This is a genomic window from Streptomyces sp. NPDC012888 (assembly GCF_042900645.1).
In the GTDB taxonomy this organism is placed as follows: domain Bacteria; phylum Actinomycetota; class Actinomycetes; order Streptomycetales; family Streptomycetaceae; genus Streptomyces.
The window spans coordinates 1-86,174 of sequence record NZ_JBIBBM010000014.1 but is presented as its reverse complement, the minus strand read 5'-3'; the positions used below and the strand labels follow the sequence as shown (position 1 = coordinate 86,174).

At 72.4% G+C, this 86,174-nt stretch carries 65 protein-coding genes, 3 pseudogenes and 1 riboswitch; of the genes and pseudogenes, 26 read left to right on the top strand and 42 right to left on the bottom strand.

Going from position 1 to position 86,174, the window contains the following annotated elements:
* From ACFY61_RS23580 to ACFY61_RS23570, 3 genes are all read right to left on the bottom strand, one after another.
* Nucleotides 1-871, bottom strand: an 871-nt coding sequence (locus tag ACFY61_RS23580) for a DUF6777 domain-containing protein (RefSeq protein ID WP_389474803.1), incomplete at its 3' end; no start/stop codon positions are given.
* A 477-nt stretch (nucleotides 872-1,348) separates the two neighbouring features.
* Nucleotides 1,349-2,734, bottom strand: coding sequence for a tryptophan 2,3-dioxygenase family protein (locus ACFY61_RS23575; RefSeq protein ID WP_389474802.1), 1,386 nt, complete (start codon nucleotides 2,732-2,734; stop codon nucleotides 1,349-1,351).
* A 130-nt stretch (nucleotides 2,735-2,864) separates the two neighbouring features.
* Nucleotides 2,865-3,422, bottom strand: a complete 558-nt coding sequence (locus tag ACFY61_RS23570; RefSeq protein ID WP_389474801.1) for a DUF4232 domain-containing protein — start codon at nucleotides 3,420-3,422, stop codon at nucleotides 2,865-2,867.
* Between the two features lie 323 nt (nucleotides 3,423-3,745).
* Between ACFY61_RS23570 and ACFY61_RS23565 the strand changes: the two genes are divergently transcribed.
* The 5 genes from ACFY61_RS23565 to ACFY61_RS23545 all read left to right on the top strand — a co-directional run bounded on the left by ACFY61_RS23565 (nucleotide 3,746) and on the right by ACFY61_RS23545 (nucleotide 14,562).
* Nucleotides 3,746-6,070 (top strand): MMPL family transporter, encoded by a 2,325-nt coding sequence (locus ACFY61_RS23565; protein ID WP_389474800.1) that lies wholly within the window; start codon nucleotides 3,746-3,748, stop codon nucleotides 6,068-6,070.
* A 103-nt stretch (nucleotides 6,071-6,173) separates the two neighbouring features.
* Complete coding sequence (locus tag ACFY61_RS23560; protein WP_389474799.1) at nucleotides 6,174-10,940, top strand: aminotransferase class I/II-fold pyridoxal phosphate-dependent enzyme; 4,767 nt, start codon at nucleotides 6,174-6,176, stop codon at nucleotides 10,938-10,940.
* 11 nt (nucleotides 10,941-10,951) lie between these two features.
* The gene (locus ACFY61_RS23555; RefSeq protein WP_389474798.1) at nucleotides 10,952-11,716 is read left to right on the top strand and encodes a 4'-phosphopantetheinyl transferase family protein; all 765 of its coding nucleotides are present in this window, start codon (nucleotides 10,952-10,954) and stop codon (nucleotides 11,714-11,716) included.
* A gap of 6 nt (nucleotides 11,717-11,722) precedes the next feature.
* Nucleotides 11,723-14,161: a SpoIIE family protein phosphatase gene (locus ACFY61_RS23550; protein ID WP_389474797.1), complete on the top strand. Its 2,439-nt coding sequence runs from the start codon at nucleotides 11,723-11,725 to the stop codon at nucleotides 14,159-14,161.
* Nucleotides 14,162-14,325: 164 nt separating this feature from the next.
* Nucleotides 14,326-14,562 carry a response regulator transcription factor gene (locus tag ACFY61_RS23545; RefSeq protein WP_389474796.1) on the top strand — a complete coding sequence of 79 codons (237 nt, stop codon included), beginning with the start codon at nucleotides 14,326-14,328 and terminating at the stop codon, nucleotides 14,560-14,562.
* Nucleotides 14,563-14,624: 62 nt separating this feature from the next.
* Here the strand turns inward: ACFY61_RS23545 and ACFY61_RS23540 are convergent, their stop codons facing one another.
* The 4 genes from ACFY61_RS23540 to ACFY61_RS23525 all read right to left on the bottom strand — a co-directional run bounded on the left by ACFY61_RS23540 (nucleotide 14,625) and on the right by ACFY61_RS23525 (nucleotide 17,867).
* On the bottom strand, nucleotides 14,625-15,692 hold the full coding sequence (locus ACFY61_RS23540) for a serine/threonine-protein kinase (RefSeq protein WP_389474795.1): 1,068 nt from the start codon (nucleotides 15,690-15,692) through the stop codon (nucleotides 14,625-14,627).
* A gap of 138 nt (nucleotides 15,693-15,830) precedes the next feature.
* The gene (locus ACFY61_RS23535; RefSeq protein WP_389474794.1) at nucleotides 15,831-16,436 is read right to left on the bottom strand and encodes a hypothetical protein; all 606 of its coding nucleotides are present in this window, start codon (nucleotides 16,434-16,436) and stop codon (nucleotides 15,831-15,833) included.
* A gap of 176 nt (nucleotides 16,437-16,612) precedes the next feature.
* Nucleotides 16,613-17,092: a hypothetical protein gene (locus tag ACFY61_RS23530; RefSeq protein ID WP_389474793.1), complete on the bottom strand. Its 480-nt coding sequence runs from the start codon at nucleotides 17,090-17,092 to the stop codon at nucleotides 16,613-16,615.
* A gap of 175 nt (nucleotides 17,093-17,267) precedes the next feature.
* The gene (locus ACFY61_RS23525) at nucleotides 17,268-17,867 is read right to left on the bottom strand and encodes a hypothetical protein (RefSeq protein WP_389474792.1); all 600 of its coding nucleotides are present in this window, start codon (nucleotides 17,865-17,867) and stop codon (nucleotides 17,268-17,270) included.
* A gap of 57 nt (nucleotides 17,868-17,924) precedes the next feature.
* Between ACFY61_RS23525 and ACFY61_RS23520 the strand changes: the two genes are divergently transcribed.
* Together ACFY61_RS23520 and ACFY61_RS23515 are read left to right on the top strand one after the other, a co-directional pair.
* The gene (locus tag ACFY61_RS23520) at nucleotides 17,925-18,278 is read left to right on the top strand and encodes a DUF1490 family protein (protein WP_389474791.1); all 354 of its coding nucleotides are present in this window, start codon (nucleotides 17,925-17,927) and stop codon (nucleotides 18,276-18,278) included.
* Between the two features lie 93 nt (nucleotides 18,279-18,371).
* A complete protein-coding gene (locus ACFY61_RS23515) occupies nucleotides 18,372-18,983 on the top strand; it encodes a hypothetical protein (protein WP_389474790.1) in 612 nt (203 codons plus the stop codon).
* 58 nt (nucleotides 18,984-19,041) lie between these two features.
* Here ACFY61_RS23515 and ACFY61_RS23510 read toward each other — a convergent pair whose 3' ends face one another.
* The 13 genes from ACFY61_RS23510 to kdpF form a co-directional block, all read right to left on the bottom strand.
* Nucleotides 19,042-19,857, bottom strand: coding sequence for an ABC transporter ATP-binding protein (locus tag ACFY61_RS23510; protein WP_389474789.1), 816 nt, complete (start codon nucleotides 19,855-19,857; stop codon nucleotides 19,042-19,044).
* A complete protein-coding gene (locus tag ACFY61_RS23505) occupies nucleotides 19,857-20,885 on the bottom strand; it encodes a FecCD family ABC transporter permease (RefSeq protein WP_389474788.1) in 1,029 nt (342 codons plus the stop codon). Before ACFY61_RS23505 ends, ACFY61_RS23510 begins: the two co-directional genes overlap by 1 nt.
* An 82-nt stretch (nucleotides 20,886-20,967) precedes the next feature.
* A complete protein-coding gene (locus ACFY61_RS23500; RefSeq protein WP_389474787.1) occupies nucleotides 20,968-21,963 on the bottom strand; it encodes an ABC transporter substrate-binding protein in 996 nt (331 codons plus the stop codon).
* Nucleotides 21,964-22,167: 204 nt separating this feature from the next.
* Nucleotides 22,168-23,151 carry a PLP-dependent cysteine synthase family protein gene (locus ACFY61_RS23495; protein ID WP_389474786.1) on the bottom strand — a complete coding sequence of 328 codons (984 nt, stop codon included), beginning with the start codon at nucleotides 23,149-23,151 and terminating at the stop codon, nucleotides 22,168-22,170.
* Nucleotides 23,148-24,230, bottom strand: coding sequence for a histidinol-phosphate transaminase (hisC, locus tag ACFY61_RS23490; RefSeq protein WP_389474785.1), 1,083 nt, complete (start codon nucleotides 24,228-24,230; stop codon nucleotides 23,148-23,150). The genes ACFY61_RS23495 and hisC overlap by 4 nt, the downstream gene beginning before the upstream one ends.
* A 56-nt stretch (nucleotides 24,231-24,286) precedes the next feature.
* Nucleotides 24,287-25,753, bottom strand: a complete 1,467-nt coding sequence (locus tag ACFY61_RS23485; RefSeq protein WP_389474784.1) for an MATE family efflux transporter — start codon at nucleotides 25,751-25,753, stop codon at nucleotides 24,287-24,289.
* Complete coding sequence (locus tag ACFY61_RS23480) at nucleotides 25,750-26,730, bottom strand: ornithine cyclodeaminase (protein WP_389474783.1); 981 nt, start codon at nucleotides 26,728-26,730, stop codon at nucleotides 25,750-25,752. The genes ACFY61_RS23485 and ACFY61_RS23480 overlap by 4 nt, the downstream gene beginning before the upstream one ends.
* Before the next feature lie 51 nt (nucleotides 26,731-26,781).
* A complete protein-coding gene (locus ACFY61_RS23475) occupies nucleotides 26,782-28,176 on the bottom strand; it encodes an alanine racemase (protein WP_389474782.1) in 1,395 nt (464 codons plus the stop codon).
* A 192-nt stretch (nucleotides 28,177-28,368) separates the two neighbouring features.
* Complete coding sequence (locus ACFY61_RS23470; protein WP_389474781.1) at nucleotides 28,369-29,052, bottom strand: response regulator; 684 nt, start codon at nucleotides 29,050-29,052, stop codon at nucleotides 28,369-28,371.
* 95 nt (nucleotides 29,053-29,147) lie between these two features.
* Entirely contained in the window at nucleotides 29,148-29,861 is a 714-nt protein-coding gene (locus tag ACFY61_RS23465; RefSeq protein WP_389474780.1) for a potassium-transporting ATPase subunit C, read from the bottom strand.
* 6 nt (nucleotides 29,862-29,867) lie between these two features.
* The gene (gene kdpB / locus ACFY61_RS23460; protein ID WP_389474779.1) at nucleotides 29,868-31,970 is read right to left on the bottom strand and encodes a potassium-transporting ATPase subunit KdpB; all 2,103 of its coding nucleotides are present in this window, start codon (nucleotides 31,968-31,970) and stop codon (nucleotides 29,868-29,870) included.
* Entirely contained in the window at nucleotides 31,967-33,670 is a 1,704-nt protein-coding gene (kdpA, locus tag ACFY61_RS23455) for a potassium-transporting ATPase subunit KdpA (RefSeq protein ID WP_389474778.1), read from the bottom strand. Before kdpA ends, kdpB begins: the two co-directional genes overlap by 4 nt.
* Nucleotides 33,671-33,674: 4 nt before the next feature.
* Nucleotides 33,675-33,764: a K(+)-transporting ATPase subunit F gene (gene kdpF / locus ACFY61_RS23450; protein WP_389474777.1), complete on the bottom strand. Its 90-nt coding sequence runs from the start codon at nucleotides 33,762-33,764 to the stop codon at nucleotides 33,675-33,677.
* Nucleotides 33,765-34,101: 337 nt separating this feature from the next.
* Between kdpF and ACFY61_RS23445 the strand changes: the two are divergent.
* A pseudogene (locus tag ACFY61_RS23445) lies at nucleotides 34,102-34,936 on the top strand (amino acid permease); the annotation flags it as partial.
* A 171-nt stretch (nucleotides 34,937-35,107) separates the two neighbouring features.
* Here the strand turns inward: ACFY61_RS23445 and ACFY61_RS23440 are convergent.
* The 4 genes and pseudogenes from ACFY61_RS23440 to ACFY61_RS23425 form a co-directional block, all read right to left on the bottom strand.
* Complete coding sequence (locus ACFY61_RS23440) at nucleotides 35,108-36,154, bottom strand: magnesium and cobalt transport protein CorA (protein ID WP_389474776.1); 1,047 nt, start codon at nucleotides 36,152-36,154, stop codon at nucleotides 35,108-35,110.
* 208 nt (nucleotides 36,155-36,362) lie between these two features.
* Nucleotides 36,363-36,548 (bottom strand): annotated as a pseudogene (locus ACFY61_RS23435) (CorA family divalent cation transporter); the annotation flags it as partial.
* Between the two features lie 164 nt (nucleotides 36,549-36,712).
* Nucleotides 36,713-38,314: a WD40 repeat domain-containing protein gene (locus ACFY61_RS23430; protein WP_389474774.1), complete on the bottom strand. Its 1,602-nt coding sequence runs from the start codon at nucleotides 38,312-38,314 to the stop codon at nucleotides 36,713-36,715.
* 5 nt (nucleotides 38,315-38,319) lie between these two features.
* Nucleotides 38,320-38,844, bottom strand: a pseudogene (locus ACFY61_RS23425) (WD40 repeat domain-containing protein); the annotation flags it as partial.
* Between the two features lie 263 nt (nucleotides 38,845-39,107).
* Here ACFY61_RS23425 and ACFY61_RS23420 point away from each other — a divergent pair.
* Nucleotides 39,108-39,545 carry an NUDIX domain-containing protein gene (locus ACFY61_RS23420; protein ID WP_389474772.1) on the top strand — a complete coding sequence of 146 codons (438 nt, stop codon included), beginning with the start codon at nucleotides 39,108-39,110 and terminating at the stop codon, nucleotides 39,543-39,545.
* 148 nt (nucleotides 39,546-39,693) lie between these two features.
* Here ACFY61_RS23420 and ACFY61_RS23415 read toward each other — a convergent pair whose 3' ends face one another.
* The 3 genes from ACFY61_RS23415 to ACFY61_RS23405 form a co-directional block, all read right to left on the bottom strand.
* A complete protein-coding gene (locus ACFY61_RS23415; RefSeq protein ID WP_389474770.1) occupies nucleotides 39,694-42,321 on the bottom strand; it encodes an RICIN domain-containing protein in 2,628 nt (875 codons plus the stop codon).
* 41 nt (nucleotides 42,322-42,362) lie between these two features.
* On the bottom strand, nucleotides 42,363-44,789 hold the full coding sequence (locus ACFY61_RS23410; RefSeq protein ID WP_389474768.1) for a non-reducing end alpha-L-arabinofuranosidase family hydrolase: 2,427 nt from the start codon (nucleotides 44,787-44,789) through the stop codon (nucleotides 42,363-42,365).
* Between the two features lie 446 nt (nucleotides 44,790-45,235).
* Entirely contained in the window at nucleotides 45,236-46,786 is a 1,551-nt protein-coding gene (locus tag ACFY61_RS23405; RefSeq protein WP_389474766.1) for a sigma-70 family RNA polymerase sigma factor, read from the bottom strand.
* A gap of 596 nt (nucleotides 46,787-47,382) precedes the next feature.
* On the opposite strand from ACFY61_RS23405, the gene ACFY61_RS23400 reads away from it, so the two are divergent.
* The 9 genes from ACFY61_RS23400 to ACFY61_RS23360 all read left to right on the top strand — a co-directional run bounded on the left by ACFY61_RS23400 (nucleotide 47,383) and on the right by ACFY61_RS23360 (nucleotide 59,348).
* Nucleotides 47,383-48,384 (top strand): ABC transporter substrate-binding protein, encoded by a 1,002-nt coding sequence (locus ACFY61_RS23400; RefSeq protein WP_389474765.1) that lies wholly within the window; start codon nucleotides 47,383-47,385, stop codon nucleotides 48,382-48,384.
* Between the two features lie 65 nt (nucleotides 48,385-48,449).
* Entirely contained in the window at nucleotides 48,450-50,009 is a 1,560-nt protein-coding gene (locus tag ACFY61_RS23395) for a sugar ABC transporter ATP-binding protein (protein WP_389474764.1), read from the top strand.
* Nucleotides 50,006-51,115 carry an ABC transporter permease gene (locus ACFY61_RS23390; RefSeq protein ID WP_389474762.1) on the top strand — a complete coding sequence of 370 codons (1,110 nt, stop codon included), beginning with the start codon at nucleotides 50,006-50,008 and terminating at the stop codon, nucleotides 51,113-51,115. Before ACFY61_RS23395 ends, ACFY61_RS23390 begins: the two co-directional genes overlap by 4 nt.
* Nucleotides 51,112-52,119, top strand: a complete 1,008-nt coding sequence (gene yjfF, locus ACFY61_RS23385; RefSeq protein WP_389474761.1) for a galactofuranose ABC transporter, permease protein YjfF — start codon at nucleotides 51,112-51,114, stop codon at nucleotides 52,117-52,119. The genes ACFY61_RS23390 and yjfF overlap by 4 nt, the downstream gene beginning before the upstream one ends.
* Before the next feature lie 253 nt (nucleotides 52,120-52,372).
* Nucleotides 52,373-53,419, top strand: a complete 1,047-nt coding sequence (locus ACFY61_RS23380; RefSeq protein WP_389474759.1) for a LacI family DNA-binding transcriptional regulator — start codon at nucleotides 52,373-52,375, stop codon at nucleotides 53,417-53,419.
* A 303-nt stretch (nucleotides 53,420-53,722) separates the two neighbouring features.
* A complete protein-coding gene (araB, locus tag ACFY61_RS23375; protein ID WP_389474757.1) occupies nucleotides 53,723-55,429 on the top strand; it encodes a ribulokinase in 1,707 nt (568 codons plus the stop codon).
* Nucleotides 55,430-55,502: 73 nt separating this feature from the next.
* Nucleotides 55,503-57,014, top strand: coding sequence for an L-arabinose isomerase (araA, locus tag ACFY61_RS23370; RefSeq protein WP_389474755.1), 1,512 nt, complete (start codon nucleotides 55,503-55,505; stop codon nucleotides 57,012-57,014).
* Nucleotides 57,015-57,085: 71 nt separating this feature from the next.
* On the top strand, nucleotides 57,086-57,799 hold the full coding sequence (araD, locus tag ACFY61_RS23365) for an L-ribulose-5-phosphate 4-epimerase AraD (protein ID WP_389474753.1): 714 nt from the start codon (nucleotides 57,086-57,088) through the stop codon (nucleotides 57,797-57,799).
* Nucleotides 57,800-57,875: 76 nt separating this feature from the next.
* Nucleotides 57,876-59,348 (top strand): non-reducing end alpha-L-arabinofuranosidase family hydrolase, encoded by a 1,473-nt coding sequence (locus ACFY61_RS23360; RefSeq protein WP_389474751.1) that lies wholly within the window; start codon nucleotides 57,876-57,878, stop codon nucleotides 59,346-59,348.
* Between the two features lie 145 nt (nucleotides 59,349-59,493).
* Here the strand turns inward: ACFY61_RS23360 and ACFY61_RS23355 are convergent, their stop codons facing one another.
* Nucleotides 59,494-60,459 carry a pirin family protein gene (locus ACFY61_RS23355; protein ID WP_389474749.1) on the bottom strand — a complete coding sequence of 322 codons (966 nt, stop codon included), beginning with the start codon at nucleotides 60,457-60,459 and terminating at the stop codon, nucleotides 59,494-59,496.
* A 96-nt stretch (nucleotides 60,460-60,555) separates the two neighbouring features.
* Between ACFY61_RS23355 and ACFY61_RS23350 the strand changes: the two genes are divergently transcribed.
* From ACFY61_RS23350 to ACFY61_RS23325, 6 genes are all read left to right on the top strand, one after another.
* Entirely contained in the window at nucleotides 60,556-60,909 is a 354-nt protein-coding gene (locus ACFY61_RS23350) for a tetratricopeptide repeat protein (RefSeq protein ID WP_389474747.1), read from the top strand.
* Between the two features lie 65 nt (nucleotides 60,910-60,974).
* Nucleotides 60,975-62,246, top strand: coding sequence for a methyltransferase (locus ACFY61_RS23345; RefSeq protein WP_389474944.1), 1,272 nt, complete (start codon nucleotides 60,975-60,977; stop codon nucleotides 62,244-62,246).
* Between the two features lie 29 nt (nucleotides 62,247-62,275).
* The gene (locus tag ACFY61_RS23340; protein WP_389474745.1) at nucleotides 62,276-63,082 is read left to right on the top strand and encodes a MerR family transcriptional regulator; all 807 of its coding nucleotides are present in this window, start codon (nucleotides 62,276-62,278) and stop codon (nucleotides 63,080-63,082) included.
* A gap of 118 nt (nucleotides 63,083-63,200) precedes the next feature.
* A complete protein-coding gene (locus ACFY61_RS23335) occupies nucleotides 63,201-63,821 on the top strand; it encodes a DUF6230 family protein (protein ID WP_389474743.1) in 621 nt (206 codons plus the stop codon).
* Nucleotides 63,812-64,306 (top strand): DUF6114 domain-containing protein, encoded by a 495-nt coding sequence (locus tag ACFY61_RS23330; RefSeq protein WP_389474741.1) that lies wholly within the window; start codon nucleotides 63,812-63,814, stop codon nucleotides 64,304-64,306. The genes ACFY61_RS23335 and ACFY61_RS23330 overlap by 10 nt, the downstream gene beginning before the upstream one ends.
* Nucleotides 64,303-64,983, top strand: coding sequence for a hypothetical protein (locus ACFY61_RS23325; RefSeq protein WP_389474739.1), 681 nt, complete (start codon nucleotides 64,303-64,305; stop codon nucleotides 64,981-64,983). Before ACFY61_RS23330 ends, ACFY61_RS23325 begins: the two co-directional genes overlap by 4 nt.
* 24 nt (nucleotides 64,984-65,007) lie before the next feature.
* On the opposite strand, the gene ACFY61_RS23320 is transcribed toward ACFY61_RS23325, so the two are convergent.
* From ACFY61_RS23320 to ACFY61_RS23300, 5 genes are all read right to left on the bottom strand, one after another.
* Nucleotides 65,008-65,838, bottom strand: a complete 831-nt coding sequence (locus ACFY61_RS23320) for an ABC transporter ATP-binding protein (RefSeq protein ID WP_389474737.1) — start codon at nucleotides 65,836-65,838, stop codon at nucleotides 65,008-65,010.
* Entirely contained in the window at nucleotides 65,835-66,875 is a 1,041-nt protein-coding gene (locus ACFY61_RS23315; protein WP_389474942.1) for a FecCD family ABC transporter permease, read from the bottom strand. Before ACFY61_RS23315 ends, ACFY61_RS23320 begins: the two co-directional genes overlap by 4 nt.
* A 32-nt stretch (nucleotides 66,876-66,907) precedes the next feature.
* Nucleotides 66,908-67,894: an ABC transporter substrate-binding protein gene (locus ACFY61_RS23310; protein ID WP_389474735.1), complete on the bottom strand. Its 987-nt coding sequence runs from the start codon at nucleotides 67,892-67,894 to the stop codon at nucleotides 66,908-66,910.
* A 40-nt stretch (nucleotides 67,895-67,934) separates the two neighbouring features.
* A riboswitch (cobalamin riboswitch) is annotated at nucleotides 67,935-68,074 on the bottom strand.
* A gap of 69 nt (nucleotides 68,075-68,143) precedes the next feature.
* Nucleotides 68,144-69,061, bottom strand: coding sequence for an AAA family ATPase (locus ACFY61_RS23305; protein ID WP_389474733.1), 918 nt, complete (start codon nucleotides 69,059-69,061; stop codon nucleotides 68,144-68,146).
* Between the two features lie 4 nt (nucleotides 69,062-69,065).
* Nucleotides 69,066-70,289, bottom strand: coding sequence for a T4 RnlA family RNA ligase (locus ACFY61_RS23300; RefSeq protein WP_389474732.1), 1,224 nt, complete (start codon nucleotides 70,287-70,289; stop codon nucleotides 69,066-69,068).
* A 165-nt stretch (nucleotides 70,290-70,454) separates the two neighbouring features.
* Here ACFY61_RS23300 and ACFY61_RS23295 point away from each other — a divergent pair, with 165 nt between their 5' ends.
* Nucleotides 70,455-71,906, top strand: coding sequence for a phosphoribosyltransferase family protein (locus ACFY61_RS23295; protein ID WP_389474730.1), 1,452 nt, complete (start codon nucleotides 70,455-70,457; stop codon nucleotides 71,904-71,906).
* On the opposite strand, the gene ACFY61_RS23290 is transcribed toward ACFY61_RS23295, so the two are convergent.
* From ACFY61_RS23290 to ACFY61_RS23250, 9 genes are all read right to left on the bottom strand, one after another.
* On the bottom strand, nucleotides 71,903-73,090 hold the full coding sequence (locus tag ACFY61_RS23290; RefSeq protein ID WP_389474729.1) for a GDSL-type esterase/lipase family protein: 1,188 nt from the start codon (nucleotides 73,088-73,090) through the stop codon (nucleotides 71,903-71,905). The two genes, ACFY61_RS23295 and ACFY61_RS23290, sit on opposite strands and share 4 nt — an antisense overlap.
* 152 nt (nucleotides 73,091-73,242) lie before the next feature.
* Nucleotides 73,243-73,833: a TetR/AcrR family transcriptional regulator gene (locus tag ACFY61_RS23285; protein ID WP_389474727.1), complete on the bottom strand. Its 591-nt coding sequence runs from the start codon at nucleotides 73,831-73,833 to the stop codon at nucleotides 73,243-73,245.
* A 93-nt stretch (nucleotides 73,834-73,926) separates the two neighbouring features.
* Nucleotides 73,927-75,384 (bottom strand): dihydrolipoyl dehydrogenase family protein, encoded by a 1,458-nt coding sequence (locus ACFY61_RS23280; RefSeq protein WP_389474726.1) that lies wholly within the window; start codon nucleotides 75,382-75,384, stop codon nucleotides 73,927-73,929.
* 193 nt (nucleotides 75,385-75,577) lie between these two features.
* Nucleotides 75,578-75,946 carry a thioredoxin gene (trxA, locus tag ACFY61_RS23275; protein ID WP_389474724.1) on the bottom strand — a complete coding sequence of 123 codons (369 nt, stop codon included), beginning with the start codon at nucleotides 75,944-75,946 and terminating at the stop codon, nucleotides 75,578-75,580.
* Between the two features lie 126 nt (nucleotides 75,947-76,072).
* Nucleotides 76,073-77,512, bottom strand: a complete 1,440-nt coding sequence (locus tag ACFY61_RS23270) for an aldehyde dehydrogenase family protein (RefSeq protein WP_389474722.1) — start codon at nucleotides 77,510-77,512, stop codon at nucleotides 76,073-76,075.
* A gap of 629 nt (nucleotides 77,513-78,141) precedes the next feature.
* The gene (locus tag ACFY61_RS23265; protein ID WP_389474720.1) at nucleotides 78,142-79,338 is read right to left on the bottom strand and encodes a thiolase family protein; all 1,197 of its coding nucleotides are present in this window, start codon (nucleotides 79,336-79,338) and stop codon (nucleotides 78,142-78,144) included.
* 76 nt (nucleotides 79,339-79,414) lie between these two features.
* On the bottom strand, nucleotides 79,415-81,367 hold the full coding sequence (locus ACFY61_RS23260; RefSeq protein WP_389474718.1) for a helix-turn-helix domain-containing protein: 1,953 nt from the start codon (nucleotides 81,365-81,367) through the stop codon (nucleotides 79,415-79,417).
* Between the two features lie 408 nt (nucleotides 81,368-81,775).
* Complete coding sequence (locus tag ACFY61_RS23255) at nucleotides 81,776-83,161, bottom strand: MFS transporter (RefSeq protein ID WP_389474716.1); 1,386 nt, start codon at nucleotides 83,159-83,161, stop codon at nucleotides 81,776-81,778.
* A 239-nt stretch (nucleotides 83,162-83,400) separates the two neighbouring features.
* Nucleotides 83,401-84,207 carry a 3-hydroxybutyrate dehydrogenase gene (locus ACFY61_RS23250; RefSeq protein ID WP_389474714.1) on the bottom strand — a complete coding sequence of 269 codons (807 nt, stop codon included), beginning with the start codon at nucleotides 84,205-84,207 and terminating at the stop codon, nucleotides 83,401-83,403.
* 165 nt (nucleotides 84,208-84,372) lie between these two features.
* Here ACFY61_RS23250 and ACFY61_RS23245 point away from each other — a divergent pair, with 165 nt between their 5' ends.
* Complete coding sequence (locus ACFY61_RS23245; RefSeq protein WP_389474712.1) at nucleotides 84,373-85,980, top strand: poly(3-hydroxybutyrate) depolymerase; 1,608 nt, start codon at nucleotides 84,373-84,375, stop codon at nucleotides 85,978-85,980.
* Nucleotides 85,981-86,174 lie beyond the last annotated feature (194 nt).

The window sequence follows — 86,174 nt, the reverse complement described above, 5'->3', positions numbered from 1 at the left end:
TCTCAGGCTCCTGCGCCGGGTCCTTGTCCGGCTCCTTCACCGGATCCCTCCCCTTGTCGGGCTCCTTGTTCTCGTCCGGATGTCCTTCCCCAGGTCCGGGCTCCGCCGGCGGCAGGGCCGGGGGTGCGTCGGGCTCGTGGCCCTTCGGGGGAGGGATCTCCTGGTCGTGCTTGCCCTGGGCATCTCCCCTCGGGCGCTCGTACCAGTCCTTGCGGTCGTGGTCGTACATCGTGACGGCCTTCACCGGCTTCTCGGCGGGTTTGACCACGACGAGGTCGGAGGACTGGAACGACGACCACTCCTTGCCGCTGTACGTCTGCTTCCCCTTGACCGCGACGGGCGGCGTCAGGGGGTTGCCGCAGGCGCAGCGGACGCGTGGGACGCCGCGGTCGTCGACCAGGACGGCGGTGCCGACCTGCAGGACTGCCTGGTAGCTGGTCGGGGCGGCGTTCTTGTACCCGTGGTTGGTGACCCGGGTGTCCCAGGCGAGCCGCACGGGTGTGAGTGACCGCAGGTAGGAGGGGATCTCGGGCTGGCCGATCTTCAGGGGCGCGGCGAAGGCCTCCGCCTTGTCCTCGTGCTCCGTGAGGTACTTGATCTGCTTCTCCACGTCGCAGCTCGCGACGTTCCGGGTGCCGCCGTACAGCCCCGGGTGCGCACCGTTGACCTGGAGGGTGCGGGCGCCGCTCGTGCCGCCCTTCGACGTGCCGGATGCGGCCGGGGACGTGACCTCGGGCGGATCGGACTCCGTCGCCGTCGAGGGGGTGAAGGGGTCCGGGCCGGCCGCCGCGGTGGATTCGAGGAACACCTCGCCGCCGGCTGCCTCGTTGCCGCCCATGACGGTGAAGGCGAGGACCACTGCGGTGGCCATGGCCACCGCGGTGCCGGCGCTCAGTACGGTTTTGCGCGACCGCCATCCGTGGGCGCGCCCCGCACGGCGCGGGCCAGGCCCGCCAGGCCCGACCGGCCCGCCCGGCCCGCCCGGCTCGCCCGGGCCGCCGCCGCCCGGCGGAGGGCCGGGAGGTTCCGGCGGTGGGGGCGGCGGGGGAAGCCCCGGGGCCGTCGGGGGACCCGCTGAGGGGGGCAGTGACGGCGGTCCGGACTGCTCGTGCGTCGACCCGCCGGACAGCGGACCGGGGGGAGGGCCGGTGGGGCGTTCGGCCGGAGGAGGTACGGAACTCACGACGCTCGCCCCCCGCGGTAGGACATCGGGAATCTGGTGGCTGTGCGCATCTGCTCGCTCCTTGAAGCCATTATCGCCTCCATGGGCGGAAGGCGTGGATCTTGTGGATTCCGCTCCCGCGCACACACGCGAGTGCAGGTCTCGAGTAAGCCCGTAGGCCTCGGGTCACGGCATGTCGCGAGTTCTCGGGACTTGACAGCCGAGTTGCCAGAACAGCCGGTTCCCGAGGCACTCCGTCAGGTACGGAACGCCGTCGGTGTACCCGGAGCCGTGCGCGTCGCCGAGCATGCGCGCGGCGAGGCCGCGGTGGGCCGACTTCCACCGCTGGTGCGCGGCCTCCAGCCGGCCGAGCGCCGCGTCGAGGCGGTCCCGCTCGGTCGGGCCCACGGCTCCGTCGCCGCGGAGGTCGAGGCAGGCCCGGGTCACGGTGTCGTGGCCGGGGTCTTCGGCCTCGGCCCGTACGGCTGGCACGTTCAGGAAGGCCGCCGAGTGCAGCCTCGGCACGCGCGGAACACCGCAGAGGCTCTCGAACCGCTTGTACTGCTCGGACTGGATGGCGCTCGCGCCCAGGGTGTACTGCCGGAAGGCGGAGAACTGCTCCGACCGCATCGTGGCGACCATCCGGAACAGGACCGCGGCGCGTCCGAGTGTTGCGGCCGCACGGTCCGTTCGCTCCACGGCCCCTTCGGTGTCCCCACGGCGCAGTGCCGCGATGACCGCCTTCATGTCCGCCGCGGCCTCGGCGAAGAGCATTTCGTGGGCCTGGAGGGCGCGGATGAAGAAGTACTCGTCGTGCACGACGTGGACGGGCTGGACGGTGAGGTGGAACCACTGCCAGGCAGCCGTCGCGGGTGGCCGCGGCAGGTGGTCGACGAGGTCTTCGAGACGGGGCTGGGGGGTCTGCGTCATGCGTGACGGCAGCTCGCCCCCGGTGTCCGGCCGGCCGAGGCCCTGCGACACGAACCGCAGGGCGTGGCGCAACCGCGTACCCAGCGTCGCCGGGCCGGGCCTGCCCCGGGCCGGCCCCTCGCGGGACCCGCCTGCCGCGGTGATCTCGAAGCGGACGACGTCCGAGACGAGCAGGGTGGCCATCCGGTCCGCGCTCACGGCGGTGTGCCGGGGATCCATGAGCAGCTCCAGGACCGGTAGCGCCAGGTAGCTGCGATTACGGAACCGGCCCTCGTGCTTGTCGAGCATGCAGTCGAGGAAGGCGTCGAGGAACGGGCGGTCGGCGGCGTGCCGTTGCCGTACTCCGCTCAGCCGGACCAGCATGCGCTCGGGCAGGAAGTGCTTTCCCCTCGCCCGCGTGTAGTCGGTGACGGACCGGGCGAGGGAGATGCCGTCGGATTCCGCCGGTATCCGGTCGGCCACCGTCCAGCGCTTGATCTCCCTGAGGGCCGGCGTGCGCGAGCCGCACGCCCCGCGCGGCGCGCACGCGCATCCGGGAGTCCTCGTCCCGGGACATCGGGTCCTGGTGCCGGTGGTCGTCGGGGTATCGATGTCGGTGTTGGTGTCGGTGTCGGTATCGGTGGTGGTGGTGCGGGAGTTCATCGGCGGTCTTCTCTTCCCTGTCGTCGTGGTTCCGGCCTCACGCAGTCCGCGTGAGGCGCCGGTTTCCACTAGGCACGACCGGAAGAGCGCGGGTCACGTCTCGGGAGTTCGTGGCTTGACAGCTGCGGGATCAGGAGCCGCTGCCGCGGAAGGCCGTGGCACGCACGGTGGTGCCGCAGAGGGCGAAGTCCCCGCCATCCTCGGGGGCCAGCTGGAGTCCGCCACCTCCGACGCCCAGGACGAGTGAGGGCGCGACGGTCGGCTCGGCGCCGGACGCGCAGTAGCCGTCGGCCTCGCCGAGCACCGGGGTGAAGGTGAGCTGCGTCGAGGCCCGGCCGCCGACCTCCAGCTGCACGGGGCGGGCCTGGCCCTGCCGGACCACCTTCAGGGGCGTGTTGCGGTCCGGCGAGCCCTGACCGGCGAGGGCCACCGTGGGGAAGCCCCGCAGGACGCAAGCCCCGGGCCCGTCGTTGATCACGGTGATCCGTACGCCGTCGCCGCCGGTCCGCTGCGCGCTGTCCGCGATGAGCTGTTCGCTCGCACAGGGCGGGGCGGGGGCCTGCCGGGTCGTCTCCTGCGCCGCGGTGCCCGGCCCGGCGACCAGCAGCAGGCCGCAGGTCACGGCTCCCGCCACGACCGGCCACCGTGACCGGGTCCGGGCCGTGCCGCCTCGCGCTCTGCCCTTCATGGGGGTCTCCTCACGGTCACGGGACGCCCCCTCTCCCCCGCCCGTGCGCCTGGGCCGTCCCTGCACCGCGCCCCCGCCGGCCGCGTCCTCCTCCCAGCCTGGCACCGCACCGGGCCGCCTGCACCCGTGGGTCCGCGGACGCCCCGCGGGCGCCCTGCGGGCGCCCCGTGTACGCCCCCGCGACCGGCCCGGACCGGCTCCCCGGCCGCTGTCAAGTAACGAACAGCAGGGACTACGGCCCCGTCCCCGCCCCCGGCACGGTGGAAATCGCCCGTACTGCAGCAGAGCAGAGCGGCAACCCCGAACCCAGGAGCGGAGGCATCATGGCCCGTCGTGCAGGCGGCTTCGTGACCCGTCGTCCCCGACTCGTCCTTCTCGCGGCGCTCGTGTTCCTCGTGCTGTCCGCGGTGTTCGGCGCGGATGCGACCGGCCGGCTGAAGACGCAGGGATACGACGATCCACGGTCCGAGTCCAGCCGTGCCGCCCGCGTGGCGGCGGAGCACCTCGGGGCGTCGCCCAACCTGGTCGTGGTCGCGCAGGCCCGCGGCGGTTCCGTGGACGCCCCGACGGCCCGGAGCGCCGGCGAGGAGCTGACCCGGCGCCTGGCCGCCGAGCCGCACGTCAGCGCCGTGAACTCCTACTGGACCGGGGGCGCGGCCGAGCTGCGCGGCCGGGACGGACGCGCGGCCATGGTGGTCGCGCACGTGGACGGCGAGGGTGAGCGGCTCGGCGAGCGGGTGCGGGAGCTGCGCGAGGAGCTGACCGGCCCGGCCGCTTCCCCGTCGGCGCTGACGGTGCACGTGGGAGGGCCGGCCCTGGTCGACGCCGAGCTCCAGGAGATCTCGGAGTCCGACCTGCTGCGGGCCGAGTCCGTCGTCCTGCCGGGAACCCTGGTCCTGCTGGTCCTGGTGTTCGGCAGCGTGGTGGCCGCAGCCCTGCCGCTGCTGATCGGGGTTCTGGCCGTCGCCGGGACCCTGCTCGTCCTGAGCGCGCTGGGCGCCGTCACCGACGTGTCCGTGTTCGCGCTGAACCTCACGACGGCACTCGGACTGGGGCTCGGCATCGACTACGGCCTGCTGGTCGTCTCTCGCTTCCGTGAGGAGCTCACCGCCGGACACGGACCGCGTGACGCCGCCCTGCGGACCGTGCGCACCGCCGGCCACACGATCGTCTTCAGTGCCGCGACGGTGTCCGCGGCGCTCGCGACGCTGCTGGTGTTCCCCCCGTACTTCCTGCGTTCCTTCGCCTACGCGGGCATCGCCGTGGTGGTGATCGCGGCGGTCAGCGCCGTGACCGTGCTGCCGGCGCTGCTCGCGCTGCTGGGCGAGCGGGTGAACGCCTGGGCCGTGCCGTGGCGCCGCCGGGCCCGCACCGGGCCGGAGTCCCGCCTGTGGCGGGGGCTGGCGCGGATCGTGGTGCGCCGCCCGCTGCTCGCGGCGCTGCCGGTGATCGGTCTGCTGGTCGTGCTCGCCGCGCCGTTCACACAGGCCGGCTTCGCGACCCCCGACGACCGGGCGCTGCCGGTGAGCGCGTCCGGCCGGCAGACCGGGGACCTGGTGCGCAGCTCGTTCGACGTGCAGGGTTCCGGCGCGCTGACCGTCGTCCTCACGGGCGGCGCGTCCCCGTCGGAGCAACAGGAGTACGCCCGCCGGCTGTCGGCGCTCCCGGAGGTCGCCCAGGTCACCGGAGCCTCCGGCGGCTTCCGGTACGGCGAGCGGGCCGGGGACCACGGCGCCGGCACCGGAGGCTCCGCGGCCGCGGCCGACATGACCGTGGCCGGGGCCGACGTGTCCGTGGCCGGGGCCGACGTGACCGCGGCCGGGGCCGCCGCCGGCGGGCCGGCCCGGCTGTCCGTGGTGCCGCAGGCCGACCCCCGGTCGCGCGCCGCACAGGAGCTGGTCCGCGAGATCCGGGCGACTCCCGCCCCGGCCGGGACGGACGTCCTGGTCGGCGGGCCGAGCGCGGTGCTGGTCGACGCCAAGGACACGGTGGGCGACCGGATCCCGCTGGCACTGGGCCTGATCACCGCCACCACCTTCGTGCTGCTGCTCGGTTTCACGCGCAGCCTGCTGCTGCCGCTGAAGGCGATCGCGCTGAACGCCCTGAGCCTGGCCGCGGTCCTCGGGGCCATGGTGTGGGTCTTCCAGACGGGCCATCTGAGCGGCCTGCTCGGCTTCACGCCCGGCCCGCTGAGCACGACCATGCCGGTGCTGCTGTTCTGCATCGTCTTCGGGCTCTCGGTGGACTACGAGGTCTTCGTCCTCGCCCGCATCAAGGAGGCGTACGACGCCGGGCAGGACAACGCCGCCTCGATCGTCTCGGGCATCGCCCGCACGGGCGGCATCGTCACCACCGCCGGTGCCCTGCTCGCGTTCACCCTGCTGAGCTTCGGCACCTCGCGGGTGTCCCTCCTCCAGTTCTTCGGGATCGGGGCGGGCCTCGGTGTCCTCCTCGACGCGACGCTCGTCCGGGGCGTGCTCGTACCGGCGCTCATGCGGCTGGCGGGCGGCCTCAACTGGTGGGCGCCGTGGCCGCTGCGGCGCAGACCGCCGGGCCCGGCATCACGTCCGCCGCCGCCCGCGACCCCCGCCGCCACCCGCACCCCCACGCCCACCCACACCCCCACCCCCGCAGCCGCGCGCCGCTGACCACGGCGACGCGCCGCCACTCCCCCGCGGCCCCGGCTGCTGTCCGCCCGGCGCACAGCGACCCACCGGGGCACTCCGACCCGCAAGACAAGGAATACACCTCATGACCGACATCGCCATCACCGGACTCGGCTGCCGCTTCCCCGGCGCCCCCGACGTCCACGCGTACTGGAAGCTCCTGCTGAGCGGGGAGCGGCAGTTCTCCACCGTCCCGGGCGAACGCTGGGACCACGCGCCCTTCCACGAACCGGGCAACAGGTCCGCCCCCAACGCCGCGTACACCGACCGGGGCGCCTTCCTGGAGGACGTGGACCGCTTCGACGCCCTGCACTACGGGGTACCGCCGGCCCGGGCCCGGTCCATGGACCCGCAGCACCGGCTGATGCTGGACGTGGCCCGCGAGGCCCTCGACGACGCGGGCCTGGGCCGCGGTGACTTCGACCGGGAGAACACCGGGGTGTTCTTCGGGATGTCGGCGTCCGACTACAAGGACCTCATGACGGCTCCCCTCCGGGCCCTCGGCATCGCCGGGGCCACGGACGCCGGCGGGGAGCGGGAGCGGGCCGCACGGCTCGGCACCGTCCACGCCTTCACGCTGCCCGGCAGCCTGCTCAACATGGCGGCCGGCACCGTCAGCCGGCAGTTCGACCTCGGCGGTCCCAGCTTCGTCGTCGACGCCGCGTGCTCCGGCTCGCTGGTCGCCCTCGACCAGGCGATCGTCCGGCTGCGGCAGGGCAGTTGCCGGATCGCCGTCGTCGGCGGTGTCCACCTCAACCTCACTCCCGACAGCCTGGTCGGCTTCTCCCGGCTCCGCGCGCTGTCCGCCTCCGGGGTGTGCCGCCCGTTCGACGAGCGTGCCGACGGGTTCGTCCTCGGCGAAGGGGCCGGTGTCGTCGTCATCCGGCCGCTCGCCGACGCGCTCGCCGCCGGGGACCGCGTCTACGCGGTGATCAAGGGCATCGGCTCGGCCAACGACGGGGCTTCCCCCGGGCCGCTGGTCCCCACCCCCGAGGGACAGCTGCGCGCCATGCGCCGGGCCTACGACGACGCCGGTGTCCCGCCCTCCTCCGTGGGCTTCCTGGAGGCCCACGGCACCGGTACCGCCGCCGGCGACCGTGCCGAGGTCGAGGCGCTGCGCCGGCTGCGCACCGAGTACCCCGACGACGACCCCGCCCTGTGCTACCTCGCCTCCGGCAAGGCCCTCATCGGGCACTCCCTCTCGGCGGCCGGCATCGCGGGGCTCATCAAGACGGCCCTGGTCGTCCACCACCGGACGATCGTGCCGCAGCCGGACACCACCCCTGATCCGGAGCTGCGCATCTGGGCCGCCGGTCTGCGCATCGCCGGTACGGCGCGGCCGTGGCCGGGCGCGGGCGCCCCGCGGCGGGCCGCCGTCAGCTCGTTCGGCTTCGGCGGCACGAACGTCCACGTGGTCCTGGAGGAGCAGCCCGCACCGGTCCCCGTCCGCACCCCGGCGGGTACCGGACCGGCCGGACCAGCCGGACACCCCGGAGACCCCGGACGCGCCGGACGCGCCGCGCCCCAGCTCCTCCTGCTCTCGGCCGGCAGCCGTGAGCTGCTGGACCGTCACATCGGCGACGTGCTGGAGCTGGTGGACGCCGCGCCCGACACGCCGATCACGGCACTGGCCCACACGCTGGGCGCGCGTGCGCCGCTGGCCACCCGGCTCGCGATCGTCGCCGCCGACACGGAGGAGTTCGCCCGGCGGCTGCGCCGCGCCCGCCGGCAGCTGGAGGACGGTGCCGGCGGCGACCTCGGCGAGGGCGCCTTCGCCGCCGACGCCCCGCTGCCGCCCGCGCAGCGCCGCATCGCCTTCGTCTTCCCCGGCCAGGGCAGTCAGCGGCCCGGCATGACGCGGGACCTCTACGACAGGTCCCCCGGCTTCCGGGCGACCGTCGACCGGCTGGGCTCCGTGGTCCGCCGGGAGACCGGCTTCGACCCCACCGGCCTGCTGTACGGCAAGGCCGCGCCCACCGGCGGGACCGCCGAGGAGCTGCGGCGGCGGCTCGCCGCCACCGACGTGTGCCAGCCGCTGCTCGGCTCCGTCCAGCTGGCCGTCACCCGGCTCCTCGGCGACTGCGGCATCACCCCTGACCTCACCCTCGGCCACAGCGTCGGAGAGTTCGCCGCGGCCGCGGCCGCGGGAGCGCTCACCGACGAGGAGACCGTCCGGCTGCTGGCGCACCGCGGCGCGGCCCTGGGGCAGGCCGAGGCCCAGACCCCGGGCGGGATGCTCGCCGTACAGGCCGACAAGGACACCTGCCGACGGCTCGTCGACGGCATCGACGACGTGTGGCTCGCCTGCTTCAACGAGCCGCGGCAGGTCGTCGTCAGCGGTACCCGGCGAGGACTCGACGCCATGCGGCGGGCCTGTGCCGACGCCAGGATCGTCACGGTCGGGCTGGAGGTGTCGGACGCCTTCCACTCGCCGCGACTGGCCCGCGCCGAGGAGGCCGTACGCGCCGGGCTCGACGACCGCCGCATCACTCGCCCCGTCCTGCCGTTCGTCTCGTCCGTGGACGCGGCGGTGTGCACCGATCCCGGCCGGCTGCGCGGGCTGTGGGCCCGGCACGCGTCGGCGCCGGTCCGCTTCGACGAAGCCGTCCGCACCGCGTACGAGCAGGGGGCCCGCGTGTTCCTCCAGGTCACCGGCGGCAGCTCGCTGCTGTCCGCGGTCCGCCGCAACCTCGCCGGCCACGGCGACGTGCTCGTCGTCCCGGCCACGGGGACGCCGCCGGACAGCGGCCGGGACTTCGTCCTGGCCCTGGCCCGGCTGGCGGTCCTGGGCGCCCCGGTCGACCCGCGCGCCCTGGTCCCCGAGGAGGACCGCCGCCTGCTGGACCTGCCGCCGGCGCGGCTCGCCGCCCGGTCCCACTGGCTGCCGGGCCGGCGCCCCGCGCCCGAAGCCCCCGACGCCCCCGCCACCTCCCTCCCGACCCGGCCCGTACCGGCCCCTCAGACCCCGATGGAGCACACCGTGACCCCGCCGAACCACCAGAGCCCGGACCCGCACGACCCGATGAGCGAACTGCTCCGGCTGGCGCAGCGGCAGGTGACGCTGCTGTCCCGTCTCGGCGAGGCGCTGCCGGCGCAGGACGCGCCGTCCGACCGGTCCGCCGGTCAGCGGACCGCCGCAGCGGCCCCGGCCCCGCCCGCGGCGCCCGCACCGGTTCCGGCCGGGCCGGAGGCCGCCGCCCGGCCGGTGTCCGCCGCCCCGGAAGGGGAGGAGCGCGCGGACGGAGAGGAGCGCGCCGACGGGGGCGCCGACGAGGTCACCGGTTCCGTGCTCGCGCAGGTGGCGCGGATCAGCGCGTTCCCGGTGAGCCATCTGCGCGGGGACCAGCTGCTGGTCGACGACCTCGGCTTCGACTCGCTGATGCTGACCGACCTGTTCACCTCCCTGGCGCGGCTGTGGCCGCGGTGGACGTTCGACGAGCGGGCCGCCGAACGGCCGACCGTCGCGAGCATCGCCGCGATGATCGCGAACGCTTCAGGGGAGGCCGGACCGGCGGCCGTCCCCCTGCAGGCGCCCGCCGACCCGCCCGGGCCCGCCCTGCCCGCAGACCCGCCGGCAGACCCGCCCGCGCACGCCCTGCCCGCAGACCCGCCCGCCGGCGCGCCGCTGCCGGAGGAGCACACCCGGATCGAGTGCTTCCCGGAGGTCACCGGGCACGGCGAGCGCCTGGCCCTGCTCTCCCGGCTGGGCCTGCCCAACCCGTACTTCCTCGTCCACGAGCGCGGCATGACGGACACCACGGTCGTCGACGGCCGCGAACTCCTCTCCTTCTCCAGCTACAACTACCTGGGCCTGGCGACCGACCCCCGGGTGAACGAGGCCGCCAAGGAGGCGATCGAACGCTGCGGCACGTCGGCTTCCGCCAGCCGGCTCCTGTCCGGCAGCCGCCCGCTCCACCTGGAACTCGAAGCGGAACTCGCCGGGCTGCTCGGATCCGAGGACGCGATCACCCTGGCCAACGGCCACGCCACCAACGTCACCGTGATCGGGCACCTCGTCGGGCCGGGCGACCTGGTGGTCCACGACTCCCTCGCCCACGACAGCATCCTGCAGGGCTGCAAGCTGTCCGGAGCGACGCGGCGGCCGTTCCCCCACAACGACGCGGCCGCCCTGGACGCCGTCCTGACGCAGATCCGCCACCAGTACCGGCGGGTCCTCGTGGTCATCGAGGGCGTGTACAGCATGGACGGCGACATCGCCGACCTGCCCGCCCTCATCGAGGTGAAGCGCCGGCACGGCGCGCTGCTGATGATCGACGAGGCGCACAGCGTCGGGACGATCGGAGCGACCGGGCGCGGCATCGGCCAGTACTTCGGTGTCGACCGCTCCGAGGTCGAGCTGTGGTCGGGCACCCTGTCCAAGGCGTTGGCGAGCTGCGGTGGTTACGTGGCCGGGAAGCGCGAGGTCGTCGAGTACCTGCGGTACACGGTGCCGGGCTTCGTCTTCAGCGCCGGCATGACCCCGGCCGACACCGCCGCCTCCCTGGCCGCGCTGCGCACGCTGCGCGCGGAGCCACAGCGCGTGGCGCGTCTGGCGGAGAACGCGGCGCTGTTCGCCCGCCTCGCACGGGATGCGGGCGTCGACATCGGCGACAGCCACGACACGCCGATCGTGCCGTGCATCGTGGGGGACTCGGCGGCAACGCTGCGGCTCGCGGAAGCCCTGTTCCGGCAGGGCGTCAGCGTCAACCCGATCCTCTATCCGGCGGTGCCCGAGGAACTGGCCCGCCTGCGCTTCTTCGTCACCCGTGACCACACGCCCGAGCAGATCCGTCACGCCGTGACCGCGCTGGAGCGCGGGCTGCGGCAGCCGGACGCGGCCCTGGCCGCCTGACCGCCGCCGCCATGGACACCGTCTTCCGGACGATCGCGCCGGGCAGGATCCACTGGTGGGGCGGGGCCGGGCTCCTCGTGGCACGGCGCTCCGACCTCCGCGGGGGGCCGCACCTGTCCGCGGCCGAGCAGTGCGTGGTGCGGGCGCTGCCCGCCTGGCGGCAGGCCGAGTGGCTGGCCGGACGCCTGCTCGCCAAGCGCCTGGTCGGGCTGGCCGCCGGGGCACCGGTGGAGGAGGTGGAGGTCCTGCCGCGCGGGGACGGCAGCCCGCGCGCCCTGGTCGGCGGCCGCCCCGTTCCCGCCGTGCACGTCTCCATCAGCCACACCGCCGGCCACGTCGCCGCGGCCGTGGCTCCGGGGCCGGTCGGCGTGGACCTGTGCGAGACGGCCTCGGCCGCCGTCGTACGCCGAGTCGCCCACCACGCCTTCTCGGCGGCGGAACTCGCGCTCGCCGGTCCGGACCGGGCCGATGGCCTGGCCGGTGCCTGGGCCCTGAAGGAAGCCGCCGTCAAGGCCGACCGGAGCACCGTCTTCGGCGCGGCTCCGCGCCGGATCCGGATCCGGGGCCTGCGGCCGCCGGTGCTCGGCGGAGGGCGCCGGGCGATGGCGTGGCGGGCCGGGGGCGCGGTCCTCGCGCTGGTCCTCGCCCGCCCGGCCGGATGCCCGGCGGGACGGCACTGCATTGGTGCTCCTTGCCCCGCCGGATCATGCTTGTCAGTGGAGCCCCTGCCCGTAGAGGTTGCCGTGGGACACCGGCAGGAACTAGCGAGGGCGTGAACGGCGATGGAGCAACTTCCCACCTCTCCCGGTGAGGGGCCGCAGGACACGAACGCCTCCCCCGGCTCGGCCTACACGGCCACGGCCACCATCAGCGAGCAGGGCCTCGTCACCGAGTGGAGCGAGTACGCCCGCCGGCTGCTGGGCTACCCGCCCGCCGAGGTCGTGGGGCAGCCCGCCGCCCGCCTGCTCGCCGACGACCCCGGGGTCACGGCGGCGCTGGCGGCGCCCGGACAGGAGCGGTGGAGCGGGACCGTGGCGCTGCGCCACCGGGACGGCCGCAGGATGGAACTGGGACTGCTCGCGCACCGCTGGACGTCCACCGGCGGGACCGCCAAGTGGTTCGTGGTGTCCGCCGTGCCCGGAGGACCGGGGACGTCACCCGGTGAGCCGCTGGACGGATGGGTGCTCGACCAGTCCCCCTGTCTCCTGGCGGTCTTCGACGCGGATCTGAGGCTGGTCCGGGCGAACGCCGGCATGGAGCGCGCGCTCTCCCTCACCGAGGCCGAGATGCGCGGGCTGCGGCTGCCGGAGATCGCGCCGGATCCCGCGAGCGACGAGATCGAGCGCAAGATGCGCCTGGTGTGGGAGAACGGTGAGCCGCAGGACGTGGACGCCTTCGTCCGCCCCGCCCACGGGAGCCCGGAGCCCGGCCGGGCGGCCTCGCTGGCCCCCGTTCGGGACACGGACGGGCGACTGCGCGCCGTGTGCCTGACCGCGCACGAGCGGACCGGGGCGGCGGAGGACGATCCGCACCGGGTCCTCCTGCAGGACGCCGCCGGCGCCCTCCCGGGCACCCCCGTGGACGACGTCCACACCGCACAGGAGCTGGCCGACGCCTTCGTCCCCCGACTCGCCGACTTCGCGGTGGTCGACCTGCTGGAGCCGGCCCAGCGCCCCGACGGGCCGCCCGCCGGGCCGCCGGCGGACCCGGTCACCGTGTGCCGCACCGCCGTGCGGTCGATCCTCGACGGGAGCCCCGAGTCCCGGGTCGCCGTCGGCCAGACGACCGCCTATCCGCCGCTGTCGCCCCCCGCGGAGTGCCTCGGCGGGGGTGGCGGCGACATGTACGGCTCGTCCCACACGGCCCTCGCCCGGTGGGTGGCCCAGGACCCCGCGGCGTCCTGGATCGCGGAGTACGGGGTCCACTCGATGATCGTGGTGCCGCTGCGGGCCGGCGGCGTCACCCACGGGGTGGCCCTGTTCAGCCGGCACCGGCACCGGGAGCCGTTCGCGCAGGAGGACCTCCGGCTGGCGCAGGAACTCGCGTCGAGGGTGGCGGCCGGCATCCAGGACCGGCGCCGGCACGCCCCCCGCGAGCACACCACCACCATGACGCTCCAGCGCAGCCTGCTCCCGCAGACGCTGCCCGACCAGGCGGCGCTGGAGATCGCCTCCCGTTACCTGCCGGCCGGTACCGAGGCCGGCGTCGGCGGCGACTGGTTCGACGTGATCCCGCTGTCGGGCGCACGGGTGGCGCTGGTCGTGGGCGACGTCGTCGGCCACGGCATCCGCGCCACGGCCACCATGGGCCGGCTGCGCACGGCGGTGCACACCCTCGCCGACGTCGACCTGCCGCCCGACGAGCTGCTCACCCACCTCGACGACCTCATCATCCACCTGTCCGCCGACGAGACCGGCCCGGACAGTGCCGGGGAGGCGGCCGGCGGCATCGGCACCACCTGCCTCTACGCCGTGTACGACCCGGTGACCCGCCGCTGCACCGTCGCGCGGGCCGGTCATCCGCCACCCGCCGTGGTCTCCCCGGAGGGCTCGGTATACCTGCTCGACGTCCCCGCCGGGCCGCCGCTGGGGCTGGGGGGTCTGCCCTTTGAAACCGCCGAGGTGGAGCTGGCGGAGGGCAGCCTCCTCGCCCTCTACACCGACGGCCTGCTCCAGAGGCGCGACCGCGACGTCGACGACGCCCTGGACAGCATGTTCGCAGCCCTCACGCGTCCCGCGTCCACGCTGGACACGGTGTGCGACCGGGTCCTGGCCGCCATGCTGACCCACCGTCCCGACGACGACGTCGCGCTGCTCGTCGCCCGGACCCGGGCCCTCCACGAGGACAAGGTCTCCGTCTGGGACCTGCCCTCCGATCCCTCAGTGGTCGGCCAGGCCCGCCGGTACACCACCGACCAGCTGACGGCCTGGGGGCTGGATGACGCCTCCTTCGTCACCGAACTCCTGGTGAGCGAGCTGGTCACCAATGCCATCCGGTACGGCCGGCCGCCCATCCAGCTGCGGCTGATCCACGAGGACAGCACGCTGATCTGCGAGGTCTCCGACGCCAACAACACCGCCCCGCACATGCGGCGGGCCCGGATCTTCGACGAGGGAGGCCGCGGGCTGCTGCTGGTCGCCCAGCTCGCCCAGCGCTGGGGCACCCGGCACGCCGCCGTCGGCAAGACCATCTGGGCGGAGCAGTCGCTCGTCGGGTTCTGAGCCGGGGTCCCCTGTGACACGCCTGTGACAGTCGGCGGACGAGGCCGTGAAGTCCCGCGGCCAAGCTTTTGAGCACGGGCATAAAACGGACATTCCGGGATATGTCCCTCTGCTTCCGAGGGAGTGAGCAGCGATGGCCGAACCGATTCGTCGGAGGAAATCCCATGAGCCTCACCCTCACCCCGCCGCACGCCGAAGCCCCCGCAGCCGCCACCACGCTGGCCCCGCGCGAGCAGGAGGCGCTGCGCCACATCGCCGCGGGCTGCACCTACCTGCAGACGGCCCGCCAGATGGGACTCTCCAAGCACACCGTCGACGCCTACCTGCGCCGCATCCGGGCCAAGCTGGGCATCAACACGACGGCGGAGATGACGCGGCTGGCCATCTCGCTGGGACTCTGACGACCCGACCCGCAGGGGAACGGCCCGTACGGTAACGCCGTACGGGCCGTTCCTCGTTCACGTCACGGGCCCGGGCCCCGGAGGACCGGTGAGGCCCAGGCCGGCGGCTCCGGCAGCGGTGCGGCGGGCCCGGCAGCGGTGGCGGCCGGGGCGGCCCCGGCAGCGGTGGCGGCCGGGGACGGCCCATCGGCCCCCGCGCCCGCACCCGCGCCCGCACCCGCACCCGCACCCGCACCCGCACCTTCACCGTTCGCGGCCGCGGCGCGCAGTGCCGCCGCGAACTCCAGGCAGGAGCCGTAACGGTCCTCGGGGACCTTCGCCAGCGCCCTGGCCAGGACCTCGTCCGCGGCCGGCGCGATCCCGGACCGCCGCTCCGTCAAGGGGGGAGGCGGGTCGTACTGGTGCGCCCAGAGCAGTGCGACGTCCTCCTCCCGGACGAACGGGGGGCCGCCGGCGAGGGTCTCGTAGACGACGCAGGCGAGGCTGTACAGATCGCACCTGCCGTCCACCGGCCGGCCCGAGATCTGTTCCGGCGCCATGTAGTCGAGCGTGCCGACGAACTCGCCCGCGGTGGTGAAGCCGCTGAGCGACAGCGATTTCTTCGTCAGGCCGAAGTCCGTGAGGTAGACGTGCTCGGGGTGGTCGCTGTCGGTGCCGGCCGCGATCAGGATGTTGCCGGGCTTGACGTCGCGGTGCACCAGGTCGTGCTCGTGGGCCGCGTCGAGCGCTGACGCCACCTGGGTGGCGATGCGCAGGGCCGTCGCAACCGGGAGCGGGCCCTCCCGGTCCAGCAGGGCCCGCAGGTCCAGGCCGGGGACGTAACGCATGGCGATGTAGAGGACGCCCTCGGTCTCGCCGGCCTCGAAGATCGGCACGATGTGCGGGTGGTCGATCTGCGCGGCGACCCGCGATTCGTGGGTGAAGCGGCGCCGGAAGGTGTCGTCGCGGGCCCGCTCCGGGGCGATCAGCTTCAGCGCGACCGTACGGTCCAGGCGCAGGTCCCTCGCCCGGTAGACGACGGCCATGCCACCGCGGCCGAGCAGCTCCTCGACGCGGTAGCCCGCGATCTGCTTCCCGATCAGGCCGGAGGTCCGGCCCGTGTACATGCCCAGGTTCGATGCCGAGCTCATCAGGCGCCCCCGTCACAGGCCGCTCTTCCACATCCGAGTCTATTCAGTGATCCACCCGGCTGCTCGTTCGCAGCCGCAGGCACCGGCCGGACGTCCGGCCGGTGCCTGCTACCCGCGTACCAGGCGGTTCGCCGGGGGTCAGCCGGCGCCACCGTTGCCGCCGCGGCCGCCCTGGCCGCTGGTCTGGCAGCCGGCGCCGATGCAGGTGCCGCCGTTGCCGCCCCTGCCGCCGTTGCCGCCGTCACCGCCGGCGGGCGCGTTCCCGCCGTTGCCGCCGTTCCCGCCGTTGACGCTGCCGTGGCACTGGCCGACGCAGACCCCGCCGTTGCCGCCGTCCGTACCGTCGCCGCCGGGTCCGCCGTCGACGCCGTTGCCGCCGTTGGCGCTGCCGCTGCACCGCCCGACACAGACACCGCCGTCACCGCCCGCGGTGCCGTTGACGGTGCCCTCGCAGTTCCCCGCGCACACCCTGTCCCCGACGCGGACACTGCCGTTGCCCACCTTGACGTCGCCGAAGTTCCCGCCGCCGACGAACCGGCCCATGCCCGGAGCCTGGCCCCGGCCCTTACCCGGGCGGCTGTCGCCTCCGGTGGGCGCGGAGTCGGGGAACTGGCCGCCGAGCGCCGTGGCCGCCTGGGCCGGGGACGCCGGAGCCGCCGTGGCGGCGGGCGCCATCGCACCGGCGCCGATCAGGGCGCTGGAGACGACGAGGCCGAGACGGAACTTCCAAGAGCGCACACGCATGAGATTCTCCCTTGCCGAAGATCTGTTTTCCGTGACGCGGTTTTCCGGTGTCCGGATTTCCGCGTCGGGTGGGTGTCAATGGGGCGGATCGACGTCCGGTCAATGCACGGGGATGCACGGAGCCCCGGCCTGCATGGGGCCGGGGCTCCCGGGGAAGGGACCGTGTCCCTCGTGCGTCACGGACAGAAGGGGAGGCCCCCGTCCATCAGGGCGAACCAGTTCCCGTCCAGGTAGTGGTCCTTCCACGAGTCGATCTGGCCGAGTGCGATCTCGTACTTTTCGGCGATCTTCTTCTTGGTTTCGTCCGAGTCGTCGGCGGCCAGCACCAGCATCACGATGTGGACCTTGTCCACCATCGAGAGTTCCGACTTCGGCTTGTCGGGCAGGTCGTCGAACCGGAGGCAACCGGAGCGGCCGGGCTTGCCGGGCTCACCCGGCTGGCCGGGCTTGCCGCCCTTGCCGCCTTCTCCGCCCGCCCCGCCCTCTCCACCCTTGCCGACCATGACGCAGGGTTCCGGGTGATCACCGACGACCGAGGAGCTGATGCCGGTCGGAGCGTGCGACTCCGACGCTTGCGCGGCACACGCCGTACCGGTGACGAGAGCCAGGGAGGCCGCCGCCAGGATGAGCGGTCGCTGCCAGGAAATGGTGGACATGGGGGTTCTCCGTGTCGTGATCAAGGAGTGTACGGGGGGTGAGTGGGCGTCAGATGATCCCGGCGTCCAGCGCATTACTTGCAAAGAGGAGTGGGAGTGGGGGTGGGGGGCGGAGGGTGGGGGGTGGGGGGTGGAGGCCCGGAGACCTCCACCCCGTCAGGACCGGTCGTGCGGGTCAGAAGATGCTGCCGCCACCGGCACCACCGGCGCCGCCCTGGCCGCCGAAGATGCCGCCGAAGCCGCCCTTGCCGCCCTTGCCGCCGTCGCCGCCTTCGAAGACACCGAAGCCGCCGCCGCCGCCCTTGCCGCCGTTGCCGCCCTTGACCCAGCCGTCGCCGCCGCCACCGCCGCCGCCGCCGTTCCCGCCGAAGAGGCCGCTGCCGCCCTTGCCGCCGGCACCGCCGTTGCCGCCGATCTTGCCGTCGCCGCCGCCACCGCCGCCGCCACCGCCACCACCGGAGAGGATGCCGTCGCCACCGTTGCCGCCCTTGCCGCCGTCGCCACCGGTGCCCAGGACGCTGCCGCCACCGGAACCGCCGGAGCCACCGCCACCGCCGACCAGGCCGCCGCCACCGTCACCGCCGTCGCCGCCCTTGCCGCCTCCCTCGGGGAAGGCGAAGGCGACCGCCTGGGAGGGCATCGGAGCCGCCGAGGCGGCGGCAGCCGGGAGCAGGACCCCTCCGGTCACCACAGCAGCCGAAGCAACCAGAGTCGCCATACGAAAGCTCCGGCGCTTGGGGCGGACGACATCGTTGGTGTGAATCTTGCGGATCATGACTTTCTCCTGCCATTCAAAAGGGATATGTGAGGTGTCCCGGAATTCCGGGTTGCGGTGACTTCGGGGGGTGGAATTCCTCTTGCGAGGTCTTCCTCCTCTTCCGTGTCGCCTCGTTTCCTTTCCGGTGAGGCCCGCAAAACAAGTAAGCCCCGGACGCCACACCCGGGTCATGTTGCGGAAAGTCGGGACTTGACACACCCCACAGGACCCTCTAAAAGGGCCCCGCGTTCAGCGCGGCACCCCGGGCGGGGTACCCGCACCGCACCGTGGGCGCGGGTCCGGACTGGAGAGGAGGCCCGGCTCAAGGCCGGAGACATGCTCGCGGAGGCCAGGACTTCGCTCGGTGAGGAAGTCCCACCGCCTGCGGCCGTCAAGGTCGACCACGACGACCACGGCCACGAGCACTGATCATGCCCGCGGTACTCGTCCGCTCGCTCGCCACGGGACGGGCCCGGCTGACCGTGCCCTGGCTGCGGGACCGGCCCGGCTTGCGCCGGCCTCGTGGACGACCGGCTGAGCGGTCTGTCCGGCTTCCGCGCCCTGCGCGTCCTTCCCCGCACCGGCAGCGTCGTGATCTGCATGGATCCCGCAGACCTGGACCCGGACGCCCTGGTCGAGGCCCTTGAGGAGGCCCCGCCGCCCTCCGCACCTGCCAAGGCCACCCGCTCAGCCCCGGACTCCTCCACCGGAGAGGTCGCCCGGCTAGTGGTCGGCGGAGCCGTTCTCGCCGTCGTGGCGCTGCGTCGGCTGCTGGGCCGGCCCCGGATCGGCGTCGGCCCCTCCGGTGTCCTCGGCGCGATCACACTCTTCACCGGTCTGCCGTTTTTCCACGGGGCCCTGCGCACCGTGCGTGGCCGAAGTCATCCGGGGACCGACACCCTGGTCACCGCCGCGCCCGTCATTTCCCTGATCCTGAGGGAGAACGTCGTCGCGCTCACCGTCCTGTGGCTGCTCGACATCGGCGAGTTCCTCCAGACCCTCACCCTGCGCCGCACCCGCCGGGCCATCGAGGACCTCCTGACCATCGGCGAGGAGCGGGTGTGGCTGGTCCGCGACGAGGGCGGTCAGGTCGAGGTGGATCTCGAGCAGCTGGAGGAACGCCGCATGCACTGAGCCCTCCTTGTGACCGAGAACCGTGCCGAGGTCGCCGGCGTCGCTCAGCAGACGAGTTCTACGGGGCATCGACTGGCATCGTCGTTCTGGCAGTCGTCCGCGTGGTGGCGGCGGCCAGGTAGGTGATGCGGAGGGCACCAGTGGTGTGTTCGCGGTCGACGAGCACGTCCACTCCGTAGACCGACCTGATCAGCTCCGGGGTGAGCACGGCCTCCGGGGCGCCGGCGGCGGCCACCTGCCCGTGGTCCATCACGACGATGTGGTCGCAGTACCGGGCGGTGAGGTTGAGGTCGTGGAGGGCGACGACGCACGTGACGTCCAGTGACGTCAGCAGGTCCAGGAGTTCCAGCTGGTGGCGGATGTCGAGGTGGTTGGTGGGTTCGTCCAGCAGGATCTCCCGCGGCTCCTGGGCCAGGGCGCGGGCGAGTTGGGCGCGCTGTTTCTCCCCTCCGGACAGGGTGTGCCAGCTGCGGTGCTGCTTGTCGGTGAGGTCGGTGCGTTCCAGTGCCGCGTCGACGATCCGCCGGTCGTGTTCGGTTAGTGCGTCGAAGCGGCCACGGAAGGGGGTGCGGCCCAGTTCCACGACCTGGCGGACGTTGACGTGGTGGTGGGCGGACACGTCCTGTTCCACGACGGCCAGCCGTCTGGCCAGCACCCGGCGGCCGAGGTCGGCCAGGCAGGTGTCGTCGTAACGGACGGTTCCGGTGTCGGGGCGGCGCAGGCCGGCGAGCAGGCGCAGCAGTGTTGATTTGCCTGAGCCGTTGGGGCCGAGGAGGCCGACGGTCTTCCCGTCGTGTGCCGCCATTTCGATGCCGTCGAGCAGCCGATGGCCTTTGACGGACCAGGAGAGGTGGTCGGTGGTGATGCGGCCCATCAGGACTCCAGACGCTTCAGGACCAGCGCGAAGGCGGGCGCGCCGAGAAGGGCGGTGATGACGCCGGCGGGCAGTTCGTGGGGGTTGAACGCCGTCCGTGCGAACGCGTCCACCCAGATGAGGAAGACGGCCCCGGTGATCGCGGACAGGGGAAGCAGGGTGCGGTGCGTCGGGCCGGCCAGGATGCGGACGGCGTGCGGAATGAGCAACCCGATGAAGCCGATCGCGCCCGAGGCCGCCACGGCGGCCGCCGTGATCACCGAGGTCAGCACCATCAGCCAGATGCGGGCCGCGGTGACGTTGATCCCCAGTGCCGCGGCGGAGTCCCACCCGAAGGTGAAGGCGTCCAGGGCCGGCGCGAGGAACTGGATGGCGACCACCCCCGCCAGGATGATCGCGACGGTGACGCTCACCCCCTCCCACCGGGCTCCCCCGAGGGTGCCGAGCAGCCAGTACGTGAAGCCGCGGGTGGAGTTCGCGTCCCCGCTGACCATCAGGATGACCGAGGTGAGCGCGGCGAAGAACTGGGACACGAGCACGCCCGTCAGCACCACCCGTGAAGGACTGGCGACGCGCCCGCCGCCCAGCAGCGCGAGCAGCAGGCCGAACGAGACCAGGCCGCCGACGAATGCGCCGGTCGACAAGGAGATACTTCCGCCGATGCCGAGCAGGAGCACGGCGACCGCACCGGTGGAGGCTCCGGATGAGACTCCCAGCAGATAGGGGTCGGCCAGCGGGTTCCTGGTGACCGCCTGCAGGACTGCGCCCGAGACCGCGAGGGCCATGCCGACGACGGCGGCCAGAAGCACCCGCGGGAAGCGCGACTCCCAGACCAGGGCGTCCAGCAGTCCCGGCAGCGGCGGCGTAGGGGCGAGGCTGTCCAGACCGGCATGCCGGAGGATTGTGGAGACGACGTCCAGGGGCCGGATGTCCGCGCTCCCGAACATCGACGCGGCGACGACCGACACCAGCAGCCCGGCCCCGGCCAGGAAGAAGAGCGCCACCGTCGAGGCGCGCCGCCGGCGCACCGGAACGGTTTCACGGCTGGTACTCGTGGTTCCGGTGGGCGCGGCGGTCGTGTGTGAACTCGTTGTCATCGTGGTGGGCGGTTCACCAGAGCCGGTTCAGGCCGTCGACCAGCGCGGGCACCACGGAGGCGCTGCCGTAGCTGGGATCCATGTGGGAACCGGGGATGGAGATGAACCGGTCGCCCTTCACCGCGGCGAGCTTGCTGGTGAGGGGGTCCTTCTTGAGGAGGTCGATCTTTTCCTTGGCGGTGTCGTTGGGTTCGCCCCGCGTCAGGTCGGCCAGGATGATGACGTCCGGGTTGCGGGCGGCGACCTCGTCCCAGCTCACCTCGGCCCACTTGGTCTTGGCGTCGGCGAAGATGTTCTCCACCCCGACGAGTTGGGAGATGTGTTGCGGCAGGCCACCGGGGCCGGCTGCCCACGGAGTGCCCTCGTAGGTGGAGTAGAACCACATCACCTTCAGCGGCTTGTCCCGCTTCTTGACGGCGCCCAAGGCCTTGTCCACGACGGCCTTCTGCTCGGCCGCCAGTTTCTCGCCGGCAGCGGGCACGCCCATGATCTTGCCCAGCCGGCGGTACTCCTCGTACAGCATGTCGAAGTCCGCGCCCGCGACGCTCTCGTGGAACGAGCAGTCGAACTCGGTCAGGTAGGTCGGCACACCCAGATCGTGCAGCTGCTTGCGGTCCCCGGATTGCTCCGCGGTGAACATGCTCGCGAAGGAGCCGTAGACGAAGTCCGGCTGTGCCTCCAGCAGCTTCTCGTGCTTGATCTCCTGCCCGGGCGCCGAGAGCTGCGGGATCTTCTCGTACTGCTCGGCGATTTCGGCCGGCGTCTTCTCGATCTCGTAGCCCGATCCGGCGATCCGGTCACCCACACCGAGGTGGATGAGGATCTCGGCGGCGGTCTGATTGAGGGTGACGGCCTTCTTGGGCGCGGCCTTGTAGGTCACGTCGGTGCCGCAGTTCTTGAGGGTGAACGGGTAGGCCGTCGCCGCGGGCGTCCCCGTACCCGTAGACCGCTCGCCGGCATCGGCGGCGGTGTCGGCCGTGCAGCCCGTGACCGCGAGCACCGTCAGCACTGCAACAGTTACGGTTATCGTTTTCATTTTCATGGCAGGAAGGTACCAGTTCGTAGGCGGGGGCGAAGGGGCCCGGCAGCTCAGGCGGATCGCCTGGCGTGACCCCGGCAGAAGAGCACTTCAGGGGCCGCGTTTCGCGGCGTACGGCACGTCAGCGAATCGGGTGGCTTCGCCGGGTGCCCAGAGCATCGGTCGGGGCGGGCGTCAGCGCAGCATCGCGGCCAGCCGGCGGGCGACGCGCTCGTCGTACAGGCCGTTGGCGGCCATCCAGTCGTCGTTGAACACGGTGTCCAGGTACTTGTCGCCCCCGTCGCAGACCAGCACGACGATGGTGGTGCCGGGTCCGGAGCTCTGCCCCTGCTCCAGGGCCTTGTAGACCACGCCGCCCGCCGAGCCGCCGATCAGGATGCCGAAGTTCCTGGCCAAGTACCGGCAGGTTTCGAAGGCTTCCGAGTCACTGGCCTTGACCCCCTCGTCGAACAGTTCGTAGTCGACGACGTCGCCGATCTCCGAGCCCTCGGGTGTGCCGGTGCCGGACTGGTGGTAGGTCGCGCCCTTGCCGCCGAAGACGACGGAGCCCACTGGCTCCACGCCGATGATCTTCAGGTCCGGGATGCGTTCGCGCAGGACGCGGCCGGTGCCGCAGAGTGAGCCACCCGTACCGACGGCCCCGTACAGGTAGTCGATGCCGTCGCCCAGGTCGTCGTGCAGTTCGCGGGCGAGGGGCCGGTAGCCGTTGGGATTACCCTGGTTGCGGTGCTGCGCGGTCCAGTAGGCGCCGTGCTCGGCCGCGAGTCGCTCGGCGACGGTGTCCCGTTCGGCGGTGGCGAGGCCTTCCTCGTCCCCGGCGACGTTGAGGATGTCGGCGCCGTAGGCGAGCATGCCGCGCAGCTTGTCCGTGCTGGAGTGGTTGTCCACCACGGCGGTGAACTTGTACCCACGCTCGGCGGCGATGAGCGCCAGGCCGAGTCCGGTGTTGCCGGAGGTGGACTCGACCAGCCACCCGCCCGGGGCGAGCAGTCCCGCCGCCTCCGCCTCGTCCACCATGTTCCTGGCCATCCGGATCTTGGCGGTGCCGGTGGGGTTGAACTGCTCCATCTTCAGCAGGACGGTTGCCGAACCGTCCGGAACCGGCAGTTTCAGCAGCGGCGTCCGCCCGATCAGGTCGGACATCTTGGTTTTGATCACGATGTGCCCTTCGCGTAGATCTCCGTCAGACACCGCACGAAGACGTCGTTGTCCTCGGGGGTGGACAGGGAGGCTCGGATATAGGTCTCGTATCCCGGCTCGCGCCACGGCTTGACGATGATTCCGGCGCGGTGCAGCTCCTGGGCGACCCGGACGGAAGGGCGGCCGGTGTCGATGAAGAGGAAGTTGGTGGCGGACGGGACCACGCGCAGCCCCGCACCCCGCAGCCGGTCGGCGACCCGGGTGATCTCCGCGGCGGTCCGGCGGACCGTGTCGGCCAGGTGCGCATGGTCGCCCAGGGCGGCGACGGCGGCGTCCTGGGCCGGCTGGTTGACGTTGTACGGCGTACGGACCCGGTCCAGCGCCTGGATCAGGGCCGTGTCCGAGGCGATGCCGTACCCGACCCGGACCCCGGCCAGGCCGTAGGCCTTGGAGAAGGTGCGCAGCACGATCCATGGCCGGTTCCGGCCTCGCAGGGCCTCCAGGGCGTCGGGGTACTCCGGGTCGGCGCGGGCGAACTCGCCGTACGCTTCGTCGAGCACCAGCAGGGCCGACTCCGGTGTGGCCTGGACGACCTGCTCCAGCTGGGCGGCGCTGAGCACCGCGCCGGTGGGGTTGCACGGGTTGGCGAGGAAGACGAGCTTCGGGCCGGTGGCAAGTGCGTCGTGCCAGGCAGCCGCGTCGAACCCGAAGTCGGCGGTGACCGGGACCTTCTGGACCCGGGCACCCATGACCCGGGGGAAGATCTCGTGCAGGCTGAACCCGGGCGCCTGCGTGATGACCAGGTCACCGGGATCGAGGACGGCCTGGCACAGCAGCTCCAGGATGTTCTCCGAGCCGTTGCCGAGCACGACGCGCTCGGCCGGCACGTCCAGGCTGTTCCCGATGGCCTCGGCCAGTCGCCTGCCGGTGGGGTCGGGGTAGCGGGAGACACCGCCGTCCAGGCCCCGGCGTACGGCTTCGGCGACCGCCGGCGAGATGCCGAACGGGCTTTCGTTGTTGGAGAGTTTGATGACGTGACCGAATCCGCTGAGGGCGGCCACCTCGTCCGGGCCGGCGCCGGGATCGTAGCGGGGCAAGCCCGCGACCTCCCGGCGTATCAAGGACGCCGAGGCGGCTGGTGCGAGGACGTGGTTCATGACGGCTCCGATTCCGGGGCGGGTGCGCTGGATGACTCCCGGTGCAGCCGGTCGACGCGGCGCAGGAACGCGAGCAGCAGGATGGCGGCTGTGGCGGCGAGGCCGACGGTCTGGCCGATCCAGACGCCCTCGACACCCAGGTCGGCACTCACTCCGAGCAGGTAGCCGGCGGGCAGGCCGATCAGCCAGTACCCGACGAGGGAGATACGGAAGGGGCCGGCGGTGTCGCCGATGCCGCGCAGGATGCCGTTGCCGATGTTCTGCGTGGCGTCGAAGACCTGCATGAGAGCGGCGATCATCAGTCCTGTCACGGTCAGCGCGACGATGTCCGCGTTGCCGGCATGCTCCGCCGAGATGAACCAGGACACGATCGCCTCTGGCATCGCCAGATAGACGACGGCGACCGACAGGGTCGCGATCGCGCCCCAGGCCGTGCCGAGGAGCCCCATCCTGCGTGCCGTCACGTAGTCGTTGGCGCCGTCGGCTTCGCTGATGTGGATCGACGCTGCGTGCGACAGCCCGGCGGAGATCATGAAGACGATGTAGACGATCTGGTTCAGCACCGTCTGCGCGGCCAGGGCCTCCACGCCCAGGGAGCCGATGACCAGGGTGAGCACGCTGAAGAACCCGGCCTCCGACGCGTACGTTCCCGAGATCGGCAGGCCCAGGCGCCAGACGGAGCGGACCGCGTCCCCGTTCCAGTGGCGCGCGCCGGGCGAGGTGAGGTACGGGCGCAGGACGCCGTCACGCAGGATCACCGCGACGAACGCCAGGAAGGACAGCAGGAACACCGTGACGGTGGCGATCGCCACGCCGACGAAGCCGAACGCGGGCAGGCCGAACTCGCCGTGGATGAGCACGTAGTTCAGGCCTATGGTCACGCCGACCGAGGCCAGCGTGATGGCCAGCAGGGGGCCGGGCCGCTTGAGCCCGGTGGTGAAGTGCCGCAGGTTCTGGAACCACAGGCAGGGCAGCATCCCCGGCGCCAGGACGAGCAGGAACTCACCGGCCTTGTCGACCACTGCCGGGTCTTGCCCCAGCAGGACGAGCAGCGGACCGATCAGGAGCAGCGCCGCACAGAACACCACACCACACAAGGTCGCCCAGAAGAACCCGGCGAACAGCAGCGCCCCGATGCGCTCGCGGTCGTCCCGCACCCGCGCCTCGGCCACCAGGTTGCTCACCCCGGTGACCAGGCCCGTGCCGGTGGTGCGCAACTGGTTGAACATGGCGATGGCCAGGCCTGCGGCGGCGATCTCCACCGCGCCGAGCCTGCCCAGCATCACGATGTCCACCGTGGTCAGCGCGACATGGGCGAAGTTGGTCAGGATCAGCGGGAACGCCAGCCTGAGCAGCGTCCGCGAGTTGCCGACCCACCAGCCGACACCGCCCCGTGCGTCGGAGGCAGTGGTGGTGCCGGCCGTCAGGTCGGCTCCGGTCGTTTCGGTTTCGGTATCGCTCACCAGAAGTTGACCTTTTCTCCGCGCCCGCTCGCGCGCGCGAGATCGGCTACGTACCGGCCCAGCGCGGCGTCGGTGACCGCCATGCCGCTGTTGTAGGCGAAGACGACGTCGTCCGGACGGCGGCGGGCGGGTGCCCGGCCGAGCAGGATGTCGGGCAGCTGGGCGTCGACCTGTGGCAGGGAGCCGTCCTCACCGCGCAGGTCGTCGCAGGTGGCGTGCATCTGCGCGGTGTCGGTGGCGATGCGGTAGTCGGCGCCGTGGCACACGTCGGCGTGCACGCCGTACCCGAGGAGTACGGCGACCGAGCCCGGCTTCATCCAGTCCCGCCGCACTTCGTCGGTGACGGACAGGCCCGCGGCGCCGATCACGATGTCCGCCTCGCCGGCGGCCTCCCGGAGGTCCTTGACTATCTCGACCTCGCGGCTCTCGATGCTGTCCTGGACGGCGCGCAGGCCATCGGGGTACGTGCCGAACACCTGCAGCCGCTCCAGCCCGGGCAGGGCCGCGAGCAGCATGGGCAGTGCCGCCTGCGCCTGGACTCCCGTGCCGACGACCAGCGCGGTTCGCGCGTCAGGAGCGGCCGCGCGGGCGAACAGCGCGGTAGTGGCCGAGGAGCGCAGCGGTCCGAGCTGCACCACGTCCATCAGCGCGATGGGGGCCCCGGTGGTGTCGTCGACGAGGAAGACGAACGAGTGGAAGCGGTAGCTGTCGCGGGTGCGGCGCGGGTCGAACTCGTAGACGGCCTTGAAGCAGACGGTGCCGCTGCCGGCGTCCCGGGCCACCATGGAATAGCTCAGGGAGCGGTGGTCGGAATCGTCGATGATCGTCTTGACCGGGTTGTCGGAGCCGCCTTCGCGCAGCGCGCGGTAGGCCTGTTCGACGACGGCGATCACCTGCCGGCGGTCGAGGTCCAGCCCTTCTTGTTGGGACTGCGGCAACAGCCACAACTGCCCAGGTGGGGCGTAGCTCTGTGACATGCGAGGTTTCTCCTTATGTCGGCGGTCGCATCGGATGTGTTCGAGGTCGCATCAGATTCCGTCGAGGCGCCAGCGGGGCGGGGCCTCGCCCTCACCAAGCCGGATCACGGCCTTCATCGGCAGGGCGGCATCGTGGAACGGTGATTCGTTGGAGTCCATCTGGTAGCCGGCGGTGTTGAGGTAGACCAGGTGGTCACCCCGGCGGACGGGCCTGGGGAAACCGATCTTCCGCCAGGTCACCATGTCGCTTTCCAGGCAGGTCGAGCCCGCGACACAGGCCGGGAACAGCTCGTCCGCGGTGGGCTGGGCGGATATCAGCAGCGGGTCGGGGAGGTAGTCGCTGCTGAACCACTGTTCTGAGAGGCTGAAGCTGCTGCCCGCGACGGTGACGATGGCGTACCCGTCGGTGTCCCGTCGGTCGTCGACCTGCTGCACCCCGTACAAGGTGAATCCGGCCTGGTCCAGCAGAGCCCGGCCGGGCTCGACAACGAACCGGACGCCGTGGCGGCCCGCCTTCGCCGCCAGGCCCTCGTCCCCGTCGACCGGGTGAGCCATGATCGCGCGGATGGCCTGGGTCGCGGACTGCCCCCCGTACGGATAGAAGTCCTTGAAGTCCTTGGCCGCGTGGTAGTGGGCCGGCTGATCCTGCGCGAGGAACGCGTCCCAGAGCCGCGGCTCGACATAGCAGACCGGCAACCCGCCACCGATGTTCACCAGGTCCGCGGCGAGCAGACCGCGCTGCCTGGCGTCGAGGCAGTGCTCGATCATCTCGTTCGCCGCCGTCGCGCGTTCCGCCGTGGAGTAGCCGTTCAGGTGGAAGGAGAATCCGCGGAGGCTCATGCTGTCGGCGAGTTCCGCACACAGACCGACAGCGGCCTCTCGTTCAGCGGCGGACATCCCGAAGCGACTTCCCGGCTGTCCGACCGTCCGGGACCGCAGCAGCACGCTCACCTGCCGTCCTGCGAGCCGCGCGGTGGCGGCGAGCCGGCGCAGTTCACTGATCGAGTCCACGGCGACCAGGCAGCCGTGCTGCACGGCGAGAGCGTGCAGCGCGTCGTCCTTTTCCGGGCCCGAGATGCCGATCCGGTGCCCAGGGACCCCACCGGCCAGGGCCTTGACCAGTTCGGGAGCGCCGGCCACGTCGACCCCCAAGCCGAGCGAAGCGGCCGACGCGACGTAGCAGTCGGCCTTGTTCGCTTTCTTGGCGAAAAGGATGTCGGCAGTGACACCCGCATCGGCGAACGCCCGGCGGAGTCTGACGACGTTCTCCTCGAAGATCTCCGGCAGCACGATGTGCAGTGGTGACCCCAGGCCGTGCAGAAGGTCGGCCAGCAGGACGCGGTGATCCGCCAGGAGCGTGGAGACCGTGGGATGCCGGAGTGCGGTGAGCGCGAACGGCCGACCTCCGGCCATGGGGCGCTCCAGCAGCTGTTGTGAGATGAGCACCCCGTACTTCTATACGATTATGACACTCATTTTCAATACGCGGTCTTCGCGGGCCTCGGTGAAGCCGCGGGCGACGGCCAGGCCGAGGCCGACGCCGCCACCGCGGGTGGGGCGTCGCCGTGGCGTTGGAAGGGTTCGTGTTTTCTGTGCTGGAGGTGCCTGAGGTGCTGCGGACCGGACGATCAGTGCTGGTCAGGGTTCGAAGCGGTATCCCATGCCCGGTTCGGTGATCAGGTAGCGGGGGCGTGAGGGGTCCGGCTCCAGCTTGCGCCTGAGCTGGGCCATGTAGACCCGCAGGTAGTTGGTGTTCTCCGAGTACGTCGGCCCCCAGACCTCCAGCAGCAGCCTGCGCTGGCTCACCAGGTGCCCGGGGTGCGTGACGAGGATCTCCAGCAGGTGCCACTCGGTCGGGGTCAGCCGTACGGTGCGCTCGCCGCGCCGGACCTTCTTCGCGGCGAGGTCGACGGTGAAGTCCTCGGTGGTGACCACCGCGGGCCGGTCTGCCCGGGTGGGCGCCGCCTCCCGGCGGGTGGCGGCGCGGAGCCGGGCCAGCAGCTCGTCCATGCTGAACGGCTTCGTCACGTAGTCGTCCGCGCCCGCGTCCAGGGCCCGGACCTTCTCCTCCGAGGTGTGCCGGGCCGACAGGACCAGGATCGGGACTTTGCTCCAGCGCCGCACGCTCTTGATCACGTCGACCCCGTCCATGTCCGGCAGGCCGAGGTCCAGCAGGATCGCGTCGGGCGTGCGCGCGGCGGCGAGCCGGAGTGCGTCGGCGCCGGTGCCTGCTTCCTCGGCCTCGAACTTCCGGGCATGGAGGTTGATCTTGAGTGCGCGGACGAGCTGGGGGTCGTCCTCCACCACGAGCACCCGGGTCATGGGGTGTGCAGCCTTTCCTTCGGTGCGGGCACGGCTGAAGCCGGCGGGACGCGGGGTGGCGTCCCGCCGGTTCAGGATCCGTGTGGTGTGGACCATCAGCGCCCGGTCAGAGCCTTGAGCGCGATGTTGAGCTCGAGGACGTTGACGCGGGGCTCGCCCAGGAAGCCGAGGGTGCGGCCCTTGGTGTGGTCGTCCACGAGCTTCTCGACCTGCCTGACCTCGAGCTTGTTCTGCTCGGCGACGCGGTGGACCTGCAACTTGGCGTAGGCCGGGGAGATGTCCGGATCGAGGCCGGATCCGGAGGAGGTGACGGCGTCGGCCGGCACGTCCTCGGGCTTGACGTGGTGGCTCGCCGTGGAGTTGTCGGCCACGACCGCTTCCTTGGCGGCGACGACCTGGGCGCAGAGGGTGCCTTCCTCGGCGTCCTCCGTGCACGTGCCCCCCACCGCGCCGTTGTCGGCGGACCGGTTGGTGGCACCGGACAGGATCAGCGAGTACCGGGTGTTGACGCTGTTCGTACCAAGGCCGTTGGAGGGGCGGGGCTGGAACCACTTCAGGTCCGGCCGGGTGGCCTCCTCCGCATCGTTCGGGTCCTTCTTCGGCAGGTTGTACGTCTGGCCGATGAGGGAGGATCCGACGACCCGTCCGCTCTTGTCCTTGATCTCGGAGCCGTCGGCCTTGTCGTCGAACAGGGCCTGGGCGATGCCGGTCACGGCGAGCGGGTAGATGATCCCGCAGATCACGGTCAGGACGAGGAGAGCTCGCAGACCCGCGCCGATCAACCTTGCGGTGCTGGATACGGAGTTCATGGCAGATCAGCCGATTCCGGGGATGAGGGAGATGAGGAGGTCGATGAGCTTGATGCCGATGAACGGGGCGACGAGGCCGCCGAGTCCGTAGAGGCCGAGGTTGCGGCGCAGCATCCTGTCGGCGCTGGTCGGCCGGTACTGCACGCCCTTCAGGGCGAGCGGCACCAGGGCGACGATGATCAGCGCGTTGAAGATGACGGCGGACAGGATCGCCGACTCGGGGGAGGCCAAGCCCATGATGTTGAGCTTGTCCAGGCCCGGGTAGACCACGGCGAACATGGCCGGGATGATCGCGAAGTACTTCGCCACGTCGTTGGCGATGGAGAAGGTCGTCAGCGCACCGCGGGTGATCAGCAGCTGCTTGCCGATCTCCACGATCTCGATCAGCTTGGTCGGGTCGGAGTCCAGGTCCACCATGTTCCCGGCCTCCTTGGCGGCCGAGGTGCCGGTGTTCATGGCCACACCGACGTCCGCCTGGGCCAGTGCCGGGGCGTCGTTGGTCCCGTCACCGGTCATCGCGACCAGCTTCCCGCCCGCCTGCTCCCGCTTGATGAGGGCCATCTTGTCTTCGGGGGTGGCCTCGGCGAGGAAGTCGTCGACCCCGGCCTCCTCCGCGATCGCCTTGGCCGTCAGCGGGTTGTCACCCGTGATCATGACCGTCTTGATGCCCATGCGGCGCAGCTCGTCGAACCGCTCCCGCATGCCTTCCTTCACGACGTCCTTGAGGTGGATCACACCCAGGACTCGGGCGCCCTTCTCGTCCTCTACGGCGACGAGCAGCGGTGTACCGCCGGCCTCGGAAATCCGGTCGGTCAGTGTCTGCGCGTCCTCGGAGACGCTGCCGCCCTGCTCCTTCACCCATGCCACGACCGATCCGGTCGCGCCCTTGCGGATCTTCTTGCCGTCGACGTCGACGCCCGACATGCGGGTCTGGGCGGTGAACGCGATCCACTCTGCGTGCGAGAGCTCGCCCTGGTGGCGCTCGCGCAGCCCGTACTTCTCCTTCGCCAGCACGACGACGGAGCGGCCCTCGGGGGTTTCGTCGGCGAGGGAGGAGAGCTGGGCGGCCTCGGCGACCTCGGCCTGGGTGGTGCCCCTGACGGGTAGGAACTCGGCGGCCTGGCGGTTGCCGAGGGTGATGGTGCCGGTCTTGTCGAGCAGCAGCGTCGACACGTCGCCGGCCGCCTCGACGGCGCGGCCCGACATGGCCAGCACATTGCGCTGGACCAGGCGGTCCATGCCGGCGATGCCGATCGCGGACAGCAGCGCGCCGATCGTCGTGGGGATCAGGCAGACCAGAAGCGCGGTGAGCACGATCATCGACTGCTTGGCGCCCGCGTAGATCGCGAACGGCTGCAAGGTGACCACGGCCAGCAGGAAGACGATCGTCAGGGACGCCAGCAGGATGTCGAGGGCGATCTCGTTCGGCGTCTTCTGGCGGGCCGCGCCCTCGACCAGGTTGATCATCCGGTCGATGAACGTCTCGCCCGGCTTCGTCGTGATCTTGACGACGATCCGGTCCGAGAGCACCTTCGTACCGCCGGTGACGGCGCTGCGGTCGCCGCCCGACTCCCGGATGACGGGAGCGGACTCGCCGGTGATGGCCGACTCGTCCACCGAGGCGACGCCCTCGACGACGTCACCGTCGCCGGGGATGACGTCGCCGGCCTCGCAGACCACGAGGTCGCCGATGCGGAGCTCTGTACCCGGTACGGACTCCTCGCCGCCGTCCTGGGCCAGCCGGCGGGCCACCGTGCCGGTCTTCGCCTTCCGCAGGGTGTCCGCCTGCGCCTTGCCCCGGCCCTCGGCCACGGCCTCCGCGAGGTTCGCGAAGATCGTGGTCAGCCACAGCCAGGCGGTGATCGCCCAGCCGAACCAGTCCGTCGGATCCTTGAGCGCCAGCACGGTGGTGACCACCGAGCCGACGAGCACCACGAACATGACCGGCGACTTGATCATGATCCGCGGGTCGAGCTTGCGGATCGCGTCCGGGAAGGACTTCAGCAGCTGCCTGGGGTCGAACAGGCCGCCGCCCACGCGTCCGCCAGCCGGTTCGTGACCGGTGGGCACGTCCTGGTGCGGAGCCCTCGTGGGAGTGACGGTGCTCATGATGCGAGCCCTTCGGCGAGCGGACCCAGCGCCAGGGCCGGGAAGTAGGTCAGTCCGGTGACGATGAGGATCGTGCCGACGAGCAGGCCCGCGTAGAGCGGCTTGTCGGTACGCAGGGTGCCCGCCGTCTCGGGCACCGGCTTCTGCTCGGCGAGCGAGCCGGCCAGCGCCAGCACGAACACCATGGGCAGGAACCTGCCCAACAGCATGGCGATGCCGATCGTGCTGTTGAACCACTGCGTGTCGGCGTTCAGGCCGGCGAAGGCCGAGCCGTTGTTGTTGGCGCCGGAGGTGTAGGCGTAGAGGATCTCCGAGAAGCCGTGCGCGCCGGAGTTCGTCATGGAGTTCGCCGGAGTGTCCAGCGCCATCGCGGCCGCGGTGAAGCCGAGCACCAGGGCGGGGGTGATCAGGATGTAGCAGGCCGCGAACTTGATCTCGCGGGTGCCGATCTTCCTGCCCAGGTACTCGGGGGTGCGGCCGACCATCAGGCCGGCGATGAACACCGCGATGATCGCCATGATCAGCATGCCGTAGAGGCCGGATCCCACACCGCCGGGCGCGATCTCGCCGAGCTGCATGCCCAGCAGCTGGATCCCGCCGCCCAGCCCCGTGTACGAGGAGTGGAAGGAGTTGACCGCACCGGTCGAGGTAAGTGTCGTCGCCACGGAGAAGATCGCCGAGGCTCCGATGCCGAAGCGAGTCTCCTTGCCCTCCATCGCCCCGCCCGCGACCTCGAAGGCCGGACCGTGGTGAGCGAACTCCGTCCACATCATCAGCGCGGTGAATCCGAGCCAGATGGTGGCCGCCGTCGCGAGGATCGCGTAACCCTGGCGCAGGTTCCCGACCATCCGGCCGAAGGTCCGGGTCAGGGAGAACGGGATCACCAGGATCAGGAAGACCTCGAAGAGGTTCGAGAACGGGTTGGGGTTCTCGAAGGGGTGCGCGGAGTTGGCGTTGAAGTAGCCGCCGCCGTTGGTACCCAGCTCCTTGATGACCTCCTGCGAGGCGACCGCGCCACCGTTCCACTGCTGCGTGCCACCCGTGAACTGACCGACCTCGTGGATCCCGGCGAAGTTCTGGATCGCACCGCAGGCGACCAGGATGATCGCGCCGATCACCGCGAGGGGCAGCAGGATCCGGACGGTGCCGCGCACCAGGTCCGCCCAGAAGTTGCCCAGCTCACCCGTACGCACGGGGGTCCCCCCTGCTCGAGCGGAGCCGAGGGCTCGGGGGAGGGCGAAGCCCCGTACCAGCGCCACCGCGACGGCCATGCCGACCGCGGCCGAGACGAAGTTCTGCACCGCCAGGCCGCCGGTCTGCACGACGTGGCCCATGGCCTGCTCGCCGTAGTACGACTGCCAGTTGGTGTTGGCCACGAAGGAGGCCGCGGTGTTGAAGGCCTGGTCCGGGTCGATCGAGGCGAAGCCGAGCGAGCCGGGCAGGCTGCCCTGCAGGCGCTGCAGGGCGTAGAGGAAGAGGACGCTCACAGCAGAGAAGCCCAGGACGCCGCGCAGGTAGGCGGGCCAGCGCATCTCGGTGGCGGGGTCGGCGCCGATGGCCTTGTAGATCCACTTCTCCGGCTTGTAGTGCTTCTCGGAGGAGTAGACCCGCGCCATGTGGTCGCCCAGCGGGCGGTACACGAGAGCGAGGGCGGCGATCAGAGCGAGGAGCTGGAGCACGCCAGCGAGTTGGGCACTCATCTGCTCAGAACCTATCCGGCTTGACGAGGGCGAGGACGAGGTAACCCAGCAGGGCGACGGCGACCGCGAGGCCGACGATGTTCTCGACGGTCACAGCTTCGCCACCCCTCGGGCGATGAGTGCCACCAGCGCGAAGACCGCGACCGTGGTGACGACGAAGGCCAGATCGGCCATCGTGAGCTCCTGGAATGAAGTGATGAGATGGATTCGGCCGTCTGGCCGGAGCCCATCTCACCCCCTCGGCTCCCCCGCGTTAGGCCACCTTGACGAGGTCCATACGGAAGCCCGGGCAGCTTTAACGGAGCTCTGACGCCGAGGCGGCGGTATCCGTCTCCACCGTTCGCCGGCGAGCATTCGGCGGTGCCGACGCCTGGCGTATGGAGGGCGTGAAGAGTGGCCTGGCGTGCGTATGGAGGCCGTCAAGGGTGCTGGTGACCAAACGGGACCTCGGTCGGCGGACGAGCCTGGTGGCCGCGGCCTCGCTGATCCTCGACTACGTGCTCAACGTGGCCGTCTCGGTCACCGCCGGTGTCGCCGCGCTGACCTCGGCCTTCCCCGGGCTGTACGGCGAGCGGGGGTGGATCTGCCTGGGCGTCCTGGCCCTGGTCACCGCCGTGAACCTGCGCGGGGTCGCGGACTCGGCCAAGGCATTCCTGGTGCCGACCGCACTGTCCGTCGGCTCGATACTCGCCATGATCACGGTCGGCCTGTTCCGGGACGCACCGGTCAGCACCGCCTCCGCCGCCGGGCACGCCTCCGCCCTCGGCGAGGGCGCCACCACCGTCGGCGCCCTGCTGCTGCTGAAGGCGTTCGCCGCCGGCTGCTCCGCGCTGACCGGTGTCGAGGCCGTCGCCAACGCCGTGCCCTCCTTCCGCGCCCCTGCCGTCCGCCGCGCCCGACGCACGAGGTGGCCCTCGGTGCCCTGCTCGGCATCATGCTGATCGGCCTGTCGGTGCTGATGAGCCTGCTGGCCCGTGACAACTACCTGCCGCATGTCTTCGCTCTCAAGGCGGACCGCCAGGTGCACCGGCACGGCGTGGTCTGGCTGGCGCTCGTGTCCGCCGCCCTGCTGGTGTTGTCCGGCGGCGACACCAACGCCCTGGTCCCGCTGTTCGCCATCGGTGTGTTCGTCGGCTTCACCATCTGCCAGGTGGGCATGGTCCGGCACTGGCACGCGGAACAGCGGGCGGGATGGCGGGCCAAGGCCGCGCTCAACGGCTTCGGGCGGTGCTGACGGGCGTGTCCGCGGTCGTGGTGACCGCCACCAATGGGCCGCGATCGAGGATCCCTGGAGCGGTCAAGATCACCCCTGCGGACCGGAACGCGCTCGGGCGAGGGCCCGGCCGAACCTTGCCGCCATCTTGACGCGCCAACGGGGACCCCGCCCGCATCGCCCGGTTCCGGCCGACGGGTCGCGGCTGCGGTCCGGCCCCGAAATCACAGCCACTTGTTGCGACGCAGGGCCCGGTAGACGACGGTGCACACAAGGACGATCACAGTCAGCACGCCCGGATAGCCGTAGCGCCAGGTGAGCTCGGGCATGTGGTCGAAGTTCATACCGTACACGCCGACGATCAAGGTCGGGACGGCGATGAGCGCGGCCATGGCGCTGATCTTGCGCATGTCGGCATTCTGCTGGACGCCGAGCTGGGCGATGCTCGCGTTGAGCATGCCCGTGACCAGTTCATCGAACCCGGCGATCATGTCGATGGCACGTTCGTGGTGATCGGCGACGTCACGCAGGTAGGCGGTGACGTCGTCCGGAATCTCGGCCACGCTTCCGGAGCTGAGACGCTGCAGGGGCCCGGTCAACGGCACCACGGCGCGCCTGAACTCCAGCAGTTCGCGCTTGAGCTGGTAGATGCGGCCCGCGTCCACGGGGCGTCCGGGGGAGAAAACCTCGTTCTCCATGGCGTCGATGTCGAACTGGAAGGCATCGGCGACCTCCAGGTAGCGGTCGACGACGTGGTCGGCGACAGCATGCAGGACCGCCGCGGGCCCGTGGCCCAACTGGTTCGGGTCGGACTCCAGCTGCCGACGCACCCCGTCCAGCGGCGGGGCGCTGCCGTGCCGGACGGTGATGGCGAAGCCGGGGCCGGCGAAGACCATGATCTCGCCGGTATCGACGATCTCACTGGTCGCGGTGACCCGCTCGTGGTCGACGTAGACGATGGTCTTCAGGACGAGGAAGAGCGTGTCGCCGTAGCGCTCGAGCTTCGGGCGCTGGTGGGCGTGGACGGCGTCCTCGACGGCGAGGGGGTGCAGGTCGAAAGCGTCCGCGACCTGCTGTATCTGCTCGGCCGTCGGCTCGTACAGGCCGATCCACGCGAACCGCCCGGACCCCGGCTCGATCCGGTCCATGATCTTCTCCAGCCTCACGCGGCCCGGGATCCGCTCGCCACCCTCGTACAGGGCGCAGTCGACCACCGCGGGCGGCAGCGACTGCTGGTACTGCGTGGCCCGTCCCTTGTCCTGCTCCGCCATCGGCTCTCCCTCTCGCTACCGCGAATCGGCCTGTCCCGCGCTGCCGGCCCCTGACCCGCCGGCCGGCGTGCATGCCCGCCTCTATTCGCTCAGGTAGATCCATGCCGTGATGAAGACGATCCAGGCCACCATCACGGCGACGAACAGCGTACGCAGATTCGGTCCCATCGACGGGACCCCCTTTCCCTCGCGGTGGCCGACGGCGGGGTCAGAGCCAGTCGCGGCGTTTGAAGACCACGTACGGACTCAGGCACACGACGCCCATCAGGGCCAGGGCGAAGGGGAAACGCCACACCCAGCCGAGTTCGGCCATGGTCTCGAAGTTCATGCCGTGGATCGTGCCGACCAGGGTCGGGGCGAAGAGGATGGCGGCCCAGGAGGAGATCTTCTTGAAGTCGTCACCCTCACGCCGCTGACCTGCGGAACCGGCAGTGCAGACGATCCGCCTTTCGGGCACTTTCATCGTGCTGCCCGTTTGCACCCCCGATCCTCCGCAGTCGCTCCCCAACGGGGCTTTACCCTCCCCGGATACGGAGGCTGCCCCTGGGGAGAAACGGCCTAGGCGTACAGGGTGACCCGTTCCTTCGTTGCGACGGCGAGTACCGAGGAGTCGTGGGAGAACGCCAGCGAGGCGACGGCCCCGTCATGGGGGACGGGGCCGCCGAGCTGGCCGCCAGTGGCGGCGTCCCACAGGCGCAGGGTCCCGTCGGTGTCACCGGTCGCGAGAGTCCGGCAGTCGGGGGAGAACGCCACCGCCGGAACCGCCCCGGAATGGTCCGCGAGGGGGATGCCGATCGGCTCCCCGGTGGTGGCATCCCACAACCGGACGGTCCCGGCGATGTCACCGGTCGCGAGTAGGCGGCCGTCCGGTGAGAAGGCCAGGGCGAGGGAGCCCGCGCCGATACCGGCGAGCGGAACGTCGATCCATGATCGGCCCACCGTGTCCCACAGCCACGGTGCTCTGCCCGCATCACCGATCGCGAGGTACCGGCCGTCCGGGGAGAAGGCCACGGCATGGAGGGACCTCGTGCGGCGGCCGGAAGGGCCGTTGGCCGGGGCTCCGGTGGCCGTGTCCCACAGCCACACGGTTCCGTCGCGGCCTCCGCCGGCGAGGAGGGTGCCCTTCGGTGAGTACGCCAAGAACGTGATGTCTCCGCCGTGATCGACGAGGGGAGCGCCGATGAGATCGCCGGTGACCGTGTTCCGTAGTCGCACGGTCCCGTCGGCACCGCCGGTGGCGAGGATGACGCCGTCTGGGGAGAACGCCATGGAGAGGACGGCGTTCTCGTGGGTAGGGAGGGGGCCGCGGCGCAGGGTGCGCAGGATGGGGTCCCACAGTTGCACGGCGCCGTCGTCGCTGCCGATCGCGAGGACGTCCGCGGCGAACGCCACCGTGTGGACGTCGGTGTCGTGCAGGAGTCCGCCCAGCTCCAGTGGGTGGCCCGCGTGGAGTCGGCGGTGCAGCATCGCCCGGACGGCGAGGGGCAGCGGTGCGGGCGGCTGCGGGGACGGTGTGCTGTCCGGGGTATCCGGTTTCCGGGGTCGTGCGTGGGAGTCCTCGTACCGGAGCCGTGTGGTCGGCTCTTCCCCGAGCGCCACGGACGCGTCCGTTTCCCCCGGCCGTACGGAGGTGCCCTCTTCCCAGAGTCGTACCTTGGTGTCCTCGCCTCCGGTGACGAGGCGGCGTCCTCCGGGGGAGAACGCCACGGCCCAGACGGGTCCGGTGTGCCCAGTCACGGGATCACCGGTCGGGGTGCGGCCGGTGGCGTCCCAGAACCGGAGCGTGCCGTCCTTGCCCGCCGTGGCGAGCAGAGCGCCATCCGGGGAGAACGCCAGCGCATACACGGATCCGGCGTGGCCAGTGAGCGGTTCGCCGGACCGCGTCCGGGTGGCGACGTCCCAGAAGCGGAGAGTGCCGTCCTTGCCCGCCGTGGCGAGCAGAGTGCCGTCCGGGGAGAACGCCAGAGCGTGCACAGACGCGGTGTGCCCCGCAGGGAGGATGACAGCCTCCGCGCGGGTGGTGAGGTTCCAGAGCCGGACGGCGGTGCCTTCGCCTCCGGTGGCGAGGAGGCGGCCGTCGGGAGAGATCGCGAGGGCCCAGATGGATCCGGCCGGGCCTGTGAGGGCTCGCCGATCTGCGTACCGGTGGCGACGTCCCACAACCGCACGCCGCTGTCGTCGCCCGCGGTGGCGAGAAGACGGCCGTCTGGTGAGAATGACACCGCCCACACGGTGGCCTCGTGACCTTTGAAGGGCACGAGAGCCGGTGGCGGGGCAGCCGTGTCCCACATCAGCACCAGTCCTTCGCGGTTGCCGAAGACGACGCGGTCGCCGTCCGGCGAGAACGCCACCGACAACGCGGCCCCGTCGCTGATGCGTATCTCGCTGATCACCCGTTGCGTGGTGAGGTTCCAGAGCCGCACGGCGCCGTCGCCGCTCGCGGTGACCAGGCGGCCGCCGTCCGGGGAGAACGCCAGGGACACGACGGGTCCGTCGTGTCCGGTGAGGACGTCTCCACGTCTGAAGGAGACCGGACGGGGACCGGACGGCCGAGGCGAGGGCGGCGCCGGGTGGCGGCGAGCCTGCGTACGGAGGGTATTGAGGGACTGCCAGCGGGCGCGCCAAGGGGTGAGTTCCTCGTCGCGCCGTCCGGGCGGCGCGCACTCCTCCCCGTACTCGTCCCAGGACATCACGGCCCGCACCAGCCAGATCAGCTTGTCCAACGAGATGAGACCGCCGGCCGGATCAGGCCTGTGATGACGTGCGCGGTGCGGTGGGCGGGCATCCGCGACCGCGACCGCGACCGCGACCAAGTGCTCCTCTTGGGAGCGGTGGTTGGCTCTCTCCTTTGAGGCGGCCAAAGTACGAATTCCCGGCACTGTGTGGCGCAGGCCCCGTCGACGGCGGCTGGCTGCTCCACTGAGACCGTCAACAAGCAAGGAGACGAACCGAAATGATCGAACGAGTCCGCGCCGTCCTCGTCACCGCCGACGACACGATGCTGGTCATCCGCCGCACCCGGCCCGGCATCCCCGAGTACTGGGTCCTGCCCGGCGGCGGTGTCGAGCCCGGCGACGAGTCCCGGGAGGCCGCCCTCCACCGGGAGATCCACGAGGAGATCGCGGGGAAGGCGGACATCGTCCGCCTTCTCCACACGATGGAGACCGACGACGAACGCCAGCTCTTCTACCTCGCCCGCGTCGCGACCTGGTCCTTCGACGACCGTACCGGCCCCGAGTTCAGTGCTGAAGACCGCGGCGAGTACGCGCTGGAGGAGGTCCCGCTGACCCCGGAAGGGCTCGACGGCATCGACCTCAAGCCCGAAGAGATCGCCCATGTGCTGAGGGGAGCCATCGGCGCCGGAAGCCTCGGGGTCGAGGCGTCGCTCTGAGCCAGCGCGTACGTCGTCCTGCCGCAGGGCCGGCTCTGAGACGAGCCGGTCTGCAGCCTTCCGCAGTCAGCGTGGGGAGCCCGGACGCTTCCTCGGCCGTGGCGGGGCCGCAGGCCGTTGAGCCCGCGGCCCCGCCCCAGCGTCGGGGTCAGGACGGGTCGCCGTACTGGAGGCCGCGTCCGTTGGTGCCGACGTACACGCGGCCGAAGGCGTCGGGGTCGCCCGTGATGACGCCGGTGCCGCCGATGCTGCCCCACTGGTGGGCGTCGTCGTTGACGCGGAGCCAGGTGGCGCCCTTGTCGGTGGAGCGGAAGACGCCGGTGACGTCCTTGACGGTGCCGATCAGGTACAGGGCCTGGTAGGAGGCGCCCGGTGCGGCCTTGCCGAAGCCGATGGCGGAGGCCGACTTCACCGGGGCGAGCCGGGTGAAGGTGCGGCCGCTGTCGGTGGAGTGGAGGAGGCCGTGGGAGCCGCCGGCGATCCACAGGTCGCCTGCTGCTCCGGGGACGGCCTCGAGCCGGCCGTCGGCGGGCAGGTTGGTGGCCCGGGCGCTGAAGGTCGCTCCGCCGTCGGTGCTGGCGTACAGCGTGCCGCCGGCCAGGGAGTAGAACGTCCCGGCCGAGGAGCGGTCGGCGACGACGACGGCGTCGGTGCGCAGGCCGCCCACCTTCGACCAGCTCGCTCCCCTGTCGGTCGAGCGGTACGGGGCCTGGCCGGCCTGCGTCCAGACGATGGCCGAGCCGTCGGCGGAGAGCGCCACCCGGCCGCTGTCGGCGCCGGCCACCGGTTCGGACGCGAAGCCGTTCCAGGTGCGGCCGCCGTCGGTGGAGTAGGCGCCGTCCTGTGCGCCGCCACGGCCGACGCGGACCATGATCGAGGGGTTGGACTGTGCGAAGTCGATGGATGTGCTGTTGGTCATCATCGGGTTCTTCAGTCGCCCGGGGGGCACCTCGGTCAGGGAGTCGTGGTGGAATCCGCCCAGGTCGCCCATGGCCGTGATGACGTGGGCGCCTCCGGGCGGGGCGATCGCGTCCAGCAGGGCGGTCTCCTCCAGCCCACGGGCGCCCACGCTCCAGTGGCTGGTGCCGCCGCTGTCGGAGGCATTGGCGTCCTTGCTGCGCAGGATGCCGCTGCCGGTGCCGTACAGCACGTGCCCTGAGTCGAAGGGATCGATGGCCAGGGCGGTCATCCAGTGCCCGGTGCCGGTACCGACGTAAGGAGCGGCGGAGGCGTCCCGTATCGACTTGTCGGCCAGTGCCTTCCATGTCGTGCCGCCGTCGGTGGTCCGGTAGATCTCGTCCTCCGGCCACCAGCGGCCGAGGGTGGTGACCATCACCGTGGAGGGCTTGCGGGGGTCGACGGCCAGACCGGAGAACCCGTAGTCGCCCTGGGAGGGGGAGATGTTCTTCCAGGTCCCGCCGGCCGGCGTGTGCTTCCACACCGAGCCCCCCGTCACACCGTTGGGTCCGAGGGCGTTGGTGTACGTCAGGTACAGCGAGCCGTCACCGGAGAGCACGCCGTGCTGCGGCATCTGCCCGGTGGGCTGCCCGGGCACGGCCTGCCAGGTGCTGCCGCCGTCGGTGGAGCGGTAGAGGGAGGTGGACCTGTCGGCGACGCCGACGTAGACCGTCTTGCTGCCGGCCGGGCCGTACGTCACGAAGGAGATGCCCGCGCCGCTGCTCGCCCCGTCCTTGACGGGGAACGAGGAGACCTGGCTCCATGTCGTGCCGTGGTCGGTGCTGCGCCACAGGCCGTTCTTGCGCGTGCCCAGCAGGAGGGTGCCGTTGTCCGCGGGGTTGACCGCCAGCCGTTCACCCGCCCCGCGGCCGTCCTCGTTGCCGCCCAGCTTGAAGGGCAGGTCGGTACGCTGGAAGGTGCGTCCGCGGTCCTTGGAGCGGAGGATCGCGCCGTTGCCCGCCCAGTTGTTGGTGTAAGTGCCGGTGGCCAGGTAGAGCCGGTTGGCGTCGACCGGATCGGTGGCCAGCGCGTCGATGCCCAGCAGGTTCCAGTCCTTCTCTCCGAGCCAGTCGGTCAGCGGGATCCACTGCTCGGCCCCGGTGTCCCAGCGGTAGGCACCGCCCATGTCGGTACGCGCGTACAGCAGGCCCTTCTCCCGCGGGTTGAACACGAGCCCGGTGACGTAACCGCCGCCCACCACCTGGGCGTTTCGCCACGTATAGGGTCCGGATCCGGGCGCCTTGGTCTCGGCCGTCCTCACCAGCTTCCACTGCTGGTTGGTGCCGCCGTGGCCGTGGTACTGGATGACTGCCGCACCGTCGGCCGTGGAGCCACCGGAGACGTCCAGGACCTGGCCGCTCCTGCGGGAGGTGAGGACGACGGCGTCGGAACCGCTCACGTCGTCGATCCGCCATTCCTGGGAGGTGGAGGAGCTGTCGGTCTGCTGCTCGGCGGCGGCCGCCTGGGCGGTCGAATCGCCCGCTATGCCCAGCACTTTGCCGCTGTTGCGGTTCACCAGCTCGTAGTAGCCGTGCCCGGTGGGTCGCAGCTTCCACTGCTGGTTGGCGGTGTTCTGGTCGGTCCACTGCTGGATGCGGGTGCCGTCGGCGGTGGAGAAGGCGTTGACGTCCAGCGCCTTGCCGCTGCGTACGGAGACCAGCCGGTAGTAGGCATTGCCGTCGACCGTCGCGGCCTGCGAGTCGTCCTGCACGAACAGGAGGTACGGCACGACGACGGCGGGCGCGCCGAGCAGCAGTCCGGTCCCGGTCCAGCGGCGGCGGTGACGTCCGCGGCGCCCGCTCTTCGTGGGGTTCTTCATGGGGAGTTGTTCTCCTTGCATATCACCGTGGATCGGGCAGGTCAGCGCTGCAGGGTGAGGAGACCCGGCCGGTACGGCAGTCGGTCGTAGGGGCCGCCTACTGAGGGGGACTTGCCCTGGTAGAGGAATCGCAGGTTGCAGGGGTCGATGGTCATGGTCTGGTCCGGGTTGTCGCGGACCAGGTCACCGTGGCTGATGTCGTTGGTCCAGGTGGCACCGCTGTTCGCCTTGCCCGCGAAGGGCTTGCTTTCGCTGCCGGCCTGCGGGGTCCACGAACCGCTCAGGCTGGAGGCCGTGAACGAGCGGAAGTAGCGCGCCTGGTTCGCGCCCTTCGCCTCGACGATCATGAGGTACTGGTTCTGGCCCTGAACCTTGTAGACCTGCGGCGCCTCGAACAGGTTGTCGGGCGTGTCGCTCATGACCGTTGTGTACGAGGAGCCGAAGTTGCCCGGGAAGTTTCCGATCGGCATGCTCGCCCGGTAGATCTTGCCGTTGTCACCGGCGAAGAACAGATACATGTTCCGGTCGTCGGCGATCAGGGTCTGGTCGATCGGGCCGGTGGGGGAATCGGTGCGGGGGATGCTTCCGGTGAACAGCGGCTGCGGCGCGGACCAGCCGTGGGGGTTGGTCGGGTCGCTCGACGTGCGGTAGATGAAGGGCCACGCGCCCCACTGGTACGCCAGCACCCAGATCTTCTTGGGCGCGAAGTAGAACATCGTGGGGGCCACCGCGGCCTGGCTCATCCCGCTCTGGCGGGCCGACGCCATGTCCGACCAGTTCGTGAAGGGCCCGACCATCATCGAGCCGTACGAGGATCCCGAGAAGTGCGACCCGTAGACCAGGTGCTGTCCGTTGTGCGTCACGTGGGTGAAGTCCTTCAGCGAGGCCCACCCGTTCGCCGGCTGCGCCAGCGCACCCGTCGACGTCCACCGGTACGTCGACGGAAGAGCACACGTGCCGCCCGTCGGCGCGGGCGTCGTCGGGGTCGACGTCCCGGACAGGCCCGTCCACTTCTGGTTGCCGCCGGACCAGCAGGAGTGCAGCTGGATCTTGGTGCGGTTGGCGGAGGCCGCGCCGACGGCGTCGAGGCACAGCCCGGACTGGACCCCCGCGATCGTGCCGTCGGTGTTGATGTCCCACTGCTGGCTGACGCCGCCGTTGCAGTCCTCGATGACCACCGCGGTGCCGTTGCTCGTGCGCTTGTCCCTGGCGTCCAGGCACTTCTTGCCGTAGACCTTCAGCTGCTTGCCGGAGGTGTAGGTCCAGCGCTGGTTGGGTCGTCCGTGGCAGTCCCACAGCTGCGCCTGGGTTCCGTTGACAGTGGAGGAACCCTTGATGTCGATGCAGCGACCGGAGGCGACGCCCTTGATCTCGCCGGTGCCGGTCCCGAGGGTGGTACCGGGGGCCGTCTTGAAGGCGTTCACGACAGCGGTGTAGGCGGCCTTGGGGTTGCCGTTGTCGTCGAACAGCAGGGGCTTCTCGCCTCTGCGCCAGGAGTCGCTGTCGCGGATACCCCATACCGTAATGCCGGTACACCGGGCCACGGACAGGCAGGCCTTGACCGTGTTGGCGTAGTGGGTCGGCGACGCCTGGGCGATGTCCAGCTCGGTGATCTGGACGTCGACACCCAGGGCGGCGAAGTTGGACAAGGTGGTCCGGAAGCTGGACGGGGGGCCACCGGTGCCGAAGTGGCTCTGGAAGCCGACGCAGTCGATCGGCACGCCACGCGACCTGAAGTCCTTGACCATGCTGTAGACGCCCTGGGTCTTGGCGTCCGACCAGTTCTCGATGTTGTAGTCGTTGTAGCAGAGCTTGGCGGAGGAGTCGGCCGCCCGGGCGGTGCGGAACGCTTCCTCGATGAAGCCGTTGCCCAGCACGTTCTGGAACACCGAGCTGCGGTGCTGGGTGGAGCCGTCGGCGAAGGCCTCGTTGACCACGTCCCAGGAGTGGATCTTGCCCTTGTAACGGGTCATCAAGGTGGTGATGTGGTTGTTCATCACGCCGCGCAGTGTGTTCGCGTCGCGGATGGAGCTCACCCAGGACGGGAGCTGCGAGTGCCAGACCGCGGTGTGGCCGCGCAGGCGCTGTCCGTGTGCCGAGGCATGGTTGACGATCCGATCGGCGGGGCCGAAGGTGAATGTGCCGCGGGACGGTTCGATGGCGTCCCACTTCATCTCGTTCTCCGGGGTGATCATGTTGAACTCCCGGTCCAGGATGGCGGCGTACCTCGAGTCGCCGAGCCTGCCGGCGGCCACAGCGGTGCCGAAGTACCTGCCCGAGGGCGCCGCCTGCGTGCCCAGGGGTGTTGCGGCCCCCGCAGAGCTGGGGAGGAGCGTCATGACACCGGCCACCAGCGCCGCGGCCGTCAGGCCGATCGTCAATGTCCGGCGACGCCGGCCGCGCCGGTGTGGGATGTGGCGCCGGCCCTGCGTACCGGTCGCGCGGGGGTCGTGGGTATGTCGCGTCATGGGGGAGCCTTCTTCCGGGGATGCGCCGACGGGGAACCGGGGGACCTCCGACGCCGGCACGCATGGTGAGCGGCGGGAGGGCACCCACGAAGTGGAGGCTTCCGAACTCGGGGTCGCGTAACAGAAAAGTGGCGGTGCCCCGACGATCGCCCCGTGATGCATCTCGCAGGCGAAAAGCGTTACGCCGAGCCCTGCGGTGTGGTCGTCCCTGTGGAAGGGGAGACCGTCCTGCCCGGCAGTGGTTCCTGTAGCGGCACGGGTGGCGTCTGCCGTGCTCGACCTTCAGGCCGGTTCGGCGAGGCACCCGTCGACGCAGGAGGTTCGACCCCGGATTCGGCGCGGCACCCGGCTCACTGACGGGTTGTGGACTGCGCAGTGCCGGGACCGGGTGCGGGCTCGCCGGCTGTCACCGCGCGGCTCGCTCCGGAATGCTCGAGGAGCGGTTCTCAGGACCAGGCCTTGCGGACGACGAAGGAGGCCTGGCCGGCGAACGCCGGAGTGCCGTCGGAGCCGTCGAGCCAGATGCCGCCGTCGCGGTGGCGGATGACCGATCCGGGGTAGTTGTGGGAGTGCAGGGTCACCGACCCCGCGACCGCGCCGGGGCGTGGACAGAAGGTGGCGTCCTCGCGGAACAGTTCGCTGCCGTCGTCGGTGCTCAGCCGCAGCCGCAGATAGTGATGCCGCAGATAGCGGCCGTCGGCGGCACGAAAGGTGACGCACCGTGCGTCGGCCAGGCCCCGGACCACCGTGAACGTCACTCGCTGCCGTGTCCGCGCGCTGCTGGACGCGGAGACCCGGCCCAGCGTCGCGAAGTCGCCGGAGTACGTCAGGTACAGGGCGGGTTCGTCCACGGACTCCAGTGATCGTGCGCCCAGCGGAACCGTGCCTGCGACGGCGGACGGACTCGCCGACGGCGATCTGGTCGACATGGGGGTGCTCGACGGGATCGGCGTCGGACTGCCGACCGTGGGAGCGGCGCTGACGCCGGGCGCCCGGTGCGCCGGTTCCGGCCAGGTCGCGTAGGTGGCGGCCCCGGTGATGAGCACCGCGCCGGCGGCGAGGCTCGCCAGCGGATGAGCGGTCACCGCGTGGAGTTTGCCGGTCAGCGCGCCGTGCAGACCGCCTCCCCCCGTCGCCGTGCCGGCGGCGACGGGTGCCGTGGCCAGCCCGGCGGCGCTCGCCGCCGAAGCCGACAGCAGGCCCTTGGCGGTCAGCGCGGCGATGAGTCCGGCGGGGACGGCCAGGGACGCGAGGCTGAGGAGCAGCAGCTCAGCGGGGACCCGGTTCATCGTCGTCGCCGTGCAGACCGGGCAGTCGCGGGTGTGCCGCGCGATCCGCTTCCGCCACACCGATGTACGCAGACCGTCCCAGCCGGCGAGGGTCTCCCCCAGCTGCGGGCAGCGCGGGTGGGCCTCCAGCGCGGCCACGATCGTCCGGCTCAGGTCCAGTTGCTCGCGCATGCGTTGCAGGCGCACTCCAGCGTGGGCGACAGTGAGGCCCGTCGCAGCGGCTATGTCCTCACGGCTCAGCAGTCCGGCGCGCTCCTGCCACCACAGTGAGAGCAGCACCCGGTGGTCCGGGTCGAGCCACCGGCCGGCTTCCGCGATCTGACGGCGCTCGTCCGACACGTGCAGACGCAGGATCGCCGCGTCCTCAGGCTCGGGGCCGGCATCCGGTATGTGGAGTGCCTCGTCGATGACCGCGGTCCGGCCTGCGAAGACGCGTTGCCGCTGCCAATGGGCGTGTATCTGGCGGAGCGTGATCGCCACCAGCCAGGAGCGGAAGCTGTCGGGGGCACGCAGGGCAGGCAGATCGCGCACCACGCGCAACAGCGTTTCCTGGACGACGTCGTCGGCGTCGGCGTGGGCACTCAGCGCCCGTCGGACGATGTTGTAGATCAGCGGCAGGTAGGCGGCGATCAGCTCTTCTCGCGCCCGGTCGTCCCCGGCCTGCGCCGCGACGACCAGCCCCGCGTGGTCCGCATCCATGAGCGCCATTCCCACCCTCCTCATCACGGCGTCAGACCCTAACGTCCGCAAAGGTGTGCGACCAAAGCCTCTGCCCCGGACCGGGGATCGGGCCCCCTGCCGGTGGGGAGAGCCGGTACAGCGGCCTCGCCGCCGCGAGACGGGCGGGACGAGTCGGACGGAGATCCCGGTGCGTGCGATGCGCCGCGGCCCGCCCCGTCGATCGACGGGTCATGCACGGACCGCGGATGTTAACGCTCACAATATCCTCGGATACTTCCCGCCGGGGTCGCCGCACCGCACCTGCGGCCGCGGCCCCGGTGGAGGCCACCTGTGCAGCCGGCACCTCCGCGAACTACCTGCGCCCGTCGGCTACAGGAGCCTCCCACGTCACCCGTCCCCGATCGCCCTGCGCATCAAGAACGGGTAACGGTCGTAAGGGGCCTTGAGTTACAAGTCTGTTAGCGCTCACAATGTCTCGCGTTCGCCGACCACCGCTCATCGGAGGCCGACGCTTCACTCTGCCTCGACCCGTCTCAACCCCTGCTGCGCAGCGCTGCCTTCGCCGGACCCATCTCCCTGAGGGCTCCGCCGGGTACGACGCACGTCCCGAGAGGATCCACGACATGGCCCACAGAGCCCTCCGCATCATCGCCGCCACCGCCCTGGCCGGCAGTGTGCTGACCGCCTGCACCACGGAGCCCGCGCCCACCGGCGGCCCCGGCGGCGCAGGCAAAGGCTCCTCCGACGGCAAGCTGGTGGTCGGGTTCGCCCAGGTGGGAGCCGAGAGCGGGTGGCGCACCGCCAACACCAAGTCCGTACGCGAGGCGGCCGAGAAGGCCGGCGTCACGCTGAAGTTCTCCGACGCGCAGCAGAAGCAGGAGAACCAGATCAAAGCGATCCGCACCTTCATCCAGCAGAAGGTGGACGTCATCGCCTTCTCGCCGGTGGTCGAGTCCGGCTGGGACACCGTCCTGAGGGAGGCCAAGAACGCCGGCATCCCGGTGATCCTCACCGACCGCGCCGTCGACTCGCAGGACACCTCCCTCTACCGGACCTTCCTCGGCTCCGACTTCGTCAAGGAGGGTCAGGAGGCCGGCAAGTGGCTCGTGAAGGAGTACGAGGGAACCTCCGAGCCGGTCAACGTCGTCGAGCTCCAGGGCACCACCGGCTCCGCCCCCGCCAACGACCGCAAGGCGGGCTTCGCAGACGCGATCAAGGGCGATCCCAAGTTCAAGGTCGTCGACTCCCAGACCGGCGACTTCGCCCGGGCCAAGGGCAAGGAGGTCATGCAGGCCTTCCTCAAGTCCCACAAGGACATCGACGTCCTGTACGCCCACAACGACGACATGGCTCTGGGCGCCATCCAGGCCATCGAGGAGGCGGGCAAGAAGCCGGGCACCGACATCAAGGTGATCTCCGTCGACGGCATCAAGGACGCCTTCGTCGCCATGCAGGAGAAGAAGATCAACGTGGTGGTCGAGTGCAACCCGCTCCTCGGCGACCAGCTCATGGAACTCGTCAAGAAGGTGGCGGCGGGCGAGAGCGTCCCGCCACGGGTCGAGGTCAAGGAGGGCGTCTTCACCCAGGACCAGGCCGCGGCAGCCCTGCCCGGCCGCCAGTACTGACCTCCCGCCCGCACCGAACCGGGGGCGGCCCTCGCGCCGCCCCCTCCCTCAGGAGAGGAGGGCGGATGGCAGCCCCACCCACCCCCCGCACGCCCACCCGCACCGGACTGCCGGTCCTGGAAGCCCACGGCATCCGCAAGTCCTTCCCCGGCGTCCTCGCCCTCGACGGCGTGGACCTGCGCCTCTTCCCCGGCGAGGTACACGCGCTGATGGGCGAGAACGGCGCCGGCAAGTCGACCCTCATCAAGGTACTCACCGGGGTCCACGCACCCGACGCGGGAACTGTCTCCGTCGACAGCAGCCCCCAGCGGTTCACCGAACCACTGGAAGCACAGCACGCCGGAATCAGCACGGTCTACCAGGAGGTGAACCTGTGCCCCAACCTCTCGGTCGCCGAGAACATCCTCATCGGCCGTGAACCCCGGCGCCTGGGACTGATCCACTGGTCGGCCCTCCACGCACGCGCGGCACGACTCATCACCGAACTGGAACTCGACCTCGACGTCCGTCTGCCGCTGAGCGCGCAGTCCCTCGCCGTCCGGCAACTGGTCGCGATCGTAAGAGCCGTTGACGTCAAGGCCAAAGTCCTCGTCCTCGACGAGCCCACCTCCAGCCTCGACCGGGACGAGGTCGCCCAGCTGTTCGCCCTGGTGCGCCGACTGCGCGACCGGGGCGTCGCGATCCTCTTCGTCACCCACTTCCTCGACCAGGTCTTCGACCTGTGCGACCGGGTGACCGTCCTGCGGAACGGCCGCCTCGGAGGCGAGTACCGGATCGACGAACTGACCCCCGTCACCCTCGTCCACCGCATGGTCGGCAGCGACATCCGCACCCTCGACGAACTCGCGGAGACCTCCCGCACCGGCAGCACCGCCCCCGTTCCTGCGGAAACCCCCTTCCTCAGCGCCCGCGGACTCGCCCGGTCCGGTGCCGTCCAGCCCTACGACCTGGACATCCACCGCGGCGAGGTCATCGGCCTGGCCGGACTCCTCGGATCCGGACGGACCGAGGCGGCCAGGCTGCTCTTCGGAGCCGACCACGCCGACGTAGGAGAGCTGCGGATCGACGGCGAACGTGCCGACCTACGGTCCCCACGGGCGGCGATCGCCCGCAGGATCGCCTTCTGTTCGGAGAACCGCAAGGAAGAGGGCCTGATCGCCGAGCTCACGGTCCGCGAGAACATCGTGCTCGCCCTCCAGGCCGCCCGCGGCTGGACCAAGCCCCTCTCGCGCGCCCGACAGGACGAGATCGCCGCACGGTGGACCGAGGTTCTCGACATCCGTCCGGCCGACCCCGAGGCGCAGGTCCGCAATCTCAGCGGAGGCAACCAGCAGAAGGTCCTGCTCGCCCGGTGGCTGCTCACCGACCCCGAGCTGCTGATCCTGGACGAACCCACCCGGGGCATCGACATCGGCGCCAAGACGGAGATCCAGAAGCTGGTCACCCGCCTGGCCGCGGAAGGCACTGCGGTCGTCTTCATCTCCGCCGAAATCGAGGAAGTGCTGCGGTTGAGCCACCGCGTGGGTGTCCTGCGCGACCACCGACTCGTCGCCACCCTCCTCAACGACCCGGCCCTCACGCCCGACCGGATCCTGGGCACCATCGCCACCGGAGCCGTCTCATGACACCATCTGACGACACCCGCGCCGGGGGGCGTCCGGCCCGCGCGCCTGTCGCCCGGCAGCTCACCGGTCACCGCCTGTTCTGGCCCGCCGCCGTCCTGGCCGTCCTGCTGCTGGGGAACGTCGCGTTCACCCATGACTTCCTCGCCGTCCGCGTCCAGAACGGACACCTGTACGGCAACCTGATCGACGTCCTCCAGTTCGGCGCCCCTCTGATCCTGGTGTCGCTCGGCATGACGCTGGTCATCGCCACCCGCGGCATCGACCTCTCGGTCGGCTCGACGGTCGCCATCGCCGGCGCCCTCGCGTGCGAGCACATCGCCGACGCGAAGAACCCCGGAAGTCTGCCCACCGTCATGTCGGCGATCACGGTGGCGGTCGGCGTGGCCGCGGCCATCGGACTGCTGAACGGCTTCCTCGTCGCCCGGCTGGGCGTACAGCCCATCGTCGCCACGCTCGTCCTCATGGTCGCCGGGCGCGGCGTGGCCCAGCTGATCACCGACGGCCAGATCGTCAGCGTGTCCAGCAGCACCTACAAGATGATCGGCGGCGGCTACTGGCTCACCCTCCCCTTCGCCGTCCTGCTGGCCGCGGCCGTCGTCGCCGTCACCTCCCTCGTCGTCCGGCGGACCGCGCTCGGCATGCTCATCGAATCGGTGGGCGGCAATCCGGTGGCGAGCCGACTCGTGGGCGTCAGGGCGGCCGGCCTTCTGGTCATGGTCTACGTCGCCAGCGCCGTGTGCGCCGCGGTGGCCGGCCTGATGATCAGCTCCAACGTGTCCAGCGCCGACGGCAACAACGCTGGCCTGTGGATCGAGCTGGACGCGATCCTCGCCGTGGTCATCGGCGGCACCGCCCTCACCGGCGGCCGCTTCTCCCTCGGTGGGACGGTCCTGGGAGCGCTGATCATCCAGACCCTCTCGACCACGATCTACACCCTCGGCGTGCCGCCGGAGACCACCCTCGTCTTCAAGGCCCTGGTCGTCATCGCCGTGTGTCTCGTCCAGTCGCCCGCGTTCCGCACGCGACTCTCACGCCGTCGCCGCCCCTCCGCCTCGGTCCCCGCGGTCGGGGACGCAGGAGTCCGCCAGCAGGAGGTCCGCCCGTGAGCACCGCACCCAGCTCCCTCACCAGGCCGCTCCAGCGGTTCTCGGTACGGAATTCCGCCCGCCTGCCGCTCATGGTCACGGCCGCTCTGCTGATCGCCATGTTCTCGATCGGCTCCGTGCAGTACGAGGGCTTCTTCTCCGGGCAGGTCCTGCTCAACGTCCTGATCGACAACGGCTTCCTGCTCGTCGTGGCGATCGGCATGACGTTCGTCGTCCTCAGTGGCGGAATCGACCTCTCAGTCGGCTCGATGGTGGCCCTGTCGACCATGCTGACGGCCTGGCTCGTCGAACAGAACGGCGCGCCGCTCGCCCTGGCGGTGCCGCTGGTCCTGCTGGTGGGAGCAGGAAGCGGCGCACTGATGGGCTGGGTGATCCACACCTTCGAGATCCAGCCCTTCATCGTCACCCTCGCGGGCATGTTCCTCGCCCGGGGCCTCTGCTACACGATCAGCACTGAGTCCATCTCCCTCACCGACCCGACGACCACGCGGATCGCCCAGACACGGGTGCTCCTGCCCGGGGGACTGTTCGTCTCACCCGCCGTGGTCATCGCCCTGGTCATGCTGGCGCTCGCCTTCGTCGTCCTCCACCACACCCGCTTCGGCCGAACCGTCTACGCCATCGGCGGCAACGAGTCCTCGGCCCGTCTCATGGGCCTGCCCACGAGACGCACCAAGATCGCGGTGTACGCCGTGAGCGGCCTGTGTTCCGCCCTCGGCGGCCTGCTGCTCACGTTCTACATGCTGTCCGGCTACGCCCTGCACGCCGTCGGCATGGAACTCGACGCCATCGCGGCCGTGGTCATCGGAGGGACGCTGCTGACCGGGGGCTCCGGTTTCGTCCTCGGCACCGCCCTGGGCGTGACGGTCCTCGGCCTGATCCAGACCGTCATCAGCTTCCAGGGCACGCTCAGCTCATGGTGGACGCGCATCGTCATCGGCGGCCTGCTGTTCGTCTTCATCCTCCTCCAACGGCTCTTCGGCGGATCCCGCCCGGCGCCTTAGCACGTCTTGTGGGTCGGCCTGGATCAGGCCACGACGCCCGAGGCAGGGCACCACGAGGCACGAGCAGACCACTGACCACCGTTCACCACGACGGCGGCCGGGAAGGGGGGCCTTCAGCCCCTTCCGGCAGGGTGGCCAGGGCGTGGTCCCCTGGTCGAGCAAGATTGTTAGCGTTCACAATGGTGTGGTGCGCAAGGCGCTAAGGTTCTCTCGCATCGATGTACAGCCGTGATCAGGAAGAAGGGAGGCGAACGTGGCGCATCCCGCGGAAGACGTCCGCCCGCCGACGATGGCCGACGTCGCGCGCGAGGCGGGGGTCTCCCACCAGACCGTCTCCCGGGTGCTGAGCGGCCACCCCAACGTACGCGCGGCCACCCGGGAACAGGTCGCCCGGGCCATCGAGCGACTGGGATACCGCCGCAACTCCGCCGCGCGCGCCCTGGTGACCCGCAGGACGAGGACGCTGGGCGTCATCGCCGTCAACACCGCCCTGTACGGACCCGCAAGCACCCTGACCGGCCTGCAGGAGGCGGCCCGGGAGCAGGGCTACCTCGTCTCCACCGTCAGCCTGCGCACCGGCGAGGGGCAGGGCCTCAAGGGCGCCATCGACCACCTCGCGTCCTGGGGGGTGGAGGGTGTGGTGGCCATCACCCCCCAGCGCTCACACGTGCGGGCGCTCGCCGAACTGGACGCGCCCTTCCCCGTGGTCACCGTGGAGGGCGGCCATCAGCTCGACCTGCCCGGCGTCTCCCTGGACCAGGAACTCGGGGCCCGCATGGTCACGGAGCACCTGCTCGCCGCCGGGCACAGCACCGTCTGGCACGTGGCGGGTCCCGACGACTGGCTGGAGAGCGAGGCCCGCACCGCCGGATGGCGCGCGGTCCTGCAGGAGAACGGCATCAGACCTCCGCGCGTACTGACGGGCGACTGGAGCCCGCTGTCCGGCTACCGGGCGGGGCAGGAACTCGCCGGGCTCGCCCTGGCCCGCCGGGGCGCGACACCGGTCACCGCCGTCTTCGTCGCCAACGACCAGATGGCCCTCGGCGTCCTGCGGGCCCTGCGCGAGGCGGGGATCCGCACTCCCGGACAGGTGGCCGTCGCCGGCTTCGACGACATCCCCGAAGCCGAGTACTTCCCTCCGCCCCTGACCACGGTCCGCCAGGACTTCGCAACCATCGGGCGCCGGAGCATCGGACTCCTCGTCGACCACATCGAGGGGCGCGCCCGGAAGGCCGAGCACCTCCTCGTGGAACCGCAGCTCATCATGCGCGCGAGCACGCGCCCCGCAGGCGAAGACTGACGCACTGGGCGGCTCTCGCCACCGCCTTCCGACCGCCGACGGCGGGCCTCCTGCCGGCCGTTCGGCCTCCGGCTGCGCGCGGCCGCCGATCCGCCGGCGCCGGCACCGCACCGGACCGGACCGGACGCTCCGGGCTACCGACACAGCCCTCCGGCCGCGGCAGTGGGTGCGCGCGCACATCAGCGGCCCCATTCCTTGCCCGATGCTCGACAGAACCGTCCCCAGCTCTTGTCCAACCGAATTGTGAGCGCTAACAATCGGAGGGCTTCTCCGACCGCCGCCCATGACGAGAGAGACCGCATCGTGACCACAGACGCGCTTTCCGGCCCCGCAGTCCGTCATCACCCCGAGGCCTGCACCATCGGTGTCGACTTCGGCACCCTCTCCGGGCGCGCCGTCGTGGTCAGGGTCCGGGACGGCGCCGAACTCGGTTCGTCGGTCCACGAGTACCGTCACGCCGTCATCGAGGACCGCCTTCCCTCCACCGGCGTCCCCCTGCCCCCCGACTGGGCCGTGCAGCACCCGGAGGACTGGCGCGACGTCCTGCGTACCGCCGTTCCGGCGGCGGTCGCCGACGCCGGCATCGACCCGGGCCGGGTCATCGGCATCGCCACCGACTTCACCGCCTGCACGGTCCTGCCGACCGCCCCGGACGGCACCCCGCTCGCCCTGATCCCCGAGTGGGCCGACCGCCCGCACGCCTGGCCCAAACTGTGGAAGCACCACGCCGCCCAGGAGCAGGCCGACCGCATCAACGCCCTCGCTCACGCCCGCGGCGAGAAGTGGATCTCACGGTACGGCGGCAAGATCTCCTCCGAGTGGCAATACGCAAAGGCCCTGCAGGTCCTGGAGGAGGACCCGGCCGTCTTCGCCGCCTGCGCCCGCTGGATCGAGGCGGCCGACTGGATCGTCTGGCAGCTGACCGGCACCGAGTCCCGCAACACCTGCACCGCCGGCTACAAGGGCATCCACCAGGACGGCTCCTACCCCTCGTCCGACTTCCTGGCCGGGCTGCACCCGGACTTCGCCGACTTCGCCGCCACGCGCCTGGAGCACCCGCTGTCACCCCTGGGCTCCCGGGCCGGCGCACTGAGCGGGCGGGCCGCGCACTGGACCGGCCTCCCCGAGGGCATCACCGTCGCCGCCGGCAACGTCGACGCCCACGTGGCCGCGTCTGCGGCCGGCGCCGTCGAGAACGGGCGGATGCTCGCCATCATGGGCACCTCCACCTGTCACGTCCTCAACTCCGCCGTCCTCGCCGAGGTTCCCGGCATCTGCGGGGTCGTCGACGGCGGCGTGGTCCAGGGCGCCTACGGCTACGAGGCCGGCCAGAGCGCGGTTGGTGACATCTTCGCCTGGTGGCTCCGGCAGGGCGTCCCGGACCACTACCGTGCCGAGGCGGCGTCGTCCGGCGAGGACCTCCACCAGCTCCTGACCCGCAAGGCCGCGGCCGGCCCGGTCGGCGCGCACGGTCTGGTCGCCCTGGACTGGATGAACGGCAACCGGTCCCCCCTGGTCGACCACCACCTCTCCGGAGTCATCGCCGGCCTCACCCTCGACACCCGGCCCGAAGACGTCTACCGGGCCCTGCTCGAGTCCACGGCCTACGGCACCCGGATCATCGTCGAGAACTTCGAGGGCGCCGGGATCCCCGTCGAGGAGTTCATCGTCACCGGCGGCCTGAAGAAGAACGCACTCCTGATGCAGATCCACGCCGACGTGCTGCGCCGCCCCGTCTCCCTCGGCACCTCCGACCAGGGGCCGGCGCTCGGCTCGGCCATCCACGCCGCCGTCGCCGCGGGCGCCTACCCCGACGTCCGCTCCGCCGCCTCCGTCATGGGAAGCGTCCAGCACCACGCGTACGTCCCCGACCCCGCACGGGCGGACGCCTACGACGCGCTGTTCAGCGAATACCGCGCCCTGCACGACCACTTCGGCACCGGCGCGGACCTCCTCCTGCACCGCCTGCGCCGGATCCGCAACACCGCACGCCTCGCCACTGCCCGCTGACCGGGTCACGATCCGCCCCGGCCTCCACCGGCCCGCCCTCTCCGCCCGAGCACCTCCGAGGAGCACACCCGACATGACGTCCCCCGCCCAGCCCGACCCCGAGATCTGGTTCCTCACCGGCAGCCAGTCCCTCTACGGCGACGACACCCTCGCCCAGGTCGCCGACCAGTCCCGCGCCATCTGCGACACCCTCGCCGCCGCGCCCCAGACGACCGTCCGCCTCGTATGGAAGCCCGTCCTCACCGACGCGGCCGCCATCCGCACGGTCTGCCTGGAGGCCAACGCCGACGACCGCTGCATAGGCCTGATCACCTGGATGCACACCTTCTCTCCGGCGAAGATGTGGATCGCCGGCCTCGACGCCCTGAGCAAGCCCCTGCTGCACCTGCACACCCAGGCCAACCGCCGACTGCCCTGGTCCACCATCGACATGGACTTCATGAACCTGAACCAGGCCGCCCACGGCGACCGTGAGTTCGGCTTCGTCCAGACCCGCCTCGGCGTACCGCGCAAGACCGTGGCCGGTCACGTCTCCGCCCCCGACGTCGTCGACCGCATCGCCGGATGGGCCCGCGCCGCCGTCGGCCGCTCCGAACTGACCACCCTCAAACTCGCCCGCTTCGGCGACAACATGCGCGACGTCGCCGTCACCGAAGGCGACAAGGTCGAGGCGCAAATCCGGTTCGGGGTCTCGGTCAACACCTACGGCGTCAACGACCTCGTCGAGGCGGTGGACGCTGCCCCCGAAGACACCGTGGCCGCCCTCGTCAAGGAGTACGAGGACCTCTACGCCCTCGCACCCGAGTTGCGGCCGGGCGGCGAGCGCCACGCCTCCCTGCGCTACGCCGCCCGTATCGAAGCCGGTCTGCGCGCCTTCCTCACGGAGGGCGGGTTCCGCGCCTTCACCACCAACTTCCAGGACCTGGGCGGCCTGCGCCAGCTCCCGGGGCTCGCCGTGCAGCGCCTGATGGCCGACGGCTACGGTTTCGGCGGCGAAGGCGACTGGAAGACCGCCACCCTGCTGCGCACCCTGAAGACGATGGCCCACGGCCTGCCCGGCGGCACCTCCTTCATGGAGGACTACACCTACGACCTGACGACCGGCCAGGAGCTCGTCCTCGGCGCCCACATGCTCGAAGTGTGCCCCTCCCTCACGACGGCCACGCCCACCTGCGAGATCCACCCCCTCGGCATCGGCGGACGCGAAGACCCGGTCCGTCTCGTCTTCGACGCCGACCCCGGTCCGGCCGTCGTCGTCGGTCTCGCGGACATGGGCGACCGGTTCCGCCTCGTCGCCAACCACGTCGACGTCGTCGCCCCGCCCGAGCCGCTGCCCCAGCTCCCCGTCGCACGAGCCGTCTGGCACCCCCGCCCCGACCTGCGCACTTCCACCGAAGCCTGGCTGACGGCCGGAGCACCGCACCACACCGTCCTGTCCACCGCTCTCGGCGGCGAGGAGCTCGAAGACCTGGCCGAGATGCTCCGTACCGAACTCGCCGTCATCGACGAAGACACCACCATCGGGCGCTTCACGCGCGAGCTGCGCTGGAACCGGGCGTACCACCGTCTGGCCCAGAGCCTGTGAGCAATCACGCCGCCGCACCCGCCCCGCAGGGCGCCGCGCACACCCCCACCCGCACCAGGACGGAGCCCACCGTGAGCACCGCCGTTTCCAGGGAACTGCGCCGAGAGGTACTGGACGCCAACCTCCGCATCCCCCGCGCCGGCCTGGCCACCCTCACCTGGGGCAACGTGAGCGGGGTGGACCGACAGGCCGGTGTCTTCGTCATCAAGCCCTCGGGGGTGGCCTACGACGTACTGACCGAGGAGGACCTGGTCGTCGTCTCCCTGTCCGACGGAAGCGTCGTCGAAGGCCACCTCCGACCGTCCACGGACACGGAGACGCACCGCAGCCTCTACCTCGCCTTCCCCTCCATCGGAGGCGTGACCCACACGCACTCCACCCACGCCGTCGCCTTCGCCCAGGCGCGGCGCCCGATACCGGTGCTCGGCACCACCCACGCGGACACCTTCAACGGTCCCGTCCCCGTCACCGCGCCCCTCACCCGCCGGCAGTGCGCCACGGACTACGAGTACAACACCGGCCAGGTCATCGTGGACCTGCTGGGCCGTGACGACACCCGGGCCAAGGAAGTCCCCGGTGCCCTCGTCGCCCACCACGGCCCCTTCACCTGGGGCACCGACGCCACCGCCTCCCTGGAGCACGCCGTCATCTGCGAGGCGGTGGCCGAGATGGCCCTCCACACCATCGCCCTGGGCACGGTCGAGCCCCCGCAGCACGTCCTGGACCGCCACTTCACGCGCAAGCACGGCCCGAACGCCTACTACGGCAATCCCCCCTCAGCCTGACCACACCGTCCCCGGCGCGGCGGCTCCGCGGTCCAGCGGAGCCGCTCCACCCCCACCCACCGAAGGAGATCCTTTGATGTGGACTCGCCATCGGCCACCGGCCGGCTCGACGCGCCTGGTCGCCGTCCTCGTGCCGTTCCTGCTCGTGGCAGCCCTCCTCGGCGCCCAGCCCGCCAGTGCCGCGACCGTCGACACCAACGCCTGGTACGTGCTGGTCAACCGCAACAGCGGCAGGGCACTGGACGTCCACAACATGTCGACCGGCGACGGCGCCCGCATCACCCAGTGGACCAGGAACGACCAGAACCAGCAGCAGTGGCAGTTCGTCGACTCCGGCGGCGGCTACTACCGCATCAGGTCCCGCCATTCCGGCAAGGTGCTGGACGTCCGGAACGGGTCCACCGCCAACGGCGGCCCCGTCGTCCAGTGGACCGACCTGAACGGCACCAACCAGCAGTGGAGGCCGGCCGACGGCCCGGACGGCCACGTGAGGCTCGTCGCGCGCCACAGCAACAAGGCCCTGGAAGTGCAGGGGGGCTCCACGGCCGACGGCGCGAACATCGTCCAGTACGACGACTGGGGCGGCGCCAACCAGCAGTGGAGGCTGGTCAAGGTCGGCGGCGCCCCCGGCGCGTGTGCCCTCCCGTCGACGTACCGCTGGACGTCGACGGGCGCGCTGGCGCAGCCCAAGGCCGGGTGGGCCTCGCTCAAGGACTTCACCGTCGCCCCCTACAACGGCAAGCAGCTCGTCTACGCTACGACGCACGGCGCGGCGGGAACCGGGGCGGGTTGGGGTTCGATGAACTTCACGCCGTTCACCGACTGGTCGGAGATGGCCTCGGCCCGCCAGAACACGATGGCGACGTCCGTCGTCGCGCCCACGCTGTTCCACTTCGCGCCGAAGAACGTCTGGGTGCTCGCCTACCAGTGGGGCAGGACCGCCTTCTCCTACCGGACGTCGACCGACCCCGCCAACCCCAACGGCTGGTCGGCGGAGCAGGAGCTCTTCTCGGGAAGCATCGCCGGCTCCGGGACCGGTCCCATCGACCAGACGCTCATCGGTGACGGGACGCACATGTACCTGTTCTTCGCCGGCGACAACGGCAGGATCTACCGGGCCGGCATGCCGATCGGGAACTTCCCGGGCAGTTTCGGCACGGCCTCGACCGTGGTGTTGAGCGACACGACGGACAACCTCTTCGAGGCCCCGCAGGTCTACAGACTCCAGGGCCAGGACCGCTACCTCATGATCGTCGAGGCGATCGGCTCGCAGGGCAGGTACTTCCGCTCGTTCACGGCGAACAGCCTGGACGGCTCGTGGACGCCCCAGGCCACGACCGAGAGCAGCCCCTTCGCCGGGAAGGCCAACAGCGGAGCCACCTGGACCAACGACATCAGCCATGGCGAACTGATCCGCACCAGCCCCGACCAGACCATGACGGTCGACCCCTGCGACCTGCGGTTCCTCTACCAGGGACGCGATCCCGGCTCCGGCGGCGACTACGGGCAGTGGCCCTACCGACCCGGTCTGCTGACGCTGCGGCGCTGACGACGCGACACCGCGCCGGCTCCGGTGCGGAGCCGACGTGGCCGACTCGGTGCATGACCGAGTCCGCCGCGGCCCGCGAGCCTCCCGCACGGCTGGAGACCCCTCGCGGCACGACAAGAGACCGTGGGCAGCATTCGTGGACACATCAGCGGACTCGACCCCGTGGCTTCAGATGCGCCGGAGGGAGTTCCGGTGCCGGAAGCGGAGCGCCTTCGTAGCCCTTCACCTCACCGAAGCGTGTCCCGTTCATCCAGTCCTCGCGGGCCTGGGCGATCTCCTCGTGGGAGCGGCCGATCCAGTTCCAGAACATGACGATCTCCTCCTCGAACGGTTCGCCGCCGAGGAGCATCAGGCCCGCGTCCGAGGCGGCGCGGAGCGGGAGTTCGGTGCGGCCGCAGCCCAGGTAGAGCATCGAGCCGGGGAGGACCGGGACGCCGTCGACGTGGGCTTCGCCGGACATGGAGAGGACCGCGTACTCGAAGTCCGGGTCGAGGGGGAGGCGGGCTTCCGCGCCGGCGGCGAGGGCGAGGTCGGCGCCGACGAGCGGGGTGTAGGCGGTGCCCGGGGAGGTCGCCGTGTCCAGGGTGCCCAGGATGACGGTGGCGTCCAGGCCGGGTGCCGTGACCCGCGGGAGTTCCGCGTGGTGCTGGAAGTGCGGCTCGACGTGGCGGTGGGCGTCGGGGAGGGCCACCCACAGCTGGGCGCCGTGCAGGTGGCGGGCGTGCGGGCGGGGGCTCTCCTCGGAGTGGCTGATGCCCCGGCCGGAGGTCATCAGGCCCAGCTCGCGGGGGCGGACGGTCTGGAGGCTGCCGACGCTGTCGCGGTGCAGGACCTCGCCCTCGTGGAGCCAGCTGACCGTCTGCAGACCCGTGTGGGGGTGCGGGGGGACCTGCATGCCGGGCTCGTCGGCGATGTCGTCGGGGCCGTAGTGGTCCACGAAGCACCAGGCGCCGACCATGCGCCGGCCCAGGTTGGGCAGGAGCCGCCTGACCTCGGTGGACTCGCCGAGCTTGACCGTCCGCGGGCTGAGGAGTTCGCGTACCGGTTCGGCGACGACGAAGCCGCGGCCGCCGCAGGTGGCGAGGGCGGGCTGACGATCGAGATTGCTCATGCGCCCAACGTAACCCGCCGGAGGGGGGCGGTTCAGTGGAATGTTCAAGCGTGTGGGCGTGTTGCAGCCGTCCGACAGGGACGAGGAAGGGGCGCCATGAACGGGCCTGGGACGTACTTCGAGCACGGGACGGCCGCCGAGCGCTGGGAGCGGGCCCAGCTGTTCTTCGAGGCGAAGGACTACACGACGGCCGCAAGGATCCTGGAGCCCCTCGCCGCGGAGGCCCCCGAGCTGCTGGCGCCGCGGCTGCTGCTGGCCCGGGCCTGCTACCACTCGGCGCAGCTGGGCCGGGCCGAGGGCGTGCTGCGCGGGATCCTGGAGCGCTGGCCGGTGGAGGACTACGCGCAGCTGATGCTGGGCCGGACCCTCCAGCGGCAGGGGCGGGCCGCCGAGGCGGTGCCGTACCTGCGGATCGCCGCGGCACTGGGCGGGGAGTTCCCGGAGCACTGACCGGGCGGGGCGGGCGGCACCGCGGGGCGGGTGGTCTCGGATAGCCTGGGGGCACGATGAACCGTCTGACCACGCCTTTCGGCTCCTACGAGCTGACCCGCCACCCCGAGGACCCCCGCGACCGGCTCCGCGCCTGGGACGCCGCTGACGAGTACCTGCTCCGGCACCTGACCACCGGGACCGGGGAGTGGGGGCCGGTCGACCTGTCCGGCACCGTGGCCGTGCTCGGGGACCGGTGGGGCGCGCTGGTGACGGCGCTGGCCGCGCACCGGCCCACGCAGATCAGCGACTCCTGGCTGGGCCGGGAGGCGACCTCGGCGAACCTGGCCCGGGCCGGGGTCGCGGACGGTTCGGTGCGGCTGCTGACCACCCGGGACGCGCCGCCGGAGCGGATCGACGTGCTGCTGGTGCGGGTGCCCAAGAGCCTGGCGCTGCTGGAGGAGCAGCTGTACCGGCTGGCGCCGCGGCTGCACGCCGGGTCGGTGGTCGTGGGCGCCGGGATGGTCAAGGAGATCCACACCTCGACCCTGAACCTCTTCGAGAAGTTCGTCGGTCCGACGCGGACCTCGCTGGCCGAGCGCAAGGCCCGGCTGGTCTTCAGCACGCCGGACCCGGCCAGGACCGGAGCCGGGGCCGCGGCAGGGTCCGGGGCCGCGGCAGGGTCCGGGGCCGCGGCAGGGTCCGGGGCCGCGTCCCGGAGCGGTCCGTGGCCGCTGACGTACACCGCGGACGCGGACGCCGGTGCCGCGGCCGGCCTGACGGTGGTCAGCCACGCCGGCGTGTTCTGCGCCGACCGCCTCGACATCGGGACCCGGCTCCTCCTGGGCCACCTGCCGGCCGGGCCCGGTGACGCCTTCGGCCGGATCGCCGACCTCGGCTGCGGCAACGGCATCGTCGGTACGGCGGCCGCGCTCGCGCACCCGTGGGCGGAGGTGCTGTTCACCGACGAGTCGTACCAGGCGGTGGCGTCGGCGGAGGCCACCTACCGGGCCAACGCGGGCGACCGGCCGGGCGGCGCCGAGTTCCTGGTCGGCGACGGACTGGCCGGGGTCCCGGCCGGGTCGCTGGACCTCGTACTGAACAACCCGCCGTTCCACTCGCACCAGGCGATGACGGACTCGACGGCGCTGCGGATGTTCGCGCAGGCGCGGCGGGCGCTGCGGCCGGGCGGGGAGCTGCGGGTGGTCGGCAACCGGCACCTGGGGTACCACGCGCGGCTGCGGCGGCTGTTCGGGAACTGCGAACTGGTGGCGAGCGACCCGAAGTTCGTGGTGCTGAAGGCCGTGAAGGAGCAGTCCGGCGGACGGTCCGGCGGATCTTCGCGCACTCGCCGGTAACCCCGGGGGCGGCGTCTAGGCTCGGCGCCGTGAGCAGCGAGGACACGGGGGGCGGGGCGGCGGCGCGCTACCGCCGGGAGGAAGTGGCCCGGGCGGCGGGCGTGAAGGTGCGCAACCTGCGCTACTACCAGGAGCGCGGGCTGTTGCCCCCGCCGCGGCGGGAGGGCCGGATCGCCTGGTACTCGGAGGACCACCTGGTCCGGCTGCGCCTGATCGACGACCTGCTGGGCCGTGGCTACACGGTGAAGGGGATCTCGGAGCTGCTGGCCGCCTGGGAGCAGGGCGGCGGTATCACCCAACTTCTGGGCCTGGAGCGGGAGATGACCCGTGACTGGGTGCAGGAGGAGCCGGTGACGATGGGGCTGCGCGAACTGCGGGAGCTGTTCGGCCCGGCGGCGACCGCGGAGGACACCCGGCGTGCCGCCCGGCTGGGTTACGTACGCGTGGACGGGGAGCGGGTGACGTTCCCGAGCCGGCGGTTGCTCGATGCCACGGTGACGCTGGTGCGGGCGGGGGTGCCGCTGGCGGAGATCCTGGACGCGGGCGAGTTCGTGCAGGGGCAGGCGGCGGCGCTGGCGGACCGGTTCGTGGGTCTGTTCCGGCGGCACGTGATCGGTTCCGGGGGCTTGGAGCGGCTTCCGGCCACGCGGTTGGAGCACATCACGGCGGCGGTGGGGGCGCTGCGTCCGGTGGCGGGCGAGGTGGTGGCGGCGGAGTTCGCACGGGCCATGGCCAGGCGGGTGGAGGCGGAGGCGGCCGCGCTGCTGCCGAGGGGGCCGGCCCCGCGTCCGGGGCGGGTGGGACGGGCGGGGCGCACGGGGCCTACGGACCGGTAGGACCGGGCGGTAGGAGTTGGCCTGAAGGCGGTGTTCGCACAACCTTGCCAACCACCATTGGCACTCTTACATTCGACCGCACACCCATACCGGTCAGTAACGATCAAAGGGGGCAGCCATGGAGCATGCCGCGTTAGGTGAGGCCGGCGACGGCCGGGTGAAGTGGCGGCGGTTCGCCGTCCTGACCGTACCCGCCGTCGCGGTCACCGCGGGCCTGGGCATCGCCCTGGCCCAGGGCGCGCTCGCCGCGTCGTTCGCCGTGTCCGGCCAGCAGTTCAAGGTCTCCGCGCAGAGCCTGACGGGCGAGGGTTTCGCCCAGTACGGCAGCGTGGACGTCAACGCCCGCGAGGAACTGATCCCGGTGGCGGTCACCGCCATCCGGGACGCCAAGCTCCACAGCCTCTGCCAGTCGGTGGTCACCACCCTCCCGGTGATCGGCGACATCTCCCTCAACCTCACCGCGGGCAAGAAGCAGCCCGTCGAGGCGAAGAACCTGTTCGTCGACGCCACCCAGCTCTCCGGCAACGCGGTCTTCACCAACATCGAGATCGGCCGTGACGCCTCCACCCTGGACAAGGGCCCCGCCGACGCCCAGGGCATGCAGGACCTCTTCGGCCAGCAGGCCGACACCGTCGCCATCACCGACCTGAAGCAGACCGCGTGGGCGACGAACGCCGGAACCTTCAAGCTCACCGGCCTCAGCATGGACATCAGCAAGGGCAAGAAGGAATGCTTCTGAGATTCCGCCGGTGGCGGCGCAGCCGGCCGTTCTGGGGCGGCCTCGCCGCCGTCCTCGCGGGAGCCGAGATCTGCGTGCTCCCGCTCGCCCCGATGAAGGTCATGCTCACCCAGGGCGTCGCGGGCATCCCGTCCGTCCTGATGGGCCTGGTCATGATCGTGCTCGGGCTGTCCGTCTGGTTCGCCCCGCACTACCGGTCCCTCGCCGGGGTGCTCACCACCCTGATCGCCACCGCCGCCCTGGTGCTGTCCAACCTCGGCGGGTTCCTCGTCGGCACCCTGCTCGGCATCCTCGGCGGCGGGCTGATGTTCGCCTGGCAGCCGCGCCCGGCAGGCCCCCGGGCCGAGGCCGGTACCCCCGACGGCTCCGCCGGAGCCGCCGCCCCGTCCCACGCACCCGCCGGTCCCCCCACCCCCGGCGGCTCCCGCTCGACCGACCCCGACACCCCCACCGTGCACCCCGATCCCCAAGGAGCACCGCCATGAGCCGAACCACCCGCGTCCCGCTCACCGTGGGCCTGGCCGCCTCTGCCGCGGCCGTGGCCGCCCTGGCCCTCGGTTCCGCCCCCGCCACCGCCGCCGCGCCCGCCGGTTCCTTACCGACGGCCGCCGGCTCCACCACCGTCACCCCCGCCGGCCACGGCTTCAAGGCCACCCTCAGCGGCAAGGCCACCCTCAAGGCCGGCTCCGTCACCGTGACCTGCACCGTCTCCGTGGCCAGCGGCACCGTCCCGGCGGCCCCCGCCAACCACAACCCGGCCGGCCCGGTCTCCTCCCCCATCTCCGCGCCCACCTACAGCTCCTGCACGTCGAGCATGCCCGGCGTCACCCCCACCGTGACGACCAGCGGCGCCTGGACCGTCACCATGCAGCACGGCGCGCCCAGCACCGCCACGCTGACCGTCCCCGCCGGCGGGCTGGTGGTCAAGACGACCGGCCTGGCCAGCTGCACCGTCGTCACCGCGCCGACCGCGCCCGCGCCCGTCGGCGGAACCTGGACCAACGGCGCCCCGCCCACCCTGGGGTTCACCAACGCCTCCGTACCGGTGAAGGTGACCGGTGGGTTCGGCTGTCCGACCAGCGCCACCGCGTCCGTCTTCAACGCCGTCTACACGGTGGCGAACACGACCAGCCCCGCCCAGCACATCACCGTCTCCCCCTGACGGACCCCAGCCGGGCGGGCCCGGTCACGGCAGGTACACGATGCTGGGCGCGCCCGTCGTCGGATGGGTCCCGATCCGGGTCCTCACGCCGTACACCTCGCCCAGCAGGCCCTCCGTCAGCACCTCGGCGGGGGTCCCGGCGGCCGCCACCCGCCCGTCCGCCAGCACGTACAGCCGGTCGCAGAACGAAGCGGCCAGGTTGAGGTCGTGCAGCACCAGCAGGGCGGTGGCGGCCAGCCCGCGCACCAGGCCCAGCAGCTCCAACTGGTAACGCACGTCCAGGTGGTTGGTGGGCTCGTCCAGCACCAGCAGGCCCGGCTCCTGCACCAGCGCACGGGCCAGCAGGGCCCGCTGGCGCTCGCCGCCAGACAGTTCCTCGTACCGCCGTCCGCCGAGGTCCTGCGCACCGACCGTGCGCAGGGCCTCGGTCACGTGCCGCGCGTCCGCGGGGCCGTCCTGTTCCCAGAACCGTTTGTGCGGGCTGCGGCCCATGGCGACCACCTCGCGCACGGTCAGCCCGAGCACTCCGGTGGCGTCCTGCGGGACCACGGCCATCCGCCGGGCCCGCGCCCTGACCCCGAGGCCGGCCGCGTCGGCGCCGTCGACCAGGATCCGGCCGCCGCCGGGCCTCAGGGCCCCGTACACGCAGCGCAGCAGCGTGGTCTTGCCGCTGCCGTTGGGGCCGACCACACCCACGGTCTCACCGGGCCGGGCCGTGAGGTCCACGGAGTCCAGCAGCACCCTCCCGGCCGTCCCGTAGGTCAGGCCCTCCACGGCCAGGGCGACGGGCACCGGCCCCCGCTCCGGCTCCGGCTCCGGCTCCGGCCGTACGTCCGGCACGGTCACGGCGGTCATCCCAGCACCCCCTCGGCCCGCGAGGACCGTCGCAGCAGCCACAGGAAGACGGGCCCCCCGACCAGAGCGGTGACGACCCCGACCGGGATCTCCTCCGGCGCGGCGGCCGTACGGGCGACCAGGTCGGCCAGCGTCAGGAACACCGCCCCGGCCAGTGCGACCACCGGCAGCAGCGCCCGGTGACCGGCGCCCACCCACATCCGGGCGGCGTGCGGCACCATCAGCCCGACGAAGCCGATCGCCCCGCTGTACGCCACCAGCACTCCGATCACGAGCGAGGTGAGCACGAACACGGCGGCCCGGAACCGGCCGGTGTCCAGGCCGAGGGTGCGGGCCCCCTCGTCGCCGGCCAGCAGCAGGTCCAGCGGCCGGGCCAGGGCCAGCAGCAGACCGGTACCGACGGCCAGGGCGGCGGTGGGGAGCGCCAGTTCGTCCCAGCGGGCCCCGCCGAGGCCGCCGAGGGTCCAGAACAGCACCGAGCGGACCTCGTCGGCGGTGGCGGCGAGCACCAGGACCAGGCTGGTGAACGCGGACAGGACGTACTGCACGGCCACTCCGGCCAGTACCAGCCGGCCGGTGGTCATCGTGCCGCCGCGCCGCGCCATCGCGTACACGGCGATCAGCGCGACGAGGGCGCCGCCGAAGGCCGCGAGCGGCATGCCGAGTCCGGCCGCCGCCCCGGCGCCGAGTACGACGGCCAGCACCGCGCCGGCGGAGGCCCCGGAGGACGCGCCGAGCAGGAACGGGTCGGCGAGCCGGTTGCGCACCAGGGCCTGGAGCACGGTCCCGGTGACGGCCAGTCCGGCGCCGACGACCGCGCCGAGCACCACCCGCGGCAGGCGGACGTCCCACACGATGGTGGCGAAGGCGCCGCCGGGCCGGTCCGGTCCGGCCAGCAGGATGTCCAGCACCCGGCCCGGCGCGATCCGTACCGGGCCGAGCGCGAGCCCGGCGACCGCGGCCGCGAGCAGGGCCGCGACCAGCAGCGGGACGGCCAGCGCCGTGCGCAGACCGGCCCGGGAGCGCTCCGCCGGCAGGGGGAGGGTGCCGGGCACGGCCCGGCCCGGGCTCACCGCGTGCCCGGGTGGAGCTGGCCGGCCAGGGACTCGACGGCGTCGGCGACCCGTACGCCGAGCACGGCCGAGGACAGCGGCAGCACCACGAACCGCTTGTTCTTGACGGCCGGCACCTCGGCGAGGGCCGGGTCGTTCAGCAGCCGCTGCTTCTTCGCCTCGACGCTGGTCTTCCCGTAGTCGTAGATGAGGACGACCTCGGGCTTGCGCTCGACGACCTTCTCCCAGGAGACGTCGCCGAAGGTGTCCTTGAGGTCGGCGAACACGTTGGTGCCGCCGGCCCGGTCGAGGATCTCGTTGCCGATGCCGTAGCCGCCGGAGGTGAAGGCGGAGCCCTCTCCCGAGTCGTACACGAAGACGGACGGCTTGGGCCGCGTCCCGACCCTGGCGGCGACCGCGTCGATGCGGCGGCGCTGGTCCTCCAGGAGCTTCTGCCCGCGCTCGGGGACGCCGAAGGTCCGGGCGACCTCGGTGATCTCGGTGTTCAACTGCTCGATGCCGACGGGGCCCTTGGTGCAGTACTCGACGCTGAGCCGGGTGTGGATCCCGCTCTTCTCCAGGCCGTCGCGGTCGCGGCCGGCGCCCTTGTCGAAGGCCGAGGAGTAGCCGCCGTACACGAAGTCGGGGTCGGCGGAGAGCAGCACCTCCTTGGACGGGTACTCCTTGGCCAGCACCTTGATCCGCTCGTAGGCGGGCTTGTAGGCGGGGAGCACGGAGTCGTCGAGGTAGGCGGTGCCGGCCATCCGGTCCTGGAGGCCGAGGGCCAGCAGGATCTCGGTGGCGTGCTGGTTCAGGGTGACGGCCCGCTCGGGCGGGGCCTCGAAGGTGGTGCTGACCCCGCAGTTGGCGACGGTGTACGGGAACCCGGGCGCGGCCTTGCCGGGCGGGACGTCGCGGGGGCCGTCGTCGGCGCAGCCGGCCAGCGGTATCAGGAGGGTGAGCGGGAGCAGGGCGCGCAGGGCGGCCGAGCGGGACAACGACATGGCGAAGCCGGGCCTCTCCGGGGGATCCTCGTCCCCTGGTCGATGTGAGGGGGCGGTGCGTCAGTGTCTGACTCCCGGCTCCCCGCGAGGGGGAGCCGGTCACAGTGGCGGGACCGCACCGGAATCGCACCGGTTTCCTGTCCTGCACCGCCCGGGGTGACGCGCCAAGTCTGCCAGACGGCGCGGCCGCTGACGGTGTGCCCGCCCGACGGGCCTCGCGCGACGGCCGGCTCCCCTGCCCGTACGCCCTCAGAAGTTGCCGTAGTTGACCTGCCAGGTCGGCAGGCCCATGCGGCGCCACAGGGCCACCACGCGGTCGCGGTCGTCGAGCGAGACGCGCACCGCGTAGCGGTGCCGCACGTGGGCGTCGAACAGTTCCGCCTTGACGATGTCGTCGCTGCGGCCGTCGTCGGACGCCCGCATCCACAGCTCGTCGTACGGCACTTCGTGGCGGGCCAGCCAGGCCTCGGTGATGTCCCGGTGGTCCTCGCTGCGGCCGGACAGGAGGACGATCCGGTCGTTCTCGGCGGCCCGGAAGGCCCGCAGGGCCTGTCGCACCGACACGTTGAGGAGGTCCTCGTCGCAGCGGGTGAAGTCGTACGGGCCGCGGTCGCCGCGCAGTGCGAGCGTCCCGTCGATGTCGCACATCACCGCGGACGGCAGGGCCGGGTCGGCCGTGTACGGGGTGCCCGCCGGGGAGTCGGCCAGCCATTGGGCGGTGAGGCGCCAGCCGCCGCGGCGCGCCTTGACGTGCTTGTCGGCGAGGATGCGGATGATCTCCTCGCCGACGGGCCGCTCACGGGCGGCGTCCCGGCGTACGCACTCCTCCACCGGTACGTCGGTGAAGTCGTGCACCGCGAACTCCGCGCCGAGCCCGGTGACGGCCGCCTTCAGGCGTTTGGGCACGTGCGGGGTGAGGTGGGTGTTGTCGACGACCACGTCGAAACCGCCCTCGACCGCCGACCGGACCGCCGCGTCCTGGATCTCCAGGACCGTCCGCTCGTGCGCGTGCGAGCGGCCGCGTTCGGGCGCCGGCACGTCCAGCATGGCGCGGAGGTCGTCCAGGTTGACGCGGCGCATCCGGCCCCCGGCCTCCGCCTGCAGCCGGCGGGCGGCCGTGGTCTTCCCGGAGGCGGGCAGACCCGTCATGACGTGAACCACGGGCACGGTCTCAGTTCTCCTCGTCGGTGGTGAAGGGGTCCGCCGCTTCCGGCCGGACGGCCCGCCAGACCAGCAGGTCCGTCGGGCGGCCGTCGAGCCGGAGGAACAGGGCGGCCCGGATGCCCGGGTCCACGGGCAGGGTCTTGACGGCGCGGGCGAACGCGCCCCGGTCGCCGGCCAGATGACAGACGCCGGCGTAGGCCTCGTCGATGGCGCGCTCGCGTGCCGCCGCCTCGTCCTCCAGGCGCCGGATCACGCCGCGCACCCAGGCGTCGAACTCGTCCGGCACCTGCTCCAGCAGGGCGTCCAGCGGGCGGCCGCCGCCGGCGGCACCGGCTCCGCCGAGCTCCGCGACCGAGCAGCCCAGGCCCTGGGCCAGGCGTTTGACGGACGTTCCGGCGAACCGCTGGACGCCGTGGCTGCGCCAGATGTCCCGCTCCGTCACGCCCGTCAGGACCTTGTGCAGCCGCACGTACTCGGCGATCTTCGCCTTGGCGCGGACGCCCGACGCGAAGCGCAGCACCCACCCCTCGGCGTCGGTGCCGGTCGCGGGCTCCCCGCCGGGCAGGGTGCTGGTCTCGGTCAGCTTGAGCAGCTCGTCCAGGGCCATCGCCGGCCACACCCGGACCACGGAGCCGACCGGTTCCCAGCCGGCGGCGGCCTCGGCCAGCGGCACCTCGGTGCCGTCTGTGCGGAACGCGGCGAGCAGCACCAGGTCGCGGCGGTCGCCGTAGTCGACCACGATGCGGTTCTCGGGGTACAGGACCTCGGCGAGGTAGGTCACGCCGGGCTCCAGCGCCGAGGTGTCCTTGCCGTCGAGGCGTTTCTGCGCCCAGGTGGCCTGGGTGCTGGTGAAGGAACCCCTGGACGCCACCCGCCAGCGGCCGGCGTAGTGGAAGACCACGCCGAGGCTGCCGTCGACCTTGTCGTACACCTCGAACGGCTCGTCGGGCAGGGCCGGGGCGTAGGCGTGGCCGGTCGCGTGCTCGCCGACGTTGAAGAACTTGGGCAGCGGCAGGGCCACGATCTCGCCGGTGACGTCGTCGGCGACCAGGCCGCGGCAACGCGTGGTGACCCGGTTCCACACCCGTTCGTACTGGCAGGTGCGGGTGTAGGAGTAGAGCGAGAGCGGCAGCTCCGGGTGCGCCTTGCGGACGACGTGTCCGGCGTCGATGGCCTCCGCCAGTTCCTGGGCGGGCAGCAGGTCGTGCAGAGTCAGGGTCTCCTGGCTCATGGGTTCCTCCTGGTGGGTGAGCGTTCATCTTCTCCTGCCGGAGGGGGTGCCGACACCGAATTACCTGGCAGGCGGCCTGCGGCGGCGTGCTGGGGCCCGCTCCGGTTGCGGATCCGGCCCGGTGGGGGTTCGTTCGAAGTAGGCGTGGATTGGGGGTGGAGGACGATGTTCTTCACCGATCGCACGGACGCGGGCCGGCGTCTCGCCGAGGCGCTGCGGCATCTGGAAGCGGAGGATCCGGTGATCCTGGGGCTGCCCCGGGGCGGGGTCCCCGTGGCGTTCGAGGTGGCGCGTGCGCTGGGCGCCCCGCTCGACGTGGTCGTGGTCCGCAAGCTCGGGGTGCCGTACCACCGGGAGCTGGGCTTCGGCGCCATCGGCGAGGGCGGGGTCCGGATCATCAGCGAGGACATCGTGCGCCGCAGCCGGGCCGGGGAGCGGGAGCTGGCGGAGGTCGAGCGGGCCGAGGAGGAGAACCTGCGGCGGCAGGCGGGCCGGTTCCGTGCGGGCCGGCCCCGGGTGCCGGTGGCGGGCCGCACGGTCGTGGTGGTCGACGACGGCATCGCGACGGGTTCGACGGCCGCCGCCGCCTGCGAGGTGGTACGGGCGCAGGGCGCGGCCAGGGTGGTGCTGGCGGCGCCGGTGGCCCCGCCGGACGCGGTCGCGTGGCTGCGCACGGAGGCCGACGAGGTGGTGTGCCTGTACGCGCCGCCCGCGTTCCGGGCCGTCGGCGAGTGGTACCGGGACTTCTCCCAGACCCCGGACGAGGAGGTCGTGGCGCTGCTGGGCCGCGCCGGTACGGGGAGCGGCGCGGGGGCCGGCGGCGGTGGCGGCGGAGCCGGCGGTGACGGCGGGGCGGGGGGGTCCGGCGGGGCGGGCGGGTCCGGCGGGGCGGGTGGGTCCGGTACGGGTGGCTTCGGTACGGGCCCGGTGGAGGTGACGGCCGGCGGGGCCGTGCTGGCCGGTGACCTCGTCCTCCCGGAGGGCGCCGGGGCGGTGGTCCTGTTCGCGCACGGCTCCGGCAGCAGCCGCCACAGCCCCCGCAACCGCGCGGTGGCGGCCGGGCTGAACGCGGCGGGGCTCGGGACGCTGCTGCTGGACCTGCTGACCCCGGCCGAGGAGTCCGTCCGGGCGAACGTGTTCGCGGTCGAGACCCTCGGGGACCGGCTGTTGGAGGCCACCCGCTGGCTGTGCGGCCTGGTCTCCCTCCCGGTCGGCTACTTCGGCGCCAGCACGGGCGCCGCGGCCGCGCTGCGGGCCGCCGCGGCGGACGCCCGGGACACCGCCGGGCCGCGGGTCGGCGCGGTGGTCTCGCGCGGAGGGCGGCCGGACCTGGCGGGGCCGGCGCTGGGCGGCGTACGGGCGCCCACCCTGCTCGTGGTGGGCGGCCGGGACACCACCGTGCTGGAGCTGAACCGGCAGGCCCAGGAGGAGCTGCGCTGCGAGAACCGGCTGGAGGTCGTGCCGGGCGCCACCCACCTGTTCGAGGAGGCCGGTGCGCTGGACGAGGTCACCGACCTGGCCCGCGCCTGGTTCGTACGCCACCTCACCCGGCCGGCAGCGGACACCGGCGGGGCCGGGGCCGGGGAGCCGGGCGGACGCGGCGGCGGGGAGGTCTAGGCCGGGGCGAAGGGGCCGCCCTCGCCGAACACGAGCCGGGCGAAGCGTTCCCCGATGAGCCGGTGCGTCGCGGCGTCGGGGTGGAGGTCGTCCGGCAGCGGCAGTTCCGCGTGGTCGGCGGCGCCGTACAGTTCGAGGCCGTCGAGGTGGTGCAGGTGGGGGTCGGTCGCGGCGCGCTGCCGGACGATGCGGGACAGTTCGGCCCGGATCACGCGGAGGGTCAGCTTGCCCGCGGCGGTCTCCGCCGGGTCCCCGGTCGCCGCGAACCGCAGCCGGCCCTCGGCCATGGTGGTGGTGTCGATGGCGGTGGGTCCCGGGGTGTCCTCGTGGATGGGGCAGTGGATCGGCGAGACGACCAGGAGCGGGGTGTCGGGGTGCCCTTCGCGGATCGTGTCGAGGAAGCCGTGGACGGCCGGCCCGAACGCGCGCAGCCGCATCAGGTCGGCGTTGACGAGGTTGATGCCCAGCTTGACGCTGATCAGGTCGGCCGGGGTGTCGCGCAGGGCCCGGGCGGTGAACGGGTCGAGCAGGGCGCTGCCGCTGAAGCCCAGGTTGACCAGGTCGGCTCCGCCGAGGGCCGCCGCCACCGCGGGCCAGGTCCCGGTGGGAGCCGTCGCGTTGGAGCCGTGGCTGATCGAACTGCCGTGGTGCAGCCAGACCTTGCGTCCGGCGCGGGGTGCGGGTTCGACGGGCGCGTCGGTGCGCAGGGCGACCAGCACCGTGGTCTCGTCGTGCGGCAGCCATATCTCGACGTCCTTCTCCACGCCCTCGCCGCCGGGCAGTTCGGCGAAACGCAGGGTGCCCACCGGGCCGGGGCGGGTCCGGGTGGTCCCGGAGGCCAGGTCGACGGTGACGACGTCACCGTCGGTGACGCCGGCGCGTCCCGCGGGCCGCCCGTCAACGAGGAGTTCGTACACGCCGTCGGGCCGCGGCGGGGCTCCGGGGTAGACGCGCTTGGTGGCCACGACGTCCAGTTCGACGGCGGTGGCGCGGGTGCGGAAGACGAGCCGTACGCCGGAGGGCTGGGACTCCGCCATGGCCAGCTGCGCGTCGGGGACCTGCTGCCGGGCGCGGGCGGTCAGCCGGTGGGGCAGTACGCCGCGTCCGGTGTGTTCCAGGTCGAGGGCACCGCGCAGCAACTCGGCGGTGATGGGGGTGGTGGTCCAGTCGTGCGCGGTGGGCATGGTCTCGGATCTCCGGTGCGGCGGATACGGATGCGGGGACGGGGGCGTGGGCGGGTGGGGCGGACACGGGTACGGGGGCGGGGCGGGTGCGTACGGGTACCACGGGTACGGCTCCGGTCTTGTGAACGGCGGCCGGTCGCGGCGCGGCGGGGTCAGGCCCCGTCCTCGCCGGTCGGCCAGCCGCGCAGCAGCACGTCGAGGGCGCCGAGGATCGCCGTCCAGCTCTCCTCGGGGTCCGGGGAGCTGTGGCTGAAGCCGCCGGCCCCCTCCAGTTCGACGTAGCCGCTGAACACGCTGCCCAGCAGCCGTACCGCGTGGGTCTGGTGCGGCTCGGCCAGGTGGTAGCCGCGCAGGATCGCGCGGCTCATCCGGGCGTGCCGGACGCCCGCGCTGGTGGCGGCCGTCTCGGGGTCGAGCCGGTACCGGGTGGCGGCGAACCGGCCGGGGTGCTCGTGCGCGTAGTCGCGGTAGGCGTTGGCGAAGGCGCTGAGGGCGTCCGCGCCCGCCCGGCCGGCCACGGCGGCGGAGACCCGGTCGGCGAGCTCCTCCAGGGCGAGCAGGGCGATGCGGGTCCTGAGGTCGTGGGCGTTCCTCACGTGCGAGTACAGGCTGGCGGTCCGGACGCCGGACCGGCGGGCGAGCTCCGCGGGAGTGACCTGCTCGAAGCCGAGCTCGTCGGCGAGTTCAGCCCCGGCCCGGACCACCTTCTCCGTGGTCAGCCCGGCCCGTTCCGCCCCTGCCATCCGACGCCTCCGCCGTTTCCCGTCGACCACTCTTCCTAACAGCGAGACTATTTCACCTAATGACATTAGGCAAACGCCTAAACACCTAAACGTCTACGCGCTGTCGTCCCGATGGTTCTCCAGCAGCCGCAGCCAGACCTCGCTGATCGTCGGGAACGAGGGGACCGCGTGCCAGAGCCGCTCCACCGGCACCTCCCCCGCCACCGCCACGGTCGCCGCGTGCAGCAGCTCCGCCGCGCCCGGGCCGACGAAGGTGGCCCCCAGCAGCACCCCGCGGTCCAGGTCGACCAGCATCCGGGCGCGCCCGCGGTACCCGTCCGCGTACAGGCCCGCGCCGGAGACCTTCCCCAGGTCGTGGTCGACCGCGCGGACCCGGTGGCCCGCCCGCTCGGCCTCCGCCAGGGTCGGGCCGACCGCCGCCGCCTCGGGGTCGGTGAACACCACCTGGGGCACGGCCGCGGTGTCGGCCGTGGCGCTGTACGGGCCCCAGCGCGCGGTGCCGGTGCCGGGTCCGGCGGGTCCGGCGGGTCCGGCGCCCGCCCGGGCGGCGATCGCGGCGCCCGCGATCCGGGCCTGGTACTTGCCCTGGTGGGTCAGCAGCACGCGGTGGTTGACGTCGCCGACCGCGTACAGCCAGTCGTGCGCGGTGGAGCGGAGGCTGTCGTCCACCTCGATCCAGCCGCCCGGTTCCAGTCCGACCGTCTCCAGGCCGATGTCCTCGGTGCGCGGCGACCGCCCGGTGGCCACCAGCAGCTCGTCACCCTCCAGGGTCTCGCCGCCCGCAAGGACCACGGTCACCGGCCCGGTCGGGCCGTCCCGTACGACGGCCTCGACGGCCACGCCGGTCCGCACCACCGCGCCCGCCTCCGCCAGGGCCTCGGCCACCAGCTCCCCGGCGAACGGCTCCATCCGCGGCAGCAGCCGCTCGCCGCGCACCAGCACGGTGACGCGCGCGCCGAGGGCCTGCCAGGCCGTGGCCATCTCGGCGGCGACCACCGAGCCGCCGACGATCAGCAGCCGGCCGGGGACCTCGCGGGCGGAGGTGGCCTCCCGGCTGGTCCACGGGCGGGCGCCGGCCAGCCCGGGCACGTCCGGTACGGCGGCCCGGCTGCCCGTGGCGACGACCACGGCCTGCCGCGCGGCGAGCACGTGGTCACCGCCCTCCGGCGGGGTGACGGCCACCCGGCGGGGGCCCCGGAGCCGGCCGTGGCCCCGGTACAGGTGCGCGCCGATCGACTCGAGCCAGTCGACCTGGCCGTCGTCCCGCCAGTCGCCCGTCCAGTAGTCCCGGTGGGCGAACACGGCCTCCCGGTCCAGCGGCCCGGCCACCACCGCGGCCAGGCCGGGCACCCGGCGGGCGTCGGCGCGGGCGAGGGCGGGGCGCAGCAGCGCCTTGCTGGGGACGCAGGCCCAGTACGAGCACTCCCCGCCCACGAGTTCGCTCTCGACCACGGCCGTGCTCAGCCCGGCGGCCCTGGTCCGGTCGGCGACGTTCTCGCCGGCCGGGCCCGCGCCGAGCACCACGACGTCGTACTCCACGGCTTCCGTCATGCCGCCAGTCTCACCGCCGGGCCGCGGCACGGCACGGTCCGGCGCCGCGGCGGCGCGTCGCCGCCGCGGCTGGCGGGGGCGGGGCGGGGCGCGGCGGGAACCGCGGCAGCCGGACGGGGGCGGTGGCCGGGACGGGAGGGGCGGCGGCGGCCGGACGGGAGGGGCGGCGGCCGGACGGGGGGTGGCTCCGCCCCTACTCCCCCTGCCCCTCCTGCGCGATCTTCTGCTTGATCTCCGCCATGTCCAGGGCCCGCGCCTGCGCGATGACGTCCTCCAGCATGGCCGCGGGCAGGGCGCCGGGCTGGGCGAAGACCGCGACCTGGTCGCGGACGATCATCAGGGTCGGGATGGAGCGGATCTCGAAGGCGGCCGCGAGCTCGGGCTGCGCCTCGGTGTCCACCTTGCCGAAGACCAGGTCCTGGTTGGCCTCCGAGGCCTTCTCGTAGACCGGGGCGAACTGGCGGCACGGCCCGCACCATTCCGCCCAGAAGTCGATCAGGACGAACCCGTTCTCGCGGATCGTGCTGTCGAAGTTCTCCTTGGTGAGCTCCACCGTTGCCACTGTCCCGGACCTCCATGGATGGGTGCGTGCGTCACGCTGCGTCACGCGCGTCGTGCGGCGCACGCGTCTGCTCGCGGAAACGACCGGCCGGCGCGCTTCATTCCCCGCCGGGCGGGCGAGCGGAGGTCAGAACGGGTAGGCGGCAGGGGTGCGGCGGGCCGTCGTCCAGCGCAGTTCGGTGAACGCGTCGAGGTTGGCCTCGCCGCCGAACCTGGCTCCGGTGCCGGAGGCGCCCACACCACCGAACGGGGCCACCGCCTCGTCGTTCACCGTCTGGTCGTTGACGTGGACGATGCCGGTGGGGATGCGGTCGGCGAGCTCGAGTCCGCGGGCCGTGTCGGCGGTGAGGATGCCCAGCGAGAGGCCGTACGGGCCGGCCGCGGCGAGGGCCACCGCCTCGTCCTCGGTGACGAACGACCGGACCGGCGCGACCGGTCCGAACACCTCCTCGGCGTAGGCGGGGGTGTCGTCGACCACGCCGGCGAGGACCGTCGGCCGGTAGAAGAGGTCGCGGTGGGTGCCGCCGGCCATGAGCTTGGCGCCCCGTTCGGCGCTCGCCTCCACCAGGCCGTGGATGCGGTCCAGTTGGCCCCGGTCGATGACGGGCCCGAGGTGCACCTGCTCCGTGTACGGGTCGCCGACGGCCAGCGACTCGGCCTTGGCGGCGAGCCGTTCGACGTACTCGTCGTAGAGGGAGGCGTGCACGAGGTGGCGGCCGGCGGTCATGCATATCTGGCCCTGGTGGAAGAAGGAACCCCAGGCGGCCTGGTTGACGGCGGCCTCGACGTCGGCGTCGGCCAGTACCAGGTAGGCGGAGTTGCCGCCGAGTTCGAGGTGGGCGCGCTTGAGGTGACGACCCGCCAGCTCGGCGACCTGCCGGCCGGTGGCCGTGGCGCCGGTGAACGACACCACCCGAACCCGGGGGTCGGACACCACCGCCGAGCCGGTACCGGCGCCGCCGGGCAGTACGTGCAGCAGCCCGGCGGGCAGGCCGGCGGCGGCGAACACGGCGGCCAGGGCCAGGCCGCCGCAGACGGCGGTACGCCGGTCCGGCTTCAGCAGGACGGAGTTACCGAGGGCGAGGGCGGGCGCGACGGAGCGGATGGAGAGGATCAGCGGGGCGTTGAACGGGGCGATCACCCCGACGACGCCGGCCGGGACCCGGCGCGTCCAGGACAGCCGGGGCGCCTCGCCGGCCAGCACCTGCCCGGCCGGGCGGGAGGCCAGCGCGGCCGCCTCGTAGCACTCCTGGGCGGCGACGCGCAGCTCGAACTCGGCCTTGCCGGGGACCGCCCCCGACTCGCGCACCAGCCAGTCGCGCAGCTCGGCGGCGTGCACGGCGAACAGGTCCCCGGCGCGCCGCAGCACCGCCGCCCGCTCGGTGTACGCGGCCCCGGCCCACTCCCGCTGCGCGGCCTCCGCCCGCACGGCGGCCTCGGCGACGTCCGCGGGCCCGGCGAGGGTCACGGTGGCGAGGGTCCGCCCGGTCGCGGGCTCGACCACGGGGGCGGTGCCGGCGGTGAGCGTCGGTCCGTCCTGCCAGAGGGCGGGATCGAGAAGCGGCATGGCGGGCCTTCCGTTCCGGGCGTGGCGGGGGCGGGGGCGGGCCCATCGTAGCCACGGCCGCGGCGCCAACACCGGCTGCTTATCGGGCAGTTGCCCGCCGCCGCTGTCCGAAACCGATCACCGCGCCGGGGGCGGCGGGGGCCCTGCCGCGCCGGGGGCGGCCGTGGCTGGTCCGCGCCGGTTCCCCGCGCCCTTGTCAGCCTGCGGGCCGGCTGTGGCCGGTCGCGCAGTTCCCCGCGCCCCTGGCGGGGCCTCAGCCACCCGGGGCTGTGAACCCCTGGGCGCCTATCGACTTCGCCCGCGTTCAGCCTGCGGGCCGGCTGTGGCTGGGCGCGCAGTTCCCCGCGCCCCTGACGGGGGCGCGTCGCAGCCTCGGCGGCGTTTGCGGCGCCGGGGGGATGCGGGCGGAGCCCCCAGGGCGCGGGGTCAGGGCCGCAGGCACCGGTTGCGGCCCCGGTCGGCCAGGAACGCGTTCGGCCGCGGGCCGGCTGTGGCCGGGCACGCAGTTCCCCGCGCCCCTGACGGGGGCGCGTCGCAGCCTCGGCGGCGCTTGAGGCGCCGGCGGGACGGGGGCGGAGCCCCCAGAGCCGGGAGGCGGGGCCCAGGGGCCCCCGGGTCGGGTGGGGTGGCTAGCGGTCCAGGACCAGGGCGATGCCCTGGCCCACGCCGATGCAGAGCGCAGCGACCCCCGTGCCGGAGCCCGCCGCCGCCAGCTGGTGCGCCACCGACCCCGCCAGCCGCGCCCCCGATGCGCCCAGCGGATGCCCGATGGCGATCGCGCCGCCGCGCGGGTTGACCACCGCCGGGTCCAGCTCCGGCCACGCCGCCAGACACCCGAGTGCCTGCGCGGCGAACGCCTCGTTCAGCTCGAACGCCGCGAGGTCCCCGAAGCCCCGCCCCGCCTTGTCCAGCGCACGCGTCACCGCCTCCACCGGCCCCAGTCCGAACAGCTGCGGCTCGATCCCGGTCACGGCGGACGCCCTGATCCGGGCCAGCGGCTCCCGCCCCGTCTCCGCCAGCCCCGCCTCGTCGGTCAGCAGCAGCGCGGCCGCCCCGTCGTTCAGCGGGGAGGCGTTGCCGGCCGTGACCGTACCCGTGCCGTCCGTCCGGAACGCCGGCTTCAGGCGGGCCATCGCCTCCGGGGTCGAGCCCTCCCGGATGCACTCGTCCCGCACCAGCTCGGCCACTCCCGGGTACTGCACGACCTCGCCGTCGTACAGCCCGCCCGCCCACGCCTCCGCGGCCTTCCGGTGGCTTTCCAACGCGTACGCGTCCTGCGCCTCGCGCGTGATGCCGAACTTGTCGGCGACGAGCTCGGCGCCCTCGCCCAGCGAGACCGTCCAGTCGGCCGGCATCCGGGGGTTGGTCATGCGCCAGCCCAGCGTGGTCGACCACATCTGCTGGTGTCCGGCCGGGAAGGCCCGTTCCGGCTTCTGCACCACCCACGGCGCACGGGACATCGACTCCACGCCGCCGGCGATGGCGACCGAGGCGTCCCCGAGGGCGATGGCCCGGGCCGCCTGGACCACCGCCTCCAGGCCGGAGCCGCACAGGCGGTTCACCGTGACACCGGGCACCGTCACCGGCAGGCCGGCGAGCAGCACGGCCATCCGGGCCACGTCGCGGTTGTCCTCACCCGCGCCGTTGGCGTCGCCGAAGACGACGTCGTCGATCCGGGCGGGGTCGAGGTCGGGCGTACGGTCCACCAGCGCCCTGACCACGTGCGCGGCCAGGTCGTCCGGCCGGACCCCGGCCAGCGCACCGCCGAACTTGCCGATCGGGGTACGGACGGCGTCGACGACGTACACGTCGCGGATGGACGGCATGGCTCACTCGCTCCTGAGTCGGGTTCGCGCCGTGCGGGGCGCGCGTCCGCAGTCTCCGCCGGGTGATCAGGGCCTGTCAACGGTGGCCCGCGGACCCCGGCCCGGCCGGCTGGGGACGGTTCCGGGTCAGGTGGTGGAGGCGCAGCGCCAGCTGGATCTCCAGGGCTCTGGCGGGGGCGCTCCAGTCCTGGCCGAGCAGGCGCCCGATGCGGTCGAGGCGCTGGACCACCGTGTTGACGTGGACGTGCAGGGCCTCGCTGGTCCTGGTGGGGCTGGCGCTCTGCGCGAAGTACGCCTCCAGCGTGTGGGCGAGTCCGGTGCCGCGGGAGGCGTCGTAGTCGAGGAGCGGGCCGAGCGTGGCGCGTACGTAGGCGTTGACGTCGGCCCGGTCGCCCAGGATCAGGCCGATGAAGCCGAGCCCGGGGAGGGCGGCTCCCTGCCCGGTGTGGCCGAGGGCCCGCAGGGCGGAGAGGCAGCGGTGGGCTTCGGTGTGCGCGGCGGAGAGCGCGGCGGGTCCGACGGCGGGGCCGGCCGCGCCCACGGTCACGGTGTCGCGGAGGGCCTTGCCGAGCGCGGTGGCGAGGGTCTGGGCCGTACGGCCGGGGTCGTCGGCGGGTGCCACGATCACCACGTGGTCCTGGTGGAGTCCGGCCAGGCCTCCGCCCGTTGCCTGGACGCTGCGGGCGGCGGCCTCCAGGAGCCGGTGGCGCGGGGCCGTCTCGCCGTGGGTGACGAAGACGGCGTGCGGCCGGCTCAGGTTGATGTCCAGTCGTCGTGCCCGCGCGGACAGCGTGCTCGGGTCACTGGCGAGGGAGAGGAGGTCGGTGAGCAGCTCTCCCCGTACCCGGTCCTCGGCCTCGGCCACGGACCTGCGGAGGAGGAGCAGGAGCGCGGCGACGACGCCGGCGCGTTCGAAGAGGAGCCGGTCGGCGTCAGGGAGTTCGGTGTGGCCGGTGAGGGTGATGCTGCCGAGGAGCTCGGGGCCGGCGAGCACCGCGGTGACGCAGCTGCCGTCGTGGAGCACGGCGCGGCCGCTGGTGCGGGAGGCGGTGACGGCCGCGGCGGGCGGTGGCAGGGGGGCCGTGTGGGCGCGGGCCAGTTCCGCGCCGTAGGCGTCGTGGATCAGGATGCCGCCGTCCAGGATCTCGGCGAGGGCGTGCGCGACGTCCTGGGCGTCGCCGCCCCGCAGGACGAGGTCGGTGAGCTGGTCGTGCGCCTGTTCGGCGCGGCGGGCCGCCTCGCCGTTGACGCGGATGATCTCGGACGCGGCGTTGAGGTCGGCGAGGGCGGCCCGGGTCTCCTCCAGCAGCCGGGCGTTGTCGATGGCGATGGCGGCGTGGTCTGCCAGGGAGGAGAGCAGGGTCACCTCGTCGGGGGTGAAGTCGCGGGGCGTGCGGTCTGCGGCGTACAGGACCCCGATGATCTTCGAGGCGACGCGCAGGGGGACGCCGAGGATGGCGCGCAGCCCCTCCTCGCCCACCGCGCTGTCGATGGCGGCGGTGTGCTGGAAGCGGGTGTCGGACCGGTAGTCGCCGGTGACGTACGGGCGGGCGGTCTGGGCGACGAGGCCGCCCAGCCCTTCGCCCATGCCGAGCCGCACCTGCTGGAAGGCGGCGGCCACGGACCCGTCGGTGACCCGCATGTAGGTGTCGCCGGCGGTCTCGTCGTTCAGGGAGAGGTACGTGACGTCGGTGCCGAGCAGGAGTTTCGCCCGGCGCACGATGGCCCGGAGGACCGCGTCGAGGTCGCGGAGCGCGGCGAGGTCGCTCGCGGTCTCGAAGAGCGCGGCCAGTTCGGCTTCGCGGCGGCGGTGCTGACTGAGGGTCCGCCGGATGCGCAGGGCGACTTCGGTGGCCTCCCCGATGTCGGCCAACTCCTCCGGCCCGGCGCCGCGCCGCCGCGCGGAGGCCGCGGGCCCGGCGAAGGCTTCGTCGGGCGCTTGCCGGGCCAGCAGGTCCAGCAGTTCACGGGCGGCGGAGCGGTGTTCGCGCTGGTTGCCTGAGCTGCCTGGCTTCACGGTGGGGAGCATACGGCGAAGCGCTACCGCGGGGAACGGCGGACGGAACGGCCCCGCCCGGGGCGGCGCCGGGCCCACGCCGGGCCGGCCCGGGCGGCAGCCCCGGCCCCGGCGGCGCTCGGGCGCACGGCGGGCCGGGCAGGTGCGGGGGCCGCCCTTCCGCCGCGGGCGGGGCCAGCGGCCCCGGACGCGCACCGAGGCGGCGGACCAGCCGGCCGCGGGGCCGGGAGACGGTCCGGGGCCCGGGGCCCGGGGCAGGCACGAGGCCCGCGCCCGGGCTGACCCGAGGGCCGGAGGCGAGAGCCGGAGGACCCGGCGACCCGGCGACCCGGAGGACCCGGCGACCCGGAGGACCCGGAGGACCCAGAGGGTCGGGACCCGGAGGGCCGGGGCGGGCCGGGGGTGGGGCCGGTCTCGGGGTCAGCCGGTGCGGGGTGTCGGGGTTCGGGGTTGCGCCGATCGGGCCGGGTCGGGGGCGGGGCGGGTGTCCTGGGCGAGGTCGCGGCCCCGGGTTTCCCGGGCCGCCCACACGGTCAGCGCGGTGACCACGGCCGCGGCGGCGAGGTAGAGGGACACCGGCACGGACGAGCCGTAGCCGTCGAGGAGGGCGACCGCGATGATCGGGGCCAGCGCGCCGCCGATGATGGAGGCGAGCTGGGAGCCCATGGAGGCCCCGGAGTAGCGGACCCTGGTGTCGAACATCTCGGAGATGAAGGCGGCCTGCGGCCCGTACATCGCACCGTGCAGCAACAGACCGACGGTGACGGCGAGGGTGATGGCCCAGAACGACCGGGTGTCCAGCAGCGCGAAGAAGGCGAAGGCCCATACGGCCATCCCCACGGCGCCGACCAGCGTCACGGGTCGGCGGCCCAAGCGGTCGGACAGGGCGCCCCAGGCGGGGATGGTGACGAAGTGGACGGCGGAGCCGATCAGTACGGCGTTCAGCGCGTCGCTCTTGGGCAGCCCGAGGTGGGTGGTGACGTAGACCAGCAGGAACGCGGTGAGGATGTAGTACGAGACGTTCTCGCCGAGCCGGGTGCCGATCGCTGTGAGGACCTGGCGCCAGCCGGTGCGGAGCACCTCCACCACCGGCGGCTTCTCCTTGAGGCCGGCCTCGGCCTCCGCCGCCGCCTTGCGCCGCGCCTCCAGGAAGACCGGGGACTCGGAGACGGAGATGCGGATCCACAGGCCGATGACGACCAGCACGCCGGAGAGAAGGAAGGGGATCCGCCAGCCCCAGGCGAGGAAGGCCTCCTCGGACTGCACCGCGGCGAGGAGCGCCAGCACGCCGGTGGCCAGGAGGTTACCGCCGGGTGCGCCGGCCTGGGGCCAGGAGGCCCAGAAGCCGCGGCGGTCGTCGCCGCCGTGCTCGGAGACCAGCAGGACCGCTCCGCCCCACTCGCCGCCGAGGGCGAAGCCCTGGATCAGGCGCAGCAGGGTCAGCAGGACCGGCGCGCCGGCGCCGATGGACGCGTGGGTGGGCAGCAGGCCCATCGCGAACGTCGCGCCGCCCATCATCAGCAGGCTGAGGACGAGCAGCTTCTTCCGGCCGATCTTGTCGCCGTAGTGCCCGAAGACGACTCCGCCGAGCGGCCGGGCGGCGAAGCCGACGGCGTAGGTGAGGAAGGCCAGCAGGGTGCCGACCAGGGGGTCGCTGGCGGGGAAGAACAGCTGGTTGAAGACCAGGGCGGCGGCCGAGCCGTAGAGGAAGAAGTCGTACCACTCGATGGTGGTGCCGACGAGGCTGGCCGAGACGATGCGGCCGATGCCGCCTCTCGCGGGCTGTGCGGTGCTGGCAGGGCTCATGACAGTGCTCACCTGTTCGTTGCTGGCGGAATCGGGAGTCGTGGGACTGCGGTGTCCGCCGCCGGCGGTGCGGGCGGTGTGGGCGGTGTGGGCGGTGTGGGCGGTGTGGGGTGGTGCGGGCGTACGGGCGGTGCGGTGGCGCGGGCGGTGGCGCGGGCGGCGCGCCGACCGGGGGCGGCGGCGCGCCGACCGGGCCCGGCGGTGCGTCGACCGGGCCCGGCGGTGCGGTGCTGAGCGGGTCAGTGCGCGCCCCAGCCCCCGTCGAGGGGGATCGAGGCTCCGGTCAGGTAGCCGGTGTGCGGGCCGCAGAGCCACACGGCCAGCTCGGCGACCTCCTCGGGCTCGATCAGCCGTTTGATGACGGATCGTTTCAGCAGGACGTCGGTCAGGACGTTCCCCGGAGCGATGCCGTGCGCTTCCGCCTGGGAGGCGATCTGGCGCTCGACCAACGGGGTCCGCACGTAACCGGGGTTGATGCAGTTGCTCGTCACCCCGTGGGGCGCGCCTTCCAGCGCGGCCACCTTGCTCAGCCCCTCCAGCCCGTGCTTGGCGGCCACGTACGCGGACTTGAACGCGCTCGCCCGCAGACCGTGGACGCTGGAGATGTTGACCACGCGGCCCCAGCCCCGGGCGTACATGTGCGGCAGGCACCGCCGGAGCAGCAGGAAGGGGGCGGTGACCATCACCTTCTGGATCAGTTCGAAGCGGTCAGGCGGGAACTCCTCGATGGCGGCGACGTGTTGCAGGCCCGCGCTGTTGACCAGGATGTCGACCTCGCCGGGGAGGTCTCCGACCGCCCCGGCGTCGGCGAGGTCCACACCGTGCGCGTGCCCGCCGACGGACTCGGCGACCTCCCCGGCGGCCTCCGCGTCGAGGTCGACGACGTGCACCAGCGCGCCCGCCCCGGCCAGTGCCCGCACACAGGCCCGCCCGATACCGCTGCCACCGCCGGTCACCATGGCGGTGCGGCCGGACAGGTCGCCTGTGCCGCCCCGGCGGGCGGGAGACCCGGGGAGCGCCCGGAACTGGCTCGGTTGGCTCGTCATGCCAGGAGACGCTAGAGACACCCGCCCGGACATCCCATGGCCGCGCACACCACACTCAGACGCCCGATCATGTGGTCCCCCACCATGAGTGGCACAGCCGGCCGAGCGCTACCGTCGCAGCCAGTCAGCGAACCGATGAGCCGTCCCCCGCCCCCTGGAGGGTCCGTGCACCTGTCTCTCGGAAGGCTCGGCGGCCCGGCCGCCGCACTGCTGCTCACCGTCGGCGCGATCACTGCCGCTCCCCCCGCCGAAGCCGCCGTCGCGGCCCCCGCCCCACCGGTCGCCGGCGCGCTCACCCCGTACCGCGTCGAGGGCGTGTACAGCGCGGGCATCTCCTCGGGCGGCTACATGGCCACACAGCTGCACGTGGCCTATTCCCACACCTTCGACGGATCGGCCGCGTTCGCCTCCGGCCCCAACTACTGCGCCCAGAACGACCTCGGCAGGGCACTCAACGCCTGCATGGAGGTCTACCAGGACCTCCAGCTCGACAAGCTGGTACAGACGACCCGCAACTGGTCGGCACAGGGCCTCATCGACGACACCACCGGCCTGGACGGCGATCCGGTCTACCTCTTCAGCGGGTCCGGGGACTCGACCGTGGAACGCCCCGTCGTGACCGCCCTCAGCGCCTACTACGGCAGCTTCGGCGCGAACGTCCGCTACAACAGGAGCACCGGCGCGGGCCACGCCTGGATCAGTCCGCTCGGGACCCCTTCCTGCGGCGTGACCGCCAGCCCCTACGTCAACGACTGCGGCTTCGACGCCGAAGGCGAGTTCCTCGGGCACCTCCTCGGCCCGGTCGCCGCCCCCGCGGCCGCGCCCGGCGGCAGCCTGATCCGGTTCGACCAGAACCCGTACGCCCCCGGCGGCGCCGCCGCGCCGATCTCCATGGGCGACGACGGCTTCGTCTACGTCCCCAGGAGCTGCGCGAACGGCGCGACCTGCAAGGTCGTCGTCACCCTGCACGGCTGCAAGCAGGCCTACTCGTACCAGGACTTCGGCACCCGGTTCATCGACCGCGCCTACCTCAACGAGTACGCCGACACCAACGACCTCATCGTCCTCTACCCCCAGGCCGCCCCGACCACCACGCTGGAGAACCCCAACGGCTGCTGGAACTGGTGGGGTTACCTGGGCGATCCGGGCTACGCCCGGCACGGGGGCAAGCAGATCGAGACCATCATGCGCATGGTCCGGGCCCTCGGCGGCGACGGCCCCACCACCCCGCCGCCCACCGGCCGCCTCACGCTGCCGAGCACCGACGCCGAGGACGGCTACGTCAAGGCGGCCGCCGACGGCTCCGGCCCGACCGTCGGCACCCTGGAGAACAGCCACGGCCTGGCCCTGGGGCGCGGCGCCGACGGCCTCTTCAACCGCACCGTCCTGTCCTTCGACACCAGCGCCGTCCCCGCCGGCAAGACCGTCACCCGCGCCTACGTGACACTGACCCGGAGCAGCGGCTCGGGCGACCCCTGGTCCAGCCCGCCCGGCAACCAGCTCCTGGTGGACGTCCACAACGGCTGCCTGGGCGGCTGCGCGACGGAGCCGACGGACTGGGGCGCGCCCCCGACCGCCCCCGGCGCCGCGAGGGTAGCCGCCTTCGGCTCGGGCAGCGCGTCGTCCACCGACCTGTCCCCGGCCGGCCTGTCGGCGATCGACACGTCGGGAAGGACTCAGATCCGCCTCCGCTTCGAACGCGACCAGACGGCCACGGCCTACCTGTTCGCGAACAGGGACAGCCAGGCGACCTTGACGGTGGAGTACGAGTAGGCGGGCGGGGGTGGGGGTGGCTGGGCCTGCTGGGGCGGGGGCACGGATTGCGGGTGGGGGCGGGGATGAGTGGGCCTGCTGGGGCGGGGGCGTTGGATCCGTCGGGGTGGTTGCCCGTCCGTCCCATCGTCCTTCCGGGGCGTGCGGCGGCGTCAAGGGCGCTCCTTCGTCGCGTCGCTGCGCGATGGCCTGCG

Excerpts from the sequence above, each read along its gene's own strand:
- ACFY61_RS23575 (WP_389474802.1), bottom strand. The coding sequence starts at position 2,734 with ATGAACTCCCGCACCACCACCACCGATACCGACACCGACACCAACACC.
- ACFY61_RS23570 (WP_389474801.1), bottom strand. The coding sequence starts at position 3,422 with ATGAAGGGCAGAGCGCGAGGCGGCACGGCCCGGACCCGGTCACGGTGG.
- ACFY61_RS23565 (WP_389474800.1), top strand. The coding sequence starts at position 3,746 with ATGGCCCGTCGTGCAGGCGGCTTCGTGACCCGTCGTCCCCGACTCGTC.
- ACFY61_RS23560 (WP_389474799.1), top strand. The coding sequence starts at position 6,174 with ATGACCGACATCGCCATCACCGGACTCGGCTGCCGCTTCCCCGGCGCC.
- ACFY61_RS23555 (WP_389474798.1), top strand. The coding sequence starts at position 10,952 with ATGGACACCGTCTTCCGGACGATCGCGCCGGGCAGGATCCACTGGTGG.
- ACFY61_RS23550 (WP_389474797.1), top strand. The coding sequence starts at position 11,723 with ATGGAGCAACTTCCCACCTCTCCCGGTGAGGGGCCGCAGGACACGAAC.
- ACFY61_RS23545 (WP_389474796.1), top strand. The coding sequence starts at position 14,326 with ATGAGCCTCACCCTCACCCCGCCGCACGCCGAAGCCCCCGCAGCCGCC.
- ACFY61_RS23540 (WP_389474795.1), bottom strand. The coding sequence starts at position 15,692 with ATGAGCTCGGCATCGAACCTGGGCATGTACACGGGCCGGACCTCCGGC.
- ACFY61_RS23535 (WP_389474794.1), bottom strand. The coding sequence starts at position 16,436 with ATGCGTGTGCGCTCTTGGAAGTTCCGTCTCGGCCTCGTCGTCTCCAGC.
- ACFY61_RS23530 (WP_389474793.1), bottom strand. The coding sequence starts at position 17,092 with ATGTCCACCATTTCCTGGCAGCGACCGCTCATCCTGGCGGCGGCCTCC.
- ACFY61_RS23525 (WP_389474792.1), bottom strand. The coding sequence starts at position 17,867 with ATGATCCGCAAGATTCACACCAACGATGTCGTCCGCCCCAAGCGCCGG.
- ACFY61_RS23510 (WP_389474789.1), bottom strand. The coding sequence starts at position 19,857 with ATGGGCCGCATCACCACCGACCACCTCTCCTGGTCCGTCAAAGGCCAT.
- ACFY61_RS23480 (WP_389474783.1), bottom strand. The coding sequence starts at position 26,730 with ATGTCACAGAGCTACGCCCCACCTGGGCAGTTGTGGCTGTTGCCGCAG.
- ACFY61_RS23470 (WP_389474781.1), bottom strand. The coding sequence starts at position 29,052 with ATGACCCGGGTGCTCGTGGTGGAGGACGACCCCCAGCTCGTCCGCGCA.
- ACFY61_RS23465 (WP_389474780.1), bottom strand. The coding sequence starts at position 29,861 with ATGAACTCCGTATCCAGCACCGCAAGGTTGATCGGCGCGGGTCTGCGA.
- kdpB (WP_389474779.1), bottom strand. The coding sequence starts at position 31,970 with ATGAGCACCGTCACTCCCACGAGGGCTCCGCACCAGGACGTGCCCACC.
- kdpA (WP_389474778.1), bottom strand. The coding sequence starts at position 33,670 with ATGAGTGCCCAACTCGCTGGCGTGCTCCAGCTCCTCGCTCTGATCGCC.
- ACFY61_RS23440 (WP_389474776.1), bottom strand. The coding sequence starts at position 36,154 with ATGGCGGAGCAGGACAAGGGACGGGCCACGCAGTACCAGCAGTCGCTG.
- ACFY61_RS23420 (WP_389474772.1), top strand. The coding sequence starts at position 39,108 with ATGATCGAACGAGTCCGCGCCGTCCTCGTCACCGCCGACGACACGATG.
- ACFY61_RS23415 (WP_389474770.1), bottom strand. The coding sequence starts at position 42,321 with ATGAAGAACCCCACGAAGAGCGGGCGCCGCGGACGTCACCGCCGCCGC.
- ACFY61_RS23410 (WP_389474768.1), bottom strand. The coding sequence starts at position 44,789 with ATGACGCGACATACCCACGACCCCCGCGCGACCGGTACGCAGGGCCGG.
- ACFY61_RS23405 (WP_389474766.1), bottom strand. The coding sequence starts at position 46,786 with ATGGCGCTCATGGATGCGGACCACGCGGGGCTGGTCGTCGCGGCGCAG.
- ACFY61_RS23400 (WP_389474765.1), top strand. The coding sequence starts at position 47,383 with ATGGCCCACAGAGCCCTCCGCATCATCGCCGCCACCGCCCTGGCCGGC.
- ACFY61_RS23395 (WP_389474764.1), top strand. The coding sequence starts at position 48,450 with ATGGCAGCCCCACCCACCCCCCGCACGCCCACCCGCACCGGACTGCCG.
- ACFY61_RS23390 (WP_389474762.1), top strand. The coding sequence starts at position 50,006 with ATGACACCATCTGACGACACCCGCGCCGGGGGGCGTCCGGCCCGCGCG.
- araA (WP_389474755.1), top strand. The coding sequence starts at position 55,503 with ATGACGTCCCCCGCCCAGCCCGACCCCGAGATCTGGTTCCTCACCGGC.
- ACFY61_RS23360 (WP_389474751.1), top strand. The coding sequence starts at position 57,876 with ATGTGGACTCGCCATCGGCCACCGGCCGGCTCGACGCGCCTGGTCGCC.
- ACFY61_RS23355 (WP_389474749.1), bottom strand. The coding sequence starts at position 60,459 with ATGAGCAATCTCGATCGTCAGCCCGCCCTCGCCACCTGCGGCGGCCGC.
- ACFY61_RS23350 (WP_389474747.1), top strand. The coding sequence starts at position 60,556 with ATGAACGGGCCTGGGACGTACTTCGAGCACGGGACGGCCGCCGAGCGC.
- ACFY61_RS23335 (WP_389474743.1), top strand. The coding sequence starts at position 63,201 with ATGGAGCATGCCGCGTTAGGTGAGGCCGGCGACGGCCGGGTGAAGTGG.
- ACFY61_RS23330 (WP_389474741.1), top strand. The coding sequence starts at position 63,812 with ATGCTTCTGAGATTCCGCCGGTGGCGGCGCAGCCGGCCGTTCTGGGGC.
- ACFY61_RS23325 (WP_389474739.1), top strand. The coding sequence starts at position 64,303 with ATGAGCCGAACCACCCGCGTCCCGCTCACCGTGGGCCTGGCCGCCTCT.
- ACFY61_RS23320 (WP_389474737.1), bottom strand. The coding sequence starts at position 65,838 with ATGACCGCCGTGACCGTGCCGGACGTACGGCCGGAGCCGGAGCCGGAG.
- ACFY61_RS23310 (WP_389474735.1), bottom strand. The coding sequence starts at position 67,894 with ATGTCGTTGTCCCGCTCGGCCGCCCTGCGCGCCCTGCTCCCGCTCACC.
- ACFY61_RS23300 (WP_389474732.1), bottom strand. The coding sequence starts at position 70,289 with ATGAGCCAGGAGACCCTGACTCTGCACGACCTGCTGCCCGCCCAGGAA.
- ACFY61_RS23295 (WP_389474730.1), top strand. The coding sequence starts at position 70,455 with ATGTTCTTCACCGATCGCACGGACGCGGGCCGGCGTCTCGCCGAGGCG.
- ACFY61_RS23290 (WP_389474729.1), bottom strand. The coding sequence starts at position 73,090 with ATGCCCACCGCGCACGACTGGACCACCACCCCCATCACCGCCGAGTTG.
- ACFY61_RS23285 (WP_389474727.1), bottom strand. The coding sequence starts at position 73,833 with ATGGCAGGGGCGGAACGGGCCGGGCTGACCACGGAGAAGGTGGTCCGG.
- ACFY61_RS23280 (WP_389474726.1), bottom strand. The coding sequence starts at position 75,384 with ATGACGGAAGCCGTGGAGTACGACGTCGTGGTGCTCGGCGCGGGCCCG.
- ACFY61_RS23270 (WP_389474722.1), bottom strand. The coding sequence starts at position 77,512 with ATGCCGCTTCTCGATCCCGCCCTCTGGCAGGACGGACCGACGCTCACC.
- ACFY61_RS23265 (WP_389474720.1), bottom strand. The coding sequence starts at position 79,338 with ATGCCGTCCATCCGCGACGTGTACGTCGTCGACGCCGTCCGTACCCCG.
- ACFY61_RS23260 (WP_389474718.1), bottom strand. The coding sequence starts at position 81,367 with ATGCTCCCCACCGTGAAGCCAGGCAGCTCAGGCAACCAGCGCGAACAC.
- ACFY61_RS23255 (WP_389474716.1), bottom strand. The coding sequence starts at position 83,161 with ATGAGCCCTGCCAGCACCGCACAGCCCGCGAGAGGCGGCATCGGCCGC.
- ACFY61_RS23250 (WP_389474714.1), bottom strand. The coding sequence starts at position 84,207 with ATGACGAGCCAACCGAGCCAGTTCCGGGCGCTCCCCGGGTCTCCCGCC.